Raw genomic sequence first — 107,139 nt, 5'->3', positions numbered from 1 at the left:
CAAGCAGGCATTCCTAACTTGAAAGAATCCGAGTTAGCAAAGGCAATTTGAGCATGCTCAGTTACGCTCTACCGAGCGCACAATATCCAACCTTTATTTTTGTTATGTCATTGACAGTAAACGACTTAAACACACAACACAATAACAAAACACGCAATATCGCCGAAGTGAATGTGCCGTACATCGCTGGCGACACCATCACTTACTAATAACGCGACGGCTAGTCACTAGTTGCAGTAACCTGAAAGTCAAAAGGTCCGCTGTTCGCTCTTAGTTGACTATCAAATTAGTGCCAGTAGCAGACGTTGACGTATTATCAATCAACCGGTGCTTTAACGTGTCAACAACGGTTGAAAACTGATCCACCTTTAAAGTCTATTTTGTGCAAAACAACGGTAGTTAATTGATCCATTGCTGCATTCAAGCGTCAACAAGCACTTCGGTGCTCGTTTCGATGGCAGTGTAATCCCCCCTCTCAGGACCATGGTCTGAGCGCAATGTTGTTGGCATGCGATTTTTTACATACGACAAAACCACCAACATAAGATAGACAACTGAGAACAGAACAAGCATGGAATAACTCGAACCTCCACCACTCATCCAAGCCTCCTTAAACGTCAGCTGCAGCGATTTGTTAGCTGTCTGCTTGATAGGACACCAGATAGCCAGCACTGAGCAATTTCTCAACTTGATCGTTCACGCTGACCTTTTCGCCGCAAAACAAGCAAAGATCATACTTTGCCCTACTGATCATGACATAAAGTGAGTTGGAAGGTGTATTATTTGTCAGAGGCGAAAGCACGGTAGGGAACGTGCGCCCAGCAATATCCGATACGCAAACGAACATAACTGAGGCATCTTCAGTTCCATCCATAGACCAATCTACACCTCCGCTTTCCAGTGCCCCTATCATCCGATCAAGGCTTACCTTATTCTCATAAAAGATGACCAGAGGAAAAAAATCAGAAAATTCCGATTTGATAAGGGAAATTTTTTGTTTAACCAAGCTGCAAAACGCAATACCATCAGAAACGCGGGCCAGCTGCGCTTTTCTGAAGCCCCTCTGATTCTCGAAATATTCATCACTTATGTCGCCGATCGGGCGGCCGAGGACGGATTGCCGAAACGCATAGCTGAACTCGCCGAGTTCAAGTGTTTGCCGAAAATTGTGATTAAGTTCGAAGATGTTTAGTTTCTCATCCTTAATAAAGGCCTTTTTCAAATCCCCTAAATTTGACCACTTTCCAATCCCATCAGGGTTCTCTCTCTGCACTTCATCGCCGGTTAAGATCAAATTTTCCGACAGCAGCCAAAGAACCCGAAGTTTTGACAATGGAACATCCTGTGCCTCATCAACGATCAGCGTATGAAATGGTTGGTCGCCCCCTAGAAGCTTCTTCGTTTGTAGTTGAAATAGAAATTGAGGCAAATGGCCATTAAAGATACCCGCAGCGAACTTCTTTGAAGTAACTTGATTTCGCAAAGATACCACTATGTCACGGATCGCATCTGCCTTGTCGGATGCTTTCTTGCTACGGTCTTTGTTGAATTTTTCCAGCTCACCTTCTAGCTTCTCCTTGTACTTGAAGGTGGCCTCGCGAAGCTTTGCTTCGTCAATTAAGCTTAATTCGCCATCTTTTGTGGCAATCGCTGGCCTTGTTCTTCTTGTCCCCTCACGAATCAACTTGGACCTGTATTTCATCTTAAATTCAGCAACGTCAGCTTGAATCTTAAGCCGCCTCGTGCGCGATTCATCGGATGAGCTTAGAAGGTAAGCACAAAGTTCCGACCTGCGTGAAACATACTCACGAAACAAGGATAGCGCTACCTCGTCTGATCGAAATGCAGATAACGCCTCGTTGTCGTCGCCACCAATCTCACGCAGATTGTTGGATCTAATTCGGCGAAGATCTTCTTGAATCATTGAAATCCTTCGAGCGCGGTTCACGGCCAATTTCCAAGCTGATCTGTAGTTGTCATCTAACGCATCAACTTCCAGTCCCGTCGCTGCGCGAAGGAAATCTTCTACGACCGAAACCTTCACTCTTTTTGCTTCAATCTTACAGAGCAAACTCTCAAATTCTTTCCGCGCGTTTTGGCTCTTTGTTAAGACCGCTATTCTGTCGGATGCGATCCCACTGTTTTTCTGAAGAAGCTTGATTTTTTGAAGCACCGTCGTGGATTTTCCAGAGCCGGCCGGCCCGTCAATGATGTAGTTTCCTTCACCGTAAATTGCTCGTCCTTGTACACCGGTTGGGATGATTTCCTCCATCCGCATAATATCGCGTGGATCTATCAAGCGCTTCTTCTTGTCTTTCCTTGGGGAGGCCTGATCGAATGCCTCTTTTGCTGATTCAAAGTATGCCTTTCCCTCCTCAGACTCGTACTGAACATCTGTCAAGTCATCGGTGGTTGGCGTGTATCGTCCTATTAAGCATACGAAGCCTAAATTAGGGCTAGCATGCCCGAGTTCGCACCCGAGCAATGGTTTTGCTCGCCAATCATCCCAAGAAAAAATTCTATAATGCTCGTTTTGGTTCTTTGCAACCAATAGAGTGTGGAATGCACTTTGCGTTAGATAGATGCTGGTGCTGTCGAACTTGAGGCGATGGAAGATCGGCGTATCCGGATGCTTCTGAAAGGTTTCGAAATCACCCTTTAGCTCAGTTTTATAGTTCATGCACCTAGTCCTCTCCCGGTTGTCACAAGACAGCTTATGCCGCAATCACGCGCTTGTCGCGTGAATTGCTTTGTTATATTTTTTGTATCTGCGCCATATTTCCCGACGCATGCCTGATTTCATATCTGCTTTTACTTTCTTACCAACGCTCGTACACAAGTAAATCTCGGAAGTAAAAATCCTGAAAAAGGCCTTTATTCTACTGGTTGGGAAGAGAAAGTTTTCAGGCGCATCAAGCTTTTCTATAAAATCAGCAGGAAAGAAAAGTGTTGCGGACTCCCCATCAGTTAGTCGCATTGGAAATTTAGAGCAATACTTTACTACGCGCTCATCCAGATAGGGGGATAAAAATGTACGCTGCCTTTTGAATAACGGTACATGTTTCCAATGCCACTCGAAGTTTACTATCTGTACGTCTCTGGCACCTATATTCACAAAGTCCAGCACATAAACATAAGTATCTAGTTTCATAGGGTCGCTGCTTGGAATAAAGCCGCCACTATAGCTTGCGCCAAGACGAAGAAACCTATCTCGTACTGACAGCCAAAGTGCAATACCTGAAATGACGATCATACCAACAGCAGATAGCCAGGGCGCGAAACTGTTAATGCACTGCCATGTATTACAAGCTTCCAAGTATCCTCCTGACTCTAGGAAAATATAATATTTGTATATTGTGCGTGCGAACAATATACAAATATTATATTTTTCATTATGTGACTGAGAATAAAGGACTTAAATAAGCAAATCAACAAAACGTAAAATATTGCAGAGTTTAAGTGTTATGAGCCTAATTGGTGTCACCCTTCGTTATTAATGATAGAAAAGTGAGTCACTAGTTAAATTAAGCAAAAAGCCCGATGGTCCGTTCCTCGCTCTTAACGGAAGCAATCAAGAGATCCTATTTTGATTTGAGCGCCGATTAACAACCAGCGTCCCGCTGATTCGTCTGTTCAAGGCTCAGCCGTTCTGCCAACCAAACTTTAATGAGTGATTGCCGCGTCACGCCAATACGGGCAGCTTCCTGATCTAAAGACTCGACAATCCACAGCGGGAAGTCGACATTAATGCGCTTAGATTCCTGATTTACTCGCCGTGCGGTAGAAAGATCCAAGTCGTCGGTAATATCTTCTTTATTAGCATCGAATTTTTCGTCAAAACTCTTGGTTTTCATAAAGCTCAACCTCTTTTCTTTCGTGAGCGTCGCATCATAACCTCATCGAATATTTGAGTATAATCTATTTCCTTTTTACTCACGTCGCAAATATAAGTGCTGACTGATACAAAAAAAAGGCGAGCTAAAAAGCTCGCCTTCCTCATCACAGCACAACCAATTAACGATACGTATCCACCGCTGGGCAGCTACACATCAAGTTACGGTCGCCGTAGACGTCGTCAATGCGGTTCACGCTTGGCCAGAACTTGTTCACCTTCACGGCGGCCACAGGGTATGCGGCAAGTTCGCGGCTGTATGGGCGTTCCCAGTTGGCGTCAACAATGTCGGCCAAGGTATGTGGCGCGTTGTGCAGTGGGTTGTTGTCTTCTGGCCACTCACCCGCTTCAACGCGTTTGGCTTCTTCACGAATGCTGATCATGGCTTCAATAAAGCGGTCTAGTTCAGCTTTTGACTCAGACTCGGTCGGCTCAACCATTAAGGTGCCCGCTACTGGGAAGCTCATGGTTGGGCTGTGGAAGCCGTAGTCTTGTAAGCGTTTTGCCACGTCCATTTCGGTCACGCCACAGGCGTCTTTTAATGGGCGCAGGTCAATAATGCACTCGTGCGCAACGCGGTCGTTACGGCCTTTGTACAAAATTGGGTAGTGCTTGCTTAAGTGCTTCGCAATGTAGTTCGCGTTCATAATCGCTACTTCAGTTGCTTCGCGCAGGCCGCGTGAACCCATCATGACAATGTACATCCACGAAATTGGCAGAATGCTCGCGCTACCAAATGGTGCTGCTGATACCGCACCGTTGTCGGCGCCTGTGCCTTCAATTTTTATCACGCTGTGGTTTGGCAAGAATGGCGCTAAGTGTTGCTTCACGCCAATTGGGCCCATGCCCGGGCCGCCGCCACCGTGTGGAATACAGAAGGTTTTGTGCAAGTTCAGGTGCGATACGTCTGCGCCAATGTAACCTGGCGAGGTGACGCCTACTTGCGCGTTCATGTTGGCACCGTCTAGGTATACTTGGCCGCCGTGCGCGTGCACAATGTCACAAATTTCTTTAATGCCTTCTTCGTACACACCGTGGGTTGACGGATAAGTCACCATAATGCACGACAAGTTGTCGCCCGCTTCGGCGGCTTTGACTTTTAGGTCGGCCAAATCAACGTTACCGTTCTTGTCACAGTCAACCACCACCACGTTCATGCTCATCATTTGCGCTGAAGCTGGGTTGGTGCCGTGTGCAGAGCTTGGAATTAAGCAGATGTTGCGGTGCGCATCGCCACGGCTTTGATGGTACTTCTGAATCGCCAACAAGCCGGCGTACTCGCCTTGTGCGCCTGAGTTTGGTTGCATCGACATCACGTCGTAACCGGTAATATCCACTAACCACTCTGACAAGGTGCTGAGCAATTCTGCGTAGCCTTGCGCTTGGTCGACTGGGCAGAATGGGTGCAACTGGCCGAACTCTGGCCAAGTTACCGGAATCATTTCTGCGGTAGCGTTGAGCTTCATGGTGCACGAACCCAGTGAGATCATGCTGTGGTTCAACGACAAGTCTTTGTTTTCTAACTGCTTAATGTAGCGCAGCATTTCGGTTTCAGAGTGGTAGCTGTTGAACACTGGGTGCTCTAAAATTGCGCTTTCGCGGCGCAGTGCAGCTGGAATAGATTCTACGTCGCCAGAAGCTGCGCGTGAGTCTAATACATCAACTTCTAAACCGTGCTCATCGCCAAACAGCACGGCGAATAAGGCGTCAACGTCATGGCGAGTTTTGGCTTCGTCTAAACTCACGCCAAACTGGCCGTTGCCGTCTACACGTAAGTTAATTTCAGCGTTGTCAGCGCGAGCTAGAACGTCGTCAGTATTACCTTCAAGTTTAAAGGTTAAGGTGTCAAACCAATGGCTGTTTACCAGCTTCACGCCTTTTTCTTTTAAGCCTAACGCCACTATGTCGGTTAAGCGGTTAATGCGCGAGGCAATCGTTTTTAGGCCTTGTGGGCCGTGATATACCGCGTAGAACGAGGCCATGTTGGCCAGTAATACCTGCGCGGTACAGATGTTTGAGTTGGCTTTTTCGCGGCGAATGTGTTGCTCGCGCGTTTGCATGGCCATACGCAATGCTTGGTTGCCGCGGGTGTCTTTAGACACACCAATAATACGGCCTGGCAGCGAGCGCTTGTATTTGTCACGGGTAGCAAAGAATGCGGCGTGTGGACCACCGTAGCCCATAGGTACGCCAAAGCGCTGGGCTGAGCCGAATACCATGTCGGCGCCCATTTCGCCAGGCGACTTCAACAACACCAAGCTCATAATATCGGCCGCGACGGCAACAATACCTTTGTTGGCTTGAATGTCAGCAATCAGCTTTTCAATGTTGTGAATTTCGCCGTTACGGTCTGGGTATTGCAACAACGCACCGAATACGTCGTGGTTGTCCGCTTCGCGTGCTGGCCCAACAATGACCTCAAAACCAAACTGCTCGGCACGGGTTTTCACCACGTCGATGGTTTGTGGGTACACATTGTCAGCCACGTAATAGGTGTTTGACTTGCTCTTGCTCACGCGCTTTGACATAGCCATAGCTTCGGCTGCTGCAGTGGCCTCGTCTAACAAAGAAGCGCTCGCAAGCTCTAAACCGGTTAAGTCCATGGTCATTTGTTGGAAGTTCAAAATGGCTTCCAAACGGCCTTGGGCAATTTCTGGCTGATAAGGCGTGTAAGCGGTGTACCAACCTGGGTTTTCCAACACGTTACGCAAAATAACGTTTGGTACTAGGGTGTCGTAATAACCTAACCCGATAAATGACTTATAAACTTTGTTTTTGCTGGCAATGGCTTTTAAACGAGCCAACGCGTCACGCTCGGTCATTGGCGCGCCAATAGACAAGAACGGTTCGCGGCGAATAGCGCCAGGTACGGTGTCTTGGGTAAGCTCTTCAAGTGAGTTTACACCCAGTTCAGCCAGCATAGCTGCTGCTTCGTCTGCGCTTGGGCCAATGTGGCGCGCAATGAATTCACCGTGATTTTCTAACTGCTTCAGCGTAGTAGTCGTCATTTACTTCAAGTCCCCTAGCTTTCGGGTTGATACAAGACAATTGAAACACAAAACCCCGGCAAAATTGGCCGGGGCTTGTTCACAAAACGAGCGCTTAGTCTTCGTCGATAACTGCTTGATAACCTTCGGCATCAAGCAAGCCTTCAACCTCACTTGGGTCTTCGGCTTTAATTTTGAATAACCAGCCGTCACCAAATGGGTCGTTATTTACGGTTTCTGGCGCATCTTCAAGTTCTTCGTTTACTTCAACAATTTCACCAGCAATTGGCGCATAAATGTCAGACGCAGCTTTTACTGACTCACACACGGCAACGTCGTCACCAGCGGCAACCGCGTCGCCTACTTCAGGTAATTCAACGAACACCATATCGCCAAGCAAGTCTTGTGCGTGCTCAGTAATACCTACGGTGAAAATGCCGTCGCCTTCGTTGCGCACCCACTCGTGCGTTGACGCGTACTTAAGTTCCTTTGGAATATTGCTCATGTTCTGTTCCTTATAAATAATTCAGATACTCAATTCATCAAAAGGTTGTGAACGCTTAGGCAAGTACTTACGCAAGTACTTAAGCAAGTACCGACTTGCCGTTACGCACGAAGCTAGGTTTAACCACGCTTACTGTAACTAATTTTTTGCGAATTTCCACCTCGGCGGTGTCACCTACGGTTGCTGGCACGCGCGCCATAGCAATCGAGAAGCCTAAGGTTGGTGAGAAGGTGCCCGAAGTAATAACGCCTTCGCCGCCCTCTACGATCACTTTTTGGCCGTGGCGCAATACGCCTTTGTCTTTCATCACCAAGCCAACTAGCTTGGCATGGCCAGCTGCTTTTTGCTGTTCTAATGCTTCACGACCGATAAATTGACGATCAGCAGGTTCAAACGCTACGCTCCAGCCCATGTTTGCTTCTAATGGGGTGACGCTCTCGTCCATGTCTTGCCCGTACAAGTTCATGCCTGCTTCTAAACGCAAGGTGTCACGTGCGCCCAAACCACATGGCTGAACGCCAACGTTCAATAAGGCGTCCCATAACGGCTCAAGTTTGTCGCCAGGCACAGCAATTTCATAGCCTTTTTCGCCGGTGTAACCGGTGGTTGCGATGAAATAATCGCCCACTTGCTGTGACATAAATGGCTTCATGCCATCTACTGCAGCAAACGCTTCGTCGCCCAGTACTAATTTAAGTTTTTCTTCGGCTTTCGGCCCTTGTAACGCAAGCATGCCCAAAGTTGGTTGCTCGGTAATAGTGACTTTGAAGCTGCCGGCGGCTTTGTTGATCCACGCCATGTCTTGTTCACGGGTGGCCGAGTTCACCACCAAGCGGTATGATTCGTCCGAGAAGAAATAGGCAATCAAGTCGTCAATTACGCCACCTTGCTCGTTCAGCATGCCGCTGTAGAGCGCTTTACCAGGAATGCTTAATTTGGCCACGTCGTTGGCCAATAAATGGCGTAAGAAAGGTTTTGCATCAATACCAGACACATCAACAATGGTCATGTGCGATACATCAAAAACGCCTGAGTCGTTACGCACCGCGTTATGCTCTTCAATTTGCGAGCCATAATTTAGCGGCATGTCCCAGCCGTGAAAGTCCACCATTTTCGCGCCAGCTTTTACGTGCGCGTCATATAAAGGAGTACGATTTGCCATGACCTAATTGTCCTTTTTTGTTGTGGATGCGCAGTCTGTTTTTTAGCTGTGCGCGCATTCAAAAAATTACCGCGAATTATAGAGGTCGAAAGCCCTCGCAACAAATGAATATTACTTATGCTTTCATAAAAATTTTAAATAAGTTTGTAAATCGTATAAATTACAGTTATCAAATTAACGAAAAACGCCTGTTTTGTGAGCAGAAATCATGCAGCACCTCCCGTTAGAAGCTTTACGCGCCTTTATTAGCATTTATGAACTGCAAAGTTATACCGCTGCTGCGCAGCAGTTAAATCGCTCGCAACCCGCCATTAGCCTGCAGTTACAGCGCTTAGAAGAGCTGCTTGGGGTGTCGTTACTCAGTCGCAGCGGTGGGCGCATTCACCTAACGCCAGCGGGTAGTGAATTACTTGAGCAAGCGCGGCAGTTATTGGGTTTAAATGATCAAATTATTGCGCGCTTTACCGAGCCCTCGGTTTCGGGGCAAGTACGCTTAGGTATTCCCAGTGAATTTGCTAGCAAAATTCTGCCCCAGGTGCTCGGGCAATTTGCACAGGCCTACCCGAATGTGTCGCTGTCAGTAACCTCAGCGCTGAGCAAAGATTTGCTGAAAGACGAGCAAGCGCATTTTGATTTAGTGATTGCCTTAAAAGAGCCCGACAAAAAATCCATGCGCCCTGGCATGGTGATATTAAAACAAGAGCCGTTGGTTTGGGTGGGTGCCCAGCACGACATACAGCACGGGCAAGAGCCATTGCCTTTGGTTGTGGCACCTGAGGGGTGTATTTATCGGCGCCGCGCTTTAACGGCGCTACGTCAGGCTAATATTCCCGTGCGTATTAGTTTTACCAACGCTGATTTTTCGGGCTTAACGGCAGCTATTGAAAGCGGCCTTGGGTTGACTGTGCTGGCACAAAGCACGGTGCCCGATAATTTAGCGCGACTGCAGCGCAACGGCACCACAGCCTTGCCCGAACTAGGTGAGGTGAACGTGGCCATGTGGCAAGCCGACGCCGACAACCAAGCGGCGCGGCAACTGGCACAATTTATTCAAGAACGTATTTAGCTATTCACCAAGCGCTGCTTTCACTAGCATGCGTTTGAGCGGCTTGGTGTTATTAGCCACCTGAAAACCCACACCACGGGCTAGTTTTAGCAACGGATTAGCGCTACCGAAACCGCGTTTGAAGGCTTCCATGGCTGTGATCATGGTCACTGCAGCGGCTTTTCGTTGGCGCTCCCAAGCCCGCAAAGATTTTGGCGATGGTTGGTCGGCAAACACCTGCAACAAGTCAATGACGTCACCAAAACCGAGGTTTGCCCCCTGCCCTGCAAGTGGGTGAATGCTGTGAGCGGCGTCGCCAATCAATATTAAGCGCTGCTGCAGCCAACGTTGGGCATATTGCATGCGCAGCGGAAACCCTGCGCGTTGCGAGGCGAGCTGCAATTGCCCAAGGCAGCTATCGCTCGCAGCCTGTAGGCGCTGCATAAAGGCTTTGTCGTCAAGCGCTTGCAGTTGTTCTGCTAGCTCAGTGTCTGCCGACCACACTAACGACACTTGATGCGGATTATTGAGCGGCAACCAAGCAATGGGCCCGCTTGGTAAAAACACTTGGCGGGCAATACCTTGGTGCGGTAACTCGGTGTTAATAACAGCGACAATACCCGTTTGCTGGTAGTCCCAAAAACTTAGCGGCAAGCGCGCTCGCTCGCGAATGGTCGACCGATTGCCGTCAGCGGCAATAAGATAGTCGCCATAGAATTTTTGCCCATTGACTAGGCTAATCGACACCTGCTGCTCATTAACACTATGTTCGGCAACCGCTACGCCGGCGTGAATGCTAACCCCCGCCTGTAATGCCGCGTCCCACAACACCTGTTCTAACACGCGGTTTTCAACAATTGCGCCTAAGTCATCGGCGTTCACTTCGTTGGCCGCAAACTCAATACGCCCGAAGCTATCGTGATCCCACACGTCCATAGCGGTATAAGGGCCTAAACGTTGACTTGGTAGCTGTTGCCACACGCCAAGTTGCTGCAACAAGTCGCGGCTGTGATGTGCTAAGGCACTAACGCGTAATTCAGGTTCTTGGCCATACTCAGGGCGTGAACCACGTTCAATCACATCAACCTGATGGCCCTGTTGGCGTAAGCCTAAAGCCATGCTGAGGCCAATCATGCCGGCCCCCACAATGATGATTTTTTGGTGGTTCATGTGTTACTGAAACCCCATGGTTTGTCTGGCGAAAATATCACGCAAAGGCGGCAAATTATCGAGCCCAAATAAAGCGATATTGCGCCCCATGACTAAGGGCACATGTTGGTTCGAAAAGCCACGCACTAAGCTGTCAGTTAGGCCAATAATTCGTTGGTAGTCACTTTGGCGCTGTTTGTTATAAGCACTCAGCACCTTGTAACTGCCCGGTTCCTGCGCGCCAGTTAACTGCTCGGCAAGCGCAATGGCGTCGCGCACGCCCAAGTTAAAGCCTTGCCCGGCTATAGGGTGCAAGGTATGCGACGCGTTGCCAATAAGCACCGTGCGGTGCGCAATGCTAGTTTGCGCCAGGTGCAGTTGCAGTGGGTATTGCACTTTGTCTTTCACCGCAACAAAGCGCCCTGCCCGATAGCCAAAGGCCTTTTGGCACTGTGCTAAAAACTCGTGGTCTGGCAGCTGCAATATGCTATTAGCTTGCTCTGGTGCAAGGCTCCACACCAATGAGGCTTGGCGTTCTGCCATGGGTAATAAGGCAATGGGCCCGGTGTCTGTAAAACGCTCATAAGCCCAACCTTGAAGGTCTTCTGACAAGGTTAACGTGGCGATAATACCGAACTGCTGGTAGTCGGTGTGCGCCATCGCAATACCGGCGTCTGCACGCACTTGCGAGCGCGCGCCATCGGCCCCCACCAGCAACTGAGCGGCCATGGTGTGGGTTTGTTCGCTGTCGTTGTGCTTAATTTGATAGTCAACGTTAATATGATTGGCATGGCGTTCAGCGCTTTTAAACCAAGCGCCACCATGCCAAGTAATATTAGTTTGTGCTAAACACGCTTTATACAGTGCGGTATTCAGTGCTGCCGCAGTAATCACTTGGCCCATAGCTGCAACGTCATGTTGCGAGGCATGCAAGCGCGTCATACCTAAATGTCCGCGATCGCTCACATGAATATGTTCAATTGGGCTGGCTAACTCAGCAACCTGTTGCCATACGCCAATGCGCTCTAATAACGTCACTGTGGCGGCCGCCAAGGCAATCGTACGCTTGTCCATGGCTGGGCCATTCGCTTGTGGTTCAAGCACGTGAACGGTCCAGTTGGGCCTGCCGCGGGCTATCAATAGCGCAGTTAAGGCGCCAACCAGCCCGCCGCCAGCAATAACCAACGGCGCCATCTGCGGCTCAGCTGCGTTTACCCGGCCATCCATTGCTCTATCTCTTCGACCGTTTTGGGTACCGCAGCGGTCATGTTTTCATGGCCCGTTTCGGTAATAATGACGTCGTCTTCAATACGAATACCAATGCCGTGCCACTTACTATCCACACCTTCGGTGCCGGTTGGAATATAAATGCCAGGCTCAATAGTTAAAACCATGCCAGGTTCAAACTTACGCTTTTTACCAGCTTGGGTGTAAGTGCCCACGTCATGCACATCAAGGCCTAACCAATGGCCAAGACCATGAATCATAAACGGCCGGAAAGCGTGGTTTTCCATCAGGTCACGCGCGTCGCCCTGCAATATGCCGAGCTCGTGCAATCCCGTGGTTAGCACGTCACCGGCGGCTTCAAATGCTTTGGCCATGTCACTACCGGGCTTTAATGTGGCAAGCGCCGCTTCTTGCGCCGCAAGCACCACGTTATACAGGGCTTTTTGCTCGGCGCTAAAGCGGCCGTTGACTGGGAAGGTTCGGGTAATGTCACCGGCATAACCAGCAAACTCAGCACCTGCGTCAATGAGCAGCAAATCGCCATCGCGCAGTTCACTTTGATTTTCGGTGTAGTGCAAAATGCAGGCATTTTCGCCACCGCCACAAATAGTACCGTAGGCCGGTGACAACGCACCGTGCATGGCAAATTCATGATGTATTTCTGCTGCGACTTGGTATTCAAATTTACCGGGCTTCGCAAAGCGCATCGCGCGTTTATGGGCGGCCACACTAATGGCTGCCGCTTGACGCATCAGGTCAAGTTCTGCTGGGCTCTTGATAATGCGCATATCTGCCAACCACGGGTTGATATCTACCCACGCGGTAGGCGCTTGATGGCCCTTTTTCGGGGCTGCGCGAAGCTCATCAGCAATCATACTCAGTTGCGCTGCCAATTCGGGTTTGTCATGCGGATAAAACACCTGCTCCGCGCCGTCTAGCAAGGCAAACAAATAGTCGTCGGCGTCTTCACTACTGGCAGCAAAGTCTACGCCAAGTGCATCAGCCGCTTTATCGACGCCAAGCCGACGGCCATGCCAAACTTCTTCGCTCGGGCTAGTGGGTTGGCAATATATTTGCACGGGGTCATCGGCGTTCGGCGCCAAAACCAACAAGGCGTTAGGCTCGTCAAACCCGGTTAAGTAAAAAAAGTCACTGTCTTGGCGAAACGGGTATTCCGTATCACGGCTGCGTGTTTGCAGCTGCGCGCCGGGAATAACCGCCATCGCATTTGGCGATGCCTTGGTTAACTTTTTTAAAATATGCGCACGGCGCTTTTTGAACTCGTCTAACGGCAGCGAAAGCTTCATATGACCCTACAACTTATAGCCTGAGTTAATGCAGAACTTGGTTGGTTTTGCAGTCGGCGCCCGATTTTAGCCCCAACTCGTTGAAACATAACATAGCTGAAATGCGTAAGTACTCGGCTACCTCAAAGAAAGCGCGTTCGGCTTCTTCGTCTTCGTCGACAGCAAAATCAAGCTTGGCAATTTCAACCATGTCGTCAATCACTTCGCGAACATCGTCTGACAAGCCAGTTAGGTTCGTTTGATTAACCCCAAAGCCAACAAGAAACGACTGCACCCAGCCAATCATGCTAGTTAAACGTTCACCTAAGGATTCATGATCACTTGGCAGAATCAAATTAAAACCCAAATCAGGGTCACGCATGCTCGCGCAAATATCGGCTGCGAGCGCTTTTAAGCGTTCCGTCACTGCGGGGGGAAAAGATTGCCCTTCGTGAATCAGATCACTGAGCAATAATAGCCAGTCATCGCCCTTAAGGCTTGCACCGCCGGCAATCATACCGGTTAAAATACCGTGCACTTCCGCGCCATTGGAGAGCATACCGTTTTGTTCAAAAAACTCAGTTAAACGGTCATAATTTAGTAAGTTAGCGTCTGCGCCACCGGTTTGTTGCATAGCTTTTGTTCTCTTAACGTTCTTTACGCACATCCTACCATTGCAAAGCTGCTCAGGCTAGCTGACAAGTACCGCTTACCCGTGCCATAATAGCGACCAGCGAAAGATAAGAATAGTCCAAGTACAGAGGAAGCGGCATGAGTCAACGGACTTTAGACATACGATTAATGGACCGTAACTACAAAGTGAACTGTCCGCCAGGGCAAGAAGTCGCTTTGCAGCAAGCCGCCGATCGATTAAATACCAAGCTTGAAACTATTCGTGGTATGACAAAATTGTCGAATCCGGAGCAGATTGCAGTCATGGCGGCACTTAACTTGTGCCATGAGTTTGCTCAGCAAGAGAAACAACAGCAGCAACGTATTGCTGATCTCGAAGAAAAACTGCAATTACTGCAAGCCACGCTTGAACAAGCAATGGCTGATCAACGCCCCGGACGTTAACCAGCAAATTATGACTGCCTGGGATGTGCGCCAGCAAGCCGATGTCCCTGAGCCGATGCTAGCAGTAAAGGGGCTCACTGGGCGACTATTGAGCAAGCTCGACTCGTATCGAGAAGCCTGCGGTCGTTTCAATTGCGCCCCGCCTTGAACCAGTGGGTTCAAGGGCCAAGGCACGCAGCGGCATTCTGGGTGGTCACCCTTTGTAGCCCGGCGTTCTACGCCGGGACGTGGCTTTATCACGGTTAGTGTTGAATTCAATCGTGACGTTATTGAAATCAACCGTTAGTGTTGAATTCAACATTAACGGTGCTGCGCACCACCCGGCGTAGAACGCCGGGCTACGTCCACCAAGCGGCGGACGTCGGCGAGGAGCTCTTGGGCATCGTAGACAATGCCGTCTTTAATGGTGTAACGAATGCCCTTGGTGCGCATTGGCTGATTATTCTCGTCAAGCTTGTAGTGACCGGTTCCGTACAGCACCTTAAAGTTTGCCAGTGGGTTTTCGTCCACCACAATCAAGTCGGCTTTTTTGCCCGGCACAACACTACCAATCTCATCTTCAAGGCCAAGCGCTTCAGCACCATTCAATGTGGCTGCCTGAATGACTTCCAACGCGTTAAAGCCTGCTTCACGCAGCAACTCGAGTTCGCGAATATAACCAAAACCGTAAATTTTGTAGATATACCCTGCGTCAGAGCCTGTCGTGACACGACCGCCGTGGTTTTTAAAGTCGTTTAAAAAGGCCATCCACAATTGGTAGTTTTTACGCCAGGCCACCTCTTCATCGGTGGTCCAGTCAAACCAATACGAGCCGTGGGCGTAGCGACTTGGGGTGAAAAAGTCCCACAATTGCGGCAAGGTATATTCTTCGTGCCAAATGGCTTGGCGCTCACGCATTAAGTCGCGGCTGGCTTCGTAAATAGTTAGCGTCGGGTTGATGGTAAAGTCGAGCTTAATTAGCTCGTCACGTACTTGGTTCCACTTTTCTGACCCCGGCTGAGCCGCTTGAGCCCATAATTTACCGGCTTCGCGGAAGCGATCTTGCTCGTTGTTGTAGTTGTAATTAGCTGGGTAGTTTTGAATGCGTTGGCCGGTAAATAAGGCTTCTGGCAAGCCATACCAATGCTCCATGCTGCCCAAACCTAAACGAGCTGAATCCACCACATTTGTACCGACCACGTTTAATTGGGCGTGGTGCATCATGGTTCCCAAGCCTTGCTTACTCGCTTCGTCTAGTGCTGCGGCCATAACCTTTGGGGTGGCGCCAAAGAACTTGATGCCCGAAGCCCCCTGTTTTTTAATGCTTTTCACCCAGTCGCGTGCTTGCTTTGCGCCAAAAATAGGCTGCTCAGCGCCCATACCAAAACCCGCATAAGGAATAATTCGTGGCGATACGATGGCATTTTTTACGGCTTGTTGTTCATGCCATTTGGTCCAGTCTAGCCCGTTAAAGCTGCCCGGTTCACGCACTGTGGTAATGCCATGCGCCAACCATAGCTTCAGCACATATTCGGCCGGAATACCTTCAGCAGAACCGCCAATATGCCCATGCATGTCAATAAAACCAGGCAACACGTATTTGCCTTCAAGGTTTAATTCGCGATCGTTGGCGCCCGCAACCGGCCGTTTTTCTGGTTTAATCGGAACCCCAGGGTTGCCCACGCTAACCACATTCACAATGCGGTCGTTTTCAATAACAATATCCACCGGCCCTTGGGCGGGTGCGCCTTCGCCGTTAATTAAGGTAACCCCACGTAAAATTAGGCGTTGATAAGGCCCTTCGCCTTGCTCACCTCGGGCTGGTGCTTTCGGTGGCGCGGCAAGCACTACGGTTGAAAGCGCAATAGTTAGGGTTAGCGTGGTCAGTAATTGGCGAATCATGATATAACTCTCTTGTTTTTATGGTTTAGAGCAAGCTTACATAAGGTATCAGCACTGTGTCGCAACAGCAATTACGCCAACATTTATTAAATGCGCGCGCCAGCATGTCTGCCGCACAGCGTGATGACGCTGCGCGGTTGGTTGCTGAGCATTTAATGAAATTACCGCAGTTGCAACACCCAACCTGTATCGGTAGTTATTTTAGCATTCGTGCCGAACTACCCACTCAAGTCTTGAATCAACAGTTGATAAACGCTGGCCACCAGCTTGCTTTACCGGTGCTGCACCCGATAAACCGAGGCCACCTGCTGTTCTTGAGCTTGTCAGAGAGCACCCGTTGGGTGCATAACCAATATCAAATTCCCGAGCCAGAATTGCATGCGCAACACATCGTGCCCCTACAGCAATTACAGGTGCTTCTAATACCATTGGTTGGTTTTGACCAGCAAGGAAACCGCATGGGCATGGGCGGCGGGTTTTATGATCGCACGTTAAGTGGCTGGTACAAAGGCCACTACCCGCAGCTGCTGCCGATTGGTTTGGCGCTTGACTGCCAACAGGTTGAACAACTACCGAGACAACCCTGGGATGTGCCGCTTCCCATGGTCATAACCCCGTCTAAAGTGTGGGACTTTCGCGGCTAAAACTGTATACTGAAAAGCCATAGACCACTGACTATGGAAGCCCTTATGTCCACCTCGCAAGACCAACTTAAAAAGCAAGCCGCAGAAGCCGCTCTGAAGTATGTTCAACCCAATAGCATTGTGGGTGTGGGCACCGGCTCAACGGTCAATTTTTTCATTGATGCTCTAGCCACCATGAAAAACGACATTGAAGGCGCTGTTTCAAGCTCAGACGCCTCTACCGAGCGCCTAAAAGCCCACGGTATTGATGTGGTTGAACTCAACAATGTTGCTGATTTGCCGGTTTACATTGACGGCGCTGACGAAATTGATGAGCACATGCGCATGGTCAAAGGCGGTGGCGGCGCGTTAACTCGTGAAAAAATCATTGCCGCGGTGGCCGACAAGTTTGTGTGTATTGCTGACCAAAGCAAAGTGGTAGGTCGCTTAGGTAGCTTTCCAATTCCAATAGAAGTGATTCCAATGGCACGTTCATACGTGGCCCGCGAAATTGTCAAACTTGGCGGTGACCCCGTGTGGCGCCAAGGCTTTGTCACCGACAATGGCAATGTCATTTTGGATATTCACAACTTTGATATCTTAGACCCTGTTCAACTAGAGCAACAATTGAATAGTATTGTGGGTGTTGTTACCAACGGTTTATTCGCCAAGCGCGGCGCCAATATCGCAATTATTGCAAGCCCAAGTGGCCTGCAGTTTATGGAGTAGTCATGAGCCACCAACCCACTTCGCTGGCCAAAGAACGTATTCAAATTCTGTTACTTGAAGGCGTGCATGAGAGTGCTGTTGAGGTACTGAAGCAGCACGGCTACAGCAATATCAAAACGCTGAAAACGTCGCTCAACGAAGACGAGCTGTGTGAAGCAATCAAAGACGTGCACTTTATTGGCATACGCTCGCGCACTCAATTAACAGCGAAAGTATTTGCGGCAGCGGAAAAGCTCGCTGCAGTGGGTTGTTTCTGCATTGGTACCAACCAAGTTGATTTAGCGGCCGCACGCGACAACGGCGTGGTGGTGTTTAACGCTCCGTTTTCAAACACTCGTAGCGTGGCTGAATTGGTATTAGCCGAAATTATTATGCTACTTCGCCGTATTCCCGAGAAAAACGCAGCTGCCCATCGCGGTGGCTGGGACAAAGCCGCCAAAGGCTCGTTTGAAGTGCGCGGCAAAGTACTCGGTATTGTGGGTTATGGCCACATTGGCACGCAATTAGGCATTTTGGCTGAGCAACTCGGCATGCAAGTGCGGTACTACGATATCGAAACCAAATTGTCGTTAGGTAACGCTCTGCAAGTGGGCAGTTTGAACGAGCTTTTAAAGCAAGCTGACGTAGTAACATTGCATGTGCCAGAAACACCACAAACGCAGTGGATGATTGGCCCGAACGAATTGGCGCAAATGAAACCTGGAGCGGTATTTATTAACGCTTCACGCGGTACCGTGGTGAAAATTAATGCGCTAGCCGATGCTTTGAAGTCGGGCCATTTAGCCGGCGCGGCTATCGACGTATTCCCAGTAGAACCCAAAGGCAACGACGAGCAATTTGAGTCACCGCTGCGTGGCCTCGATAATTGCATTTTGACGCCGCATATTGGCGGCTCTACTGAAGAAGCTCAAGAAAATATAGGCATAGAAGTGGCGGGTAAATTAGTTCGTTATTCCGACAATGGTTCAACTTTGTCGGCGGTAAACTTCCCCGAAGTGGCACTGCCAGCGCACGAAGGCTCGCGCCGCTTGCTGCATATTCACCACAACCGCCCGGGTATGCTTACGCGCATTAACCAATTGCTGGCCGAGCAAAATATCAACGTTTCCGGCCAGTACTTACAAACCGACAGCAAAGTTGGTTACGTGGTTATTGATATAGAAACGCCACCGAAAAGCACCATCGCTGACGACTTACTTATCGCCATGCGCGCTATCGACGGCACCATAAAAGCCCGCGTGTTGTACTAGTTAATGGCCCTAGCGAGGGCCTTTTACTGTTTGCTCCATCGACTCAGGCGAGACGTGACGTACGTCTTTACCTTTCACGAAGAAAATAATGTACTCGGCAATGTTCTGACAACGGTCACCAATACGCTCAAGCGAACGCGCTGACCAGAGTACGTTCATCACCTTTGGAATGCCGCGTGGGTCTTCCATCATGTAGGTCATTAATTGGCGCGTTAATGCTTCGTACTGACGATCGGCTTGGGCATCCATTTGGTGTACTTCAAATGCTGCGTCTAAGTCCATGCGCGCAAATGCATCTAATACGCCGTGCAACATGGCAAGCACTTGCTGGCCAAGATTTTCAAGGCTTACCAAGAACTGCTGCTGATCATTGTTGAAGCTTTCAAGCGCTACACGCGCAATGCGTTCGGCTTCATCGCCAATACGCTCAAGATCCGAAATAGTCTTGAAAATAGCAATAATCAAACGCAAGTCACTGGCTGCTGGCTGACGCTTGGCAATAATTTGCACACAAGCTTCATCAATTTGCACTTCAAGCGCGTTAATTTTGTAGTCGCGCTGCAAAATCTGCTCGGCCATTTCATGATCAGACTTTTCAATAGCGTGCAACGAGTCACGCAATTGCTGCTCAACCAAGCCGCCCATATTGAGTACCTGGTTACGAACGGCTTCAAGCTCTTCGTTAAATTTACCGGAAATGTGCCGGCTCATATTTAATTTATCCATTGCCTGCGCTCCTATTAACCGTAACGACCGGTAATGTAATCTTCAGTTTGCTTTTGAGCTGGCGTGGTGAACAAGGTGTTCGTGTCGGCATACTCAATTAGCTTACCCATGTACATAAATGCGGTTTGATCAGACACACGTGCTGCTTGTTGCATGTTATGCGTCACAATAACCACGGTGTATTTTTCTTTCAGCTCGGTAATTAACTCTTCAATGGTTAACGTTGAGATTGGGTCAAGTGCTGACGTTGGCTCATCTAATAATAGCACTTCCGGCTCAATGGCAATGGCGCGTGCAATCACCAAACGTTGTTGCTGACCACCTGACAAGCCAAACGCTGACGCATTCAAGCGATCTTTGACTTCATCCCATAGTGCAGCACCTTTAAGTGAGCGTTCCACCACTTCATCGAGCGTACGGCGGTCATTCACACCCTGCAAGCGCATACCATACACCACGTTCTCGTAAATTGACTTCGGGAACGGATTTGGGCGCTGAAACACCATGCCCACTTGGCGACGCAGTTCAGCCACGTCGACATTTTTGTCGTAAATGTTTTTGTCGTGCAAACGGATTTCGCCGCTAGTCTTACAAATTTCAACCAAGTCATTCATGCGATTAATACAACGCAACAAGGTTGATTTACCGCAACCTGAAGGGCCGATAAAAGCGGTAACACGATTTTTCGGAATATTCATCGAAATGTCGTACAACGCTTGCGCATCCCCATAATGCAAGTTGAGGTTGCGAATTTCTAACGCGGTTTGCTCTGGCGTTAAGTTTGCTAAATCTAATGATTCGACATTGCTAGTGTTCGGAGTAACCGAAATCATAATGTTTAACCTTAATGTTCAAGAGAGCGATATTTTTCACGTAAATGGTTACGCACGCCAATAGCGGTCAGGTTTAACCCGACAATAACAGTAACCAACAAGAATGAGGTGGCGTATACCAATGGTCGCGCGGCCTCAACGTTCGGGCTTTGGAAACCAACATCATAAATGTGGAAGCCCAAGTGCATAAATTTGCGATCTAAGTGGAAGTACGGGAAGTTTCCGTCCACCGGTAGCATAGGTGCTGACTTCACTACCCCTACCAACATCAATGGCGCAACTTCGCCAGCGGCACGCGCCACGGCAAGAATTAAACCAGTCATAATGGCTGGCGATGCCATTGGTAAAATAATGCGCCATAAAGTTTCCGCTTTGGTTGCACCCAGTGCCAAACTGCCTTCGCGTAAGGTACTCGGAATACGCGACAAACCTTCTTCGGTCGACACAATAACCACCGGTAGTGTCAAAATGGCCAAAGTAATAGCGGACCACATCACGCCTGGCGTACCGAAGGTCGGGCTCGGCAACGCTTCAGGGTAGAAAATTTGGTCCAGCGTGCCACCAACCATGTAAACAAAGAAACCCAGACCAAACACGCCATACACAATAGACGGTACACCGGCTAGGTTGATTACCGCGATGCGAATTAACCGTGTAATCGCATTTTTGCCAGCGTATTCGTGCAGATAAACCGCGGCGATGACACCAAATGGGGTGACGATAACCGACATGAGCAACACCATGAACACGGTACCGAAAATAGCCGGGAATACACCGCCCTCAGTGTTTGCCTCACGAGGGTCTTCTGACACAAATTTACCAATTTGGGTAAAGAAATGGCCGATTTTGCTAAATAGCCCCATGTCATTTGGAAACGTCACGTCTAACACTCGGTACATGGGTAATGTCACTTCCATACCACGCATGTCGCGCATAACCACACTGTCACGGCTGGCGGCATCACGGTAAGCGAACAGTTCTTTCTCAAGCTCTTTATACTGTTCGTTTAACGCATGTTCTTCAGCAGCCAAGCGCTGCTGCTCAGCTTCCGTCAACTTGCCTTCTAGGTCTAATGCACGTGCTTCAAGACGCAAGCGGTTTAACTCGTAGTTAATGGCACCAATTTCGCCTTGCTGTAGGTCTGAAGCTTGTTCGTTCAATTCAACCGCACGCTCAATACGCTCGAACAATACGTCACGCAGGTTGTTTTGGTTAGCAACAGACTCGCCGTTTTCTAGTACATCCACCACATAACCGTAGAAGTTACCGTCTTTTGAGCGTTCAAGCACTGCAAGATCTGCTGGGGTTTCGTCGCGAATAATTTGCGGCTCCATAACCCACATGAAATCTAGCGGCACGAATTCGCGGTTACCCACCTTGAACAACTTCCGTTCAAGCATTTCTCCCTCAAAGCCTTCAAGGGTTATACCTGACTCGGTTAAACGCGAAATTGGCACTTCTTCACGGTCGTATACTTCACCAATAATTACGCGCGTTGAGCCGTCATTGGCTTGCACTTCAACTTCGTGAATGGCTGCCGGCCAAAAGAATGACAGACCACGCCAAGCAATGAGCGCTAGCAAACCAAGTACAGCAATTAAGCTGACACTTACCGCGCCCGCAGTAAGCCAAATATAAGGTTTTCCTGACTTAAACCATTTATTCATGGACATCCTCACGCTTACATCGAGCTATATTTGTCGCGCAGACGCTGACGCACTAACTCAGCGACGGTATTAAACGCGAAAGTGAAAATAAACAATACAAAGGCTGCTAAGAACAGAATGCGGTAGTGCGAACTCCCCACTTCTGACTCTGGCATTTCAACGGCAATATTGGCCGAGAGCGTACGCATGCCTTCAAAAATGTTCCAGTCCATAATCGGCGTGTTACCCGTGGCCATAAGTACTATCATGGTTTCACCTACGGCACGGCCTAAACCCATCATAACTGCTGAGAAAATACCTGGGCTGGCTGTTAGCAACACCACTTTAGTTAAGGTTTGCCAAGTGGTTGCACCAAGCGCCAACGAACCATTTGATAAGTGCTTAGGCACGCTAAACACTGCGTCTTCAGCAATTGAGAAAATAGTCGGGATAACCGCAAAGCCCATGGCAATACCAACAACCAGCGAGTTGCGTTGGTCAAAGGTAATGCCCAGCTCGTTGGTAATGTACTGGCGCACGTTGCCGTCAAACAGTGCTTGCTCAACCCAGGGTGACAGTTCAAATGAGAGCCATCCGACAAAGGCAACAATTGGCAACAAAATCAGTGCCGCACGGCCGTCAGTAAAGCGATTACGCCATACTTTCGGTAATACGCTGCTTAGCGCCGCAAAGGCTACAATAGCTAATGGCACCAAGATTACGGTGGCGACAATACCGGGCAGATATTCTTCGATGAGCGGCGCCAGCCACAAGCCAGCCAAGAAGCCCAAAATTACCGTTGGCAAGGCTTCCATAATTTCTACGGTTGGCTTCACCACTTTACGCACACCTGGCGACATAAAGTAAGCCGTATAAACTGCTGCAGCTAGACCAATAGGCACCGCAAACAACATCGCGTAAGCTGCGGCCTTAATAGTACCAAACGAAATTGGCACTAAACTAAACTTGGGTTCAAAGTCGTCAGAACCAGAAGTTGACTGCCACACGTATTGAGGTTCTGGGTAACCTTCGTACCAAACTTCTTGCCAAATGCCACTCCAAGTTACTTCCGGGTGCTCGTTTTCTAATTTGAACGAATGCAGCTCGTTACCGCTCTGCATTAATAAGGTATTGGCACGCGGGTCAATAACCACGCGCTCTGCTTTGACGTTATCAATATGCGAGAAATACAGATCGGCTTCTGATGTGGTGTGAAACACCCCAACTTCGCCAGTTTCTGACACGGTATAGAAAGTTCGACGATAGTATTCCGCTACAATGTCTTTAATGGCCGAACTACCCGCCTGAAACTCACGAATATACTGATACTGACGACCATTTTCGCCGGCTACTTCAAACCATTGTGTGACCAAACCATTGGCATGACCGAATAGCACCGAGCTTGCGCCAGCCAACAACTGCATACTCGTAATTTCGCCATAACGACGACGATCAATATTTAATAATTGTCGCTCGCTAATAGTTCCGGTGCGTGACACACCATACACATAAAATCGGTTGCCTTGGCGAACGAACACTTGGGTTAAGTCTGGGGTAACAACCACGTCATCAACTTGGCCGTTAATGGGAAGTTCAGCAAATTTTGATTTCAGCTCAACCGTCCCCGTCAAGAAGCTGCGGCTGGCCTGCAAAAAGTTTACTATCACTTGGTTGTCGGCGGTTACCGCCGCAAATAACTGTGACTCGCCATTATACTCGTACGCAATTTGCGATAACGTGCGACCTTCAGGATCAACTTGAATGAGTTCGCCCTCGTTGGCGAAACCAACCACAGGCGTGGTAAGTCGGCGACCATCTTTAAACTGTGAGCGAAATTTCGGTTCAATAATACGTGCTTTCCCGCCTGCGACGGCATATGCATAACGTTTATTCTGCGGCTGAGTTGCGGCAAAAGCTGTCGGGCTGTCGGCAACTTGCTCCGTCAATAGAACTTGACCAGGCTGCCAGTCAGTGCCAAGTTTTTGCGTTAATGCAAAAAAACTAAGCGTGCCGTTGTCCGCAAATCGGTAGCCTATTTCAGACTGCTCTTCCATACCCATAGCAACAGTTTGCCCTTGGCCGGGAACGGCAAACGATTGCTGGTGCTCAACTTCTACACCACGAAAAATAGGTTCAACCACATATAACAAGTAAAAGAATATCAGTAGCAGTGCCATTAATACTAAGCCGCCGCCAAGAGTTACCCCCCAGCGAGCCGCTTTATCTTTGATTAATCGCACATTACTGGCTCCCAACTCTGCACGTTGTGATGCCGCCATTGCTGCCTCTTCAAGTTTAAAAATGATCTAACATGAATTTGATGCAGCAGAGTATAGACGCATTCTATGACAGTATTGTTACAGCGCTGTCATATTGCTGACATTTTTCTGTCATGCAACTGCTCGCTGGTGGTTGTGGTTCAATTGTTGCGGCCATAGCAACTGAGGTGCTTGGGTGGCAGAAATGTGCGCTAACTGTAACACCCACATAGCAACCCGTGACTGACCTATGCCACCACCAATGCACTCCGGTAGCTCACCATTTAGCAATTGTTGATGCCAAGGTAGTTGCAGCAGACTATAACTTTTACGTAGTGCGACCTGGTGCTCTAGCGCACTACTGTTAACCCGAATTCCCATCGATGATAATTCAAGCGCGTCGTTAATTGGCTCATGCCAAACCAATAAGTCGCCATTGAGCCCAGCAAAGTGCTCGCCACTGGCTGGGTGCTCAATTTGGGTACTCCAGTCATCATAATCAGCTGCTCGGTCATCGTGTGGCATACCGTCGGCAAGCTCGCCGCCGATTCCTATGAGAAATACAGCTTTGTGTAGCTTGGTAATTTCGTACTCGCGTTGCTTGGGTGATAATTGCGGAAACATCCGACGAAGCTGTTCAGCATGAATAAATACCACTTCTGACGCTAAGTCGTTGCCAGCTTCTGGTGAAAACTGGACATGTAACGCCCGCAAGGCCTGATAAATGTCACGCACAGTGGCTTTCAGCGTGTCTAGCGAACGCTCTGCTGGTTGAATAACACGTTCCCAGTCCCACTGCTCAACAAGCACTGAATGACGTTCAGTTAGGCGCTCTTCGTCAGCACGAATGGCTTTCATTTGGGCCACAATACCCTCGCCCGGTTGACAACCATAATGCGCCAATACGCTGCGTTTCCACTTCGCCAACGAATGCACAATTTCATAGTCGCGCTGCTCGGCTTTAACATGTACCGCAACCGCTCGTTCAGTGCCACTCAGATTATCTTGTACCCCAGAGTCTTTCGGCACCATAAGCGGCGCCTGCACCTCGGTTAACTGCAGTGTTTCACAAAGTAGTTCGGTGAATCGTTGTTTCAGTCTTGCGACATCTTGTTGTTGTTTTAACATGTTTGAAATCTCCGTGGTTCGGGGTTCGTTGTTCATTGTTAGTGCGCTTCGCTGTTCGTTGTTCTACGCCGGGTAGCGCATCGCGCTGTGATTGCTATTCAACAAAGTAAACCCTAACAACCAATCCATTCAATACTATTTAACCAATAAAGGAATGCGTGATAACTTAAACAGCAATATTTTGGTTTTTGTTGAATAAAATCTAAAAACAACGTGAGTTTCGGTGGGGAAATTAAATGATCGATAATTTAGACAAAGCGATAATTAGCACGCTACAAGACAACGCGCGCGTTTCTTATGCGGAAATTGCCAAGCAACACAGCGTTAGCCCTGCAACTATTCACGTGCGGGTGGAAAAATTAAGGCAGGCGGGAATTATTACCGGCACCCATGTGCATGTTGACCCACGCGAGTTAGGCTACGATGTGTGCTGTTTTATTGGTATTAACTTAGCCCGCGCCGGCGACTATCCCAGCGCTCTGGCGCAACTGAACGCCCTACCAGAAGTCGTGGAGGCCCACTACACCACCGGCCAATACAGTATTTTTATTAAAGTGATGGTGCGCTCAATTGATGACTTGCAGAATTTGCTCATCAACAAAATTCAGCCCATAGAGGAAATTCAGGCCACTGAAACGTTAATTTCGTTACAGCAGCCGATTATGCGGCAAATTCAAGTTTAAAAAAACGCCCTCGTAACGGTCTCGTCACAAGGGCGTTTTGCGGTGTTTACGCGGTCTAAATTAGTTCAAGCCTAGTTTCTTCAGCTCTTGTTCAACAACCACACGCGGAACTGGAATGTAGCCGTCTTTATCGACAATTTCTTGACCCGTTTTTGACAGTACCATTTTCAAAAACTCTGCTGTTGCTGGGTCTAATGGTTTGTTCGGGTGTTTGTTTACATAAACATACAAGAAACGTGCTAGTGGGTACTTACCCGCTAACGCATTTTCAGTGGTTGCATCAACGTATTCAGCACCCGCTTCTACTGCTAATGGTACGGTTTTAACGCCAGACGTCATGTAACCAATACCCGAGTAACCAATAGCGTTCAAAGACGTTGATACAGACTGTACTACTGACGCCGAACCTGGCTGTTCGTTGACGTTATTGCGAAAATCGCCGTCACATAGTGCGACTTCTTTAAAGTAACCGTAGGTACCAGAAACTGAGTTGCGGCCGTATAACTGCAAGTCCCGGTTAGTCCAACTACCAGTTAAACCTAAGTCACCCCAGCGGCGAACTTCTTCAGTGGCGCCACACAAGCGCGTGCTGGAGAAAATAGCGTCCACTTCGGCTATAGTTAAACCTTCAATAGGGTTATCTTTGTGTGCAAATACAGCTAATGCGTCAATCGCTACGCGCACCTGGGTTGGCTTGTAGCCGTGACGCTTTTCGAAAGCTTCAATCTCTTTCGCTTTCATAGCGCGGCTCATTGGCCCAAAGTTCGAAGTGCCTTCAGTTAAGGCTGGTGGCGCAGTTGATGAGCCAGCCGCTTGAATTTGCATGTTCACGTTCGGGTACAAACGCTTAAATTCTTCAGACCAAAAGGTCATCATGTTAGCTAAAGTATCTGAGCCTACCGACGACAGGTTACCAGACAAGCCACTAACTTTTTCGTATTCAGGTAAATCGTCAGTCGCTTTTTGTGCAACGGCTGAAAAACTTAATAAACTTGCAACGGCTGCGGTAGCTAAAGTTGCGGTAAAACGCTTCGCTGTGATTGTCTTGTTTATCATGAAAAACTCCAATCGTAAGTGATGATGGCCGAAGCCAATCGATTAATCATTAACTGGAGCTAAGTTTAGTGTGTCAATATGACAGTATTGTGACATTTGTGACGATTCTGACATTTTTATTGTAGCTGCTTATTACATATTGCTCGCGAGGTGCTTGCTAGTCGCGAATAACCAGCTCTTCGGAAATTCGAAACGAAAATTTCGAGCCGCGACCAACCACTGAGTCAATGTTCAAGCGACTATGGTGGTGCTCTAACGCTTGCTGAACTATGGCCAAGCCCAAGCCTGAACCGCCTTTTTTGCTGTTTCGATCTTTATCTACCCGATAAAAGCGTTCGGTTAACCGCCCAACGTGCTCAGCCGGAATGCCAGGCCCGTTGTCCTGTACCGAAAACTCAATATCACCGCCCACGGCCATTTTCCAAGTCACTTTTATTTGGCCGCCTGCTTGTGTGTAGTGAATGGCGTTGGCCACCAAATTCGAAATAGCACTGCGCATTTCGTCTTCAATGCCATGAATTTTAATTGGCGCAACATCAAAGCTAATCGTGTGCTGCTTGTCATGATTTAAACGTTGAGCGTCCTGCTCCACAGCGGCAATTAATTTGGGAATATCAGCAACACGATCAAAAATATCACTACGATGAACATCCATACGCGACAAGCTAAGTAGTTGATCAACCAAATTGCGCATGCGATCACTTTGCGCTTGCATGTCCGTTACCGCTTTTTTCATCATGGTTGGCGGTAAGTCGGCTGGCTCATCAAGCATTTCTAAATAGCCTTGCAGCACAGTTAATGGCGTTTTCAATTCGTGCGATACGTTTGCTACAAAGTCCTTGCGCATTTGCTCAAGCTGTTTCAATTGCGTGACGTCGCGCGCCATTAATAAAAACTGATCATCGCTATAAGGCATTACCCGAATTTCAAGCTCAATGTCTTCGCGCACCGGCGATGGCAAGTGTATATCTTCGCGAAAATCGCCTTGCTGTAGGTAAGCAATAAACTCAGGGTAGCGAATAAGGTTCGATAGCCGAATTCCGGTGTCGGCCGGCCATTTCAAACCAAAATAAAACTGCCCAAGCTTGTTGCACCAAATAAGGCTGCCGTCTTTGCGAAACACTATTGCGGCATCTGGAATGGCCTCAGAAGCTTCGCGAAACCGACGCAACAAGCGAGCTAACGCGCGGCGGCGTTGCTGGCTACGCCGTTGGGTACGGTAAATACCGTCGTAAATATAGCTCCAACTGCCGGGGGCACTAGGGGGTAACATAGTGCGGCGATGCCATAACCAGTCAACAAGTTTGTACTGGTAGTAATAATGCCATGCTGCAAGCGCTGTTAGGGCTATGGCCAAAGTTGCCCAAAAATAACCAAGTAACCAGCCAACAAAGCCCACTGGGATGATAAACCACAGCAGGCCTTTTAGAATAAACAAGACAGAGTAACGACGGTCCATGTTTAATGCCCGTCGTTCTTAATTCTTTGAGAAGCGGTAACCCACGCCACGCACGGTTTGCACCAGGCGGTCATGGCCATGAACTTCCAATGCTTTACGTAACCGACGAATATGTACATCAACGGTACGGTCTTCAACATAAACATTGGTACCCCAAACATGGTCAAGCAACTGCTCTCGACTATACACGCGATCGGGGTGTGTCATAAAGAAGTGCAGTAATTTAAATTCAGTAGGCCCCATGTCCAAACGGTCATTAAAAGCCGTAACACGATGGGACACTGGGTCTAAACGCAAACCTTCAATGTCTAAGGGTTCGTCAAGCGCGGTTGGGGCAACTCGACGAAATACAGCTCGCATGCGGGCCATGAGTTCTTTGGGCGAGAATGGCTTGGTCATGTAGTCATCGGCGCCGACTTCTAGACCGCGTACCTTGTCTTCTTCTTCGCCGCGCGCCGTAAGCATAATAATTGGAATTGACCGTGTGAAGTCATCGCCTTTCAGCTTTTTGGCAAGTTGAATGCCTGAGCCACCTGGGATCATCCAATCGAGCAGAATCATATCAGGGAAAGGCTCAACCACCTTTTCCAAGGCTGCTTGGTAATCACCTGCTTCAATAGCTTGATAGCCGTGCTGTTCCATGACGAAGCTTAACATTTCGCGAATGGGTGCTTCATCTTCAACAATCAGTATCTTTCTGGACATCTGCGTCACCTAATTTGTTTTTGGCACGGCTGATTATCACGATACTTTATGACACTTTTATGAAAACGACCAAATTTGTGTCATTTATTTTAATTGAATATCTATCCAAACAAGACGATGGTCAGACGAAGCCTTGCGATTCTGCACTAATTCTGCTTTTGGTTCGCCGGCTACCGGCCAAAACACACCACTTTGAATGAGCGATATTCCTGCGTTTGATGGCAGCACGTAATCGGCACGCTTACGCCACCCAGCAGTATGTTCTGCTGCTAACGGATTATCTGGCGTATGCAGCATACCGCCGCGGCTAGTGGGTGGGTTTTTCGCGTTAATTAACGGATGTTCCAATAATTGTTGAATTGCACCAGGAACATTGTCCTTACCGTCAACAGAGGCATTAAGGTCGCCGGCAATAACAAAGGCTGCGCGCTGAGGCAAACCGCCCTTCTCGCCCTTGTCATCATAAATATAGTCACTTAAATGCGGTTGAATATAGTCAGCCCAAAAGCGAATTTCATCAAAATTACGACGGCCATTTCGATTCTCTTTTCCATCAAAAACTGGCGGTGTTGGATGGCTCACCAACAGGTGTAAAACATGGTCTTTTACTTGAATTGGCAAATCCCAGTGTGACTTTGAGCTCAATGGTAGCTCGTTCCATGCTGCCGCACTGAAAAACGGCTCACTCGTTCCTGCTTTTAGTGGCGCCAGCGCGCCGGGCATATCTTTCCACTTAAATTTTTGAAACGTACGCACTTGTGAGTTGTGAATCGGGTATTTAGACAACACTGCCATACCGTATTGGCCTGGATAAAGACCATAGCCCCATGCATCGTCACCTGTGCCCGTCGCAACCCCATCGCCATTTAAGTCATACGGGCTTGGCATTCCGGTATTCACTGGCGCGATAAACACATAGGGATAATCAATCGGTGACTCGCCGTTTTGGCTTACTTGTAGATAATCCCGTTTGAAAACATCAATTCCTTCAGATGCATCAATAAAGTCAAACTCATTGAGCACCAGCACATCAGGGCGAGTGTGTTGAATAATTTCAGCTACCGCTTTAATTTGCGGATGTTGAGTAGCCAGTGCTGCCTGCAATGCTTGAGCGCCTTGCTCTGGAATTGCTTCATAAGACAAATAATTACTTGCATCCATGCTGACATTGAAGGTTGCAACGCGCAGTGCAGTCGGTTCATTTATTTTTTCTTTGGGCATATCGCATCCAGCCATAAAAAGCGAAAGAACAGAGAGCGCAAGGGCTGTATAGATTTTCATCGACGAGAAGAGTCCTTCAAAAGGTCAGTTATGACTGGCCGAAAGCATAAAGGTTCAATTTAACCGATGCAATTTAAATAAAAATTGCGTAAAATATTGTCATATTTTTGACACAAGGACGTGATAATTTCTCTCGTCCAAAAGTCATCAAGGCGTCAACACTGCGGTATCGCCTTGGCTCGATTTTTATTACAACCAACCAACCCAGGAAATAAAGATGAGTACATCTCTGCGATTAACGCGCACCGCGAGTGCCATCGCAGTTGCCTTAGGCTTGGCCTCTGCAACTGCAGTAGCACAAGATACCTCAGCAGCAATGCGTGGTTCTATTGTCGGTCCACAAGGTAACGGCGCCGCCAATACCAAAGTTGTCATTGAGCACATGCCTTCAGGCAGCCGCTTAGAAGTGACAACCGACGATTCTGGTTCATTCATTGCAAGTGGTCTTCGTGTTGGCGGTCCTTACCGCGTAACTATCGACTCAGACGTATACCGTGACGCCGAATACCAAGAAGTATTCTTAAAGCTTGGCGAAACTTACCGTTTGAATGCACAGCTTGAAGATGCGAACGTTGAACGCATTAGTGTAACTGGCAGTGCGATTAACTATGCAGCCCTGAACAATGGCTCATCAAGCTCATTCGGCGAAGAACAAATTGCATCACTGCCTACTTATGGCCGTGACTTAAAAGAAATCGTTCGTTTGAACCCTTTAGCGACTCAGCTTGGCGATGGCGACCAGTTGGTTGTTGCGGGTAATAACCCGAAATACAACTCAATCACTGTTGACGGTATCGGCCAGAACGATGACTTCGGTTTGAACAGCAACGGTTACCCAACTCAAAGTTCACCAATTTCAATTGACGCTATTGCGCAGTTGAACGTTGACGTTATGCCTTTCAACGCGAAAGACAGCAACTTCACTGGTGCAAAAGTTAACGCAGTAACCAAATCTGGTACCAACGAGTTCGAAACTTCTTTGTTCTATCAGTACACTAGCGATAGCTTAGCGGGTAACCCAAGCGAATCAATTTATGACGCTGGTGCAGGTATTCCGAACGTTGACTACTCTGAAAAAACCTTAGGTTTTGGCGTTGGTGGTCCAATCATCAAAGATGAATTGTTCTTCTACGTAAACTACGAAAAAGCTGAAGAAACCAATGCTCCTTACCGTGGCCCTATCGGCTCAAGTGCTTCTAACATCGCGAACATTTCTCAAGATCAGTTAGACGAAGTTATCCGTATCGCGAAAGACGTATACGGTTTAACAGATGCACAGCTTGGTGACTGGAACATGCCAGCTGAAGAAGACGATGAGAAATTATTGGTGAAGTTGGACTGGAACATCAGCAACGAGCACCGCGCAGCATTTACTTATCAAAACACCACCGGCAACTCAATTCGTGGCCACTACGGTAGTGATGGTTCAATTGCGTTATCATCAAACTGGTATAACAACGAACAGACATTGAACGCTTACGCGTTGCAGTTCTATTCAAACTGGAGCTCTAACTTCTCAAGCGACATTAAATTGTCGTACAAAGATGTTGAAGCGTTGCAAGAGCCATTAAATGGTCGCACCATGGGTGAAGTTGTTGTACAGGTAGACAACAATCGTAACTCTGTAAGCTTTGGTCCTGACTATTCACGCCACGCAAACTATGGTGAAAACCAAACGTTTGAATTGCAAGCTAACGGTGAGTACCTGTTAGGTGACCACGCGTTGTCATTCGGTTACATGTATCAGTCAACTGATATCTATAACTTGTTCGTACAAAACTCTTTGGGTTCATGGACTTTCTGGAGTCTTGAGAACTTTGAAAACCGTCAAGCCAACCAGTTCTACTATGCTGGCAGCTTAACCGGTGACGTGAACGACGCCGCTGCGAACTTTACTCAAGGCCAGCAAGCTCTTTATCTACAAGATACTTGGGCACCAACATGGGATCTTGAACTAACTTTCGGTGTTCGTTACGAGCGTATTTTCGCAAAAGACAAGCCAACCTATAACCCTTTGTTTGCTGAGCGTTATGGCTTTGCTAACACTGAGAACTTAGACGGCAAAGACTTAATCCTTCCTCGTGTGGGCTTTAAGTATCAGTTGAATGACGACACCCAATTACGTGGTGGCTTCGGCCGTTACGGCGGTGGCCGTCCTAATGTTTGGGTATCAAACTCATACACCAACAGCGGTATGGCCTTCTCGCAGTTCGATACGCGCAGCTTGCCATCATCTGTTTATCGCGACAACGTAGACCCAACTCAAGTACCTGAGGCAGTTCAAAACTCGTTGACTCGCGACGGCTATGTTAACGCTATCGACCCGAACTTTGAGTTACCAACTGACTGGCGTGCAAGCTTAGGTATTGATTTCAACAGCTTTGAAATTCCATTCTTAGGTCACGACTGGTTCGCAAGTGCTGAATACATCTACAGCCGTCGCAAAGATGACGTGCAGTGGGTTGATTTAGCTCGTCGTCCATTATTGGACTCTGAAGGCAACGTGGTTACTACTGCTGATGGCGGTCGTATTATCTATGTTGTTGATGATCCAATTGATGACCACGTACCTGGCGGTATTGGCGACGACAATGGCGTTGACCGTTACGACCTAATGCTAACCAATGGTGACGGTGGCTCTAGCAAAATCTACACCTTCACTTTAGGTAAAGCGTGGGATAACGGTTTAAGCTTGCGTACTAGCTACACCAATCAAGACGTTGAAGAAGCTGTTGCTGGTAGTTCAAGCACCGCAACATCAAACTTCCGTTACCCAGTAGCTATTGACCCGAACAACGTTGAAGCAGGTACTGCCTCATACATGGTAGAGCATCGCTTTATGGCCGACATTACTTATAAAACTGAATTATTCAGTGGTTATAAGTCAACTTTCGGCTTGTTCTGGGAACGCTACTCTGGTCGTCCATGGGGTTACGTGTTAGACACATTCCGCTTCAACAAGTTTGGTGATCAACAGCAGTTCGACAGTACCGCTCGTTACTTGCCATACATTCCAACCGGTGCTGATGATCCAAACGTAATTTATACCGACGGCTTGGACTATGAAACCTTCGCTGGTTACTTAGCAGAAGCTGATTTGTTGCAATATGCTGGTGGCTATGCACCACGTAACAACCGTCGTGCACCTTGGACAACCAACGTGGATTTCAAATTCTCACAAGAAATTCCTGGTTTTGCTGAAGGCCACAAAGGTGAGCTTTACATCAACATTCGTAACTTGATTGCTATCTTCGATAAAGATGCTGGCCAGAAGCACGTATTGCCATATGGTGACAACGCGCGTCAAATCGCATCAGTCGACTTAGATGATCAAGGCCGTTATGTTTATGGTCGCCCATACAACAGTGGTGACGGTTTCGATGTACTGAACCTAGCACCAACTCGTTACACGCCAGAGCGTTCTACTTGGCAGGCGAAAATTGGTGTTCGCTACCGCTTCTAATGTGAGCTGTAGAAACATACTGAGCAAGCCCTCGCTTTTTGCGGGGGCTTTTTTTATGCCGTTTCCTAATTTATAGCCACAATAAGCGTTCAAAAGTTAGCCAAAATAAAATTCTAAACTATAATTCGCATGACACTAAATTGTCACACAAACTACTTAGACTTTCGTTCCTAAAGACAATAAAAGCTGTGTTCCACTACAATCCAAGGAAAACAACGTCATGTTCCAAAGTAAACCAAATCGTATTGCTGCAGCCATTGCTATTGCGATAGGCCTGTCGTCAACGGCGATGGCGCAAGAAACGTCATCAAGTATTCGTGGTGTGGTTACTAGCCAAGCCACAGGGGAAGCCATTAGTAATGCCACAGTTACGTTACGGGACGAACGTACCGGCACCAGTACCAACATTACAGCTAACCAAAACGGCTTATTCTCAGCCCGTGGTTTGGCCGTTGGTGGTCCATACACGTTAACGGTTACGGATGCTTCAGGAAACGTCGAAGTTGTAGAAAACGTTTATTTGACTTTAGGTGAAACGGAAAACGTAAGTGTTCAAGTTGCTCAGCAAGATGTTGAACGCATTCAAGTAAGTGGCCGTCAACTTACCATGACGTCAGGCGCAAGTGGCCCAACCGCTAGCTTCAACTTAAGCGACTTACAAACTCAGCCTAGCGCTAATCGTGACATTAAAGACGTGGTGCAAATTGACCCGCGTATTTATATCAACGAAACCAACGCACGTGATATTCAGTGTGGTGGTGCTAACCCACGCTTTAACAGCTTGACGGTTGACGGTGTGCGTACCAACGATAACTTCGGTTTGAACTCAAGTGGTTATCCAACCGAACGCATGCCATTTAGTTATGACGCGATTGAACAGGTAGCTGTTGAACTTGCTCCATTTGATGTTCAATACGGTGGTTTTACTGCGTGTAACATTAACGCCGTTACTAAATCTGGCGAAAACGAACTATTCGGCAGTGTATTTTTTGACTACACCAACGACTCATTGTCAGGTGACAAACTTGAAGGCGACTCAATCAACGTCGGCGCCTTTAATGAGCGTCGCTATGGCTTTAATGGCGGTGGTGCTTTGATAAAAGACCAGTTATTCGCCTTTGTTGCCTATGAAAAACTTGAAGGCGCCGATACCTTTGACCGCGGGCCAGAAGATGGCAATGTCGCAACGCCTGTTATTGGCGTAACACAAGCTGACCTTGACCGAATCGGCAATATCGCGCGTAACGTATATGGTTTTGAGCCAGGTAATTTCCCTTCCAGCATTCCGGTTGAAGATGAAAAATTCTTAGCCAAGTTGGACTGGTACATTAATGATTCGCATCGCGCATCATTTACGTACAACTATAACGACGGTTATTCAATTGCCGAGTCTGATGGCGATGACAACGAACTCGAGTTTTCAAACCACTTCTATGAACGTGGTGCCGAATTCCAGTCATATGTTGCTCAATTATACTCAGACTGGACTTATAACTTCTCAACCGAATTACGTGCTGGTTTCTCGAAGTTAGATGCTCGCGTTAATCCGTTGGGTGGCACCGAAGTTGGTGAAGTTCAAATTAGCCACAACGGCAATACCATCTATTTAGGTGCGGACGATTCACGTCATGCGAATAAATTGAAATATGACACCACCTTCTTCAAGCTTTCTGGTACTTACTTGCTTAACGACCACACCCTGACCTTCGGCTATGAACAAGAAACTTATGACGTGTACAACTTGTTCATTCAAGAAGCGCAAGGCGAGTTCCGGTTTGCTTCAATTGATGCCTTTGAAACTGGTGATGTCAGTCGTGTTATTTATGAAAACGCCGCAGGCACCAACAACCCTCAAGACGGCGCTGGTCAATTTGAATACTCAGTAAATACCTTGTACGCGCAAGATGAATATTACTTCATTGATCAAGACCTAACCCTAACGCTTGGTTTACGTTATGACTGGTACACAACAAGCGACGAACCAGCTCTAAACCAAAACTTTGCTAATACATACGGCTTTGCCAATACCGCAACACTTGATGGCGAAGGCTTATTACAACCGCGTTTAGGCGTAAACTGGGTGGTTGATGACCAGCTTGAAGTACGAGGTGGTATTGGTTTGTATTCTGGTGGTAACCCTAACGTTTGGTTATCAAACAACTACTCAAACAACGGCACGAAGCTTTATGAAGCAAACCGTTTTAATGTGAATTTGTTTGACTTACCACATGACGGTACCGGCAATCCGCTGATTGATATTCCACAAGAAATGGTTGACGAAGTACTTGCGGCAAGTGGCTCTGGCCCAGTGAACGCACTCGACCCGAACTTTAAGTTACCGAAAGAGTGGAAGTTTGCGTTAGGTGCAACCTATGTGTTTGAAAACGACTATGTATTCATGGCCGATTTCCTTCACACTCGCAAAGAAGACGCAGCCATTATTAGCGATCTTCGTCGTCAACAAACCGGCACCGCCCCTGATGGTCGGCCGATTTACAGTGGCAGCGGTGCAGATGCGTTCATGCTCACCAACGTGAACGGTGACTCGGGCGATCAAACAAGTATTAGCTTTGCTCTCTCTAAGTCGCATGACTTTGGCTTAGATTGGTCACTTGCGTATGCTTGGAACAAAGCCGAAGACGTCAACCCAATGACGAGTTCAGTTGCATATTCAAACTACACGAACTTAGCAACAGCGGACATTCAAAACCCGGGCGTTGCCACGTCAAACTATGAAATTCCGCACCGCTTCACATTCCGTGCAAGCTATACCACTGAATTTGTTGCTGGCTATGACTCTATCTTTAGCTTGTTTGCCTCGGCCAACAAAGGGCGTCCGTATAGCTTTACTATGAACGCTCCGGTTGGTGACATTACCAGTAACCGCCAATTATTATATGTGCCAACTGGTGTGAACGATCCAAATGTAGTTTGGGGTCCAAACTTAACCACCGCGCAAATTGACGAGTTCTTCGCCTTTATCAGCGACTACGGCTTAGACAAGTACGCGGGTGGTATTGCTCCACGAAACGAGTTTTACAGTGACTGGTGGCATAAAGTTGACTTCAAGTTCGAGCAGAAATTACCAGGTTTCGCAGACAATCACCAATCGAGCGTCTACTTTGTTGTTGATAACCTGACTAACTTGCTCAACGACGACTGGGGTGTTCTGTACGAAACTAGCTTCCCTCGTACCGTGTCACTTGCCAACGTAAGCATTACAGACCAAAACCAATGGCAGTTTGATTCGTTTACAAATCGCCTAACATCGGTTCAAGGTCGTTCTGGTGCGCCATCGCTATGGAGTGTTCGCTTAGGTTTCCAATACGACTTCTAAGCTGAAATTCAAGCACAACAATATGCCAAGCCCCCGTTCAAGCGGGGGCTTTTTTTAGCGCCAATTTAAATTTCTAGTTACAATGGCAGCTTGTGAATTGCCAATGACGATTAGGAACACTATGGAACAAAGCCAGCATGAGTTTTTTATGCGCCGCGCACTTGAGCTTGCGGCTGTGGCGGAACAACACAATGAGGTGCCCGTTGGTGCGGTGCTGGTGCTCAATGGCAAAATCATTGGGGAAGGTTTTAACCAGGTCATCACATTAAATGACCCCTCAGCCCATGCCGAAGCGCAAGCCATTCGTGCGGCCGGCGCCGCCATTGGCAATTACCGGTTGGTTGACACTACCTTGTACGTGACCCTTGAGCCGTGCGCCATGTGCGCAGGGTTGATAACCCATGCACGAGTTAAGACCTTAGTGTTTGGCGCTACAGACCCTCGTACCGGCGCCACAGGCACGGCCATAGAGGTGATTAACCACCCCAGCATGAACCATCAGGTGGAGGTTATTGGCGGCATATTAGCCGACGAGTGCGGCGATCTTTTACGCCAATTTTTTCGCAAACGACGCTAGCAAACAACACCGATAACAAGCGGCCACCCATAACAAAAAGCCCAGCTATGAAGCTGGGCTTTTGCTATCGAGGCCACTTAGCCGAGATAAACGCGCGCATTGCGGAACATGCGCATCCATGGGCTATCTTCGCCCCACTCGTCTGGGTGCCAGCTATTCGCTACAGTACGGAATACCCGCTCCGGATGCGGCATCATAATCGATACCCGACCGTCGGCGGTGGTTAAGCCGGTAATACCTTCAGGCGAGCCGTTCGGGTTGGCAGGATAGCTAGCGGCAATGTCACCACGGTTATTAATATAACGCATGGTCACTAAGCCTTCAGCATTCACGGTAGCTAAGTCATTGCCTTTGAATTCAGCACGGCCTTCGCCATGTGACACGGCGATTGGCATGCGTGAACCCGCCATGCCTTCAAAGAACAATGAGTTGTTCTTTTGCACTTCAACCAAACTGAAACGCGCTTCAAAGCGCTCTGAACGGTTAGTGACAAAGTGTGGCCATGCTTCGGCACCTGGAATTAACTCTTTGAGATTCGAGAGCATTTGACAACCGTTACAAACGCCTAACGCAAAGGTTTTATTGCGTTCAAAGAACGCAGCAAACTCATCGCGGGCACGATTATTGAACAAAATTGATTTTGCCCAGCCTTCGCCGGCACCCAGTACGTCACCGTACGAGAAGCCACCGCAGGCCACTAAGCCATTGAATTTTTCCAAGCTGACTCGGCCGCTCAAGATATCGCTCATGTGCACGTCAATGGCGGCAAAACCTGCACGATCAAAGGCTGCCGCCATTTCCACATGCGAGTTCACGCCCTGTTCGCGCAACACCGCAACCAATGGGTCACGCCCAGTGTTGATATATGGCGCGGCAATGTCTTCACTGATATCAAAGGTTAAGTCAGCGAACAAGCCGGGATCATTCAAGTTCTGTTTGGTTTCAAACTCTTCGTCTGCGCATTCTGGGTTATCACGTAAGCGCTGCATTTGGTGCGTGGTTTCCGCCCAAATTGCGCGGTAATGGCTACGCAAGTGCGACAATACTTCTTCGCCATTGCGATTAAAGCGCACCACGTCTTCACGTACGGGGCGACCAATAACGTGTACGCAGTTTTCTAAGCCGTGCGCTTTATAGGCTTCAAGTACTGCGTCAAGCTCTTCAACGCTTACTTGCACCACGGCACCAAGCTCTTCGCTAAATAACGCCGCCAAGTCGTCTTCACCTAAGGCGTCCAGAGCGACTTCCACGCCACAATGCCCCGCAAAGGCCATCTCCGCTACGGTGGTGAACAAACCGCCGTCGGAACGATCGTGGTAGGCCAACAGTTTTTTCTCGTGAATCAGCTGTTGGGTGGCGTCGAAAAAGCCTTTAAATAACTCTGGGCTATCCACGTCTGGCGTTACGTCGCCTAATTGGCGATACACTTGTGCCAACGACGAGCCTCCTAAACGGTTTTGTCCACGGCCTAAATCAATCAACACCAACTTACTGTCGCCTTTATCCATGCGTAACTGCGGCGTTAAGGTGCGACGAACATCGCGCACGCGGCCAAATGCTGTGATCACCAAGCTTAATGGCGCAGTAACTGACTTATCACCCTGCTCGTCTTGCCACTGAGTTTTCATCGACATTGAGTCTTTACCTACCGGAATGGTGATGCCAAGCGCCGGACACAGTTCTTCGCCCACCGCTTTTACGGCTTCATATAAACCGGCATCTTCACCAGGGTGGCCTGCCGCGGCCATCCAGTTGGCGGACAATTTCACAAATTTTAAGTCGCCAATGTCGGCAGCCGCTAAGTTGGTGAGTGACTCACCCACCGCCATGCGTGCTGACGCTGCAAAGTTTAACAACGCCAACGGTGTACGCTCGCCCATGGCCATGGCTTCGCCAGCATAGGTGTCGTAACTTGCTGCGGTGACAGCAACATCAGCGACTGGTATTTGCCACGGGCCAACCATTTGGTCACGTGCCACTAACCCGGTAACCGTGCGGTCGCCAATGGTGATCAAAAAGGTTTTTTCTGCAATGGATGGCAAGCGCAATAACCGCTTAGCTGCTTCATTAAGTTTGATCTCATCACGAACTAATGTTTCGCCTTGGGCGCGTTGTGACTTCACATCGCGGTGCATTTTCGGCGGCTTTCCTAGCAACACGTTCAGCGGCAAGTCAATTGGCTTGTTGCCAAAGTGCTCGTCAGTCATGGTGAGGTGTTCTTCTTCTGTGGCCTCGCCAATCACCGCAAACGGCGCACGCTCGCGCTTACAAATTTCTTCAAATACGTCCATGCGATCGGGCGCTATTGCCATCACATAGCGTTCTTGTGACTCGTTACACCAAATTTCCAGTGGTGACATGCCTGGCTCGTCATTGGGTACTTTTCGCAGTTCAAATTTGCCACCTCGGCCACCGTCGCCAACTAATTCTGGCATGGCGTTAGACAGACCACCGGCGCCTACGTCATGAATAAATGCAATTGGGTTTTTCTCACCTAGCTGCCAGCAGCGATCAATAACCTCTTGGCAACGACGTTCCATTTCAGGGTTGTCACGTTGTACCGAAGCAAAGTCTAAGTCTTCACTAGACGTACCTGAGGCCATTGACGATGCAGCCCCACCGCCTAAGCCGATATTCATCGCCGGGCCACCCAATACCACTAATTTGGCACCAACCGGAATTTCGCCTTTTTCAACGTGCTGCTCGCGAATGTTCCCCATACCGCCAGCAATCATGATTGGCTTATGGTAACCACGAATTTCTTCGCCGTTGTGACTGTTGACTTTTTCTTCATAAGTACGGAAATAGCCGGTTAGCGCTGGGCGGCCAAATTCATTATTAAATGCTGCGCCACCTAACGGGCCTTCAAGCATAATATCTAGTGCCGTGACAATACGATCGGGCTTGCCGAAGTCTTCTTCCCACGGCTGTTCAAAGCCTGGAATACGTAAGTTAGACACGCTAAAACCAACCAAGCCGGCTTTTGGCTTCGAACCACGGCCTGTAGCCCCCTCATCACGAATTTCACCACCAGAGCCGGTTGCGGCACCAGGATAAGGCGAAATAGCGGTAGGGTGGTTGTGCGTTTCCACTTTCATGAGAATATGCACAGGCTCATGAAAATAGCTGTACTCACCGGCAGCATTGCTGCCCGCCGGGTATGGATAAAAACGCCCAGCTTCTGAGCCCACCATGACGGCAGCGTTGTCTTTGTACGCCGACAACACGTTGTCTGGAGTCACTTCATAGGTATTCTTGATCATTTTGAACAACGATTTCAGCTGTTCTTTGCCGTCTATAGTCCAGTCGGCATTAAAGATTTTATGACGACAGTGCTCTGAGTTTGCCTGCGCAAACATATACAGTTCAATGTCATTTGGGTTGCGCTCAAGCGCGGTGAAATTGTCATACAAATAGTCAATTTCATCATCTGCAAGCGCAAGCCCCATTTCAATGTTTGCACGCTGCAAGGCTTCGCGGCCGCCGCTTAAAATATCGATACTTGCTAATGGCGCTGGTTCTGCTTCTTTAAAGAGCACCGAGGCCTGCTCAAGACTGCCTAGCACCATTTCCGTCATACGGTCGTGTAACAACGCTGCAGCTTGCTGCATTTGCGTTGCGCTAAGGTCGCCCGTTAAATAATAGGCAACACCACGCTCGATACGGTGAATTTGGGTTAACCCACAATTGTGCGCAATATCTGTCGCTTTTGACGACCACGGAGAAATAGTCCCTTGCCGGGGTACCACAACCACTAATTGGCCTTGCGGTGCGTGCGCTGCAACAGTAGGGCCATAAGTCAGCAATTTTGCTAATACCTGATTTTCGTCGCTATCTAGCGAGTGCTCAACATCGACAAAGTGCATAAACTCAGCATAGAGTTCGCTAACAGGCAATTCTGCTGCACGCAGACGTTGTAGCAACTTTTCAGTACGAAAATCAGACAAAGCGGGAGCACCGCGTACTATTTCCACAGACAAGTCTCCAAAATTTTAGGGGCTGTTAATCTTGTTTTTCAGTCTTGCTTTTCAGTTAAGCGAAACCATTTTTGTCGTCGCTCGGTTTGCAAATGGCGTTGTTTGCGTAACCAAGCGCGACGGCGCTCGGGTGAAACTAATCGACGGTTGCTTTTGCGCATTATTCGGCTCCGTCACCACTCCCTTCGGGAATTGTGATCGTCATTGGTTTTGCTGGAATGCGTCCGCGCTCATCAAGCCAAACCAAAGTGTCATAATAGCGACGTATGTTCCCTACGTATCGCACCGGTTCATCACCACGAGCAAACCCAAAGCGGGTTTGGCGATAAAACTTTTTCTGTCGTAATAAAGGTAGTCGTTTTCGCACATCTATCCAACGATCGGCATCACCGCCTTGCTGTTGCGTTAATATACGTGCGTCCTCTAAATGCCCATAGCCAATATTATACGCGGCTAAGGCAAACCAAATACGGTCTGGTTCTTGTATGCGCGCTGGAATACGCTGCAGCATGCGCTCAAAATAACGGGCACCGCCTTCAATGCTTTGGGCAGGGTTTAACCGGCTGGTCACCCCCATAGCTTTTGCCGTTGGCAGGGTTAGCATCATCATGCCGCGTACCCCGGTCGGCGAAACAGCTCGCGGGTTCCAATGGCTTTCTTGATAACTTATTGCTGCTAATAAACGCCAATCTAGGCTGCCCGCGTGCTGTTCAAATAACTCTCGGTACTTAGGCAAAACAGATTGTACCGCGTTAATGAATAGGCTGGTATCGACATAATTGAAGGAGCTAACATGGCCAAAATGTTGATCAAGTAGTTGGGTTAACTGTCCCGACTCGCGCAAGTCACCAAAATAGCGAATAACCTCAGCATACAAGGAGCCATCAACGTGTTGATTCAGCATCCAAGCGATATCCACGTTGTCTCGAACCGTGAAGGCAACACTTAAGTTTGGGAAATACCGACGTTGCAAATCTAAGGTATTACTATCGGCGATGGTGTAGGCAATATCGCCGTCAATGACTTGTTGTAGCAAGCCGGCGGTGTCTTGTTCGTCGGTTGCACGCCACTGTAGGTCTGGATACTCTGCGGCAATACTCAGTAGCCAATCATGGTGACTTGACCCTTCTACCACGACCAGTTCGGCGTCAAGCTCGTCTAGACTACGTGGCCGATTACGCGAGCCCTGACGAAACACGACGCGCTGCTCAACTTCCAAATATGGCGGGCCAAAACGGAATTTTTTCGCACGCGGTTCAGTGCGGTCTAATCCGGCAGCTAACAAGTCAACTTCTCGCGTTGCTAGCAAATTCATTAGGTTTTTGACGTTGTAGCGTGACACCATTTCTAGTTCCACGCCCAATTCATCGGCGAAGTTTTTTGCCAGTACATATTCAATGCCAGCTTCGCCATTGGCATCTAAATAATAGCTGGTTGGACCCAACAGCGTGCCAACGCGCAGCACACCTCGCTCTTTTATTGCGTCAAGTTCGCTAGGCTGCGGCTCGGGTGCGCAGCCTAGTAACAAACCCAATACTAAAAAGCTTACCAACCAGCGCAGCACGCGTTATTCCCATTCAATGGTGGCTGGTGGCTTACCCGAAATATCGTAAACAACCCGCGAAATACCATCGATTTCGTTGATAATGCGGTTGGATACTTTTTCAAGTAGCTCATACGGCAAATGTGCCCAGCGAGCGGTCATAAAATCGATAGTTTCGACCGCACGCAATGCGATAACCCAGTCATATTTACGCGCATCGCCCATCACACCTACTGAACGCACCGGCAAGAACACCGCAAATGCTTGGCTAATATCATGGTAAATACCCGCATTGCGTAATTCGCTAATAAAAATGTGATCAGCGCGGCGCAGCAAGTCACAGTATTCTTTTTTCACTTCTGCCAATACACGTACGCCTAGGCCTGGGCCTGGGAATGGGTGGCGGTAAAGCATGTCGTACGGCAAGCCCAATTCAAGACCAATTTTGCGTACTTCGTCTTTGAATAGCTCGCGCAAAGGCTCAACCAAGCTTAACTTCATGTCTTCTGGTAAGCCACCCACGTTGTGGTGCGACTTAATCACATGTGCTTTGCCAGTTTTCGAGCCAGCCGATTCAATCACGTCAGGGTAAATAGTGCCCTGCGCCAAGAACGACACGTCTTTAATTCGGCTTGCTTGCTCGTCAAATATTTCAATAAACACGCGGCCGATAATTTTGCGCTTGGCTTCCGGGTCTTTTTCGCCAGCTAGGGCATCAAGAAAGCGGTTTTCAGCGTCAACATGAACAATGTTTAACCCATAGTGGTCACCAAACATTTCCATCACTTGCTCAGCTTCTTGCCAACGTAGCAAGCCATTATCCACAAACACGCAAGTAAGTTGGTCGCCAATAGCGCGGTGTAACAACATGGCTGTTACTGAACTGTCTACGCCGCCAGATAAGCCTAAAACCACTTTGTTGCTACCTACTTGCTCACGGATACGTGCAACCGCGTCGTCAATAATGTGTGCTGGCGTCCAGTTGCGCTCACATTCACAAATTTCGACCACAAAGTGTTCTAGCATGCGCATGCCTTGGCGCGTATGAGTCACTTCTGGGTGGAACTGCACCCCGTAAAAATCACGCTTGTCATCGGCCATTGCGGCAATTGGACAGGTTGGGGTTTGCGCGACAATGTCAAAACCTTCTGGCGCTTCAATGACCTTATCGCCGTGGCTCATCCACACGTCAAGCAATGGATTGCCGTTATCATGCACGCTGTCTTCAATGTGATGAAACAGTGGGCATGGCGCAATACGTTCAACTTGCGCATAGCCAAACTCACGCTCTAATGAGCCTTGCACTTTACCACCAAGCTGCTCGGCCATGGTTTGCATGCCGTAACAAATACCAAATACCGGAACACCTGCTTCAAACACGTACTCTGGGGCGCGCGGTGAGTTTGCTTCAGTAACTGACTCTGGGCCGCCTGACAAAATAATACCGTTTGGCTTAAAGTTTTTGATGTCGTCGGCGCTCACGTCCCACGCCCACAACTCACAATAAACCCCAAGCTCACGAATGCGGCGCGCAATTAACTGGGTGTATTGCGAACCAAAATCTAAAATCAATATACGATGTGCATGAATATCTTGCATGATTGCTTAACCCATCCGGTAGTTTGGTGCTTCTTTGGTAATTTGCACATCGTGCACGTGCGACTCGCCCATACCCGCAGCAGTTACTTTGACAAACTGTGGCTTGGTACGCATTTCTTTCATGGTGGCACAACCGGTTAAACCCATGGCTGAGCGTAAACCACCCATTTGTTGGTGAATAATAGTCGCAATTGGGCCTTTATAAGCCACACGGCCTTCAATACCTTCAGGAACTAACTTTTCCGCTTCATTTGAAGCCTGGAAGTAACGGTCTGACGAGCCATGACGCTGGTTCATGGCGCCAATGCTGCCCATGCCGCGGTATGACTTGTAGTAGCGACCTTGATACAACTCAACTTCACCTGGCGACTCTTCGGTACCGGCCAGCATACTGCCAACCATGACGCAGTCTGCTCCAGCGGCAATCGCTTTGGCGATATCACCCGAGAAGCGGATTCCACCGTCAGCGATCACTGGAATGTTTGTACCTTTTAGCGCATCCACAGCGTCGCTAATGGCGGTAATTTGCGGCACACCACAACCAGTAACAATTCGCGTGGTACAAATTGAGCCTGGGCCAATACCTACTTTCACGGCATCAACACCCGCATCAGCAAGGGCTTTGGCACCAGCGCCAGTGGCCACGTTACCAGCGATGATCTGCAGGTCTGGATAGGTTTTACGAGCCCAAGCAACACGGTCAATCACGCCTTGTGAGTGGCCATGTGAGGTGTCAATTAACAGTACATCAACACCCGCTTCAACTAAGGCTTCAACGCGTTCCTCAGTGCCTGGGCCTACGCCCACCGCGGCACCAACGCGCAAACGGCCAAGCTCGTCTTTACAGGCATTTGGTTTATTTTCTGCTTTGGTGAAATCTTTCAGGGTAATCATGCCGCGCAAATGAAACGCATCATCAACCACCAAGATTTTCTCAATACGGTGTTGGTGCATTAGGTTAAGAATTTCTTCGCTCTTGGCGTTTTCTTTAACCGTAACTAGCTTGTCTTTTTGCGTCATGATTGAGCTGACTAGGCGCTGGTCATCGCGCTCAGCGCGGGTATCGCGACCGGTAATAATTCCGACTAATTCACCGGACTTTTCAACCACCGGAAAACCATGAAAGCCATGTTCCACGGCTAACGCACGAATTTCACCTAAGGTCGTGTCTGGGCTAACGGTGATAGGATCTGACACCATACCACTTTCGTATTTTTTCACTTTGCGAACGTGCGCGGCCTGTTCGGCGATGGTCATGTTTTTATGCACAAAACCAAGCCCGCCTTCCTGTGCGAGGGCAATTGCTAATGCTGCTTCGGTAACCGTGTCCATGGCTGCAGAAACCATCGGAATATTGAGTTCAATTCCGCGAGTTAAGCGCGTGCGCAAATCGGCAGTATGGGGTAAAACAGTTGAATGACCGGGGACGAGTAAAACGTCGTCAAAGGTAAGGGCTTCTTGAGCAATTCGTAGCATGGCAACATCTCACTGGCTGACTTAATGTTGCGGGCAGATTTTACTCGCAAACGGCTTTTCAGTAAACTGTTTTTTCAACTATACCACGAGGTTTTCGCATGCAGCAGCCCCATATTTTTACCGTTTATGGATTAAACACCGAGGTACGACAAGTACTTGAGCAAGGTTTTGGTTCAATTTGGCTGGTTGGCGAAATTTCAAACTTCGCGGCACCAAGCTCGGGCCACTGGTATTTCACTCTGAAAGATGAGCGTGCACAAATTCGCGCAGCCATGTTTCGCAATGCCAATCAGCGGGTACGAATTAGGCCCCAGCACGGTATGCAAGTGTTGGTGCGAGCCAAACTGACCGTTTACGAGCCGCGCGGCGACTACCAGCTCATTATTGAGCATATGGAAGACGCTGGTGCTGGTTTGCTGCAGCAAAAATACGAACAACTGAAAGCCAAGTTACAGGCCGAAGGACTGTTCGACCCCGCGCATAAGCAGCCGCTACCTGAATCAATCAAAAAAGTTGGGGTGATTACCTCGCCCACAGGCGCTGCTGTGCGCGACATTTTAGCCGTACTCAAACGCCGAGACCCCAGCGTTGAGGTAATTATTTACCCTAGTGCCGTGCAAGGCCAAGCTGCCACCGGTGAGTTACTGCATATGTTGCAACGGGCTATAAGCCGTAATGAAGTCGACGCATTGATCATGGCGCGTGGCGGCGGTTCTTTGGAAGATTTATGGTGTTTTAATGACGAACAGCTAGCGTATGCATTGCATAGCTGCCCGATTCCGACCATTTCGGCAGTTGGTCATGAAGTAGACTTTACTATTTGTGACTTTGTTGCAGATGTGCGCGCGCCAACTCCCTCTGCGGCCGCCGAATTAGTCAGCCGGGATCAACGCGAAACCTTGCAGCGCATTAGCCATTTAGCTCACCGTGTAGAACAGGCATGGGCGCGCTATTTTCGCCAATATCAACAACACCAGCAGCATTTGGCGATGCGTTTGCAACAGCAGCATCCACAGCGTCAACTGCAGCAAAATAATCAGCGTTTAGATGAACTCAGTGCGCGTGTGCAGCTAGCGATGCGCCGTTTGTTGCAACAACAGCAACGCCAACAAACACAGTTGGCAAGCCGACTAAGCACGGTTCACCCTGAGCGCCGTTTAGCGCCATTACAGCAACAGCAACAACAATTAAAGCAACGTTTGCAGTTGGCTATGTCACAATTGCTAAAGCAGCAACGACAACGCTTTCAGTCGCTCAGCCAAGGTCTACACATGGTCAGCCCGTTACAGACTATCGAGCGTGGCTACGCAGTGGTGCGTAAAGCCGACGGTGCCGTTGTGCGCAACCCCGCTGAACTGGCAACGGGGGAGGCATTTCAGGTGAAAGTTGCAGCTGGTGACTTTAAGGCAGTAAAAACTGAATAAACGCGTACCACAACGGTAAGGTGACAAAGCACAACAGCACGCCGTAGCCAACAATGGCTGCGGATAAAGTGGGCGCTAACCCGGCCATAATTGCTAAAGCACCGGCCGAAATCATGGCGGGCATAGCCGCTTCCATTATCGTCACTTGCACAGCCAATTGCTCTAACCCAAACCAATACAGTACGGCCAGCGCAATAACTGGGGTTGCTACCAGCTTTAAACCTAAAGCCCAATACAACGGACCACGGTCTTCTTGAGGTAAACGAAACTTCAATTGGTACCCCACCGCGACCATAATTACCGGGACAAGGGTAATTGCGAGTGAATCAACAAATTGGCTCATGGCCGCCGGATAATCGAAACCGCGTAGTAACAACGCAACCACTAACGCAACAAACGGCGGGAATTTAGCAATCCGCAACGCGATAGCGCCCGCGCTAGGACGCTGGGTATCAGTACCTGGCTCATGACTGTAAATGGCAGCAATAATAGTGGCGTATATAGACAGAATGAAGAACGAGCCGAGCTGGTCATACAACAATGCATACGGAATGCCTTCTGGACCAAAAAACGCTTCCACCATAGGAAAACCAACAAACGACGTATTTCCCAGTGGAACCACAATCAACATAGCGCCTGTGGTCCAGCGTGACCATTTGAGCCACTTGCTTAATGCCAGCAATACCGGCACCGTCAGCGCCAGCAGCAACCATGGCATTAGCGCCGGGTACAGCAGCTCTTTGCCAAAGGTTAAGCTTGGAATTTTTTGTAACACAACAGCCGGCAAAGCCACGTAAATAACGTAGGCGTTGAGTATTTGCCCGGTGTTTTGAGGAAATTGCCGGCTACGTTGTAACAACAAACCAATGACAACGTAACCGGCAATAAAAATGAAGTTGGCCATTTTGTCCGTGCGTCCATTCCTGTTGGGAAATTAGAAGGTGCAAAACGGCCTTAGTTTACCTTGCTTAGAACTTATGTTCGATACCTAGTGCAACATAACGCTGATTCACATCGATAGTGTCCAAATTACGCCCAGTATACCAAGTGTAAACTTTGGTATTGCTGCCTAATTTGTAATCCACACCTGCAGCAATCGAGTCTTGCTCTCCATCAACGCTAAAGTCCATCATTTGGTATTGCACTTTAAACGTGAAGTTCTGATACGGATATTTAACGCTGGCTACATAGCCGTCAGCTTCGGCGGTGCCATCTACTTGCTCTTGCTGCTGCCACATAAGACCAACTACTGCATCGGCAAGTTTGGTGTAACCCACTAGTCGCTCAACATCATAACCTTCAACTTCGCGGTCAATTGCAGCGCCTAAATAAAATGAGGTATCGTCTAGGCCTTCGTCACCGTAGCTAATTGCTGTTGAGATACCATCGTTTACTGCTGGGTCGTCACTGGCAATATAGGTTGCCCCAAAACGGAACTGATTAAATGACGGTGAATAATAACTAACTGTATCGCTGGTGCGGTTTTCGCCTTCAAACAAGGCTTTTACGTCGGCCTCGTAATCGTTGAATAAATCAATGTCGCCTTGCACGGTTTTCAGTACAGTGTCACGGCGGCCAATGGTCACTTCACCGAAGCTGCCTTTTAAACCAATGTACTGATTACGCGAACGAAGATTGTCTGAACCGCCCAAGTCAGCAAGGTCTACTTGCCATTCAAGTTGGTAGATAACTTCCAAGTCATCGTTAAGTTTAGCGCCGCCTTTTATCCCAAAGCGCGACGCGTTTGAGACCACATCAGTTTGCGAACCGTTGCCATCGTCGAGGTCGTTGCTTTGCAGTGACACATTGATTTTGCCGTAAATATCCCACGAAATCGGCTCGTCGTTGGCGACTGCTGCATGAGATGCAACCGCTAATGTTAGTGCACTTAATGCCATTGGAAGTTTGTTCATAACCTAGCCCGACCAGAAATTGGTTATCAGAAATATGTATAGCACGCAAATTTGCGTGCCGTACACATAGTTATCTGGGCGGGTATGTTATATCAGAAATATGACAGTTTCATGACTATATGTCAGTTTTTTGTCTTTTTTATGACCTTTACATGTCATTAAGATGATGATTGCATGTCAGCTCGTAGCTCTTGTAAACGTGATTGCTGCTCTTGCTCTGCTTTAGCGTAACGCTCCCACTGACTAGCAGATTGTTTCGCTTCATCAAACTGCTTCGCCACAGCAAAGGCTTGTAGCGCTGCGTTGAAGTTTTCTAAGTTCAATTCAGCCATGCCAATCACTAAATGCATTGCACCAGGTTGCGTCAAGCCGCCTTTTTCAAGCGCCGCTCGCGCTGCATTAATTGCTTCTTGATTGCGCTCGGCATTCAATAGCAAGGTTGCACGTTGGGCATCAAACTCGCCGTTGTCACTTAAACTTGCAGCTTGTTGCAGTGCACTATTGGCTTTATCGGTTTCACGTGCAGCAACCCAGGCTTGGGCCAACAGTTTGTAGTTACGCAAATTAGCTTCCACTGCACCGGTTGTCAGTGCTTTTTCCATAACTTGCCCAGCTTTAAATGGCACGTCATTGAAAAAGTATGTTTGCGCTAGGTTGAGTAAGTCTTGGCTCTTGGTTAAAAAGCCCTGCTGAAACGCAGTTTCAAGCATAGCTAATTGCTTGGTTTCTTGTCCCAACTGACCAAATACACCGGCTAGTTGCACCCAATACTCTGGTTTATTGTAGTAACGCACCATCGCTTCAAGTACCTCGGCAACCTGCGCCGTTTGTCCAAGCTCAAAATAAATTGCACGCTGCAGTACCAACCAATTTTCTTCCGGAATTTGGCGCTTATTTTGCACCGTTTTAATGGCTTTACTTATCGGTGCCAAGGCCGCTTGATAGTCACCTTTTTGATACAGCGCTTGGGCTTTTAACACCCATGCTTTTTGCTGTTGTTCTGCTGGCACCAATTGTTCCCATTGCGCTAAGAAATCTAACGCTTGTTCAAATTCACCTTGGCCCAAAGCAAGCTGCGCTAAACTAAACAATGTAGTCTGTTCTAGTGCTTCTGGAATTGCTTCTTCTTTGACGACTTTGGCGAAATAGGTTATCGCTTTAGCAATATTGTCTTGGCCGTAATACATGTAACCATAGAAGTTCCAGAGCATGGATCGCTCATAGCTATTCATGCTACTCAATTTGCTTTCCACGTTGGCAAGAACCTCTAGGCCCGCTTTCAAGTCACCATCATCGGCAAGCTGCTGAGCGCGTGCAAGTTGACTGTATACTTGCTCACGCAACGCTGGAGTTTTCTTACGCTCAGCACCAACCACGGGGCTGGACACCACAATACTTATAATTGCAGCAACAATGAGTAAATAACGCATATGCTTTCTCCTAACCCTCTGCTTTGCTAACCGTGTTGTGTTAACCGTCAATCGCAAAGGTTAACCGGTTTTGTACACCTTCAACTTCAACCGGCTCGCCATTCACAACACGAGGTTTGTATTTAAATTTCAGTACCGCGTCCATGGCAGCTTGATCAAAAATAGATTCGGGCTGCGCTTCAATGACATAAGGATCACGCACAGTGCCTTGTTTGGTCACTGTAAACCCAACCACTACGTACCCCTCAATGCCTCGTTGCAAAGCGCGACGCGGATAAACCGCTTGTACTTTTACAATGGGTAAGTACTCACCATCGCTGGTATCAAGACCAATACCGCCTGACAAACTAGTATCGACTTGTATATCGGCAGAAAAATCAAACCCGGCGGCGTCTGCTTCGGCTGCGTCATTTTGCATCTCTGGTTGCGGCATATCCGGCGGTGGCTGCTCTGGTTCAGGCGGACGCTGTGGTTTGCGTTCCTTCTGCTGCACCACCTCTTCCGGCTTCACCCGTACAAAATCAAGAACACTGCCCTTTGGCGGCTCAGACATGGCCCCTTCGCCCCCCGCTATCAGTGACTGCATTAAATAAAACAGCCCTGCGGTAATGGCGAATGCAGCAATTAGTGCGAGCAATAAACGTTTCATAACTAGTCTTCTTGCGTTGCAATTGAGACATCAAACACACCAGCCGCACGAGCCGCGTCCATCACTTTAATCAGCGTTTCTGTGGTGGCTTTTTTGTCGGCTTGAATAACCACCGAACCCTGCGGGTTTTCGGCATACAAGCGCTCAATGTTGGCTTGTACAGCGCGCGCGTCCACTTGGCGTTTGTTAATCCAAATTTCACCACTATCACTAATGGCAACTAAAATATTGGCGCGGTCTTTTTGCACAGCGGTGGCAGCTTCTGGGCGGTTCACGTCAATACCTGACTCTTTCACAAAAGACGCAGTGACAATAAAGAAAATCAACATAATGAACACCACATCTAACATGGGGGTCATGTCAATTTGCGCTTCTTCTTCGTCAACTAAATTTGCAAAATGCTGTTTCATCGCGCTTTACCTTTATGATTTAGCAAGCTGTTGCTCGCCTGAATGATCGAGTAACAAACGGTCTTCTAATTTCAACCGCTCACGTTTCGCGGTGCGTTGTAACCAGGTGGTGGCAAACACACCTGACAAGGCTCCGACCATACCTGCCATGGTTGGAATAGTTGCTTTAGAAACCCCCGCCGCCATAGAGCGAGCGTTTCCGGTGCCAGCTACGGCCATGACGTCAAACACTTCAATCATGCCGGTAACGGTACCCATCAGGCCTAACAACGGGCACAAGGCCACCATGGCTTGCAAAATAGGCAGGTTACCGCCTAACGCTAAGGACACACGCGAGATCATTGCGCCACGTATTTGCTCGGCTTGCCATGACGATTTATCGCTGCGGTTATTCCAGCTAGTTAACGCCGCTTTGGTTGCTTGGCGATGACCACGCAGGTAATAAAAAATCCGCTCAAGAATCATCAGCCACATGACAAATATGAGCACCCCGATAACCAGCAGCACATTGCCGCCGGTTTCGATGAAGTCTTGAATGGCATTGCTGAATTCAAGCAGAAACATAATTAGTGACTCCGCTCAGAGCGCTCCGCAATAATGCCCGAGGCTTGTTCTTGCAAAATATGAACAATATGGCGGCTACGCGTATTTAGCGTGGCAAACAATAGGGTCATAGGAATAGCGACCACCAAACCAAGTACCGTGGTCACCAAAGCTTGTGAAATACCACCGGCCATGAGTTTCGGGTCACCGGTACCAAATAACGTGATGGCTTGGAAGGTATTAATCATGCCAGTTACTGTACCTAACAGACCCATGAGCGGGGCAACCACCGAAATAATTTTAATAAAGGTTAAGTTACGTTGAATTTTGGGAACTTCGCGCAAAATCGCTTCGCTAAGTTTCAGTTCCAGCGTTTCGGTATCAACGTCTGGGTACTTGCGCTGCACGGCCATTACGCGACCTAACGGGTTGTTGTCGTTTGGCTGGTCTTGCTTCATTTGACGTTTCACTTTACCACCCATAAGCGTCAGCGTAATAAAGCGTTCTAACGCGATGATGAGTCCAATCGCTCCCAAGGCCAAAATGATGTACCCCACGGTACCACCTTGATCGATACGTTCGCCTAAGTCAGGCGCTTGTACCAGTAGGCCAAGAATTGAGCCACCGGTTGGGTCCATGGCAAATTTAACTGGGTTGCTATCGGCATTTTCTAGTGCGCTTACTGTATCTAAATAGCGGCCGCTGGGCTGACGAATTAACTCAGCAACGGTATCTGTGCCCGGCACTAATTCCAAATAACGACCATCAGCAACCATGTTAAAGGTGCCGACCCGAGTTACTTGCGTATTGGCTTTTTCGCCGTTTGCCAAAGTCACTTCGGTGTTGAACTTGCTTACCTTGCCCGACTCAGTCATTTCTTGCAGTAACGCCAACCAAACCGATTCAATTTCAGCAATTGACGCTAGTTTTGAACTGCTACCCATTTTTTGCGCTAGCGCACTTAACTGCTCGCTACGGCCCGGATATTCGACCGATACAAACGATGTTTGCAGTTTGCTGCTGGTGTCGCCAGCAACTTGCTGCAGCACGCCGAGCAACTCTCGTAACGAACCCATGCGCTGAGTTAAGGTGTCGGTGACTTCCGCCAGTTCAATTTCGTTTCTCTCAAATTGCGTTTCCAAGGTTTCACTGAGCTTTTCTAAACGATCACGTTCGGCAATAGCGTCTCGCAAAATACGCGCTTGCTCATTTGCTTCTGCGCGAAAGCGCGCCTCACGCTGTTTATTTTCTTCGGTTTGCTCAAACTGACCTTGTTGTAACTGTTGCAGTAGCTGGTCCAAGTTAATTGGTTCTTGCATAACTGCATTTGCGCTTGACCCCACTAGCAACAAGGCAACAGCTGAAATACTGGTTAAAAGTTGCTTTAACATGGTTATTCTCCGGTGCTAGAGGTTGAGGTAAATACTGGCAACATCAGCAAATCAGGTGCTAACTGTTTACGCGCCACACGAATTGCCTCTTGTACGTTGCTGGCGTAGCTTGCGTCTAAAGGTTGCCATTCACGTTGCTGTTGATTCCATACGCCCATGCTTGAGCCGTCACGGGTTTTGTAAAGCAACACAGTGCGCCCCATACGCAAGAACTCAACGTCTTGTAGCTGCCCAGCCACAGTCATTTCACCGTTATAGGCTTCAATGTTACGTCCGTAATCAGCCTCTATCTGAAACGCTTCCATAACCCGACGAAACTTCTCTGACACATCAACGTCGGCGCGGTCCATCAGCTCTCGTAAAGTAGCCACGCGCTCAGCGCGCTCTTCAGGTAGAAACGGCACATCGAGTTGCACAAACTTATCTAGGCTTTCAATCATGCGCAGCATTAGCGGGGTAATTTGACGCTCCACGACACTCACTTCATCAATCGAAGCGTTGAGTTCATCTTTCTCTGCTGCTTGCGCATTAATTTGCTTTTGTAGCTGCTGGGTATAAACCTCTAACCCTTGAATTTGACGCGTGATTTGCTTGTATTGCTGAATTCGTTCTTGGGTTGAGTCCGCAATTTTTTCAACAGTCAGCTGTGATGATTTCGCTGCGCTATTAATTTTGTTAGCGGCATCAACGACAGGCTCTAACGAAGTTTCTTGCGCAGCAAGCGAATGAGAGAAAAGCGGCGCGCTGCAGAGCGCGATTAGAACTACCGAAGAAATTAAGGAATGCTTCATAACAATACCTTGCGCATCTAATGAATGTTGATGCGCAAGATACTGCAGTTATGTGACAGCTTGGTGACTGAAAGATGTCAGTTATGTGTCAATATGACGGTTTTGTTTGATTTCTGTGACCATTTCACGCATATCCACCCCGCTTGGATGCTGGAAAACACGCAGCCCGAACTCTGGAAGTATGGAAATAAGATGGTCAAAAATATCTGACTGAATGCCTTCGTACTCAACCCACTCTGTGGTCGCCGTAAAGCAATATATTTCTAATGGTAAGCCGTCCGCCGTGGGGTTCAATTGACGCACCATCAGCGTCATTTCTTGATGTACGCGGGGGTGACTTTGCAGATACGCACGAACATAAGCCCGAAAGGTACCAATATTACTAATACGGCGGGTATTTACTGGCTCTTTTCCTTCGTCTTTTAATTTCTGATTCCACTCGTCTATTTCTTTTTGTTTGCTCGCTAGGTAGTCCTTAAGCAAACGAAACCGATTAAGCTCTTTGCGTTCGTCATCTGACAAAAAGTGTACGCTGTTTTGATCAAGCATAAGACTACGCTTAACACGGCGTCCGCCCGACTCTTGCATGCCCCGCCAGTTTTTAAATGGGTCCGAAATAAAGCGTTTGGTCGGAATTGTCGATATAGTTTTATCCCAGTTTTGCACCTTCACGGTATGTAACGCGATATCAATCACATCGCCGTCAACATTCAAATTAGGCATTTCAACCCAGTCACCAACACGAATAATGTCATTTGAGGTAATCTGCACGCTTGCCACCAATGACAGCAGCGTGTCTTGAAACACCAACATGAGCACCGCTGCCATAGCGCCTAAGCCTGACAGCAAAATCACCGGAGACTTGTCAATAAGCGCTGCTACCACCAAAATGGTGGCGACCGCATAAATTGCAATTTTTACAACTTGAATATAACCCTTAATCGGCTTCTCATGCGCGTCCGGCTGGCGTTCATATACGGTATTAACCACGGTTAAAATACCGCTAATGGCGCGGCCAATGGTGAGAATAATAAACGCCGTACAAACGTTGTTCACCACCACCACAACTTCTTCGGGCAGGTTGGGCACCGAGCTAATACCATAGGTGATGACTAATGCAGGAACTACATTCGCTAACCGCGCAATAATGTTGCGCTCAAATAATTGTTTGTCATGCCCCGCTGGCGTGTAGGAAATAACCGTTAGCACCCCACGCATGAGAATTTTCTTAACCACAAAATTAGCTATCCATGCGCCTAGCAATAACACCGCAAGCTTGACGATAGTGTCCATATCAGGGTGCTCTGACAGTAATTTTTGCCACTGTTCAAATTGCTCTTTCATAGGTGTCTCTAGTTTCCATTTTTTGCCCAACGCGGCTTTTAACATAGCGGAATTAGGCGCTATTCACAACGCCGTAAATATTGCGCAACGCGCCAAATTCCAGTACCTTGTTTGAAAGCTTTCAAGGACCCCGCATGGCAACGTCGAGTATTTCAAAATCGCTGCTTACTAATGTACTCTCAGTGTACTTTGTACTGACACTGGTAGTGACGTCAGTGCAGGTGGTCGGTGAATACTACGACACCAAAAAAATGTTGGTACAAGAGCTCAACAACCAGCAAAGTACCTTCAGCCATTCCCTAGCCCGCTCATTATGGGAATATAACACCCCCCAAATTGACGCTATTGCCGACGGGCTTATTAACATACCGGCTATCGCTGGGTTGGTGATTCGCGACGATACGGGGCGCATTGTTAGCCAACTTGGGCGTACGCCGCCGTTACGCACCTTTCCTTCGGTTGCCGCAGACAGCTATGAGCTTCCCGAGCGTGAAGGTGTTTTCGGTTATTACGCCAAACTGGTTTTTGAATTTTCTGGCAACTCAACCCAAGTTGGTGACGTAACGCTATACACAACCCGCGACATTGCCATTGAACGTATCAAAGTGAGTTTATATTTTATTATCGGCTCAGCGATAATCAAAAGTACATTCTTGATCATGCTGTTTAGTTTTGCTTTTCACCGCATGCTTAACCGCCCTATGCGTGATCTTATCGGGCAAATAAAAAACTTTCGATTAGATGACCTAGAGCATTCGAAGCTTCATTTACGCAACCTTAGAAGCACCGAATTTGTGTTGCTTGAACAGGCCTATAACCAGCTTGTTGAGAACTTAAAAGAATACCAACAAAACCTCGAGAAAACGCAAAAGCAGTTACTACATGCGAACCAAAAACTGGACGAACATAATAATATTTTAGAACAAGAAGTAGCACGTAAAACCAGTAACTTAAGCCGTGTGCTTGTAGATATTGAGCGGCAGAAAAATGACTTGGAAGTACGTCAAGGCTCGTTAGAAAATGAAGTTCGGCAGCGGCGTCTTATTGAGTCCGACTTGCGCGAAATTAATACCCGTTTACAGGAATCCTTGAGCGCGCTTGAACGGGCGCAAGACCAACTGATTGAGTCGGAAAAAATGGCTTCATTAGGTGGTTTAGTTGCGGGCATGACTCATGATGTGAATACACCCATTGGTATTTCGGTGACTGCAGCAACTTATATTCGAGATCAACTCGCAGAAGCAGAACAAGCACTCACCAACAAAAAACTAACTCAGGCTCAATTGAAAAAAGTATTTAAATTAAGCAAAGAGTCGCTCGATTTGTTAGAAAGCAATTTAGCGCGTGCGTCTGACCTTATTAGTAGCTTCAAACAAGTCGCGGTTGATCAAACATCTGAAGCGATTCGTGACATAAATATCAAACAATATATTCACGGCGTTATTCAAACCTTAAAACCTCGCTTTAAGCCGCTAAAACCGAACATTGAAGTGATTTGTGCAGATGACTTAGATGTGCGCTGCCCAGCTGGTGCTGTGGCGCAAATTTTCACAAACTTAATTATTAACTCATTGATACATGGCTTTGAAAACAAGCAAGATGGGGAAATTAAAATTAGCATTGAGCGCGGTGATAAGAGGCTGCTCATTACCTATTCAGACAATGGTAAAGGTTTGGACCAAAAACAATTAGAACAGTTGTTCGACCCGTTCTTTACCACCAAAGTGCAGCAAGGCGGTAGCGGCCTTGGCACGCACATCATACGCAATTTGGTGACGCAAACACTGAACGGCACCATTGACGCGCAAAGTGAACCTGGCCAAGGCCTAACCTACCGTATGGCTCTAGCCGTCACATTTATTTAGGGAATTTTTCATGTGGTTTAAAAACTTGCGTATTTATACGCTAGCAGACGATTTTGTAGTACCTGAAAATATTGAACAACGCTTGCAAGATAACGCGTTTCGCCCATGTGGCCGCCAAGAACTGGCCAGTTTCGGTTGGGCCTCGCCGTTTGGGGCTCATAGCGAAGTTCTTTGCCACCAAATTAGCTCAAGTTATTTATTTTGTGCACGCAAAGAAGAAAAAGTACTGCCTGCTGCCGTAGTCAACGCCGAACTGGACGAAGCCATTGTACAAATTGAAGCTGAACAAGGTCGCAAAGTTGGTGGCAAAGAAAAACAAAATTTAAAAGAAGACATTGTGCACCGCCTTATGCCGCAAGCATTCACCCGCTTTCGTTCAACGTGGGGTATGCTAGACACCGAATTAAACATAGTGGTGGTTGACGCCTCTGCCGCTAATCGTGCCGAAGACTTTTTAGGTATGCTACGCAGTAGTTTCAGTTCACTGCCGGTTAAGCCGCTATTTAGCGAAAATCCATCGGAATTATATTTTACTCAATGGCTGAAAGCCGGCCGCGCCCCTGGGCAATTTGAATTAGGTGACGAGGTGGAATTGCGCGACAGCGCCGAAGAAGGTGGTATTGTGCGACTACGTCAACATGCCTTGACAGGTACGGAAATAGAAACGCACTTGGCCCATGGTAAACAAGCCACCAAAATAGGGTTAAACTGGAACGAACGCGTTTCGTTTGTACTTGAGCACGACCTAGCGGTAAAGCGATTTAAACCCACAGATATTTTGTTGGATGACCAAGACAAGCTGGTCGATGCTACACCGGAACAAAAAATTGATGCCGATTTCGCCTTACTTGCGGGCGAAATTCACGCGTTTTATCCGCAACTTGTTGGTTTGTTTACCGAGTCAAATTAGAACCATAAGGACTACTCATGAACAACAGATTAAAAACAACGCTGTCTGCTGCTGCACTTAGCCTTATTCTGGCTGGCTGTGGCCAAGAGCCAGCCCCGGTTGAGTTAGCTCAGGTGGAGATGGCACCAACTAATTTGGTCGCTAGTGCTGAGTCTCGCTTAGATATTTATTATCCAGTTGATTTAACTGCTGACCTAAGCCACTTATCCGACCGTCAGCGACACGTTGTTGAGCTGCTGATTGAAGCGTCTGAAATTATGGACAACTTATTCTGGCATCAAGCTTACGGCGCCAGTAAATCGAGCTTGTTAAGTCGTATTGAAGACCAGCGCGTGGCTAAATTCGCTGATATTAACTACGGCCCTTGGGACCGCTTAAACAACAATAAGCCGTTCTTAACAGGTTTCGAGGCCAAGCCGGCTGGGGCTAACTTTTACCCGGCTGACATGACGAAAGCTGAATTTGAGGCCGCTGAATTCCCGGGCAAAATTGATTTATACACGTTAGTACGTCGCAACGACCAAGGCGAGTTATACGCAATACCCTACAATGAAGCTTACCGTAGCGAACTTGAGCGCGCAGCAGATTTGCTGCGCGAAGCTGCTGAGTTCGCCGAAGACGAAGGCTTTAAAAATTATTTAACGATGCGCGCAGACGCGTTTTTAAGTAACCACTATCAGCCTTCTGACTTTGCTTGGATGGACATGACCAACAACGAAATTGACGTGGTTATTGGTCCCATTGAAAGCTACGAAGATCAGCTTTACGGCTACCGTGCAGCATTCGAGTCATATGTGCTTATTAAAGACATGGCTTGGAGCGAGAAGCTCGCTATGTACGCTCAGCACCTACCTGAATTACAGCGCAACTTACCTGTCGCCGACGCATACAAAGCCGAAATACCGGGCTCAGGCGCACAGCTAAACGCTTATGACGTGGTGTATTACGCTGGGCACTCAAATGCCGGCAGCAAAACCATAGCGATTAACCTACCAAACGACGAAGAAGTACAGTTACAAAAAGGCACTCGTCGCTTACAGCTGAAAAATGCGATGCGCGCTAAGTTTGATGCCATTTTGGTACCTATTGCCGACGAGCTGATTGTGCCAGAGCAACGCCAACACATTACCTTTGATGCGTTTTTTGCCAACACCATGTTCCATGAAGTGGCTCATGGTTTAGGTATAAAAAACCTAGTTGGTAAAGAAGGCACCGTGCGTGAGGCACTGAAAGAGCATGCCTCTGCGTTAGAAGAAGGCAAAGCCGATATTTTAGGTTTGTACATGGTTACCCAATTGCTTGAAGCGGGCGTTATTACCGAGGGCGTATTGGAAGATTACTACACAACGTTCTTGGCTGGCATTTTCCGTTCAGTACGTTTTGGCGCTTCAAGCGCGCACGGTAAAGCAAACATGATTCGCTTCAACTACTTTGAGCAAGCCGGTGCGTTTTCGCGCAATGAAGCAGGCCAATACTCAGTAAATATGGACGCCATGCGCGCCGCCATGAATAGCCTATCGGAGAAAATTCTAACTCTGCAAGGCAATGGCGACTACCAAGGCGTAGGCGAACTGTTTGACACTATGGGTAATATTGGCCCTGAGTTACAAGCCGACCTAGACCGCCTTTCAGCAGCCGATATTCCAGTGGATATTACCTTCCGTCAAGGTAAGGATGTGCTGGGTATATAATCTAAGTTACCGTGCCATTTAGATAAAATGCACCGGTGTATTGCAAAAATGCATCGGTGTATTTGTTGTCATCTCGTATTGTCAGTTCTTCAAGCTCAAACTCTTGTTCACAACCTTGACGCGTTAATTCAAGCAGCACTAAGTAAGGTTGTCTCTTTGGTACGCTGCGTACGTTGCAATGTCGAACGATAACTAGTGGCGGTTGAGTGGCATGCGTAGCTTCAATGATGCTAGTTAACGCCTGCTGTGGAGCAACCAGTGCAATACGTCCATTAGGTGCCAGTAATTGCGCTGCGCGCGCCAGCCACGGCTGCCATATTTCTTGTGCCGCTCCCTGCCGGGCTAATTGCCGTTGACTGTTGGCGCTGCTTAAGTGCGCAGCAAAGTATGGCGGATTCATGATCACCAAGTCATAGCTGTAATTGGGGGCTGCAAAGGTCAATACATCGGCTTGCTGTACCATGACTTTGTTTGGCCATGGTGAATTATGCACATTTTCGGCGGCTTGTTGTGCCGCTGCCGCGTCATATTCATAGGCATCAATGCGGGCATTGGCATTAGTGCGTTGCGCTAGCATTAACGCCAAAATACCGCAGCCACTACCAAAATCAGCAGCATAACTTACCTCGTCGGTACGCACCCAACCACCAAACAACAAACTATCGGTGCTAACTTTCATCGCACAACGATCATCTTTCAGGTAAAATTGCCGACATTGAAAGCCCATAGGCTATTTGTCCTTTTGTGACAGTGTATTTTAAACAGGAAATAAGCATGACACCCGATTGGGAACAACTTGAACTCGATGACGAACTTATCGATGTTCTTCGCGCAGCGGAACTTAACAAACCCGCCAAAGTACAGCAAGCAGTTATTCCAGCAGCGCTTGAAGGCCATGACTTATTAGTCAACTCACCAACAGGTACCGGTAAAACCCTAGCGTTTTTATTGCCGGCGCTTCAGCATTTACTGGATTTTCCGCGCCGACACCCGGGCTCAGCACGCGTGCTTATTTTAGCGCCAACCCGTGAATTGGCCCAGCAAATTGCCGAGCAAGCCGATGCCTTTGGCGAAACCACCGAATTAAAAACAGTATTGATTACCGGTGGTGTTAACTATGGTTCTCAGCATGAAGCACTGCAAGCAAGCCACGATATTCTTGTGGCAACACCGGGCCGCTTGCTCGATCTTATTGGTGCTGATCAGTACGAGCTAGAAAAAGTAGAATGGCTGATCATTGATGAAGCCGACCGCATGCTGGACATGGGCTTTAGTAGTGCAGTGAAGCAACTCGTGAACGAAGCACGCAACTTGCAGCAAACCTTGTTGTTTTCTGCCACGCTTGATAGCACTGGTGTACAACGCTTCTCAAGTGACATTCAAAAAGAGCCACAGGCCATTACGATAGAGCCGCCAAAGCGCGAGCGTGGCAAAATTCTGCAGCGTTGGTACCAAGCCGATACTGCCGAACATAAATTTAAGTTGCTTGAGCGCCTGCTAGGCCAGTACCCTGGCCGCCGGGTTATCTTTGTGCGTACCCGTGAACGCGTTGAAGAACTGGCAAGCAAACTGCAAGCTGCAGGTATCAAGACCATGACTTTACGTGGTGATATGCCACAAGCCGATCGGCAGCGCATTATTGCGCGTATGGAAAAGTTTTCCGACAGCACATTAATTGCCACCGACGTTGCCGCCCGTGGCATTGATATTGAAGATATAGAGCTGGTAGTCAACTATGACATGCCGAAGCAAGCCGATGTGTACTTGCACCGCATAGGTCGTACTGGTCGCGCAGGCAAAACCGGACAAGCGATTGCTTTGGTAGAGGCCCATGATGCTGAGTTACTAGGCCGTATTGAGCGCTATACAAAAACCAAAATTGAACGTCGTGTCATCGACGACTTGCGGCCGCAATTTAAGTTTCCAACACCGGGTAAGTCGAAGAAAAAGAAAGCTAAAAAGAAAAAATCGAAGTAGTTCGCTACTTCGATTTTTTTTGTTGTTGCTTACGCCATTGAAAGCGCACAAAAACGTAGCCGTAATAACTTGCCGCGCCCGCGGCATCAGCAATCAAGTCACCAATACTTGATGACCGATATGGCAGCATGTCTTGCACCCATTCAATCACTAACCCATAACCTATCAACAACAGTAATGCGGCCCAAATAGGTATGGGGAAGGCCCGATGAAAGGTCAACGCCAAGATAAAAAACGCGGCAAAATGCACCACTTTGTCTAAATGCTGAAAACGTGGCACTGCACCGGTAGAAATTTGCATTAAAAACGCAATTGTCGAACCGACAAGAACCACTAAAAACACTAATCGCGCGACATTTCTTGACGTCATGAATAATCCTTATTCTGCGGCGGCTACTGCGGATGGCTGATAAACCGCCACGTTGTTATAACCTTGTTCTTGTAAATATAAAGCTTGTAACTTGCTCATCACGCCTTTTTCGCAATACAGCAAATAGGTCTTGTTTGGATCAAGTTCGGCAAACGCTGTCGCTAATTTAAAAAATGGTATATGGCGCACCGTGATAGCTGCATTCGGCGCATTAAATGCCTTGCGTTCTACTTCGTCGCTACTGCGAATATCAATAATTTCATGCAACTGGGGCTGCACTGCAGCAACAGTATCCAATTTGGTGACCCGCGCCTCGGTGGTCTCGCCAATTTGGCTCACATCTTCCACGCGCGATTGACGCACCACTTGTTCCAACAGAGTTATGTCTAGCAGTTGCTCTGCTTCTGCCAACACGTCGCGCTGCGCTTTGACCGTTGGCTTATTAGAAATGACACCGCAGTATTCTGGCATGCTTCGGGCAAAATCTGCAGTACCAATTTGTTGCGCAATGTTAATGATTTCCTGCTTGTCCATAGTAATTAGCGGGCGTAAAACCAACTTATTGGTTGCTTCGTCAATAACACTGAGGTTACTTAGCGTTTGGCTTGACACTTGCCCAAGCGCCTCACCGGTAACAACAGCTGCTGTGTGTAACTTGTCGGCGACCATTTCTGCGGCGCGTAGCATTTGGCGTTTCAGCACCACGCCCATTAAACCGTTATCAATTTTGGTTAAGATTTCTTCCACCACTGGCGCGAAATCAACACTAATAAACTTCAATGGATGCGAGCTTGCATATTGCTGCCACAAGTAATACGCAGTTTGCCGTACTCCTGTTTCATGCTGTGCTCCGCCCAAATTAAAAAAGCAAAAATGCACCCGCGCACCGCGTCGAAGCATTTGGAAACTGGCCACGCTAGAGTCAAACCCCCCTGACAGCAAACTCAGCACGGTTTCTTGGGTTGGTAACGGAAATCCGCCTAAGCCTTGTTGCTTATCTCCAAATACACGCACCGTGTCATGGTCTATTTCAACCCGCACTTCAACATCTGGGCGGCGTAAGTCAACGCGAGTACCTTCGCAATGTTTTAAAATGCCGCCGCCTAAGTAGCGCTCAAGATCAAGCGACCGAAACGGATGTGTTCCCTTACGCTTGACGCGGACGGCAAATTTTCGCCTGCTAATAGTTGGTTGCCAAAGATTCAAAACCTGCGCCATAATTGGCTCAAAGTCAGTTGGCTCGCCCTCAGGCAACGGCAACTCATACGAGCGACTAAACCATGAAATACCCGGAACCCGCTGTAGCAACTCACTGACAAATTCAGCGCTTTTAGGTGCAAATTCACTGTGAGCTTCGCTACTTTGTTCTGGGACAATCACTTCAATTCGATCCCAACACCAAATGACCTTGGCGTTTACTTCATTGCGGCGCAAGATACTTTTCAGATTATTTACCAGTACCTTACCGTAGCGTTTACGAACGCCTTTACTTTTAATGGTGATTTCTGCGTGGAGTCGAACAATAAATTTCATGAGATTTTTTGCGGCCGTTAGTGTTACATCGTGTGAAAACGCGGCATTATACCTGATTTGACCGCGCTGCGGAATCAAGGTAACTTGTCCGCCATATCTCGGCACCGTACTGGATACACTACCCCTATGAGCGATTTATCTTTTGAACAAGCTATGCAACAACTCGAACGCATTGTGGTGCAGTTGGAGCAAGGTGAATTACCGCTAGAAAAGGCGCTTGAACAATTTGAAGAAGCGGTTAAGTTATCGCGACTTAGCCAGCAGAAGCTGCAACAAGCTGAACAAAAGGTTAGTCAATTGCTTCAGCAACAAAATGGTGAACAGCTAGGCGCCTTCCATGGCAACAATACGGGTGAGGACGAAGCGTGAGCTCCACTGCGCCGGTAACCACCTCAATAAACGCATTGTTAAATGGCTCCAAAGAACATATCAATGCGTTGCTTGAGCGCATATTAGAACAACGCAAAGCCGTAGCGCCGCGTTTGAATGAGGCCATGCGCTACGCGTTGGTGCTTGGTGGAAAACGCGTTCGCCCTTTCTTGACGCTGCAAGTTGGCCAGCTTTGTGGCGCTAGCGAGACCAGTTTGAATCATGCCGCTGCTGCTATTGAATGTGTGCATGCCTATTCGCTTATTCACGACGACTTACCGGCAATGGATAACGACACTTTACGTCGTGGCCAACCCACCTGTCACATCGCATTTGATGAAGCTATTGCTATTCTTGCCGGCGACTCGCTGCAAACACTTGCATTTGAGTTAATAAGTCGCCCTGATGCGACACTTGATGCAAAACGCCAATTAGAAATGATTCATGTGCTCGCAGAAGCCAGCGGTGATCGCGGCATGTGTGGCGGTCAAGCACTCGACTTAGCCGCAACCGGTCTGCAACTACCTGAGTCTGAATTGGCGCAAGTGCACATTCATAAAACGGGTGCACTTATTCGTGCTGCGGTTCAGCTAGGTGTGCTAGCCGGCCATGATAGCGCGCAAGCGCATCGCGCCAATTTCGACGCTTTTGCTCATTATTTAGGGCTCGCTTTCCAAGTACGCGACGATATTCTTGATGTAATTGGCGAAACTGCAGCCCTTGGCAAAACCCAAGGCAGCGATATCAACGCCAACAAAGCTACTTATGTGAGTTTGCTTGGGCTTGATGGTGCGCAGCAACGCTTACACGATTTACATCATAAAGCGCTTCATGCCTTAGCCAAAATTCCTTACAATACGGAAATACTGGAAGCTTTCGCAGATCATCTGCTGAATCGGGATCATTAATACATGTCGTCAAACCGTAGTCACTCAACGTCTTCGCCTGCATTGCTAAAGGCCATTCATACACCTGCAGACTTGCGCTTGTTAAACGAGCGGCAGCTACCGCAGGTTTGTGCCGAAGTACGTGAGTTCCTGCTTAATTCGGTTAGCCAAAGTAGTGGGCACTTGGCCTCAGGGCTTGGCACTGTAGAGCTAACTGTGGCCTTGCACTATGTTTATGCAACGCCATATGATCAATTGGTTTGGGATGTTGGCCATCAGGCTTACCCACATAAAATTTTGACCGGTCGTAAAGAACAGTTGCATACCATTCGCCAAAAAGATGGCTTGCATCCGTTTCCGTGGCGTCCAGAAAGCGAGTACGACACCCTTAGTGTTGGTCATTCAAGCACCTCGATTAGTGCCGCTCTTGGTATGGCAATTGCGGCCGAACGCAATAACACTCAACAAAAAGTAGTCTCAATTATTGGCGACGGCGCCATTACGGCGGGCATGGCCTTTGAAGCGCTTAATCATGCCGGTGACATAAAGCCTGACATGTTAGTTATTCTGAATGACAACGACATGTCCATTTCCGAAAACGTTGGCGCGCTCAACAATCATTTAGCACGCGTGCTTTCGGGCAAGGTATATACTTCCATTCGTGAAAGCGGCAAAAAGCTTTTGCAGGGCATGCCGGGCATTTCACATATTGCTAGCCGTGCCGAAGAGCACGTTAAAGGTATGGTGGCCCCCGGCACGATTTTTGAAGAGCTTGGTTTTAACTACATTGGCCCAATTGATGGCCATGACGTGAACTTGCTGGTTGATACGCTGCGCAACATGCGTAGCCTGAAGGGCCCGCAGTTTTTGCATGTTGTTACACGCAAAGGTAAAGGCTACGCGCCGGCTGAAAAAGACCCGATTGGCTACCATGGCGTGCCAAAATTTGACCCAAGCCAAACCTCACTGCCAAGTAAAAAACCAACCACACCGTCTTACTCTCAGGTGTTTGGCGACTGGCTATGCGACATGGCTGCTCAAGATGACAAACTAATGGCGGTTACCCCTGCCATGCGTGAAGGTTCAGGCATGGTTGAGTTTTCGCAAAAATACCCAGGTCAATATTTTGACGTTGCCATTGCCGAGCAACATGCGGTTACCTTTGGTGCCGGCTTGGCCATTGGTGGTTACCACCCAGTGGTGGCAATTTACTCGACGTTTTTACAGCGTGGCTATGATCAACTTATTCACGACGTCGCCCTGCAAGAACTTCCCGTATTGTTTGCGATAGACCGTGCTGGCATTGTCGGTGCCGACGGCCCAACGCACCAAGGTGCTTTCGATATAAGCTTCATGCGCTGCATACCAAACATGGTCATTATGGTACCAAGCGATGAAAACGAATGTCGCAATATGCTTTATACCGGCCATATGCATCAAGGCCCCGCTGCAGTTCGTTACCCACGTGGCAATGGTACCGGGGTAGCGCTAGACGACACCATGCAAGCATTACCGATAGGCAAAGGCCGTATGACGCGCCACGGCAAAAAAGTGGCGATTTTGAACTTCGGTACCTTATTACAAGACGTTGAAGCATGTGCCGAACAACTCAATGCGTCGGTTGCCGATATGCGCTTTGTCAAACCGCTGGATGAGGCACTGGTGAGAGAATTAGCGGCTAGCCATGACCTATTAGTCACCGTTGAAGAAAATGCCATAGCAGGCGGCGCAGGCAGCGCTGTGAGTGAATATTTGGCAGCACAAGCACTTTGCACACCGGTATTACACATTGGTTTGCCTGATGTGTTTATTAAACACGGTAGCCAAGAAGAAATTCGTGCTGAATTGAAGCTTGATGCGGCTGGGTTAGAGCAACAAATTAAAACCCGCATGCAGCAAATGTAATACGATGGCGCTGGCCGCTCCGGCCAGCAAGTCATCAACCATGATACCTGCGCCGCCTTTTAAATTTTTATCACACCAGCCAATTGGGCCCGGTTTATAAATATCGAAAAAGCGGAACAAGACAAACGCCCCAACTACGTTGTACCAGGTGAAAGGTAGCGCGATCATGGCAATCATAAAACCCGCAATTTCATCCCATACAATGGCTGGGTGGTCATGCACACCAAGAGCTTTTGCGGTATAGCCGCAAAGCCATAATCCACCGATACTGGCAATGGCGGTAACAGCAATGTAGGTGGTGAGCGAGAAGTAGTGTTGTAGCAAAAAAACAATAGGAATAGCGGCTAAAGTACCAAATGTGCCCGGCGCCTTTGGCATAAGCCCGCTGCCAAATCCAAATGCAAACAAGTGCAGGGGGTTAAGCAGCATTTTTTTCATTGGCTTAGCTCGGTTTTACGAAAATGCTCAAAACCAGCGATACCTTCGGGTAGCTCCCACGGTTCGTCACCAAAGCGTAATTGCACAAGTTCTGGCTCATTGGTAATTCGGCCAATACAAACAGGTTTACTCGGGCTGTGGGCAGTCACGGTGTCAAACAACCCACGTTGTGCCTCAGGCACGGTAAACAGCAGTTCGTAATCATCACCGCTGGTTAATGCATAAGTAATAGCTTGCTCAGCACTTAAGCTTTCGGTTACCGCAAGCGACAACGGCAGTTCGTCAACACTAATACGAACACCAACATGCGAAGCTTTTAAAATATGCCCGACATCGGCCAATAAGCCATCTGATACATCTATGGCACTGCTGGCTATGCCGCGTAATGACTGCCCTAGAGCAACTCGTGCTGATGGAAAATAAAGACGCTCTGTTAAACGACGTTCGTAATCTGGGTTAAGCTTCTGCCGGTGCTGACGAGCAGCTAAGGCTAACCCTGCGTCACCTAGGGTGCCGCTGACATAAAGCCAGTCTCCTGGCTTCGCACCACTGCGACGAATCGCTTTACCTTTAGGAACAAACCCATGCGCAGTTACGGTAATCGATAACGGCCCTTGGGTTGTGTCACCACCAATAAGCTGGCAATTGTAATAGTCGCAAATTTCACGCAAACCATGCGCAAAACCAGTAAGCCATTCGTCATTAATTTCTGGCAGGGTAAGGGCAAGACTAATCCAAGCCGGCTCCGCCCCCATTGCCGCTAAGTCACTTAAATTAACAGCAACTATTTTATGGCCAATGGCGCGCGCGGGTGTGTCTTGATCGAAGTGTACACCTTGCACCATGGTGTCGGTTACAACCACTAGGTCAGACTTTTCAGGCACACTTGCTACTGCGCCGTCATCACCAATACCAACGGTTACGTCGTCGCGTTGCGGCAGACGATGTGTAAAGTAGGTTTCGATAAGATCGAATTCGCCAAAGGCCATGTCGAGATACTTATTTACGCGCAGGGCGCAGCGAGTCGATGGCTTTATCAAGTACACCGTTAACAAAGCGGTGGCTGTCGTCAGCACCAAATGACTTCGCTAGTTCAATGGCTTCGTTAATGGCTACTTTGTAAGGTACGTCTAAACGTTCACGTAGCTCATATGCCGCTAAGCGCAGAACCGAAAGTTCAACTTGATCAAGATCTTTGAGTGGACGATCAAGAAACGGCTCTAAAGCTTCGTCAAGCATTGACGACTGGCCAGCAACACCGCGTACTAACGCTAAAAAGTAGTCGACGTCGACTTTACTGGTATCGTTGTCGGTCAAAAACTGGGCTTCAATATCACTCATGCTATTTTGTGACAATTGCCATGAGTAAATCGCCTGTACGGCGAGCTTACGTGCCTTGCGGCGTGCAGCTGGTTTCATTGATAAACTCTCTTAAATTTGGCTCAGTACATTAACCATTTCAAGCGCACTTAGCGCCGCTTCTGAACCTTTATTACCGGCCTTGGTGCCACTGCGTTCAATGGCTTGCTCAATGCTGTCGGTGGTAATAATACCAAAGGCAACTGGTACTTCATGTTCTAAGGCAACACGACCCAGGCCACTGTTGCTTTCGCCAGCAACAAAGTCAAAGTGTGGCGTACCACCACGAATAACCGCACCAATGGCGATAATTGCGTCATACTTGCCTGACTTTGCCAGTAGCTTAGCCGTTAACGGAATTTCATACGCACCAGGCACACGTACCACGGTGATATCGTCACTGCTCACTTGGCCATAATGCTTTAACGTAGTTAACGCGCCGTCCAATAAGCTATCAACCACAAAGTGGTTAAACCGCGAGACGACAATCGCAAATTTCTTACTTGGAGCGGCAATTCCGCCTTCAATTACGTTCATGGTTGAGTCCTTTTGTAAAAATCGGCGCGATAATAGCACAATTTTGCCAATCAGGCATGTTCTGGATGTTTTCCGACCGCATGAGAGAGTGCTGTTTTAACTCGAGCGAGCTCAGCATCAATATCGCCAGTAATCATTAGCGGCGTGGTAATGTCGACTACTTTACGCGAAAAATCGAGCGCAACCGGCACCACCGGTACTTGAGCGGCTTTGGCTATGTGAAGAAAACCTTTCTTCCATTCGGTGACTTTTTTGCGGGTTCCCTCTGGTGAGAGCGCTAAAATAAGCTGTTCGCGCTGCTCAAATTGTTGAACCATTTGTTCAACAACACCAGCTGCAGCTCGGCGGTCAACGGGTATACCACCTAGCCAACGTAATAGGCCATTCACGGGAAACCGAAATATGGTGTGCTTACCAAGGTAGCTTAGGTTAAGCCCTAGTGCGAGCATAACGAACACCCCAATGAAGAAGTCCCAGTTTGACGTGTGTGGTGCCACGGGAATAATGGCTTTACGCACATTAGGGAGCTGCCCTTCAATACGCCAACCACCGAGCAACCGCATGCCAACGCGACCAACCCAACGGCTGAAGGCATTACCACGAAGCGGAAAATCGCCGACTAACTGCGGCGGAATTATGTTCTCATGCTTTGTCATTATTGCTGCAGGGCTTGTTGTAATTCTTCAAGCTTCAATTTTACGCGGCGAATGTTATCTGGCCCCATTCGCAACATTTGTTTTTGTGCCGCCGGCAAGGCTTCCAGCGTAGGGTCCGCATAACGATACATCACCGAGTCGTCATTTAGCTCAATGACCGTGCCTACTGAAGGAGTGGACAACAACACGTCGATAGCCTCGAGCAACACATACTTGGGGTTTTCATCTGGATAGCCAACTTCAGCAAGTGCAGCTTGGCTTAACGGCTGATAGCGGGTGAACAAATCAACCAATACTTGGGTATTTAAACTTACAAACCAATCGACAACTGTGTTGTAGCGATCGTAGCTGCGCGGATCGATATACACTTTGCCATTTTGTTCAAGAACTCGAAATTTCCCTTTAGGCGGCTCAATGACCGCTTTATCACGAACCACTATGCCTTGGCGTAAATTGTCGACGAACACAACGGTATCGCGAATTAGTTGCTCCCCTTTTAATGGAGCGGTATCTTGCTCGAATTCAGCGAGTTCGTCTAATACAGCAGTGGAGCTATTGCTCAGAGTCGGTAATGGTTTAACCGGTTCAGGTTCGGCTACAGGTTCAGCTACGGGCTGAGCTTCAATTTCCACAGTTTCGCTAACTTCAGGCTCAATAAGTTCGGGCTCTTCTGCGATAGGCTGAGTTACTTCAGGTTGCACCACCGGTTGCGGTAGCGGTTGAGGTGACTGCTGCTGCGCTAACCAGAACACAACCACTATCGCGATTGCGAGCACCACAATGACGCTAACAATAAGCTTTAACTTATTAGTGCTGTTTGCTGCAGGTGCTTGGTCTTGCCCAAAGTCTCTCATTCGATTCTCCTTTCGCCTAACTACTGATCACGTTCTGCGCGATAAAACACCAATTCATTTTCGCTCGAAGCATCGGCATTGAAACGATACCCTGCGGCATTAAATCGGCGCAAATCACTAACCGTTTTTGGCTGCTCGTTCATGATAAATCTTGCCATCATGCCACGTGCTTTTTTTGCCCAAAAACTGATTACTTTAAACTGACCATTCTTTTCATCCTTGAAAACTGGAGTAATTATTCGCGCTTTCAGGCGCTTTTGCTGCACACTTGAAAAATACTCCTGCGACGCTAAGTTTACCACCACGTCAGAATCGATAGCGGCTAAATCTTCGTTAAGCATATCGGTTATTTCGTCGCGCCAAAATTCATACAAGTTATGGCCGCGGGCGGTATCTAGCTTCGTGCCCATTTCCAAACGGTAGGGCTGCATTAAATCTAATGGTCGTAATACGCCATATAGACCAGACAATATACGTAAATGTTCCTGAGCATATGCAATTGCTTCATCAGAAAGCTTTTCAGCGGCTAGCCCCGAATACACATCACCGTCAAACGCATAAATCGCCGGGCGAGCATTATCAGGGGAGAACGGCGTATGCCACTCGGCGAACCGAGCGGCATTCAAACCAGCTAGTTTATCGCTAATTTTCATGAGCTGGCTAAGCTCCTGAGGCGACAACGCTTGACATCTATCCACCAACTCTTGGGCGCGCTCTAACATGCGTGGCTGGCTATATTGCTCAGTCGGCAAAGGGCTATCGTAGTCCAAGTTTTTCGCTGGTGAAATGACAACTAGCATCGGTTATCTCCATTAACGTTTGTTTGCTTTATGCCAACTTATGGCAACGGCTCAAGGTCTTCGCCTTCTTTCTCGATTTCCGGCGGCATTAAGTCTTCACGACTTACGCCCAAGGCAAATGCCAATGAACTTGCAATATAAATTGATGAGTAAGTACCAATAATGACACCAAACAATAATGCAGTTGCAAAGCCGTGAATAAGCTGACCACCTAAAAAGAATAACGCAAGCAATACCAAAATTGTCGTTAATGAGGTAACCACCGTGCGACTCATGGTATCCGTTAACGCACCATCAATTGTTTCTTGCGCTGTGTACTTATGGTACTTACGGAAGTTTTCCCGAATTCGGTCACATACAACCACGGTATCGTTGATCGAGTAACCAATAACGGCCAACAGCGCTGCCAATACCGTTAGGTCAAACTCCAGCCCCAAAAACGAGAATAAACCAAGCGTTAAAATCACGTCGTGCGCCAAAGCACCGACAGCACCCAGAGCTAAACGCCATTCAAACCGCAGGGCGATATATACCAAAATACATAACAATGCCGTGAGCATGGCTAAACCGCCCTGCTCAGTTAACTGATCACCTACCTGTGGGCCAACAAACTCAATACGGCGCATTTCAACTGCATCGCTACTGTTTTGTTGCAACAACGTCAGTATTTCATTACCTAGTTCTTGCGCTTTCACGCCTTCACGCGGCTCAATACGAATCAAAACATCTTGCTGCGTACCGAAGTTCTGCACCACGGCCCCACCAAAACCATTGGCCTCTAAGGTTTGGCGAATAGCTGGCAAGTCTGCTGAAGTTTCATAACCCACTTCAATGACCGTACCACCCGTAAAATCAAGGCCCCAGTTCAACTGGTTTACGCTTAAGCTTACAATTGAAGCAATAAGCAACAAGCCACTGAAAATCCATGCGCCAAAACGAAAGCGCATGAATGGAATGATTTTATCGGTTTTTATAATCTCGTGCATAACTCTCCCCCTTATACCGACAATTTATCGATGCGCTTGCCACCCCATACAGCGTTTATAACTGCACGGGTACCGACAATTGCGGTAAACATCGAGGTGATAATGCCAATTGCTAAAGTAACCGCAAAACCTTTCACTGGCCCGGTACCAATAGCAAACAAAATAATGGCAACAATTAACGTGGTGACGTTAGCGTCCATAATGGTTGAAAACGCACTGTCGTAACCATGATGAATAGCCTGCTGTGGGCTACGTTTAGCTTTTATTTCTTCGCGTATGCGCTCGAAAATAAGTACGTTGGCGTCTACCGCCATACCCACCGTTAATACAATACCAGCCATTCCCGGTAATGTTAGCGTGGCGCCTGGAATCATCGACATGATACCGATAATCAGGACTAGGTTGGATGTCAGTGCCAAGTTAGCCACTAAACCAAACTTCTTGTAGTAAATCACCATAAAGATAACGACCAACAAAAAGCCCCAAATAATAGCTTGCGTACCTAGCTCAATATTTTCTTTACCTAGGCTTGGGCCAAGGGTGCGTTCTTCGACAATCTGAATTGGCGCTATAAGTGCACCTGCACGCAATAACAGCGCTAGATTTTGCGCTTCTTGCTGCGAGTTAATGCCGGTAATACGGAAGTTATTCCCTAATCGTGACTGAATGGTCGCCACGTTAATAACTTCAGCGTTGCGCTCAAAAATAATGCGATCATTTTCGTCACGCTCGCCCGTTGCTTTAAATTCGATAAACAACGTGGCCATTGGTTTACCAACGTTATCACGGGTAGCCAATGACATTTTGTCGCCGCCTGCACCATCAAGTGAAATACTGACCTGCGGGCGCTGGTTTTCATCAAAACCAGAAGTGGCGTTAACAATGTGGTCACCGGTTAAAATAACGTCTTCTTTAAGTAGCGTGTTGCCACCGTTACGGTTCACAAACAGCTCAGAGCCGAACGGTACGCGACCTTGTTCGGCTTCATAAACGCTGTTTTCGTCGTCAACCATACGAAATTCAAGAGTTGCAGTAGCCCCTAAAATTTCTTTGGCACGGGCCGTGTCTTGCACACCAGGTAACTGCACAACAATGCGTTCGGCGCCTTGACGTTGAACCACTGGCTCGGCAACCCCTAGCTCATTAACACGGTTACGCAATATCGTGACGTTTTGTGAAATTGCATAGTCTTGTGTTTCTTTTAACTTGGCCTCGGTCATGCGTAAACGCAGAGTTCGATTGGCTTCATCTTCAAGAAGGGTATAGCCCGGATAACGGTTATTTAAGTAACTCTCAGCTGCGGCGTAGTCTTCGTCAGTACGCAACTGGATAACTACATCAGTATCATCTCGGCGAATACTGGTTGAACGAATACGCTCTTCACGCAGTTCGCCACGCACGGTATCGCGCATTTGATCTTGAATTTTGCGGGTTGCTTCGGCCATGTCCACTTCCATTAAGAAGTGCACACCACCGCGCAAATCAAGGCCAAGCTTCATTGGCGTACCGCCAATATCTGCCAGCCACTCAGGCGTCGCCGGGGCTAGGTTTAGCGCGACAATATAGTTGGTGCCTAAAGCACGCAACAACGCGTCACGCGCCTGCAATTGCTCTACGTCAGAATTAACCCGGACTAAAATTTGGCCTTCTTCTAACACCACACCCTTAGGTTGAATCGCGATGTCTTCAAGCGTTTTTTCAACCGTCTCTAGAGTTTGCATGTCGACGGTTGCATTACGACTGGCTGAAATCTGCACTGCATAATCTTCACCATAAATATTTGGCAACGCATACAGCGCGGCCACCGCCAAAATGACGATGACCATCAGATTTTTCCACAGCGGAAACTTATTTAACACGTTAAATCCTTATCTCTTTATTACAGAGATTTCATCGTACCCTTAGGTAGAACTGCAGTAACTGCTGATTTTTGCACAGTAACTTCCATACCTTCAGCAACCGCGATTACCATAAAATCTTTATCTTCTGAGATTTTAGTAATACGACCAACAAAACCACCGTTCATTAATACTTCGTCGCCTTTGCTGATACTCGAAACCAATTCTTTGTGCGCTTTAACACGCTTCGCTTGTGGACGGTAGATCATGAAATAAAAGATCAAGCCGAACATCACCAACATAAAAATAAGTTCCATGCCGCCACCTTGTGGTGCCCCTGCTTCTTGTGCGTATGCTGTTGGAATTAAGAAATCCATGAATATCCCCTTACTGTATTTTTGATTTATTGAGGTTAAAGATGGGGCTCAATTTATAGCAAACAAGCCCTTTTCTCCAATTTTTAATGAATGGCGGGCATTCTAACGAATTTCTGCTTAAATAGGGAGAAAATTGACGTACACTGAGTAAGTACAAAACGTAACCGATTGGAACGGCTAAAGAAGCGCAACGATAATATGGAACTCACCACTTTATTTTATTGGATTGACCACTTAGGTGTCGCGGTATTTGCGATATCGGGCACCTTGTTGGCGTTTCGCAAAAACATGGATGGCTTCGGTGTTATTGTTTTAGCCACAGTCACAGCCATTGGCGGCGGCACTACGCGTGACTTAATTCTTGATATGCCAGTGTTTTGGGTTTACGACCCCAATTATTTGTATACCGTTGCCTTGGCCGCGCTGATCACAATTTTATGGCTGCGCTACAAAGCGTACATTCACCAAAAAACGTTATTACTTGCCGATGCTGTCGGTATTGGTTTTTTTACCGTAATGGGCGCTCTGAAAGCTCTTGAAGCAGGCTTTTCTCCGCTTATTTGTATTATCATGGGAACCATGACAGCCTGCTTTGGGGGTATGTTACGAGACGTGTTGGCTCGTGATATTCCGATGGTATTAAAGGGTGAGCTTTACGCTACAGCGTGCTTAATCGGGGGCACTGTTTTTGTGTTTCTTGCCCCCTATTCACAACTACTAGCTATTTTAGTCGGTGGCATTACCACGGTGCTACTGCGTTTAGGTGCGCTGCGTTGGCAATGGTCTCTCATTGTCTTTCATGAACATCACGATGGGCACCGGTAGCGCATGTTAAGCACCGGCGCGGCAATATTACTGGCAATTGCATACATTGCCGTGTTGTACAGTATTGCCTACCGCGGCGAACGCAAACCACCTAATCAGGTAAAACCCTATCGCTACGCCTTTGCGCAAGGTATTCACTGCACCACATGGGCCTTTTACGGAACCATTACTCAGTCAGCATTTTACGGCTGGTCCGTGGCGCCTACATATGTTGGTGCCATGGCCGTATTCTTGTTTGCTCACCGTATTCAAATGCGATTGCTGCACGTTTGCAAACAACAAAACCTCACCTCGATTGCCGACGTTATTAGTCACCGCTATGGTAAATCACCTACTTTAGCCGTTGCAGTAGCCCTAATTGCATTAATTGGCATCGTGCCATATATCGCTCTGCAGCTACGTGCCATTAGTGGCAGTTTTGCTACGGTGACTGGGCTTGCGGATAAGCCGGTTCCTTGGTTCGGTGACGTCGCGGCATTAGTGGCTCTTGCCATGATGATGTTTGCCATTCTATTTGGTACGCGGCGCATGAGCCTCGCAGAGCAGCATTCTGGTCTCATGGATGCTGTTGCTTTTGAGTCGGTTGTCAAATTACTCGCTTTTATGGCGGTGGGAATTTTTATTAGCTACAGCATGTTTGATGGCGTGGCTGATATATTTTTACAAGCCGCGCAAACCCAAGCGGTCAATGCTGTATTGCAAGGCCAAACAAGCGGCGGCTTTGTTTACTTGACTCATATTTTTCTCGGGGCCGTTTCCATGTTCTGTTTACCCCGACAGTTTCATGTTAGCTATATTGAAAACACTGACCCCGAAGAGTTGCGAACCGCTCGTTGGGCGTTCCCGTTATACCTGTTCGCCATTAACTTATTTATCTTACCGATAGCTCTTGCTGGCCTACTTTTGGTACCAGAAGCAGCCAGTTCAGACGCTTTTATGCTGGTTATTCTGCAACAGTCTGACTCGGTAGTGATGACCGTTATCGCCTTTATCGGCGGCTTGGCTTCAGCCACCAGCATGGTCATTATTGCAACGCTGGCATTGAGCATTATGATGTCGAATGACGTCGTCATGCCAATTTGGTTGCGCAATACCCGACGCAAACTAAGAAACGTTACTTTTACTCCAAAGCGTATTCTACGTATTCGCCGCACAACCATTTCAATAATTATTATTTTGGCTTTTGGCTTTCACAAGTTAACCGAGAGCTCGCTACCGTTAGTAAACGCGGGCTTGCTATCGTTAGCATTATTGGCCCAACTTGCTCCCGCGTTGTTGGGCGGCCTTGTTTGGCTGCGGGGTAGCAAGCTGGGCGCAAGTTTAGGTATTTTAGCCGGCACCAGCTTGTGGGCATGGTTGTTGTTTTTACCCTCTATTCAACTAAATCGCGGGCTGTCCGATTTACAATTAAGTTATGGCGTACTCCTTAGTCTTGGCGCCAACCTCGTACTTTACATGTTGGTTTCATGGCTAAGCCCAACTCGTACCATTGACCAACAACAACGTCGCTTATTTACTGACCCCACGGGTGGACATCCAGAACTTTATCAGCATCAACCTATTAGTTGGGGCCGTTTAAGGCAATTGTTAGCACGCTTTTTCGACTCTCTCGAGCTTGAGCGGTTAAGTGAGCGCTTACATCAAGACTTATCTACCGCACCTGCCGATGAACTCGTTCCAAGCGCTTTGTTAGCCCGCATTGAGCGAGAGCTGTCAGCCGTTATTGGAACGGCTGCAAGCCGTATTTTACTTGATACCGTTACCCAGCAACCTAGTGTTCCCATCGCCCAAGTGGTGACCTGGGCCACCGAAGCCTCGCAACTGTATAAGTTTAACCGCGAGCTACTGCAAGCCTCCGTCGAGAATATTCCACAGGGTATTAGTGTTATTGACCAAGACCTACGCTTAGTCGCTTGGAATCATCGCTATGTTGAGGTGTTTCAATACCCCGCTGGCTTTTTACAAGCCGGCATGCCAGTGGCTGACTTGTTGCGCTACAACGCACAACGCGGCCTCATTCGAACAGATGTTGCTGCCGACATAGAAGATGAAGTAAGCAAACGCTTAGATTACTTACGCCAAGGCAGCGCCTACCGGTATCAGCGCCAGCAAGGAGAGCATGTTATTGAACTGCAAGGCGCTCCTATGCCCGGCGGTGGCTTTGTTACAACGTACACAGACATTACCGATTTAGTGCAAGCGCAGCGAGCTCTTGAACAAGCCAACGCTGAGCTCGAGCAACGCGTGGCAGAACGCACATCAGAATTAGTCGTGGCAAAGCAAGCCGAGGAACAAGCTCACCAAAGTAAAAGCCGTTTTTTTGCAGCGGTAAGTCACGACTTGATGCAACCGTTTAATGCGGCAACGTTATTCTGTGACATGCTCACCCAGCGCTTACATGATGAGCCGGCAAAATTAGCACGCCAAATTCAACAGTCATTAGCGAACGCAGAAGAGTTGTTAACCATGCTATTAGAAATGACTCGTTTAGAGGCCGGAAATCTCCCGGTAAATTATCAACAGGTACATTTGCATGAAGTCATTCAGCCGTTAGTAGAAAGTCAGCGGATAATCGCTGCCGAGAAAGGTGTGACCATTGACTATGTTGCCACACGGTTAACCCTTCAAACTGACCGTAAAATGATCAGCCGCATCATACAGAACTTAATTTCCAACGCCGTACGTTACACCGAGCACGGTAAAGTACTTATTGGTGTGCGCCGAACCAAACAAGGTGCGCAACTACACATTATTGATACCGGTTGCGGCATTCCGAGCGATCAACGGGATAAAATATTCAAGGAGTTTCATCAGGTAGAACAAGCTGGCGAAAATCCAGGGCTCGGGCTCGGTCTTGCTATTGTTGAACGTATGTGTCGATTACTTAACATACCCATTTCTCTTAACTCCGAAGTGGGGCGCGGTACAACATTTAGCCTGACCTTTACTGAAGTTACATGGCAACGGCAATTGGCTAAACCGCGGCGCTCAGCAGTTGGCGCAAACGATAGCTTTCTCAAGCATCGTACAATATGGTTGCTTGACAATGATGCTGCCGTATTACAGGCAATGACGCAGTTACTCGAAAGCTGGGGAGCTACGGTGCATAGTGCTGCCAACCGTGAGCAGTTGCCTTGGCAGCTAAACCGTCCGGATTTAGTAGTGTTTGACTACCATTTAGAACAATATGACACAGGAATAGATGTGCTGCGTGTGGTTCGAAACGCATTTGCAAATGAGCAGGTTCCAGCAATTATTAATTCAGCAGACCCCGACGAAACCGTACGGGAACAAGTTATTAGTGAGCAGGCTTTGTTTATTCCCAAGCCAATTAAGGTTGCCGCCCTTAAGCGCCTAATTAAGCGCCTGCTTCATGACTCAGCTCATTAGCATTGAGCATTTGTTTGAAAACAATACCGGCTTGAGTGCGATTAATCACATTTAATTTGCGTAATATCGCTGACACATGCTGTTTAATTGTGGTTTCTTGCACATTAAGCTCATAGGCAATTTGTTTATTGAGTAACCCATCGGCTAAACATTCGAGAACACGAAACTGCTGAGGTGTTAACTGCTCTAAACGACTCGCAAACTCTGCATGAGCCCCCGCGTCACTTGCTTCGACATCATCCCGCAAGTGCTCAGGCAACCAGGTATCGCCCGCTAACACCGTATGCACGGCTTGTTGCAACTCTGCTAAAGGCATGGACTTTGGTATATAAGCACTAGCGCCGAAGGCCATTGCTTGTCGAATTGTCGGCACTTGTTCATTGGCCGAAACAATGACTACTAGAATATCTGGGTAGCGACTGCGTAAGGACGTTAAGCCAGTTAATCCGCGATTGCCTGGCATGGTTAAATCAAGCAGAACCAATTCAATTTGCGGTTCACGCCGTATCAACTCAAGTAACTGCTCAAACGACGCTACTTCAAGAATAGGAGCATCTAGGGTTTCACCGAGCGCCTGTTTTAACGCTGCTCGAAATAACGGGTGATCATCGGCAATAACTGCACGCGCCATAACTAAACCTGATTCAGTGGAATTCAATTGACTCATGCTAGCGCGTCCAAAGATAAAAGTCAGTGGTTACCTGAGATGAAAATCAGGTAACCACTGAGTGGGGTTAAAACTTGTACCCCACAGCCAGGGAAACAGTACGTGGGTCGCCGTAATAACCAACCACAGCATCGTCGCCGAAAGTTGGACCAAAGTTATAGCCACCTACGCGATACTCTTCATCAGTGAGGTTCTTGCCGTGCAAGCCGACTGACCAATTACTGTTGTTGGAGTACCACACAACGCTGGTATTGAGCAGACCATAACCGTCTTGATCTAACGGCGACGGAGCCTCAAACATTTGAGTATCACCGCGGTAGGCGTAATTACCAGACCACACAATTTGACCGAACGATGTATCAAATGTTTGATTGAAACCTAGGTTATAGGTTAACTCAGGCGTATTTTGGAATGACCAAGCATTGGTGACATCGGTTGTCTCGCCGGTAGCTGGCTCTGTGTAAACCACCGAATCAAACTCGGCATCGATGTAGCCCAACATAGCAGTCACATTTAAGCTATCGGTTGCGGCAAATACTGTTTCAAATTCAAAGCCTTTAACCGTTGACTCACCGGCATTCAACACTTGTGATGAAATACCCGCTGGCACAACTCGTTGCACCGTCACTTGCATATCTTGGTAATCAGAGTAGAACACAGCGGTGTTCAAACGCATGCGGCCATCCATTAATTCGGTTTTCATACCAAATTCCACGGTATCCACAATTTCTGGGTCGTACGGCTCATTGATGGTTGGATTAAGCGACTGATCAGCTCGCATATCTACGCCGCCAGACTTAAAGCCATTGCTATAACTACCATAAACCATGACGTCGTCAGATAGCTTGTAATTCAATGCTACATGTGGCGAGAATTTACTCCAGTCAGCCTTAGTGGTGAATTCAGAGTTAACCGCAAACGGTGTCCCGTAATCCGCATTTGGATCTTGGTTAATATAATGCACACCTAAGTAGGTATAGCGGAAAACATCTGCTTCTTTTTCGTCTTTAGTCAGACGACCGCCAACAGTCAACGTCAAGTCATCCGAGATTGCGTAATTACCTTGGCCGTAAACCGCTAAGCTATCGGTGTCTACGCAGCCGCCATTATCAACAGTTACGCCGCCCAAAGCTGCCAAATACATTGGTAGCACAGTGCCGAACACACCACAGGCTTCACCATCATATAAATAAACACCACCAACGAAATCAAAGTTTTTGTTATTAGAGTAACTCACCTGGAATTCTTGGGTGAACTGCTCGTCTTCGTAAATAGCTGGCACCATAAAAATAGGTTCGCCAGTTGAGTTAAAATCGATATTGGTGTTGGTATAACCTTCGCGACTTGCGGTGATTGACTTGAAAGCCCAATCATCATTGATATTCCAGTTGTAGGTTAATGACCAACCTTCGGTTTCAACGGTGTTATCAACCGGCATCGCTGTGTTTGAGTTATAAACGTCAGCATAAGGTTCTTGCCCAGTTACCGCACTGGTTAATAATCGGTAACCACCTTTCGAGTTCGAGCTATCATCGGTGTTATCGTACGAAAACTTCAAATCCATATCGTCATTAATGAGCCACTTGGCAGATAACCGATAGGTCATTAAGTCTTTGTTGTAGTTTTCCTCGCCGGTGTTGACGTACTCGCCAAAACCGTCACGGTTCAATGAGGCAACAGCTGCGCCGACATAGAAATTATCGGTCAATGCTGTTTGGCCTGAAATTTTGATATCGCGCTGATTATAACTACCAATGGCGCCTTGCACTGACAGTTCGTTATAACCGGTCAGTTCTTTAGTGACATATTTAAGTGCGCCACCAATGGTGTTCTTGCCGTACAAGGTACCTTGTGGCCCACGCAATACTTCAATACGTTCAATATCAAATACTTCCAACACGGCACCTTGTGGGCGTGCGACATAAACATCATCAATATAAACACCAACACCTGGCTCAAAGCCCCATAATGGGTCTTGTTGACCAACACCGCGAATATAGGCGGTTAGAGTAGAGTTAGTTCCTCGGCTTACTTGAATTGTGGCGTTTGGAATGCGCTGTTGTAGCTCGGTTATATCTTCCACACCTACAGACTCAAGGTCACCGGCGCTAAATGAAGAAACCGAAACAGGCACATCCTGAATGCTCTCTGTTTTGCGGCGTGCCGTTACTTGAATTCGTTCAAGGCCCTTCAGCTCGTCACTGGTGCTACTATCTTCTTGCTGCGCATAAGCCGGCATTGCCATTACTGAAGCAATAGTTGCGGCTAACAATGAGCGGCGAAATATGGGTTGATTCATGATGTCAATCTCCCGAGATGGTTAAGTTGTTGTATCTGTCTAGTTTTGTTGTTATTTCTGTTGCAATACTGCAACTCAAGCGATTCTTGTGTCATGGCCTATGTACCCTAGCTGAAAGTTTTGTGTTTGTATTCTGTACGTTAGTACTATGTAAAAAAATAAATGATTCACGCATCATACAAACACCAACACGGCGCTTCGGGTCATGGCACATCTGAAACGAACCGGTTAAAGAGGTAATTCATGTTAAGCATGATTGGTCTTGTGGGTGGGCTTGCCCTGCTTATCATTCTGACGTTACGCGGAATGAACTTATTTATCAGTGCGCCGCTGTGCGCCGTCATTGTTGCATTGTGTAGCAACGTCCCCTTATTTCAGGGTGAACTCAATTTTGTCAGTGCTTACATGGACGGTTTTGCTGCATTCGTCGCAGCATGGTTTTTCATGTTCTTGCTCGGCTCTATTTTTGGTAAGTTCATGGAAGATACAGGGGCTGCTGACAGTGTAGCTAAGTGGATTATTAATAAGCTTGGTCGCAAACAAGCCATGCTTGCAGTCGTGCTGGCCTGCGCTATTTTAACCTATGGGGGGGTTAGCGTATTTGTAGTGGCGTTTTCGGTTTACCCGATGGCCTTGTCTTTGTTTAAAGATGCCAACCTGCCCCGCCGATTTATCCCTGCCGCCTTGGCATTTGGCTCGGTTACCTTCACGATGACTTCAGCCGGCTCACCAGAAATTCAAAACTGGATACCTATTCAATACTTGGGCACCTCACCATATGCGGCATGGGAAGTGAGTCTTTTCGTCGCTGTACTTATGGCCTTGTTCGGTTATTGGTGGTTGAATCGCTTAATCGGCAAAGCCGTTGCTAATGGTGAAACTTTTGAAACTCGTGCTGATGACCCCAAAAACCTTGAGCGCGAATTGCCGTCCCCAATAAGTGGTTTGGTACCTTTGATTGTCGTGTTGACTTTAAGCTTCCTGTTTCATGAAGAACTTAAACAAAACGCTCTTATTATTGCATTGTCAGGTGGTGTTTTAGCGATTGCGATAATTAACCGCAACTATTTCCACAATATATCTCAGGCTCTAACTGAAGCATCAACCGGCGCGCTAGTAGCCATTGGTAATACCGCGGCAGTGGTTGGCTTCGGTAGTATCGCCAAAGTAACTCCAGCCTTTGAGCAAGCTGTGGCTTTTATGACCAACCTACCAGGTAATGAGCTTGTCGGTGCTGCCGTTGCAGTAAGTGTCATTGCCGGTTTAACCGGTTCTGCGTCAGGTGGACAAGCCATCGCGTTACCCGTACTAGGGCCCCACTATATTGATGCCGGCGTAAACCCAGATCAACTCCACCGCATTGTGGCAATTTCATCAGGTGCGCTCGACTCATTGCCACACAACGGCTATGTAGTAACAACCATTCGCGGTATCTGTAAAGAAACGCATCAGGCTGCTTACTGGCCAGTTGCGGCCGTAACCGTGGTTGTTCCTTTTGTTGGTTTAGCTATTGCCATTGGCTTGTTCATTTGGTGGTAACAGGAGTACACCAGTATGTTTGAAACCACACAGCAGTCACACCCGGTCTTAACAGGTGATGCACAATCAAGTCAGCTGCTGATCATTGATCTATTGCGTCATGCAGTACGCCGACACCCAACGCAAGAAATCGTCTCGCGCCGTATAGAGGGAGATATTCATCGCTACACCTATGCTGACTGTTACCAGCGCACCAGTCAGTTGGCTCACGCCTTAACCGAGCTAGATATACAACCGGGTGACCGAATTGCCACCTTAGCGTGGAATACTTATCGTCATATGGAGCTATATTACGCCGTAAGCGGTATTGGTGCGGTTATTCACACCGTCAATCCGCGTTTGATTGCAGATCAAATTCAGTGGATCATTAACGACGCTGAGGCGACTTGGCTGTTTATTGACATGAGCTTCATGCCATTGCTTGAAGAATTTGCTAATGATCTAAAAACCGTCAAAGGCGTCATTGTTTTGTCTGATGAAGCAGCGCAGCCAAAAATTGAAAGCTTAGGCTTACCTGTGCATAACTACGAAGCGCTATTGGCAAATCGGCCTCAACAGTTTGACTGGCCAGTTTTCTCCGAAAATACGGCCGCCCTGCTATGTTATACCTCGGGCACAACCGGCAACCCAAAAGGCGTGTTAACCTCTCACCGTTCAACCGTGCTACACGCTCAAGCAACTGCTAGCGCTGAGCTATTAGACTTACGTGACGACACAGTACTCATGCCGATGGTAGCCATGTATCACGTGGGGGCATGGGGAGCTCCATATGCAGCGCCATTGGCCGGCTGCAAATTAGTACTGCCAGGGGCTGGTATGTCCGGTGACGCGATGTATGAACTCATTCATTTGGAACAGGTTACGGTAAGTCTTGGGGTACCTACTATTTGGTTAACCTTACACAGTTATTTAAGCGAGACTAAGCAAAAGGTTCCTTCATTAAAACGAGTTTGTGTTGGCGGAGCAGCGTCTCCGTTGGGGCTCGTGAAAATTTATGACGAGTGCTACAACATTTATTGGCAGCCTATTTGGGGTATGACAGAAACTGGGCCGCTGGCGTGTTCAGCGCCACCAACAGCGCAGTTAATGGCATTACCTAAAAATGAAAGATACGCCATACAAACCACTGCTGGGCGCGCCTGCTTCGGGGTAGATATGATGATTGCCGATGCCAACGGAAATGCGCTACCCCATGATGGCGAAACCTCTGGCGAACTGCGCGTACGCGGCCCTTGGATAACAAAGCGCTATTTTCAGCGTGATGACCCAGAAACATTTCCCGATGGTTGGTTAGCAACGGGTGACATTGCAGTTATTGATAGCCACGGCTACATGAAGGTTGTTGATCGTAAGAAAGATGTGATTAAAAGCGGTGGCGAGTGGATAAGTTCGCTCGAAATTGAAAGCATTACCAGTCAACACCCCGCAGTGAAAGAAAGCTGTGTCATTGGTGTGAAGCACCCTAAATGGGATGAGCGACCTTTGCTTCTAGTTGTACTAAATACCAAAGCAACTATCGGCAAACAGGATATTTATGAGTTTTTAGCTGGGAAAATAGCCAAGTGGTGGACCCCCGACGACATTTTAATTGTCGATGATTTACCACACACTGGAACCGGTAAGCTAATCAAAAATGAACTGCGCAAGCAGTACTTCAATTACCTGATGGAGCAATCATCATGATTTCGCGTTTAATAACTCCTTTTTTAATTGCGGCATGTATTGCGTGTAGCTCTGTGGCTCATGCCGATCTACTCGTTACAAAGAAGACCTTCAGCACCAAAAACTTTAGTACCGTAAGCGGCGAAACTATTGCTGAAGTTAATGTCGGCTGGGAAGCCTATGGCAAGCTCAATGAAAATAAAGACAATGTTATTCTTATTACCCACTTTTTTTCGGGCAATAGTCATGCTGCTGGCAAATACACCCCAGATGACCCACAACCCGGTTACTGGGATGCAATTATTGGCCCCGGCAAAGCGATTGATACGAATAAATACTACGTAATTAGTTCTGACACTTTGGTGAATGCTTTTCCTAACTTGCCACATGTTGTTACGACTGGGCCTGCATCAATTAACCCTGAAACAGGTAAACCATACGGTTTAGATTTTCCGGTAGTAACTATTCGAGACTTTGTAAACGTTCAACATGCCCTGTTGCAAAGTTTGGGTATCAACAAGCTGCATGCTGTCGTCGGTGCGTCCATGGGTTCATTGCAAGCGATTGAGTGGGCGGCGGCTTACCCTGACATGGTGGAGCGCATGGTGTCGGTAATTGGTGCGGGCGCAATGGACGCCTGGACCATAACCGCTCTTGAGCATTGGGCACGGCCTATTCGCTTAGACCCAAACTGGAATGGTGGGGATTACTACGGTGGACAAGCACCGCTAGCTGGCGTTACCAACAGTTTAGTCATGATTACTCAGCAAGCTATGCATCCAGTGGCCTTCAATGCAATGTCTCCGTCGCAAGAAGTATTACCTAAATCAGCACTCGACAGCGTGCTGAATGGCCTACCCGCCACCGACTTTTGGTTTGGTGGCGCCACGCAACGCGCACCGCTGGCAGACGCCAATCATATTCTTTATTTAGTTCGTGCAAATCAGCTTTTTGTCGCGGGTCATGATAAAGACTTGGCAACAGGCCTTGCACAGGTAAAAGCAAAAACACTATTTCTACCGGCAAAAAATGATTTGTTGCTGCAACCCTATCTGGCGAAGCAAGCCGTGGAGGTTTTAGAAGCACAAGGCGAGCAGCCTAAGTACGCTGAAATTGATGGCACCTTCGGGCATTTAGACGGTGTTTACAATATTCAATCTAAAGCAGATGAGTTAGCAGAATTTATCAATAACTAATGCGGCAGAGAACACCGGTTTAACCGGTGTTCTCTTCGGTTTAATTGCCACCCAAAATACCTTTTAGCTTATCTTTTAATTTGTCTTCTATAGCGCCTTCGAACTTGGATTTTAATAAATCTTGAAGCTTCTTATCGCGTTGCTCAGCATCAGACAGCAAGCCTTCAAATGCTGCTAAATCGTCTTGGTTGTCACCTAAAAAGCTATTAGATTGTTCTTGCAGACGGCTCTGCAGGCCAGACAATTCAGCTTTCCCAGCGTCTAAAGCCGCCGCTTTAAGTGCATTTCCCAACTGACGATCTAAATCAGAAGCAAAGCTGAACGTTGGCTGTGTTAGCTGGCCAGCAATATCAGCATTGATATCTAACCGGTTTAGCTGAGTTAGCGCGTTGGCAACTACAGCTGCCCACTTATTGTCAGCCTCTGCTGTCACGTTCATGTCGGATAGCCGAACGGTACCACCGCCGTCGAAGACACTGTTCTGCAAAGTTACTGTGCCTTCAGAGTCTAGTAACGAGGCTAATAAGGTTGCTGTAAATTGACTTTGCTCACTCAGCTTAACATTGTCCAACCGAATACCTTGAACTTGCCACTGCTGTTTTGCATCTATACCCTCTGCTGTTAAAGCAAGTTCACCGTTGAGGTTTAATAACTTCCATAAAGCCGAATTGGCTGCACGCGCTACAAATGTCGTAGGCTGACCGAGTTGCTCATGCTGATGCGTGATATTTGCCCAATCTACGTCCAATACCGATTCGCCCCAAGCAAATTCGGTTTTGGCTTTTTTGATTAAAAATGACGGTGGTTGTTGAGTATCGCTAAACTCAAACCAAATACCTTCTCCGCGTTGTGGCTTGATCAGTTTTTCATCAGCCGAGCGTGCCAACATTGGCGCTAATTGCTCATAAGCAAGCAGCATATATTCGCTCCACCGACGCATTTGTTCACCGAACAATACCGCAGTTATTTCGCTTAAACCTTCGCTATTTAACTGCATGAGTTGTTGAGCACGTTCCATATCAGCGGCTGGCGCAGCTTTCACTGCTGCAAACGCAGCCTTTAACTGCGATATAGATTGTTGTGCAGATGCTTTTATCTCATTAACTTGCGCTTTGTCAGCCTCAAACTTTTCTTTCAACGCAGTAAATTCTTCGCGCTTTTGCTGCAACTGTGCTGGCGTTTCAATTTTACTCTCACTAAGAGCTTTCAATTGTTGTTCATATTCAGCTAGCTTTTCGCGAGTAGGCAGCTTCGCCTTAACGTCTTCAAGTGTTTCTTTGCTCTGCGCAATAGATGCTTTAGCTTGCTCAATTGCCGCAGGCGTTTTTAAATCAAGGCGAGCAATAATGTCATCAGTACTAGGTAAGCTTAAATTTAGCGACTCAAGCCCCTGTTTAGCCCAAGCCTTGGCATCCTCTTTAGTTGGCGCGGCATAAACCTCACCCGGCGTTTGGCGAGGTTGGAACGCGCGAATACCTGAACTAACCACATTTTCAAAGTGCAAGCGGCCCAATAGCAATTGCTCTAGGTTCAGTTGCGCGGTTACTTCACCAATCACCAACCGATTAATTTGCGGCTGCGCTGGGTCGGTTACCTGTATGCCAGATATTTTGACACCTAAAGGGCTCCAGCTATGCTCAACCGACTCAATATTGACTTCGGCTCCGTTCAAAGTGCCCACAGAGGTTTCAAAAGTCCACTTTAAAATAGTGTCTAACAGCAACCAGGTAAACGCTGCTAACAATGCACAGATAATGACAAATGCAGCTAAGCCTGGCCAGCGAATAGCACTGCGACGCATCTGCGGCTTTGATGTTGTATCAGTCATAATGATTAGCCTCGTAACTCTGAATAAATAGCCCAGAACCTGTTGGCCTTAAGCATTTGTACAATTTTGAGTTTATTAAACCAAGTTTGAATGCGACGCCGATACTGGGTGATAACATAAAAGCTGCCCCCCAATAAGATAGGAGCAAACGCGATACTTAGAAGTAAACTGCCGAGGGTAATAGTGTGGTGGAATTGCATGACCCGCCAAAAAGCTGACTGATATAACGACTGCCACAACGGTTGCCAACTTTCATGCGAGAGGAAGTAGAAGCCTACTTGGTGAAACCATGGGTCGAGTAAATAGGCAATCGCTGAGCAGACAGCAAAACTCAAAATAAACCCAGTTAGGTTAATTCGAAATAACAACGCGATCAGTAAAATAACCAGATTGTGCACTCGCCATAGTGGTGTAAACCCCATCACCATACCAAGCACAAATGCAAACGCTAACGCCCATGCACCAGACTCAGAGTTGAGTGCTTTAAAAAACTTTGCCAGCAAAGTGAGCATATAAATAAACTCCACGCTATATTTGTAACAACAAGAATAGCTTACATGGACCAATAGGGCTATTTTTCATAGTAAAAATTTACCGAAAAATATATTTCGTAGGGCTATTGTTTTTTGATCAAATTAAGCTAAAAATGCGCGGCAAATTAGCATTGGAGCAATCATGCAAAACTCAGCTTTAATCATTCTTGATGACATTACCGACTGGCAGCCGTATTACCCTAGCCAGTCAACCGTTACCGCTAGTGAATACTTACTTCAAACATCAAGTAAAAGTCGCACTCAAATCCTCAATTTGTGCGGCGATTTAAGCTATTTATCAACTGGCTATTACGTTAGCTTGTTAGCGGAAGCTCGGGGGCAGCGCGTACTCCCGTCGGTTACTACAATTAACGACTTAGCCAACTTTAATCATTATCAGTTATTACTCGCGAATACTGATAAAGCGCTGAACAAATTTCTAAGCGCCGCCGACAAAGAAAAGTCAGTTCGTGTGCTTATTTGCTTTGGACAAACAGAACAACCATTGCTGAGTAACTTCGCACGACAGATATTTGATCGCTACCCCTGCCCCATCATATGGGTCGAGTTCAGTTATCAAGGTCGTTGGTTTATCAATCAACTAATTGCCGGCGCACTGCCAGATTTATCCGACGACCAACAAACGTTTTTTGGTGACGCTTTGGATAGCTTTAGTAAACGCGTTTGGCGCAAAGCACGCGCCCCCAAAGAGTACCGCTACGATTTGGCGATTTTGCACGACCCTAATGAACCGATTCCAACGAGCGATAAGAAAGCACTGCAAAAATTTATTAAAGCAGCCAAAGAAGCGGACATTGATGCCGAGCTTATTACCGCTGAAGACTACAATCGATTATTGGAGTTTGACGCTTTGTTTATTCGCGAAACAACGCGAATAAATCATTACACCTACCATTTTGCTAAAAAAGCAGAAGCAAACGGCATGGTGGTTATTGACGCACCGCATTCAATTTTGCAATGCGCCAATAAAGTATTTTTGAAAGAGCTATTAGACAAACACCATATTCCTACACCACGCACCGAATTATTGCTTAGCCAACAAGAACTTGACTACGCAAAAATTGGTGAACGTTTAGGCTACCCGGTGGTATTAAAAATTCCAGATGGTTCTTTTTCAATTGGCGTTGAAAAAGCCGAAAATGAACAGGAATTTCGTCGCGTTGCTGCAGAGTTATTTAATAAATCGACGATTTTGCTCGCACAAGAATTTGTGAAAACTGACTTTGACTGGCGTATCGGTATTTTAAATAATCGACCAATTTATGCCTGTAAATATTTTATGGCGCGTAATCATTGGCAAATTTACAACCATGCTAGCTCAACTAGTCGAGCCAAGTCTGGTGGGTTTGAAACTATAGGTGTGCATCAGGTACCGAAAGACGTAGTGCGCACAGCGTTACAAGCCACGCGCCTTATTGGCGATGGCTTGTACGGTGTCGACATGAAAGTTACTGCAAAAGGGCCGGTTATCATTGAAATTAACGACAATCCGTCGATAGACGCGGGAGTTGAAGACTTGCTGTTAGGTGACGAGCTCTATCACATTATTATGCGCGACTTTGCTCGTCGTCTTGATGAAAAATAATATGCATAACGCAACCCAGAACTGCCATTTTCGTCAAGCAACAAGAGCTGATGTCTCAGCTCTTGTTGAACTCGAACGGCGCTGTTTTGATTACAGCAGAATGGGACCAAGAAGTTTTTCTCGCTTAATAGCCGCCCCCTCAGCACATGTCTATTTATGTGAGTGCGATGGCAAATTAATGGGCTATTTATTACTTCTTACTCGCCGCAATAGTCGTATCTGGCGACTTTACTCAGTAGCCACCGCGCCAGCGGCCCGTGGTGTAGGTATTGGTAAACGGTTGCTTGAATTCGCTATCAATACCGCCAAACAGCACGGCGCTAGTGCCCTCAGCCTTGAAGTAAAAACCAATAATGTTGCTGCCATACAGCTCTATGAAAAGTATGATTTCGCGGTAGTTGACGTGCTGCCCGAATACTATGATGACGGCACCGACGGCTACCGCATGCGTTTAAGCTTTTCACCATTAGCTAACGATCTGGAAAGTCAGTAAAAATGCCGTCGACGCCTAGCTCAGTTAACCAAGTTTTTAGCTGCTGATAACTGTCAACACCTTCAGGTAAGTTGTCTGCCCGTAACGTATAAACATGAACCAGTAAACCGGCTGCGTGGGCGTGTTTCACAATATCTGAAAACTGCGGGTTACCATGCTCATCGAACCCGAGAAAAATATGATTTAGCCACAAACCAACTCCGGCAGCATAGCTTCGTAAGGTTTCCAAACCTGCTGCTGTGCGCATCATATCGTAATCTATATCGCTTTCATTCCAACTGTTTTCGGCAACCAGTTGAATCAGCGGAATTTCAGTTCGAAACTCACGCTTTAACCGGCGCAATACTTCAGGGTCGAAGCTTTGCAAATAGATCGGCGCAGGCGTGTCAGTTTGAGTAAAGTTGTAGCGAGCCAAAACGCCCATGGTTGATTCCACGAGGTCATAATTTTGTTTTTTGTGCCAGCGGGCACTTTTCATTTCAACATAGATTCCGGTATCACGAGCGCGACTCGCATTGAGGCCCAGAATAAGTTCTATTTGCTGAGCTAACGACATAATATGGAAATGACCGGTTTGGCTATTAAATCGACTCGGATAACGCTGTTGCCCTTCTTTATTGCGCCGCTCGTGCACCTTCAACTGTTGTAGCTCTGCAAAAGAAAAATCCATGACATAATAGTGCCCATCAGGCCGATATTTCTCTGGAAAAACATCAGCGACGTTAGTCACCGCATCTAGGCGCAAATCATGCAGTACTACAGGCACGTGGTCTCGTGTGAGCACCACGTCTTGTTCAATAAAATCAGCATTTTGTGCGTGGGCTATCGCAACAGCAGGAAGAGTGTGTTCAGGGGCGTACCCCGATGCTCCGCGATGCGCAATAATAGTTAAAGAGTGACTTAATGGCGCCGCTGTTGGCTGCTCCAATACCGGTGGTTTAAGTATTTGCGTATCCAGAGTGACAGGGGCAAGTGTTGGCGGCGTCACATCCTGAGCAAGCGCAGATGCTGCTGCACCCCATACAATAAATGCAGCACCGACTACTTTTTTCATACTTGAGTTTAAGATTGCTTGTACCAAACTTGCCCACCTTGATCTCGATAACGCGCTAACAGCTCTTGGATAGGTTCAGGCTCGGTGCGAACGCCGCGCTGTTGCAAATAGTCTTTGTTGTATAGCTTGCTGGCAGAGCGCTCACCTAAGTCACAAGCAAAGGTCACAATGGTTTTACCTGGCCCATGCAATAACGCAGCTTGCAGAGCTCCTGCTACGTTCAAACATGAACTGCTGCCCAGCACTAGTCCTTCTTGTTCAACCATATAGCGAGACAAGGTGACCAAGTCGGCATCCGGCAGGTTAACTGCTGCGTCAATGCGTGCTTGTTTGAAGTTCTCGACCAAACGCATAATGCCGATACCTTCCGTAAACGAACTACCTTGGCTTACGTACTCGCCGGTTTTTAAATAGCTGTATATGCCGGAACCATCAGGGTCGGCCAACCACACTTGCAGATCAGGATTACGCTCTTTTAAATATCTAGAGTTACCCGCAATAGTACCGCCTGTACCCGCAACCGAAACAAATATATCGACCTCGCCTTTGGTCTGCTCCCATATTTCTGGCCCTGTTGTTAAATAATGGGCTTCAGCATTGCTAGTATTTTCAAATTGGTTTGCCCACCAGTAATCGTCACGTTGTTCGGCTAAACGGCGAGCTGTATGATAAAAGTGGTTTTCGTTCTTGAATGGCACTGGGTCAACGGTTTTTAACTGTGCGCCGTGAAGGGTAATCATGCGTTCTTTTTCTTTACTCTGATCATTTGGCATCACCGCCAACATGTTCAGACCAAAAGACCGCGCCACCAAGGCTAAACCAATGCCGGTATTCCCTGCTGTTCCTTCTACAACGGTCATACCCGGCTCCAATTCGCCACTTTTTAACGCATCGGTAATGATTTGTAATGCTGCACGATCTTTTATTGAACCACCGGGGTTTTGTGACTCCAATTTCACAAAAATTTCGCAGCCCGTTAAGTCAGATAATGCATTTAATCGCAATAAGTCTGTTTGCCCAATTAACTCTGCAGAACGCTTGGCTACTTGCATGAAAACTCCTTCCTAACGTAACGGTTCAACTTGCAAAGCTTGCCCATAACAAACCCAGCTAGCACGACATGAATCTGTTTTTTCTTCGCGGCATGCGCGTAATACGACACGGTTTGCACTTACCTTGGCTGCGGCAATTTTCAACAACACAATCGCCTTTTCTTGGCTTGGCTTGTCGTCAAAAATGTTTGCTTGGCACGAACGACCTTCAACGTCGCCTAAACTGATCACACTGACATCTGTGCGAGAAAGTTCATAGGGGCGCATAAATTCAACTGAATCGGCCGCAGCGATATTTAAATCTAACTCATTCGACTGCTTCATTGTACAGCCCAACAAAGCAAAAATGACGATAACAACGGAAATGATTTTCATGGCGCTACCTTAAAGCTCGAGCGTGTTTCACCCAACATTACGGGGCTTGCAGCATCTTGTAAAGATTGATTTATTATAAGGTATCTTCACGCAATGCACATGTTCTTCGCGGCAAGTTAAGTTACCAGACAATACCCACCAAACCTTTAATAAAGACTCGCCATTATCGTGCAATGATGCACCAAATCGGTGCGAAATTTGGCTATTTGAGACTTTTTAGGTGGCTTTTCAACGAAATTTGTTGGCACGGCAATTGCTTGAGTAAACATGGACCGTATTTAGGTCATGACTCATTGAGGAACCACTATGCAACTTATTATTGCAATTATAAAGCCCGCAAAGCTCAGTGACGTGCGCGAAGCGTTAGAAGAGCTTGGGTGTCAAGGGATGACTATTACCGAAGTGCGCGGTTTTGGTCGTCAGAAGGGCCACACAGAACTCTATCGTGGGGCTGAATACCGTATCGATTTTCTTCCAAAAATTCGCATTGATATTGCTGTCATTGAAGAGCAAGTTGAAGCGGTTATTGATGCAATTCAAGAAGCTGCTCATACCGGAAATACCGGTGACGGCAAAATATTTGTTACCCCACTTTCCAAGGTCATTCGTATTCGCACGGGCGAAGTTGACCGCTTTGCCGTTTAGGAGTGAATCATGTCTTTATCAGAACTTAGCTATGCAATCGATACGCTTTTCATTTTAGTCAGTGCCGCTTTAGTGATGTGGATGGCGGCTGGCTTTTCGATGCTTGAAGCCGGGCTTGTGCGCAGCAAAAATACCACCGAGATCTTGGTCAAAAATATACTGTTATACGCGCTTGCTTGTATTTGCTTCCTCAACGTCGGCTATCAACTCATGTACGGTAATAGCACGCCCTCTGATTACGCACCTAACGCTTACATTTTCTTTCAGTTAGTGTTTGTTGCAACCGCAATGTCGATTGTTTCTGGGGCAGTTGCAGAGCGTATGAAACTATCCATGTTTCTTATTTTTGCGATCATCATGACAGCAGTTATCTACCCAGTTTCGGGAAGCTGGGTTTGGGGTGGCGGTTTCCTCAGCCAACTAGGATTTATCGATTTTGCCGGCGCAGGAGTGGTGCATATGGCCGGCGCAGCGGCAGCTCTAGCCGGGGTGCTTATACTTGGCCCCCGTAAGGGCAAATATGGTCATAGTGGCGCTGTATATCCAATACCGGGTGCTAATATGCCGTTAGCAAGCCTGGGCACTCTTATTTTGTGGTTTGGCTGGCTTGGTTTTAATGGGGGCTCACAATTAACCATTCATAACATGGAAAATGCAAATAGCGTTGCAACTATCTTTTTAAATACAAATATGGCTGCCGCTGCGGGCGCTTTAGCAGCCTTTTTGATAACCCGACTAATTTGGCGCAAAGCTGATTTAACCATGATATTGAATGGTGTGCTTGCAGGCTTGGTTGCAATTACCGCAGAGCCGGCAGTTCCAAGTGTACTTAGTGCTACCCTTATTGGGAGCGGCGCTGGTGTCATTGTAGTGTTGTCGATTGTCGCTTTAGATAGGTTAAAAATTGACGACCCCGTGGGCGCAATTTCCGTGCATGGTGTGGTTGGTGTTTACGGTTTAATCTGTGTGGCACTCACTTCCGCGAATGCAAGCTTAAGCAATCAGCTGATTGGCGCTGCAGTTATCTTCACTTGGGTATTTAGCTGTAGTTTAATTATTTGGTGGTTTCTAAATCGAGCATTCGGTATTCGCCTGAGTGTCGAACAGGAATATACCGGAGCTGATATTGCCGAATGCGGCGTAGAAGCCTATCCGGAGTTTGTCTCGGCCAAAGGCCGATAACTTTTGCAAACAAATAAGGGCTGCCGCGGCAGCCCTTATTTGACGATTAATTATCGGTGGTGTTTTGGTTAAAATCAGTCATGAATATCTGCCACATAGCCATAAACAATGCTGCAACTAGGGGCCCGATGACAAAACCATTAATACCAAACAACGATATACCGCCAATGGTTGAAAATAACACCACATAGTCAGGTAGTTTCGTGTCTCGGCCTACCAATATTGGCCGCAGCACATTATCAGCCAAACCAATAATAATAGCCCCATAAGCCATTAATACCGTTGCACTTACCCATGCCCCTGTGGCATATAAATATAACCCGGCAGGGAACCAGACTAGTGCCGCGCCAACCGCTGGTATCAGTGATAAGAAAGCCATAATCACGCCCCAAAGTAGCGGCGCTGGAATGTCTAAAATCCAAAATATAATGCCGCCTAAAGCACCTTGTACTATAGCTACAACTAGGTTCCCTTTAACTGTGGCACGGGTAACTTCCACGAACTTTTGAAACAATGCGTGCTCACGCTCATCACCTAGAGGTAACGCTTTAATAAGCAGCTCTTTTAACGTAGCGCCATCGCGCAGCAAGAAAAACGTAAGGTACATCATTAACGCAAGGCTAATAAAAAAGCTAAACGTGTTTTGCCCTATTGCTAAGGTTTCTTTTGCCAAAAATTTTGACGCAGCCTGAATTGCGGAAGTGACTTGCTCACGAATATCATTGGGATTAATACCAAACTCAACCAATAGTTTATCAACGACCGGAAATGCGTCTCGTAATTGCAATAACATCTGTTTAGGATCAATTTCCCCTGAGTCAATGCGCTGATACAACTGAATACCTTCTTGTACAAACGCCATGCTCAGAAAGATAACTGGAATAACGACAATCAACATGCATATAGTTAGGGTTATCAGCGCAATTAGATTGGGGCGATCACCAATTTTTTGGGCAAGGAAACTTTGTAGTGGCGAAAAAATAACGGCCACCGCGCAGGCCCAAAATATAGCCGACCAAAATGGTTCAAGAATGAAGCCAAATGCGATAGTCACCGCTGCTAGTAAAGTCAAAAACGAACGACGTTCAAGCTGTTCTCGCATGGGAGTCCTTGTTCTTTATTAAAATCAAGTTAATATTGTCAACAAAACAACCAGTGAGCAAGTTATGAAAACAATAACAGATCATTTAGCCGGCTATGCTGCTTATCACCGTGACAGCCGTAATATTATGACCCATTTAATCGGAATTCCCATGATTGTCGTCGCCATACTTATTTTATTGTCACGGCCCTCATGGACAGTTTTTGAAGTCATGTTATCTCCGGCTATTCTAGTTAGTGCCGCTGCTGCGCTGTTTTATTTAAAACTCGATGTCATGCTAGGGCTACTGATGACCTTACTGCTCGGTCTAGCTGTCTGGTTCTCTAGTCATATGGCCTTGCTACCAACTGCTGCATGGTTAAGTTGGGGTATTGGCTTGTTCGTTGTTGGCTGGGTATTTCAATTTATCGGTCACTATTTCGAAGGCAAAAAACCCGCTTTTGTTGATGACATTATGGGCTTAGCGATAGGTCCCCTGTTTGTCGTTGCCGAAGTTGTATTCTTTTTGGGTGGCAAAAAGCAACTGCACCGCGATATTGAAGCGCGATTTGCCAAATAAAAAATAAAAGCCACAACATTTGGGTTGTGGCTTTTAACGTTTAGTTGTTTTCTTTCACTTTTTTGGTTGGTGGATTTACCCAAATTACATCAACAGCAGACTTCTGCGCTGCTTGCTCTACCGACGCAATATAAGTTTGATCAACCACAGTTTTGGTACCTGCATTTGAGTTAGGTGTTTGTGAGCATCCAAGCAAAAATAGTCCGATAATTATCATCATTGCAATGCGCATAATTCACCTCCACTTAGGCAAAAACACAATTTATCAAATGCACCCTAAGCAGAAATAAGTATAGTTCACAAATTGAACAAATGTGATGATTTCAACGTATCAGCATCATGTTGAACGATTTTATGGGAACGTTAATGGTAAAAAATTTAATCGTATTAATTAGTTGTGGTCTACTTGTCGCATGTTCTTCTGGAGACTGGCGCACCGCTTCACGAGAACCGGCTGGAATTGCACCTCACCCAAATACCGAAACAGAAGCTGTTATCGAAGTATACGCTGCTGATGCCTTTGGGTGGCGAGGTTGGTTTGCCGTGCACACATGGATTGCAGTAAAACCAAAAAATGCGAAGGAATACACTGTTCATGAAGTTGTTGGTTGGCGCGTGAATCGTGGCCAACCTGCCCTGTACAGTTACCAAACTGTAACGCCTGATAGGTACTGGTATGGTGCCAAGCCAGAAAAAGTATTATCGCTTCAAGGCGAGCAAGCGGCAGCTTTAATTCCCAAAATTAACGAAGCCGTAACTCGATACCCTTGGGCTAATGAATACGAAGCCGTTCCAGGCCCCAATAGCAATACATTTCCAGCTTGGATTGGCCTGCAAGTACCAGAGCTTGGCCTAGAATTACCCTTTAGTGCTATTGGTAGCGGCTATGCTGACAACGACCAGTGATATGGTCGTTGTTTTCACCACTTTTTTGCATAACACGCCAAACGAAACCTTAATGAAAAACATAACCCATTGAATTAACGAGCATAAAATTAATGGCCTAGAAATTGCATGGTATTCCGCTATAGTCAATAACAACGAACACAAGGAATTTATCATGCCAGTTAAATTAGAAGATCGCCCTATCGAACAAGTGCGCGAAGAAACAGTTGATAAACTTATCGTGAACTACAGTCACGCCATTATCTCTGCCGAAGCATTCGAGCGCCGGCTTGATGAAGCCATGGCAACAGAATCTCATCAACAATTGGTTGACCTTGTTGCAGACTTACCGCTTGAAGCGGACTCAAAATATGACGCGCAAAAAGAGCGTTCGTTTACCCCAAACTATAGTGCAGGCCAAGCCGAGGAAGACGACAAGCTCATCAGTATTTTGGGCTCTAATGTACGCGAAGGACAATGGGTTGTGCCAAAGAAAATTCACGTGGTTGATATTGTCGGCTCGGCAAAATTAGACTTTACTGATGCTATTTTTCAGCACCAGCACGTTGAAGTTAATGTCGCCAACGTTTTAGGCAGTCTAGATATTTATGTTCCCGAAAACGTGAATGTAACGACTCGCATGTTCAATATTGTTGGTTCATCTGAAAACCGTGCACCATCTATTGCTAACCGTCAGGCACCACAAATAACCATTACTGGCTATTCTGTATTGGGCTCGCTAGAAGTGTCCGTAAAACGCACCATGAAAGAAAAGTTTGTCGCCTTTGCCAATAGCATGCGTGAAGCTTTAGGTATGCCTAAAGCGAACAATTAATGCGAGTTGCCGCTAAGTAGAACCGTGCCAACAATAAGCACAATATGAAATGCCAGCGGCAAAGCCATTAATGCAAATAGAGTTAACTTAATACGTGTGTGTTGCATACATCCCCCGTGTCCAACACACAGTCTAATGAGAACGATTCTCATTTGCAAACAAATAATTGACCAAGACAATTGCAGCTAAAAACGCGATAATAGCCGCCGAATTTTCAATCAGTGGTCTATTTTGTCATGGAAATAAAAGTAAACTTTCTCGATAACCTACGTCTTGAAGCGAAGTTTGATGATTTTACGGTCATCACCGATCAGCCTATTCGCTACAAAGGCGATGGCTCCGCACCAAGCCCCTTCGACTATTTTTTAGCATCGTCGGCCATGTGCGCGGCTTATTTCGTGAAGGTTTATTGTTTATCGCGCGATATTCCAACCGAGAATATTCGCCTGTCACAAAACAACATTGTCGACCCAGAAAACCGCTACAACCAAATTTTTAAAATTCAGGTTGAGCTGCCGGAAGATATTTCTGATAAAGACCGTCAGGGTATACTGCGTTCCATTGACCGCTGCACCGTGAAAAAAGTCGTGCAAACCGGTCCCGAATTCCAAATCGAAGTAGTCGAGAACCTTGATGAAGACGCGCAGGCCTTGCTCATGGGCAAGCCAGAAGGCAGCTCATTAACTTACATTGAAGGCAAAGACCTACCGCTTGAAAAAACCATCGCCAATATGACGCAAATACTTGCCGATTTAGGCATGAAAATTGAGATCGCTTCTTGGCGCAATATAGTGCCACACGTATGGTCATTACATATTCGCGACGCGGCCTCGCCAATGTGCTTTACTAACGGCAAGGGTGCCACCAAAGAAGCCGCCTTGGCATCTGCGCTTGGCGAGTTTATTGAGCGGCTAAACTGTAATTTCTTCTATAACGATCAGTTTTTTGGGCAAGACATTGCCAACGCCGAATTTGTTCATTATCCGAATGAAAAATGGTTTGCGTTAAACGACGAAGATAGCCTTCCAGAGGGGCTATTAGATGACTACTGCTTGCCCATATACAATCCCGATGATGAGCTGCAAGGTTCTCACTTAATTGACACCAACTCGGGGCGCAGCGACCGCGGTATTTGTGCGCTTCCGTTTGTGCGCCAATCTGACGGTGAAACGGTTTATTTTCCGTCAAATCTTATTGAGAACCTCTATTTAAGTAATGGGATGAGTGCCGGCAACACCTTGCCTGAAGCGCAAGTACAATGTTTGTCGGAGATTTTTGAGCGCGCGGTAAAAAAGCAAATTATTGAGCAAGAGATTGCTTTGCCGGATGTTCCCGCCGAAGTTTTAGCCCAGTACCCCGATATTGTTGAAGCCATTGAGGCGCTTGAAGCACAAGGCTTTCCAGTATTAGTCAAAGACGCATCGCTAGGCGGTCAATTCCCTGTTGCTTGTGTCACATTAATGAACCCACGCACGGGTGGTGTATTTGCTTCTTTTGGCGCGCACCCAAGCTTTCATGTGGCATTAGAGCGAAGCCTTACCGAACTGCTACAAGGCCGGAGTTTTGAGGGGCTAAACGACTTTATGCCGCCGACGTTCAATAGTATGGCAGTTACCGAGCCTAACAACTTTGTCGAGCACTTTATTGACTCCTCGGGCTTAATTTCATGGCGCTTTTTCAGTGCACGCAGCGATTACGAATTTTGCCAATGGGATTTCTCGGGTACAAACCAAGAAGAAGCTGATAACTTATTTGCTATTTTAAGCCAGCTGGGCTTAGAAGCTTACATGGCAGTTTATACCGAACTTGGCGCCCCTGTGTGCCGCATTTTAGTGCCGGGCTATTCCGAGGTTTACCCAATTGAAGACTTAGTTTGGGATAACACCAACAAAGCTCTGGATTACCGCGAAGATATTCTCAATCTGCATCGTTTAAACAACGAGCAGTTAAGTTCACTGGTTGAGCGCCTCGAAGAAAGCCAATTGGATAACTACATTGATATTATTACCTTAATTGGTATTGAGTTTGATGAGAATACGGTTTGGGGCCAGCTAACCATTCTTGAACTGAAGCTGTTAATTTACTTAGCCTTAAGCCGCCATGAAGAAGCCTACGAGTTGGTTGAAGCGTTCTTGCAGTATAACGAGAACACCGTTGCGCGCGGTTTATTCTATCGTGCAGTCAGTGCCGTGTTAGAAATTGAATTAGATGATGAGATGCAGTTAGATGACTATTTGCCGAATTTCCGCCGCATGTTTGGTGAACAAACCATGGCAGAAGTGGTCGGCGCGGTAAACGGCAGCGTGCGCTTCCCAGGCCTAACCCCAACGAGCATGAAGCTTGAAGGATTAGACCGACATTTGCGGTTGATTGAAAGCTATAAAAAACTACATGCTGCACGCGCAGCAAAAGCAACTGCATAAAAAAAACGGGCCTTTCAAATAAATAGGCCCGTTTTTTTAACCCTAAGTACGCTTAGGCAAAGATTAAGAAATAAGCTACCGCCGCAATTAATACCGGCGACATAATACCGGCAATAAAACGGAAGACTTTGATACACCAGTTCGGGCACTCTTTTTCAAGTTCACCACGAATAACCGGCCAAATGCGCCAGCCGACAAATACTGCCGCGAGCATGCCGCCTAACGGCATGAGAATATTCGAGGCGATAAAGTCCATAATATCAAACGGCGTTTTACCAAAAATACTAATACCGTCGGCCATGGCGCCAAAGCTTAGTGCTGCAGGAATACCTAACACCAAGAAGTTGGTGCCGGCGACCCATAACGTGGCTTTTTTGCGGGCAATATTGTATTCGTCAATCAAGAAAGCAACCACCGGCTCAAGAATAGAAATAGACGAGGTAATTGCAGCAAACAACAACAATAAGAAAAAGACGATGGCTAAGAACTGGCCACCAGCCATTTGCGCAAACAACGCTGGCATGGTGATAAAGGTCAAACCTGGGCCTGCCGCTGGGTCAACGTCAAAGGCAAATACCGCCGGCAAAATCATTAAGCCAGCCAGAATTGACGCCATAATCGCTAGAAAGGCAATCCAAAGACCTGAGTTGATCACCCGTGTTTCTTTACCCAAGTATGAGCCATAGGCAATCATCAAGCCAGCACCCACTGACAATGAAAATACCGCTAGGCCCAGTGCATCAAGCACCATACGCATGCTTAGCTTTGACCACTCTGGCGTAATTAAATACATCAAGCCGTCAATGGCACCCGGTAGCATTAAGCTGCGCACCACTAAAAATAGCATCAGCACAAACAAGGTCGGCATGAGAATTTTACAAATACGCTCAATGCCTGATTGCACACCGGCAATAACAATACCCGCGGTGATCGACAAGAATAAGAAGGTATAAACCATGGCCGGTAATGGCGCGCCAATGAAGCTGGTGAACGCCGCTTCTAGCTCGGCTCCGTCAGTAGTCAAGACATCACCGCGTACAGCTTCGAACACATAGGCGATAGTCCAGCCGCCGACAACCGAATAAAAGCCAAGAATAAGAAACACACACAACACCGAAATCCAACCGGCGTAATGCCACTTACCGCCACCAAGTGCGCGATATGCTGATGTCGCTGATTTGTTGGCATGTCGGCCAATCATCATTTCTGACAACATCATGACAGCGCCCACACTAAATACGCAGGCTAAATAAACCAGAAGAAACACCCCACCGCCGTTCTCACCAGCAATGTATGGAAACTTCCAAATAGCACCCAACCCAACTGCAGAACCTGCTGCAGCGAAAATAAACCCGATTTTTGATCCCCAAGATCCACGGTTCTCTGTCATTGCCGTCATAATTTATTAGCTCGTTATTATCTTTTTATAATATGAAACAGACCCGAAAAAAGTCGTGGCTACACTTTAGAGATTTTTTGACCGAATGAATAGACTTGTTTGACAGATATCAAAGAAAAAAGGGTGAGCAGCCGTTCGTGGCTGCTCAAGTGTAAGGAGGGCTAGGTCAGCAACTTAATAGCAACCATCCCAGTTAAAAGGCCGGATATAAATGTCATGGCTAATAACCACATTGGCATCGCAGACAAATTCGCTTTCGGCTGAACGTTAGTTGGCTCCAATTGTTCAAGCTCAGTACGCTCAATTTCAAAAGCACTCGCTAGCGCCTTACTGGTTTCAAGCGAGGCAATACCATGCAGCTCGACCCGTTGAATAGTACGTAAACTCAAACCACAAATATCGGCGAGCTGTTGCTGCGTCCAGCCTCGCTCAGTGCGCGTTTCACGAATAAATGAACCGTTCAATTGCATGGTAACTTACCCTTTTAACGCAGTGGCTAAAGCGCCGCCAATAAAATAGCCGATAACACCGCCAATAAGCCCTAAGACAAAAATAGTAAGTATGGTTTTCCACCAATTTTGGCTGCTGCCTGTGGTTTTTAGAATACGCTTCATATTCCAAACATCTGAGTCAATTTCTTCGCCATTTACCCACAAGGTAATTGAAACTGGCCCCGTGAATAGGTTCCCTACTTTCAAGCGTACTCTTATCTGCTTGTCCTCTAACTCAAACTTGTGTTCTGAGGTAAAGCGCCAGGTTAGTTTTTCAGAAATTAGCTTATCGTCGACATAAACAGATTCTTTGCCGGTTAAATAGGATGCTTCCACGCGAATAACATGGTCGCCAATATCAAAGAAACTAACACTGTGATTGGGTTTGGTCATATCTGAAGTGGTCATAGGTATTTCCTTCGCAGTTATCAAGTTTAGATAACCGTATTACAGCATGGCCTACTGCAATGTGTGACGACAGTTAAGCGTCAGTTGCACCATTGTCGTATGACAGTGACACGACACTGCTCGGTTTTACTGTTCACAAGTGACGTTGGCAATATTATGGCGCAGTTGGTAGTTCACCATGCCAACACTCTAACGGCAGGGGCATTTGTTGATCACCGTCGCTAATATACAACTGGGCATCGCTAATCATTACGCCCCAATGTGTTGATCGTGTCAACTTGGCAGCAATAATGACTAATTCTTCTTGTGCTAAAGCTAGCACACGCACATTATCTAAATGTCCAAACTGTGGGATTGTTTTTTCTCGCCATAATCGTGCGTTGCCATAAACGACCACCGACATTTGTGGTGCTCGGCGGCTAGCTTTAATGACACGCTCCGCATCGGGTTGACCAACATCAATCCAATGCTGTATCTCGCCGGTTAGGTCTATCTCCCATAAAGCAGCTTCATCGCTATCAGATAGGCCGCGGCCAAAAGCTAGCTGTGGATGGTAAAAAATCGCGTACGACAATATACGCGAGGCGAGTCTAATTTCTGTTTCAGACGGATGACGGGCAACGGTAAACTTGATACTTTCATAAACACCACGATCGGTATCGGAAATATCGAGAGTGACTTTATATGGAGTTGCTTGCAGTGCCATTTGAATTCCAAGAGTTGGATTAATGGTGGCCCCTCCCAGATTTGAACTGGGGACCAACCGATTATGAGTCGTTATGCCATGGGTTTCATTGAAAATCAAAAAACACTCAAAACCCATACAAATAAAGGACTCAGTGAAATTACAGCCGTCATAAGCTATCACAATAAATCACGAAATAGCCAGACTTACTTGACCCGTTACTTGACCCGCAACTTGACCCCTCAGTCTCATTCGGGCAAACTTCGCAAAACAATTAATCTTATACTTTCAATGAAACTTACGAACACATCTATCAAAGCCCTCCCCTCAAAAAAGGGAAGCTATTACACTTGGGATGACTCAGCTGGACGAAACACTGGACGCCTTGGCGTTAAAGTGTTCCCTTCAGGAAAGCGAACATTCTACTTTCGCTACTTTAAAGATGGCAAGCCGGTCTTCATTGGTCTTGGTGTATTTCCAGATGTCAGCTTAAGTGACGCTCGCACCCAAGCGAAACAATACTCAGTGCAATTGAGCCAAGGGCTATGTCCAAAGTCATTGATTGAAGAAGCACACGAGCAAAAACGACAAGAGCTACTTCGTCAAGCTGAAGTGGAGAAAGAAGGCTCGATACAGCAACTGTTTGAGTACTATACCAGCCAAATGAAAGCCGCGGGGAAACGGACGTACCAGCAGGTTCTTCGAGATCTTGAAAAGGAAGTCTATCCAGTAATCCCGCCGGAAACTAAGGCTAAGAATGTCAAACGTGAACAGTTAGTCCGCGTGTTAGGACTGATGATTCAACGGGGCGCGAAAACTCAATCAAATCGAGTTCGCTCATACCTTCAAGCTGCATTTAACGCTGGTTTAAAGCACGATAATGATCCTGCAAACATGAATTCAGATGTACTTTTCGGCATTGAGCACAATCTCGTAACAGCGATACCACGGCAGGCAAATGCGGAACGTGCACTCGATAGAGTATTGACTGAAACCGAGCTTCGAGACTTCGTGCACCGCATTAAGAACGGCGAATTTGCGACGACAACACAGTTTGCTTGTCTATTAATGCTCTATTCCGGAGGCCAACGTCCGTTTGAGGTAATTAACTCAAGATGGGAACATGTTGATCTCGTATCGAATGACTGGCTGATACCGGCTTCGTTATCCAAAAACGGTAAGGATCATATTGTACCAATTACGCCTAACCTGAAGTCTCTTCTGCTGGCGCTACACGAGCTAACTGGGCACACTCCTTACTTGATACCCAACCGTATTAAACCAACCGAACCCGGTCGCACAGACTCGCTGGCGCGCTCATTCACGAGATACTGTGAAAAATACTCAGTAGAAAAATTCACACCACGAGATATCCGGCGCACCTGCAAAACATTGATGACTCGTCATAACTTCTCGACAAAGGAAATTCGCGACCGATTACATAACCATGCTCTCGACGATGTATCGAATAAACACTACAACCGGCATGACTATCGCGTGGAAAAAGAATCGTTGCTTATAGATTGGAACGACTGGATATCGCGTTTGTAACAATGTAAATTACGCGGCTTTTGTTTGAGAGTATACGAATGAGCGAATTTCGCCTATCAACCACCCTCGGCACTGTGTTGGGTAAACTAAATAAAAAGCCGTTAATAAAATCTCATGTCAGTCAGCAAATAACGGAATTGAATCCCTTATACGGCCAAAACAAGAATAAGACGCAATTGACACCGCTTAAGAAGCTTGCCGAGCTTCTTGTTAGGGTAATCGGTCCTCAACATCAAACTGTGGTTTTAGTTGATGATTCGTTGGTTCGGAGCATCACAGTTAGTCATAATTTCTGGCACACTCATAGAAATCATGGTGTAATCCCCCCGAAAAATCGGAGCAGTTATAAGTAGAAAATTCCGTTAAACTAAAACGAAGGAGTTTTCTATGCGCAAATCACGATACACAGACAGTCAGATCTTAGCGATTCTGAAACAAAACGAGAACGGTATACCGGTTCCAGAGCTTTGCCGTGAACACGGTATGAGCTCAGCTCAATTTTATAAATGGCGCGCCAAGTTTGGCGGCATGGACGCATCGATGATGAAGCGTCTCAAAGAGCTTGAGGACGAGAATAAACGCCTCAAAAAAATGTATGCCGAAGAGCGACTCAAAGCTGAGATCCGCAAGGAAGCCCTTGAGGGAAAG

General features: G+C 47.4%; 93 protein-coding genes and 1 other RNA gene. 34 read left to right on the top strand and 60 right to left on the bottom strand.

Going from position 1 to position 107,139, the window contains the following annotated elements:
- Positions 1 to 53: 53 nt before the first annotated feature.
- Positions 54 to 209 (top strand): hypothetical protein, encoded by a 156-nt coding sequence (locus ASC40_RS11885; RefSeq protein ID WP_153827366.1) that lies wholly within the window; start codon positions 54 to 56, stop codon positions 207 to 209.
- 425 nt (positions 210 to 634) lie between these two features.
- Here the strand turns inward: ASC40_RS11885 and ASC40_RS09640 are convergent, their stop codons facing one another.
- The 6 genes from ASC40_RS09640 to gcvT all read right to left on the bottom strand — a co-directional run bounded on the left by ASC40_RS09640 (position 635) and on the right by gcvT (position 8,546).
- Complete coding sequence (locus ASC40_RS09640) at positions 635 to 2,680, bottom strand: UvrD-helicase domain-containing protein (protein WP_055439596.1); 2,046 nt, start codon at positions 2,678 to 2,680, stop codon at positions 635 to 637.
- 45 nt (positions 2,681 to 2,725) lie between these two features.
- Positions 2,726 to 3,316 (bottom strand): hypothetical protein, encoded by a 591-nt coding sequence (locus ASC40_RS09635; protein WP_055439595.1) that lies wholly within the window; start codon positions 3,314 to 3,316, stop codon positions 2,726 to 2,728.
- Positions 3,317 to 3,602: 286 nt separating this feature from the next.
- Positions 3,603 to 3,854, bottom strand: coding sequence for a type II toxin-antitoxin system BrnA family antitoxin (gene brnA / locus ASC40_RS09630; RefSeq protein ID WP_055439594.1), 252 nt, complete (start codon positions 3,852 to 3,854; stop codon positions 3,603 to 3,605).
- Between the two features lie 160 nt (positions 3,855 to 4,014).
- Positions 4,015 to 6,900 (bottom strand): aminomethyl-transferring glycine dehydrogenase, encoded by a 2,886-nt coding sequence (gene gcvP / locus ASC40_RS09625; RefSeq protein WP_055439593.1) that lies wholly within the window; start codon positions 6,898 to 6,900, stop codon positions 4,015 to 4,017.
- A 94-nt stretch (positions 6,901 to 6,994) separates the two neighbouring features.
- A complete protein-coding gene (gcvH, locus tag ASC40_RS09620; RefSeq protein ID WP_055439592.1) occupies positions 6,995 to 7,384 on the bottom strand; it encodes a glycine cleavage system protein GcvH in 390 nt (129 codons plus the stop codon).
- Positions 7,385 to 7,463: 79 nt separating this feature from the next.
- The gene (gcvT, locus tag ASC40_RS09615) at positions 7,464 to 8,546 is read right to left on the bottom strand and encodes a glycine cleavage system aminomethyltransferase GcvT (protein ID WP_055439591.1); all 1,083 of its coding nucleotides are present in this window, start codon (positions 8,544 to 8,546) and stop codon (positions 7,464 to 7,466) included.
- A 208-nt stretch (positions 8,547 to 8,754) separates the two neighbouring features.
- On the opposite strand from gcvT, the gene ASC40_RS09610 reads away from it, so the two are divergent.
- Positions 8,755 to 9,612: a LysR family transcriptional regulator gene (locus ASC40_RS09610; RefSeq protein ID WP_055439590.1), complete on the top strand. Its 858-nt coding sequence runs from the start codon at positions 8,755 to 8,757 to the stop codon at positions 9,610 to 9,612.
- Here the strand turns inward: ASC40_RS09610 and ASC40_RS09605 are convergent, their stop codons facing one another.
- From ASC40_RS09605 to ASC40_RS09590, 4 genes are read right to left on the bottom strand one after another with little or no spacing between them, the layout of a single operon-like run.
- Positions 9,613 to 10,761, bottom strand: coding sequence for a UbiH/UbiF/VisC/COQ6 family ubiquinone biosynthesis hydroxylase (locus tag ASC40_RS09605; RefSeq protein ID WP_055439589.1), 1,149 nt, complete (start codon positions 10,759 to 10,761; stop codon positions 9,613 to 9,615).
- Positions 10,762 to 10,764: 3 nt separating this feature from the next.
- Positions 10,765 to 11,967 (bottom strand): 2-octaprenyl-6-methoxyphenyl hydroxylase, encoded by a 1,203-nt coding sequence (ubiH, locus tag ASC40_RS09600; RefSeq protein ID WP_055439588.1) that lies wholly within the window; start codon positions 11,965 to 11,967, stop codon positions 10,765 to 10,767.
- Positions 11,952 to 13,274, bottom strand: a complete 1,323-nt coding sequence (gene pepP, locus ASC40_RS09595) for a Xaa-Pro aminopeptidase (RefSeq protein ID WP_055439587.1) — start codon at positions 13,272 to 13,274, stop codon at positions 11,952 to 11,954. Before pepP ends, ubiH begins: the two co-directional genes overlap by 16 nt.
- A gap of 25 nt (positions 13,275 to 13,299) precedes the next feature.
- Positions 13,300 to 13,887 carry a UPF0149 family protein gene (locus ASC40_RS09590; protein WP_055439586.1) on the bottom strand — a complete coding sequence of 196 codons (588 nt, stop codon included), beginning with the start codon at positions 13,885 to 13,887 and terminating at the stop codon, positions 13,300 to 13,302.
- Between the two features lie 137 nt (positions 13,888 to 14,024).
- On the opposite strand from ASC40_RS09590, the gene ASC40_RS09585 reads away from it, so the two are divergent.
- Entirely contained in the window at positions 14,025 to 14,330 is a 306-nt protein-coding gene (locus ASC40_RS09585) for a cell division protein ZapA (protein WP_055439585.1), read from the top strand.
- 12 nt (positions 14,331 to 14,342) lie between these two features.
- Positions 14,343 to 14,526: non-coding RNA, 6S RNA (gene ssrS, locus ASC40_RS11800), on the top strand.
- Positions 14,527 to 14,630: 104 nt separating this feature from the next.
- Here the strand turns inward: ssrS and ASC40_RS09580 are convergent.
- Positions 14,631 to 16,211 (bottom strand): amidohydrolase family protein, encoded by a 1,581-nt coding sequence (locus ASC40_RS09580; protein ID WP_211256884.1) that lies wholly within the window; start codon positions 16,209 to 16,211, stop codon positions 14,631 to 14,633.
- A gap of 56 nt (positions 16,212 to 16,267) precedes the next feature.
- Between ASC40_RS09580 and ASC40_RS09575 the strand changes: the two genes are divergently transcribed.
- Genes ASC40_RS09575 through serA form a run of 3 tightly spaced genes read left to right on the top strand, consistent with a single transcriptional unit; the run spans position 16,268 to position 18,813 of the window.
- Positions 16,268 to 16,855 carry a 5-formyltetrahydrofolate cyclo-ligase gene (locus tag ASC40_RS09575; RefSeq protein ID WP_072243435.1) on the top strand — a complete coding sequence of 196 codons (588 nt, stop codon included), beginning with the start codon at positions 16,268 to 16,270 and terminating at the stop codon, positions 16,853 to 16,855.
- 45 nt (positions 16,856 to 16,900) lie between these two features.
- The gene (gene rpiA / locus ASC40_RS09570) at positions 16,901 to 17,563 is read left to right on the top strand and encodes a ribose-5-phosphate isomerase RpiA (protein ID WP_055439583.1); all 663 of its coding nucleotides are present in this window, start codon (positions 16,901 to 16,903) and stop codon (positions 17,561 to 17,563) included.
- Positions 17,564 to 17,565: 2 nt separating this feature from the next.
- Positions 17,566 to 18,813 (top strand): phosphoglycerate dehydrogenase, encoded by a 1,248-nt coding sequence (gene serA / locus ASC40_RS09565; RefSeq protein WP_055439582.1) that lies wholly within the window; start codon positions 17,566 to 17,568, stop codon positions 18,811 to 18,813.
- Between the two features lie 9 nt (positions 18,814 to 18,822).
- Here serA and phoU read toward each other — a convergent pair whose 3' ends face one another.
- The 5 genes from phoU to asnA form a co-directional block, all read right to left on the bottom strand.
- Entirely contained in the window at positions 18,823 to 19,539 is a 717-nt protein-coding gene (gene phoU, locus ASC40_RS09560; protein ID WP_055439581.1) for a phosphate signaling complex protein PhoU, read from the bottom strand.
- Positions 19,540 to 19,553: 14 nt separating this feature from the next.
- Positions 19,554 to 20,372 carry a phosphate ABC transporter ATP-binding protein PstB gene (gene pstB / locus ASC40_RS09555; protein ID WP_055439580.1) on the bottom strand — a complete coding sequence of 273 codons (819 nt, stop codon included), beginning with the start codon at positions 20,370 to 20,372 and terminating at the stop codon, positions 19,554 to 19,556.
- A gap of 11 nt (positions 20,373 to 20,383) precedes the next feature.
- A complete protein-coding gene (gene pstA / locus ASC40_RS09550; protein WP_055439579.1) occupies positions 20,384 to 22,039 on the bottom strand; it encodes a phosphate ABC transporter permease PstA in 1,656 nt (551 codons plus the stop codon).
- Positions 22,040 to 22,053: 14 nt separating this feature from the next.
- On the bottom strand, positions 22,054 to 24,297 hold the full coding sequence (locus tag ASC40_RS09545; RefSeq protein WP_055439578.1) for an ABC transporter permease subunit: 2,244 nt from the start codon (positions 24,295 to 24,297) through the stop codon (positions 22,054 to 22,056).
- 111 nt (positions 24,298 to 24,408) lie between these two features.
- Entirely contained in the window at positions 24,409 to 25,404 is a 996-nt protein-coding gene (gene asnA / locus ASC40_RS09540) for an aspartate--ammonia ligase (RefSeq protein WP_055439577.1), read from the bottom strand.
- A gap of 236 nt (positions 25,405 to 25,640) precedes the next feature.
- On the opposite strand from asnA, the gene asnC reads away from it, so the two are divergent.
- The gene (asnC, locus tag ASC40_RS09535) at positions 25,641 to 26,087 is read left to right on the top strand and encodes a transcriptional regulator AsnC (RefSeq protein ID WP_055439576.1); all 447 of its coding nucleotides are present in this window, start codon (positions 25,641 to 25,643) and stop codon (positions 26,085 to 26,087) included.
- A 60-nt stretch (positions 26,088 to 26,147) separates the two neighbouring features.
- Here asnC and ASC40_RS09530 read toward each other — a convergent pair whose 3' ends face one another.
- The 4 genes from ASC40_RS09530 to ASC40_RS09515 form a co-directional block, all read right to left on the bottom strand.
- Positions 26,148 to 27,143: a PstS family phosphate ABC transporter substrate-binding protein gene (locus ASC40_RS09530; RefSeq protein ID WP_055439575.1), complete on the bottom strand. Its 996-nt coding sequence runs from the start codon at positions 27,141 to 27,143 to the stop codon at positions 26,148 to 26,150.
- A 157-nt stretch (positions 27,144 to 27,300) separates the two neighbouring features.
- Positions 27,301 to 28,602, bottom strand: coding sequence for a phosphate regulon sensor histidine kinase PhoR (gene phoR, locus ASC40_RS09525; RefSeq protein ID WP_055439574.1), 1,302 nt, complete (start codon positions 28,600 to 28,602; stop codon positions 27,301 to 27,303).
- An 18-nt stretch (positions 28,603 to 28,620) separates the two neighbouring features.
- Positions 28,621 to 29,307 (bottom strand): phosphate regulon transcriptional regulator PhoB, encoded by a 687-nt coding sequence (phoB, locus tag ASC40_RS09520; RefSeq protein ID WP_055439573.1) that lies wholly within the window; start codon positions 29,305 to 29,307, stop codon positions 28,621 to 28,623.
- A gap of 84 nt (positions 29,308 to 29,391) precedes the next feature.
- Positions 29,392 to 30,528, bottom strand: coding sequence for an endonuclease/exonuclease/phosphatase family protein (locus ASC40_RS09515; RefSeq protein ID WP_245622257.1), 1,137 nt, complete (start codon positions 30,526 to 30,528; stop codon positions 29,392 to 29,394).
- A 277-nt stretch (positions 30,529 to 30,805) separates the two neighbouring features.
- On the opposite strand from ASC40_RS09515, the gene ASC40_RS09510 reads away from it, so the two are divergent.
- The 3 genes from ASC40_RS09510 to tadA all read left to right on the top strand — a co-directional run bounded on the left by ASC40_RS09510 (position 30,806) and on the right by tadA (position 37,965).
- On the top strand, positions 30,806 to 34,051 hold the full coding sequence (locus ASC40_RS09510; protein ID WP_055439572.1) for a TonB-dependent receptor: 3,246 nt from the start codon (positions 30,806 to 30,808) through the stop codon (positions 34,049 to 34,051).
- A gap of 220 nt (positions 34,052 to 34,271) precedes the next feature.
- On the top strand, positions 34,272 to 37,388 hold the full coding sequence (locus ASC40_RS09505; RefSeq protein ID WP_055439571.1) for a TonB-dependent receptor: 3,117 nt from the start codon (positions 34,272 to 34,274) through the stop codon (positions 37,386 to 37,388).
- 121 nt (positions 37,389 to 37,509) lie between these two features.
- Positions 37,510 to 37,965 carry a tRNA adenosine(34) deaminase TadA gene (gene tadA, locus ASC40_RS09500; RefSeq protein WP_072243434.1) on the top strand — a complete coding sequence of 152 codons (456 nt, stop codon included), beginning with the start codon at positions 37,510 to 37,512 and terminating at the stop codon, positions 37,963 to 37,965.
- A gap of 77 nt (positions 37,966 to 38,042) precedes the next feature.
- Here tadA and purL read toward each other — a convergent pair whose 3' ends face one another.
- From purL to guaB, 5 genes are read right to left on the bottom strand one after another with little or no spacing between them, the layout of a single operon-like run.
- Positions 38,043 to 41,939, bottom strand: coding sequence for a phosphoribosylformylglycinamidine synthase (gene purL / locus ASC40_RS09495; RefSeq protein WP_055439569.1), 3,897 nt, complete (start codon positions 41,937 to 41,939; stop codon positions 38,043 to 38,045).
- 41 nt (positions 41,940 to 41,980) lie between these two features.
- The gene (locus tag ASC40_RS12065; protein WP_256209411.1) at positions 41,981 to 42,103 is read right to left on the bottom strand and encodes a hypothetical protein; all 123 of its coding nucleotides are present in this window, start codon (positions 42,101 to 42,103) and stop codon (positions 41,981 to 41,983) included.
- Positions 42,103 to 43,476: a membrane-bound lytic murein transglycosylase MltF gene (gene mltF / locus ASC40_RS09490; RefSeq protein WP_425415076.1), complete on the bottom strand. Its 1,374-nt coding sequence runs from the start codon at positions 43,474 to 43,476 to the stop codon at positions 42,103 to 42,105. Before mltF ends, ASC40_RS12065 begins: the two co-directional genes overlap by 1 nt.
- 33 nt (positions 43,477 to 43,509) lie before the next feature.
- The gene (gene guaA / locus ASC40_RS09485) at positions 43,510 to 45,084 is read right to left on the bottom strand and encodes a glutamine-hydrolyzing GMP synthase (protein WP_211256883.1); all 1,575 of its coding nucleotides are present in this window, start codon (positions 45,082 to 45,084) and stop codon (positions 43,510 to 43,512) included.
- A gap of 6 nt (positions 45,085 to 45,090) precedes the next feature.
- Positions 45,091 to 46,560, bottom strand: a complete 1,470-nt coding sequence (gene guaB, locus ASC40_RS09480) for an IMP dehydrogenase (RefSeq protein ID WP_055439566.1) — start codon at positions 46,558 to 46,560, stop codon at positions 45,091 to 45,093.
- A gap of 98 nt (positions 46,561 to 46,658) precedes the next feature.
- Between guaB and xseA the strand changes: the two genes are divergently transcribed.
- Positions 46,659 to 47,984 carry an exodeoxyribonuclease VII large subunit gene (gene xseA / locus ASC40_RS09475; protein WP_055439565.1) on the top strand — a complete coding sequence of 442 codons (1,326 nt, stop codon included), beginning with the start codon at positions 46,659 to 46,661 and terminating at the stop codon, positions 47,982 to 47,984.
- Here xseA and ASC40_RS09470 read toward each other — a convergent pair.
- The 9 genes from ASC40_RS09470 to ASC40_RS09430 form a co-directional block, all read right to left on the bottom strand.
- Positions 47,962 to 48,888 (bottom strand): AEC family transporter, encoded by a 927-nt coding sequence (locus ASC40_RS09470; protein WP_055439564.1) that lies wholly within the window; start codon positions 48,886 to 48,888, stop codon positions 47,962 to 47,964. The two genes, xseA and ASC40_RS09470, sit on opposite strands and share 23 nt — an antisense overlap.
- A gap of 64 nt (positions 48,889 to 48,952) precedes the next feature.
- Positions 48,953 to 49,897 carry a porin gene (locus ASC40_RS09465; protein ID WP_245622256.1) on the bottom strand — a complete coding sequence of 315 codons (945 nt, stop codon included), beginning with the start codon at positions 49,895 to 49,897 and terminating at the stop codon, positions 48,953 to 48,955.
- A 158-nt stretch (positions 49,898 to 50,055) separates the two neighbouring features.
- Positions 50,056 to 51,327, bottom strand: coding sequence for a tetratricopeptide repeat protein (locus tag ASC40_RS09460; protein WP_055439563.1), 1,272 nt, complete (start codon positions 51,325 to 51,327; stop codon positions 50,056 to 50,058).
- A 40-nt stretch (positions 51,328 to 51,367) separates the two neighbouring features.
- Positions 51,368 to 51,976: an energy transducer TonB gene (locus ASC40_RS09455; RefSeq protein ID WP_055439562.1), complete on the bottom strand. Its 609-nt coding sequence runs from the start codon at positions 51,974 to 51,976 to the stop codon at positions 51,368 to 51,370.
- A 2-nt stretch (positions 51,977 to 51,978) separates the two neighbouring features.
- On the bottom strand, positions 51,979 to 52,386 hold the full coding sequence (locus ASC40_RS09450) for an ExbD/TolR family protein (protein WP_055439561.1): 408 nt from the start codon (positions 52,384 to 52,386) through the stop codon (positions 51,979 to 51,981).
- Positions 52,387 to 52,398: 12 nt separating this feature from the next.
- Positions 52,399 to 52,944 (bottom strand): MotA/TolQ/ExbB proton channel family protein, encoded by a 546-nt coding sequence (locus ASC40_RS09445; RefSeq protein ID WP_420849456.1) that lies wholly within the window; start codon positions 52,942 to 52,944, stop codon positions 52,399 to 52,401.
- An 8-nt stretch (positions 52,945 to 52,952) separates the two neighbouring features.
- On the bottom strand, positions 52,953 to 54,320 hold the full coding sequence (locus ASC40_RS09440; RefSeq protein ID WP_055439559.1) for a MotA/TolQ/ExbB proton channel family protein: 1,368 nt from the start codon (positions 54,318 to 54,320) through the stop codon (positions 52,953 to 52,955).
- 2 nt (positions 54,321 to 54,322) lie between these two features.
- Positions 54,323 to 55,111, bottom strand: a complete 789-nt coding sequence (locus ASC40_RS09435) for a DUF3450 domain-containing protein (protein ID WP_055439558.1) — start codon at positions 55,109 to 55,111, stop codon at positions 54,323 to 54,325.
- 81 nt (positions 55,112 to 55,192) lie between these two features.
- Positions 55,193 to 56,455, bottom strand: coding sequence for a mechanosensitive ion channel family protein (locus ASC40_RS09430; protein ID WP_055439605.1), 1,263 nt, complete (start codon positions 56,453 to 56,455; stop codon positions 55,193 to 55,195).
- Between the two features lie 134 nt (positions 56,456 to 56,589).
- Between ASC40_RS09430 and ASC40_RS09425 the strand changes: the two genes are divergently transcribed.
- The 3 genes from ASC40_RS09425 to ASC40_RS09415 are packed head-to-tail and all read left to right on the top strand — an operon-like array spanning position 56,590 to position 60,921.
- Complete coding sequence (locus ASC40_RS09425; protein ID WP_055439557.1) at positions 56,590 to 58,320, top strand: sensor histidine kinase; 1,731 nt, start codon at positions 56,590 to 56,592, stop codon at positions 58,318 to 58,320.
- 10 nt (positions 58,321 to 58,330) lie between these two features.
- A complete protein-coding gene (gene rdgC / locus ASC40_RS09420; protein ID WP_055439556.1) occupies positions 58,331 to 59,230 on the top strand; it encodes a recombination-associated protein RdgC in 900 nt (299 codons plus the stop codon).
- A 17-nt stretch (positions 59,231 to 59,247) separates the two neighbouring features.
- Entirely contained in the window at positions 59,248 to 60,921 is a 1,674-nt protein-coding gene (locus ASC40_RS09415) for a dipeptidyl-peptidase 3 family protein (RefSeq protein WP_055439555.1), read from the top strand.
- A gap of 1 nt (position 60,922) precedes the next feature.
- On the opposite strand, the gene ASC40_RS09410 is transcribed toward ASC40_RS09415, so the two are convergent.
- Positions 60,923 to 61,648, bottom strand: a complete 726-nt coding sequence (locus ASC40_RS09410) for a tRNA1(Val) (adenine(37)-N6)-methyltransferase (RefSeq protein ID WP_055439554.1) — start codon at positions 61,646 to 61,648, stop codon at positions 60,923 to 60,925.
- Positions 61,649 to 61,695: 47 nt separating this feature from the next.
- Between ASC40_RS09410 and srmB the strand changes: the two genes are divergently transcribed.
- Positions 61,696 to 62,898, top strand: a complete 1,203-nt coding sequence (gene srmB / locus ASC40_RS09405) for an ATP-dependent RNA helicase SrmB (RefSeq protein WP_055439553.1) — start codon at positions 61,696 to 61,698, stop codon at positions 62,896 to 62,898.
- A 4-nt stretch (positions 62,899 to 62,902) separates the two neighbouring features.
- On the opposite strand, the gene ASC40_RS09400 is transcribed toward srmB, so the two are convergent.
- The gene (locus tag ASC40_RS09400; protein ID WP_055439552.1) at positions 62,903 to 63,268 is read right to left on the bottom strand and encodes a VanZ family protein; all 366 of its coding nucleotides are present in this window, start codon (positions 63,266 to 63,268) and stop codon (positions 62,903 to 62,905) included.
- 9 nt (positions 63,269 to 63,277) lie between these two features.
- Entirely contained in the window at positions 63,278 to 64,801 is a 1,524-nt protein-coding gene (thiI, locus tag ASC40_RS09395) for a tRNA uracil 4-sulfurtransferase ThiI (RefSeq protein ID WP_055439604.1), read from the bottom strand.
- Positions 64,802 to 64,927: 126 nt separating this feature from the next.
- Here thiI and xseB point away from each other — a divergent pair, with 126 nt between their 5' ends.
- The 3 genes from xseB to dxs are packed head-to-tail and all read left to right on the top strand — an operon-like array spanning position 64,928 to position 67,962.
- Positions 64,928 to 65,170 carry an exodeoxyribonuclease VII small subunit gene (gene xseB, locus ASC40_RS09390; protein ID WP_055439551.1) on the top strand — a complete coding sequence of 81 codons (243 nt, stop codon included), beginning with the start codon at positions 64,928 to 64,930 and terminating at the stop codon, positions 65,168 to 65,170.
- Complete coding sequence (ispA, locus tag ASC40_RS09385; protein ID WP_141656138.1) at positions 65,167 to 66,078, top strand: (2E,6E)-farnesyl diphosphate synthase; 912 nt, start codon at positions 65,167 to 65,169, stop codon at positions 66,076 to 66,078. The genes xseB and ispA overlap by 4 nt, the downstream gene beginning before the upstream one ends.
- A gap of 3 nt (positions 66,079 to 66,081) precedes the next feature.
- Positions 66,082 to 67,962: a 1-deoxy-D-xylulose-5-phosphate synthase gene (gene dxs, locus ASC40_RS09380; RefSeq protein WP_055439550.1), complete on the top strand. Its 1,881-nt coding sequence runs from the start codon at positions 66,082 to 66,084 to the stop codon at positions 67,960 to 67,962.
- Here dxs and ASC40_RS09375 read toward each other — a convergent pair.
- The 10 genes from ASC40_RS09375 to yajC are packed head-to-tail and all read right to left on the bottom strand — an operon-like array spanning position 67,924 to position 75,807.
- Entirely contained in the window at positions 67,924 to 68,400 is a 477-nt protein-coding gene (locus tag ASC40_RS09375) for a phosphatidylglycerophosphatase A family protein (RefSeq protein WP_055439549.1), read from the bottom strand. The genes dxs and ASC40_RS09375 overlap by 39 nt on opposite strands.
- A complete protein-coding gene (gene thiL / locus ASC40_RS09370; protein ID WP_055439548.1) occupies positions 68,397 to 69,389 on the bottom strand; it encodes a thiamine-phosphate kinase in 993 nt (330 codons plus the stop codon). Before thiL ends, ASC40_RS09375 begins: the two co-directional genes overlap by 4 nt.
- Positions 69,390 to 69,399: 10 nt before the next feature.
- Positions 69,400 to 69,819, bottom strand: coding sequence for a transcription antitermination factor NusB (gene nusB, locus ASC40_RS09365; protein ID WP_055439547.1), 420 nt, complete (start codon positions 69,817 to 69,819; stop codon positions 69,400 to 69,402).
- 12 nt (positions 69,820 to 69,831) lie between these two features.
- Positions 69,832 to 70,296 carry a 6,7-dimethyl-8-ribityllumazine synthase gene (gene ribH / locus ASC40_RS09360; RefSeq protein WP_055439546.1) on the bottom strand — a complete coding sequence of 155 codons (465 nt, stop codon included), beginning with the start codon at positions 70,294 to 70,296 and terminating at the stop codon, positions 69,832 to 69,834.
- A 50-nt stretch (positions 70,297 to 70,346) separates the two neighbouring features.
- A complete protein-coding gene (locus ASC40_RS09355) occupies positions 70,347 to 70,952 on the bottom strand; it encodes a lysophospholipid acyltransferase family protein (protein WP_055439545.1) in 606 nt (201 codons plus the stop codon).
- Complete coding sequence (locus ASC40_RS09350; RefSeq protein WP_055439544.1) at positions 70,952 to 71,806, bottom strand: DUF3014 domain-containing protein; 855 nt, start codon at positions 71,804 to 71,806, stop codon at positions 70,952 to 70,954. Before ASC40_RS09350 ends, ASC40_RS09355 begins: the two co-directional genes overlap by 1 nt.
- Positions 71,807 to 71,826: 20 nt before the next feature.
- Positions 71,827 to 72,606 carry a peroxide stress protein YaaA gene (gene yaaA / locus ASC40_RS09345; protein WP_055439543.1) on the bottom strand — a complete coding sequence of 260 codons (780 nt, stop codon included), beginning with the start codon at positions 72,604 to 72,606 and terminating at the stop codon, positions 71,827 to 71,829.
- 38 nt (positions 72,607 to 72,644) lie between these two features.
- On the bottom strand, positions 72,645 to 73,592 hold the full coding sequence (gene secF, locus ASC40_RS09340) for a protein translocase subunit SecF (protein ID WP_055439542.1): 948 nt from the start codon (positions 73,590 to 73,592) through the stop codon (positions 72,645 to 72,647).
- A gap of 11 nt (positions 73,593 to 73,603) precedes the next feature.
- The gene (gene secD, locus ASC40_RS09335; protein ID WP_055439541.1) at positions 73,604 to 75,451 is read right to left on the bottom strand and encodes a protein translocase subunit SecD; all 1,848 of its coding nucleotides are present in this window, start codon (positions 75,449 to 75,451) and stop codon (positions 73,604 to 73,606) included.
- A gap of 20 nt (positions 75,452 to 75,471) precedes the next feature.
- Positions 75,472 to 75,807 (bottom strand): preprotein translocase subunit YajC, encoded by a 336-nt coding sequence (gene yajC, locus ASC40_RS09330; RefSeq protein WP_055439540.1) that lies wholly within the window; start codon positions 75,805 to 75,807, stop codon positions 75,472 to 75,474.
- A gap of 198 nt (positions 75,808 to 76,005) precedes the next feature.
- Here yajC and ASC40_RS09325 point away from each other — a divergent pair, with 198 nt between their 5' ends.
- The gene (locus tag ASC40_RS09325; protein ID WP_055439539.1) at positions 76,006 to 76,632 is read left to right on the top strand and encodes a trimeric intracellular cation channel family protein; all 627 of its coding nucleotides are present in this window, start codon (positions 76,006 to 76,008) and stop codon (positions 76,630 to 76,632) included.
- 3 nt (positions 76,633 to 76,635) lie between these two features.
- A complete protein-coding gene (locus ASC40_RS09320) occupies positions 76,636 to 80,022 on the top strand; it encodes a hybrid sensor histidine kinase/response regulator (RefSeq protein WP_055439538.1) in 3,387 nt (1,128 codons plus the stop codon).
- On the opposite strand, the gene ASC40_RS09315 is transcribed toward ASC40_RS09320, so the two are convergent.
- Positions 79,991 to 80,689, bottom strand: a complete 699-nt coding sequence (locus ASC40_RS09315; protein WP_245622255.1) for a response regulator — start codon at positions 80,687 to 80,689, stop codon at positions 79,991 to 79,993. The genes ASC40_RS09320 and ASC40_RS09315 overlap by 32 nt on opposite strands.
- Before the next feature lie 67 nt (positions 80,690 to 80,756).
- On the bottom strand, positions 80,757 to 82,988 hold the full coding sequence (locus tag ASC40_RS09310; RefSeq protein WP_055439537.1) for a TonB-dependent receptor: 2,232 nt from the start codon (positions 82,986 to 82,988) through the stop codon (positions 80,757 to 80,759).
- Positions 82,989 to 83,231: 243 nt separating this feature from the next.
- On the opposite strand from ASC40_RS09310, the gene ASC40_RS09305 reads away from it, so the two are divergent.
- Genes ASC40_RS09305 through ASC40_RS09295 form a run of 3 tightly spaced genes read left to right on the top strand, consistent with a single transcriptional unit; the run spans position 83,232 to position 87,385 of the window.
- Entirely contained in the window at positions 83,232 to 84,527 is a 1,296-nt protein-coding gene (locus ASC40_RS09305; protein WP_055439536.1) for a GntP family permease, read from the top strand.
- 15 nt (positions 84,528 to 84,542) lie between these two features.
- Positions 84,543 to 86,210, top strand: coding sequence for a long-chain fatty acid--CoA ligase (locus ASC40_RS09300; RefSeq protein ID WP_055439535.1), 1,668 nt, complete (start codon positions 84,543 to 84,545; stop codon positions 86,208 to 86,210).
- Positions 86,207 to 87,385, top strand: coding sequence for an E22 family MetX-like putative esterase (locus ASC40_RS09295; RefSeq protein ID WP_055439534.1), 1,179 nt, complete (start codon positions 86,207 to 86,209; stop codon positions 87,383 to 87,385). The genes ASC40_RS09300 and ASC40_RS09295 overlap by 4 nt, the downstream gene beginning before the upstream one ends.
- A gap of 40 nt (positions 87,386 to 87,425) precedes the next feature.
- Here the strand turns inward: ASC40_RS09295 and ASC40_RS09290 are convergent, their stop codons facing one another.
- Positions 87,426 to 89,213: a TIGR03545 family protein gene (locus ASC40_RS09290; RefSeq protein WP_245622254.1), complete on the bottom strand. Its 1,788-nt coding sequence runs from the start codon at positions 89,211 to 89,213 to the stop codon at positions 87,426 to 87,428.
- Between the two features lie 5 nt (positions 89,214 to 89,218).
- Positions 89,219 to 89,725 (bottom strand): TIGR03546 family protein, encoded by a 507-nt coding sequence (locus ASC40_RS09285; RefSeq protein ID WP_055439533.1) that lies wholly within the window; start codon positions 89,723 to 89,725, stop codon positions 89,219 to 89,221.
- 163 nt (positions 89,726 to 89,888) lie between these two features.
- On the opposite strand from ASC40_RS09285, the gene ASC40_RS09280 reads away from it, so the two are divergent.
- On the top strand, positions 89,889 to 91,352 hold the full coding sequence (locus tag ASC40_RS09280) for a RimK family protein (RefSeq protein WP_055439532.1): 1,464 nt from the start codon (positions 89,889 to 89,891) through the stop codon (positions 91,350 to 91,352).
- A complete protein-coding gene (locus ASC40_RS09275; RefSeq protein ID WP_342666855.1) occupies positions 91,342 to 91,845 on the top strand; it encodes a GNAT family N-acetyltransferase in 504 nt (167 codons plus the stop codon). The genes ASC40_RS09280 and ASC40_RS09275 overlap by 11 nt, the downstream gene beginning before the upstream one ends.
- On the opposite strand, the gene glpQ is transcribed toward ASC40_RS09275, so the two are convergent.
- From glpQ to rcsF, 3 genes are read right to left on the bottom strand one after another with little or no spacing between them, the layout of a single operon-like run.
- Positions 91,823 to 92,926: a glycerophosphodiester phosphodiesterase gene (gene glpQ / locus ASC40_RS09270; protein WP_211256882.1), complete on the bottom strand. Its 1,104-nt coding sequence runs from the start codon at positions 92,924 to 92,926 to the stop codon at positions 91,823 to 91,825. The two genes, ASC40_RS09275 and glpQ, sit on opposite strands and share 23 nt — an antisense overlap.
- The gene (locus ASC40_RS09265; RefSeq protein ID WP_055439530.1) at positions 92,908 to 93,951 is read right to left on the bottom strand and encodes a cysteine synthase A; all 1,044 of its coding nucleotides are present in this window, start codon (positions 93,949 to 93,951) and stop codon (positions 92,908 to 92,910) included. Before ASC40_RS09265 ends, glpQ begins: the two co-directional genes overlap by 19 nt.
- Positions 93,952 to 93,963: 12 nt before the next feature.
- Positions 93,964 to 94,326, bottom strand: a complete 363-nt coding sequence (gene rcsF, locus ASC40_RS09260; RefSeq protein WP_055439529.1) for an Rcs stress response system protein RcsF — start codon at positions 94,324 to 94,326, stop codon at positions 93,964 to 93,966.
- A 306-nt stretch (positions 94,327 to 94,632) separates the two neighbouring features.
- On the opposite strand from rcsF, the gene ASC40_RS11880 reads away from it, so the two are divergent.
- Together ASC40_RS11880 and ASC40_RS09250 are read left to right on the top strand one after the other, a co-directional pair.
- A complete protein-coding gene (locus ASC40_RS11880; RefSeq protein ID WP_055439528.1) occupies positions 94,633 to 94,971 on the top strand; it encodes a P-II family nitrogen regulator in 339 nt (112 codons plus the stop codon).
- Between the two features lie 9 nt (positions 94,972 to 94,980).
- On the top strand, positions 94,981 to 96,153 hold the full coding sequence (locus ASC40_RS09250) for an ammonium transporter family protein (RefSeq protein ID WP_055439527.1): 1,173 nt from the start codon (positions 94,981 to 94,983) through the stop codon (positions 96,151 to 96,153).
- Positions 96,154 to 96,199: 46 nt separating this feature from the next.
- Here ASC40_RS09250 and ASC40_RS09245 read toward each other — a convergent pair whose 3' ends face one another.
- Complete coding sequence (locus ASC40_RS09245) at positions 96,200 to 97,255, bottom strand: AI-2E family transporter (RefSeq protein ID WP_055439526.1); 1,056 nt, start codon at positions 97,253 to 97,255, stop codon at positions 96,200 to 96,202.
- 64 nt (positions 97,256 to 97,319) lie between these two features.
- Here ASC40_RS09245 and ASC40_RS09240 point away from each other — a divergent pair, with 64 nt between their 5' ends.
- Positions 97,320 to 97,814, top strand: coding sequence for an Mpo1 family 2-hydroxy fatty acid dioxygenase (locus tag ASC40_RS09240; protein WP_055439525.1), 495 nt, complete (start codon positions 97,320 to 97,322; stop codon positions 97,812 to 97,814).
- Between the two features lie 40 nt (positions 97,815 to 97,854).
- Here ASC40_RS09240 and ASC40_RS09235 read toward each other — a convergent pair whose 3' ends face one another.
- Positions 97,855 to 98,046 carry a hypothetical protein gene (locus ASC40_RS09235; RefSeq protein ID WP_055439524.1) on the bottom strand — a complete coding sequence of 64 codons (192 nt, stop codon included), beginning with the start codon at positions 98,044 to 98,046 and terminating at the stop codon, positions 97,855 to 97,857.
- A gap of 134 nt (positions 98,047 to 98,180) precedes the next feature.
- Between ASC40_RS09235 and ASC40_RS09230 the strand changes: the two genes are divergently transcribed.
- The 3 genes from ASC40_RS09230 (at position 98,181) to ASC40_RS09220 (ending at position 101,957) form a co-directional block, all read left to right on the top strand.
- Complete coding sequence (locus ASC40_RS09230; RefSeq protein ID WP_055439599.1) at positions 98,181 to 98,720, top strand: DUF3750 domain-containing protein; 540 nt, start codon at positions 98,181 to 98,183, stop codon at positions 98,718 to 98,720.
- Between the two features lie 154 nt (positions 98,721 to 98,874).
- Positions 98,875 to 99,534: a LiaF domain-containing protein gene (locus ASC40_RS09225; RefSeq protein WP_055439523.1), complete on the top strand. Its 660-nt coding sequence runs from the start codon at positions 98,875 to 98,877 to the stop codon at positions 99,532 to 99,534.
- Between the two features lie 236 nt (positions 99,535 to 99,770).
- Complete coding sequence (locus tag ASC40_RS09220) at positions 99,771 to 101,957, top strand: OsmC domain/YcaO domain-containing protein (RefSeq protein ID WP_055439522.1); 2,187 nt, start codon at positions 99,771 to 99,773, stop codon at positions 101,955 to 101,957.
- Positions 101,958 to 102,009: 52 nt separating this feature from the next.
- Here the strand turns inward: ASC40_RS09220 and ASC40_RS09215 are convergent, their stop codons facing one another.
- The 4 genes from ASC40_RS09215 to ASC40_RS09200 form a co-directional block, all read right to left on the bottom strand.
- Positions 102,010 to 103,356 (bottom strand): sodium-dependent transporter, encoded by a 1,347-nt coding sequence (locus tag ASC40_RS09215; RefSeq protein ID WP_055439521.1) that lies wholly within the window; start codon positions 103,354 to 103,356, stop codon positions 102,010 to 102,012.
- A 161-nt stretch (positions 103,357 to 103,517) separates the two neighbouring features.
- Complete coding sequence (locus ASC40_RS09210) at positions 103,518 to 103,826, bottom strand: helix-turn-helix transcriptional regulator (RefSeq protein WP_055439520.1); 309 nt, start codon at positions 103,824 to 103,826, stop codon at positions 103,518 to 103,520.
- Between the two features lie 6 nt (positions 103,827 to 103,832).
- Positions 103,833 to 104,255: a hypothetical protein gene (locus tag ASC40_RS09205; protein ID WP_055439519.1), complete on the bottom strand. Its 423-nt coding sequence runs from the start codon at positions 104,253 to 104,255 to the stop codon at positions 103,833 to 103,835.
- A 154-nt stretch (positions 104,256 to 104,409) separates the two neighbouring features.
- On the bottom strand, positions 104,410 to 104,961 hold the full coding sequence (locus ASC40_RS09200; protein ID WP_055439518.1) for a YaeQ family protein: 552 nt from the start codon (positions 104,959 to 104,961) through the stop codon (positions 104,410 to 104,412).
- 63 nt (positions 104,962 to 105,024) lie between these two features.
- On the opposite strand from ASC40_RS09200, the gene ASC40_RS09195 reads away from it, so the two are divergent.
- Together ASC40_RS09195 and ASC40_RS09185 are read left to right on the top strand one after the other, a co-directional pair.
- Positions 105,025 to 106,491, top strand: a complete 1,467-nt coding sequence (locus ASC40_RS09195) for a tyrosine-type recombinase/integrase (protein WP_082432539.1) — start codon at positions 105,025 to 105,027, stop codon at positions 106,489 to 106,491.
- Between the two features lie 387 nt (positions 106,492 to 106,878).
- Positions 106,879 to 107,139, top strand: a 261-nt coding sequence (locus ASC40_RS09185; protein WP_055437759.1) for a transposase, incomplete at its 3' end; no start/stop codon positions are given.

Source organism: Pseudidiomarina woesei, assembly GCF_001418345.1.
GTDB lineage: Bacteria > Pseudomonadota > Gammaproteobacteria > Enterobacterales > Alteromonadaceae > Pseudidiomarina > Pseudidiomarina woesei.
This window is presented reverse-complemented; position numbering and strand designations above follow the sequence as displayed.

Bases quoted from the DNA above. Each gene is read 5' to 3' on its own strand.
- ASC40_RS09410 (WP_055439554.1), bottom strand. From the start codon at position 61,648: ATGGGCTTTCAATGTCGGCAATTTTACCTGAAAGATGATCGTTGTGCG.
- phoU (WP_055439581.1), bottom strand. From the start codon at position 19,539: ATGGATAAATTAAATATGAGCCGGCACATTTCCGGTAAATTTAACGAA.
- asnA (WP_055439577.1), bottom strand. From the start codon at position 25,404: ATGTTAAAACAACAACAAGATGTCGCAAGACTGAAACAACGATTCACC.
- ASC40_RS09265 (WP_055439530.1), bottom strand. From the start codon at position 93,951: ATGCAAGTAGCCAAGCGTTCTGCAGAGTTAATTGGGCAAACAGACTTA.
- ASC40_RS09325 (WP_055439539.1), top strand. From the start codon at position 76,006: ATGGAACTCACCACTTTATTTTATTGGATTGACCACTTAGGTGTCGCG.
- ASC40_RS09305 (WP_055439536.1), top strand. From the start codon at position 83,232: ATGTTAAGCATGATTGGTCTTGTGGGTGGGCTTGCCCTGCTTATCATT.
- ASC40_RS09470 (WP_055439564.1), bottom strand. From the start codon at position 48,888: ATGGCCAACTTCATTTTTATTGCCGGTTACGTTGTCATTGGTTTGTTG.
- ASC40_RS09350 (WP_055439544.1), bottom strand. From the start codon at position 71,806: ATGAGAGACTTTGGGCAAGACCAAGCACCTGCAGCAAACAGCACTAAT.
- ASC40_RS09415 (WP_055439555.1), top strand. From the start codon at position 59,248: ATGAACAACAGATTAAAAACAACGCTGTCTGCTGCTGCACTTAGCCTT.
- ASC40_RS09585 (WP_055439585.1), top strand. From the start codon at position 14,025: ATGAGTCAACGGACTTTAGACATACGATTAATGGACCGTAACTACAAA.
- secF (WP_055439542.1), bottom strand. From the start codon at position 73,592: ATGCACGAGATTATAAAAACCGATAAAATCATTCCATTCATGCGCTTT.
- ASC40_RS09590 (WP_055439586.1), bottom strand. From the start codon at position 13,887: ATGCAACAAACCGGTGGCGCAGACGCTAACTTACTAAATTATGACCGT.
- pepP (WP_055439587.1), bottom strand. From the start codon at position 13,274: ATGAAGCTTTCGCTGCCGTTAGACGAGTTCAAAAAGCGCCGTGCGCAT.
- rpiA (WP_055439583.1), top strand. From the start codon at position 16,901: ATGTCCACCTCGCAAGACCAACTTAAAAAGCAAGCCGCAGAAGCCGCT.
- xseB (WP_055439551.1), top strand. From the start codon at position 64,928: ATGAGCGATTTATCTTTTGAACAAGCTATGCAACAACTCGAACGCATT.
- ribH (WP_055439546.1), bottom strand. From the start codon at position 70,296: ATGAACGTAATTGAAGGCGGAATTGCCGCTCCAAGTAAGAAATTTGCG.
- ASC40_RS09430 (WP_055439605.1), bottom strand. From the start codon at position 56,455: ATGAAAGAGCAATTTGAACAGTGGCAAAAATTACTGTCAGAGCACCCT.
- ASC40_RS09610 (WP_055439590.1), top strand. From the start codon at position 8,755: ATGCAGCACCTCCCGTTAGAAGCTTTACGCGCCTTTATTAGCATTTAT.
- ASC40_RS09425 (WP_055439557.1), top strand. From the start codon at position 56,590: ATGGCAACGTCGAGTATTTCAAAATCGCTGCTTACTAATGTACTCTCA.
- thiI (WP_055439604.1), bottom strand. From the start codon at position 64,801: ATGAAATTTATTGTTCGACTCCACGCAGAAATCACCATTAAAAGTAAA.
- ASC40_RS09195 (WP_082432539.1), top strand. From the start codon at position 105,025: ATGAGTCGTTATGCCATGGGTTTCATTGAAAATCAAAAAACACTCAAA.
- ASC40_RS09640 (WP_055439596.1), bottom strand. From the start codon at position 2,680: ATGAACTATAAAACTGAGCTAAAGGGTGATTTCGAAACCTTTCAGAAG.
- thiL (WP_055439548.1), bottom strand. From the start codon at position 69,389: ATGGCCTTTGGCGAATTCGATCTTATCGAAACCTACTTTACACATCGT.
- phoR (WP_055439574.1), bottom strand. From the start codon at position 28,602: ATGGACCGTCGTTACTCTGTCTTGTTTATTCTAAAAGGCCTGCTGTGG.
- ASC40_RS09375 (WP_055439549.1), bottom strand. From the start codon at position 68,400: ATGAAAAAAATGCTGCTTAACCCCCTGCACTTGTTTGCATTTGGATTT.
- ASC40_RS09285 (WP_055439533.1), bottom strand. From the start codon at position 89,725: ATGCTCACTTTGCTGGCAAAGTTTTTTAAAGCACTCAACTCTGAGTCT.
- ASC40_RS09530 (WP_055439575.1), bottom strand. From the start codon at position 27,143: ATGATAAACAAGACAATCACAGCGAAGCGTTTTACCGCAACTTTAGCT.
- guaB (WP_055439566.1), bottom strand. From the start codon at position 46,560: ATGCTACGAATTGCTCAAGAAGCCCTTACCTTTGACGACGTTTTACTC.
- ASC40_RS09580 (WP_211256884.1), bottom strand. From the start codon at position 16,211: ATGATTCGCCAATTACTGACCACGCTAACCCTAACTATTGCGCTTTCA.
- nusB (WP_055439547.1), bottom strand. From the start codon at position 69,819: ATGAAACCAGCTGCACGCCGCAAGGCACGTAAGCTCGCCGTACAGGCG.
- ASC40_RS09215 (WP_055439521.1), bottom strand. From the start codon at position 103,356: ATGACGGCAATGACAGAGAACCGTGGATCTTGGGGATCAAAAATCGGG.
- ASC40_RS09320 (WP_055439538.1), top strand. From the start codon at position 76,636: ATGTTAAGCACCGGCGCGGCAATATTACTGGCAATTGCATACATTGCC.
- ASC40_RS09455 (WP_055439562.1), bottom strand. From the start codon at position 51,976: ATGAAACGTTTATTGCTCGCACTAATTGCTGCATTCGCCATTACCGCA.
- ASC40_RS09310 (WP_055439537.1), bottom strand. From the start codon at position 82,988: ATGAATCAACCCATATTTCGCCGCTCATTGTTAGCCGCAACTATTGCT.
- ASC40_RS09230 (WP_055439599.1), top strand. From the start codon at position 98,181: ATGGTAAAAAATTTAATCGTATTAATTAGTTGTGGTCTACTTGTCGCA.
- ASC40_RS09460 (WP_055439563.1), bottom strand. From the start codon at position 51,327: ATGCGTTATTTACTCATTGTTGCTGCAATTATAAGTATTGTGGTGTCC.
- rcsF (WP_055439529.1), bottom strand. From the start codon at position 94,326: ATGAAAATCATTTCCGTTGTTATCGTCATTTTTGCTTTGTTGGGCTGT.
- dxs (WP_055439550.1), top strand. From the start codon at position 66,082: ATGTCGTCAAACCGTAGTCACTCAACGTCTTCGCCTGCATTGCTAAAG.
- ASC40_RS09275 (WP_342666855.1), top strand. From the start codon at position 91,342: ATGAAAAATAATATGCATAACGCAACCCAGAACTGCCATTTTCGTCAA.
- yajC (WP_055439540.1), bottom strand. From the start codon at position 75,807: ATGGATTTCTTAATTCCAACAGCATACGCACAAGAAGCAGGGGCACCA.
- pstB (WP_055439580.1), bottom strand. From the start codon at position 20,372: ATGATTTCGGTTACTCCGAACACTAGCAATGTCGAATCATTAGATTTA.
- tadA (WP_072243434.1), top strand. From the start codon at position 37,510: ATGGAACAAAGCCAGCATGAGTTTTTTATGCGCCGCGCACTTGAGCTT.
- pstA (WP_055439579.1), bottom strand. From the start codon at position 22,039: ATGAATAAATGGTTTAAGTCAGGAAAACCTTATATTTGGCTTACTGCG.
- gcvP (WP_055439593.1), bottom strand. From the start codon at position 6,900: ATGACGACTACTACGCTGAAGCAGTTAGAAAATCACGGTGAATTCATT.
- ASC40_RS11885 (WP_153827366.1), top strand. From the start codon at position 54: ATGCTCAGTTACGCTCTACCGAGCGCACAATATCCAACCTTTATTTTT.
- ASC40_RS09290 (WP_245622254.1), bottom strand. From the start codon at position 89,213: ATGACTGATACAACATCAAAGCCGCAGATGCGTCGCAGTGCTATTCGC.
- ASC40_RS09545 (WP_055439578.1), bottom strand. From the start codon at position 24,297: ATGGCGGCATCACAACGTGCAGAGTTGGGAGCCAGTAATGTGCGATTA.
- ASC40_RS09355 (WP_055439545.1), bottom strand. From the start codon at position 70,952: ATGACAAAGCATGAGAACATAATTCCGCCGCAGTTAGTCGGCGATTTT.
- ASC40_RS09300 (WP_055439535.1), top strand. From the start codon at position 84,543: ATGTTTGAAACCACACAGCAGTCACACCCGGTCTTAACAGGTGATGCA.
- rdgC (WP_055439556.1), top strand. From the start codon at position 58,331: ATGTGGTTTAAAAACTTGCGTATTTATACGCTAGCAGACGATTTTGTA.
- ASC40_RS09440 (WP_055439559.1), bottom strand. From the start codon at position 54,320: ATGTTAAAGCAACTTTTAACCAGTATTTCAGCTGTTGCCTTGTTGCTA.
- gcvT (WP_055439591.1), bottom strand. From the start codon at position 8,546: ATGGCAAATCGTACTCCTTTATATGACGCGCACGTAAAAGCTGGCGCG.
- ASC40_RS09235 (WP_055439524.1), bottom strand. From the start codon at position 98,046: ATGCGCATTGCAATGATGATAATTATCGGACTATTTTTGCTTGGATGC.
- ubiH (WP_055439588.1), bottom strand. From the start codon at position 11,967: ATGGATGGCCGGGTAAACGCAGCTGAGCCGCAGATGGCGCCGTTGGTT.
- ASC40_RS09245 (WP_055439526.1), bottom strand. From the start codon at position 97,255: ATGCGAGAACAGCTTGAACGTCGTTCGTTTTTGACTTTACTAGCAGCG.
- ASC40_RS12065 (WP_256209411.1), bottom strand. From the start codon at position 42,103: ATGCGCAAAAGCAACCGTCGATTAGTTTCACCCGAGCGCCGTCGCGCT.
- ASC40_RS09315 (WP_245622255.1), bottom strand. From the start codon at position 80,689: ATGAGTCAATTGAATTCCACTGAATCAGGTTTAGTTATGGCGCGTGCA.
- yaaA (WP_055439543.1), bottom strand. From the start codon at position 72,606: ATGCTAGTTGTCATTTCACCAGCGAAAAACTTGGACTACGATAGCCCT.
- ASC40_RS09240 (WP_055439525.1), top strand. From the start codon at position 97,320: ATGAAAACAATAACAGATCATTTAGCCGGCTATGCTGCTTATCACCGT.
- asnC (WP_055439576.1), top strand. From the start codon at position 25,641: ATGATCGATAATTTAGACAAAGCGATAATTAGCACGCTACAAGACAAC.
- ASC40_RS09280 (WP_055439532.1), top strand. From the start codon at position 89,889: ATGCAAAACTCAGCTTTAATCATTCTTGATGACATTACCGACTGGCAG.
- ASC40_RS09400 (WP_055439552.1), bottom strand. From the start codon at position 63,268: ATGACGTCAAGAAATGTCGCGCGATTAGTGTTTTTAGTGGTTCTTGTC.
- brnA (WP_055439594.1), bottom strand. From the start codon at position 3,854: ATGAAAACCAAGAGTTTTGACGAAAAATTCGATGCTAATAAAGAAGAT.
- ASC40_RS11880 (WP_055439528.1), top strand. From the start codon at position 94,633: ATGCAACTTATTATTGCAATTATAAAGCCCGCAAAGCTCAGTGACGTG.
- srmB (WP_055439553.1), top strand. From the start codon at position 61,696: ATGACACCCGATTGGGAACAACTTGAACTCGATGACGAACTTATCGAT.
- ASC40_RS09225 (WP_055439523.1), top strand. From the start codon at position 98,875: ATGCCAGTTAAATTAGAAGATCGCCCTATCGAACAAGTGCGCGAAGAA.
- ASC40_RS09250 (WP_055439527.1), top strand. From the start codon at position 94,981: ATGTCTTTATCAGAACTTAGCTATGCAATCGATACGCTTTTCATTTTA.
- gcvH (WP_055439592.1), bottom strand. From the start codon at position 7,384: ATGAGCAATATTCCAAAGGAACTTAAGTACGCGTCAACGCACGAGTGG.
- ASC40_RS09515 (WP_245622257.1), bottom strand. From the start codon at position 30,528: ATGCCCAAAGAAAAAATAAATGAACCGACTGCACTGCGCGTTGCAACC.
- ASC40_RS09465 (WP_245622256.1), bottom strand. From the start codon at position 49,897: ATGAACAAACTTCCAATGGCATTAAGTGCACTAACATTAGCGGTTGCA.
- xseA (WP_055439565.1), top strand. From the start codon at position 46,659: ATGCAGCAGCCCCATATTTTTACCGTTTATGGATTAAACACCGAGGTA.
- ASC40_RS09220 (WP_055439522.1), top strand. From the start codon at position 99,771: ATGGAAATAAAAGTAAACTTTCTCGATAACCTACGTCTTGAAGCGAAG.
- ASC40_RS09435 (WP_055439558.1), bottom strand. From the start codon at position 55,111: ATGAAGCATTCCTTAATTTCTTCGGTAGTTCTAATCGCGCTCTGCAGC.
- ASC40_RS09210 (WP_055439520.1), bottom strand. From the start codon at position 103,826: ATGCAATTGAACGGTTCATTTATTCGTGAAACGCGCACTGAGCGAGGC.
- ASC40_RS09295 (WP_055439534.1), top strand. From the start codon at position 86,207: ATGATTTCGCGTTTAATAACTCCTTTTTTAATTGCGGCATGTATTGCG.
- phoB (WP_055439573.1), bottom strand. From the start codon at position 29,307: ATGTCCAGAAAGATACTGATTGTTGAAGATGAAGCACCCATTCGCGAA.
- ASC40_RS09450 (WP_055439561.1), bottom strand. From the start codon at position 52,386: ATGAAACAGCATTTTGCAAATTTAGTTGACGAAGAAGAAGCGCAAATT.
- ASC40_RS09605 (WP_055439589.1), bottom strand. From the start codon at position 10,761: ATGAACCACCAAAAAATCATCATTGTGGGGGCCGGCATGATTGGCCTC.
- ASC40_RS09505 (WP_055439571.1), top strand. From the start codon at position 34,272: ATGTTCCAAAGTAAACCAAATCGTATTGCTGCAGCCATTGCTATTGCG.
- ASC40_RS09205 (WP_055439519.1), bottom strand. From the start codon at position 104,255: ATGACCACTTCAGATATGACCAAACCCAATCACAGTGTTAGTTTCTTT.
- ASC40_RS09200 (WP_055439518.1), bottom strand. From the start codon at position 104,961: ATGGCACTGCAAGCAACTCCATATAAAGTCACTCTCGATATTTCCGAT.
- guaA (WP_211256883.1), bottom strand. From the start codon at position 45,084: ATGCAAGATATTCATGCACATCGTATATTGATTTTAGATTTTGGTTCG.
- serA (WP_055439582.1), top strand. From the start codon at position 17,566: ATGAGCCACCAACCCACTTCGCTGGCCAAAGAACGTATTCAAATTCTG.
- ASC40_RS09510 (WP_055439572.1), top strand. From the start codon at position 30,806: ATGAGTACATCTCTGCGATTAACGCGCACCGCGAGTGCCATCGCAGTT.